Source organism: Bradyrhizobium sp. CCBAU 53351 (genome assembly GCF_015291745.1).
In the GTDB taxonomy this organism is placed as follows: domain Bacteria; phylum Pseudomonadota; class Alphaproteobacteria; order Rhizobiales; family Xanthobacteraceae; genus Bradyrhizobium.
This window is the reverse complement of record NZ_CP030060.1, coordinates 688,551-803,893: the sequence shown is the minus strand read 5'-3', so window position 1 is coordinate 803,893 and position 115,343 is coordinate 688,551. Positions and strand designations below refer to the sequence as shown.

Annotated in this window: 85 protein-coding genes and 19 pseudogenes (1 of these 104 only partly in view); 69 read left to right on the top strand and 35 right to left on the bottom strand. The window is 59.0% G+C overall.

The window, feature by feature from the left end; translation table 11 throughout:
- Positions 1-582 precede the first annotated feature (582 nt).
- Positions 583-1,296 carry an ATP-binding protein gene (locus XH83_RS40580; protein ID WP_128929887.1) on the top strand — a complete coding sequence of 238 codons (714 nt, stop codon included), beginning with the start codon at positions 583-585 and terminating at the stop codon, positions 1,294-1,296.
- A gap of 307 nt (positions 1,297-1,603) precedes the next feature.
- Here the strand turns inward: XH83_RS40580 and XH83_RS38695 are convergent, their stop codons facing one another.
- Both XH83_RS38695 and XH83_RS38690 read right to left on the bottom strand, forming a co-directional pair.
- A complete protein-coding gene (locus XH83_RS38695; RefSeq protein ID WP_128929888.1) occupies positions 1,604-1,984 on the bottom strand; it encodes a response regulator transcription factor in 381 nt (126 codons plus the stop codon).
- Positions 1,985-2,040: 56 nt separating this feature from the next.
- Positions 2,041-2,712: a response regulator transcription factor gene (locus tag XH83_RS38690; protein WP_164934295.1), complete on the bottom strand. Its 672-nt coding sequence runs from the start codon at positions 2,710-2,712 to the stop codon at positions 2,041-2,043.
- A gap of 776 nt (positions 2,713-3,488) precedes the next feature.
- Here XH83_RS38690 and XH83_RS38685 point away from each other — a divergent pair.
- Positions 3,489-4,235, top strand: a pseudogene (locus XH83_RS38685) (IS256 family transposase); the annotation flags it as partial.
- A gap of 51 nt (positions 4,236-4,286) precedes the next feature.
- On the opposite strand, the gene XH83_RS38680 reads toward XH83_RS38685, so the two are convergent.
- Positions 4,287-5,675, bottom strand: a complete 1,389-nt coding sequence (locus XH83_RS38680; RefSeq protein WP_128929889.1) for a transposase — start codon at positions 5,673-5,675, stop codon at positions 4,287-4,289.
- 72 nt (positions 5,676-5,747) lie between these two features.
- Here XH83_RS38680 and XH83_RS38675 point away from each other — a divergent pair.
- A pseudogene (locus tag XH83_RS38675) lies at positions 5,748-5,997 on the top strand (transposase); the annotation flags it as partial.
- 312 nt (positions 5,998-6,309) lie between these two features.
- Here XH83_RS38675 and XH83_RS38670 read toward each other — a convergent pair.
- A pseudogene (locus XH83_RS38670) lies at positions 6,310-7,526 on the bottom strand (IS110 family transposase).
- Between the two features lie 252 nt (positions 7,527-7,778).
- Between XH83_RS38670 and XH83_RS38665 the strand changes: the two are divergent.
- The 3 genes and pseudogenes from XH83_RS38665 to XH83_RS40575 form a co-directional block, all read left to right on the top strand.
- Positions 7,779-8,038, top strand: a pseudogene (locus XH83_RS38665) (transposase); the annotation flags it as partial.
- Between the two features lie 2,635 nt (positions 8,039-10,673).
- Positions 10,674-11,480: a LuxR family transcriptional regulator gene (locus tag XH83_RS38660; RefSeq protein ID WP_128929890.1), complete on the top strand. Its 807-nt coding sequence runs from the start codon at positions 10,674-10,676 to the stop codon at positions 11,478-11,480.
- A 1,614-nt stretch (positions 11,481-13,094) separates the two neighbouring features.
- Positions 13,095-13,398 (top strand): annotated as a pseudogene (locus XH83_RS40575) (IS3 family transposase); the annotation flags it as partial.
- Here XH83_RS40575 and XH83_RS38655 read toward each other — a convergent pair.
- A pseudogene (locus tag XH83_RS38655) lies at positions 13,378-13,664 on the bottom strand (transposase domain-containing protein); the annotation flags it as partial. The pseudogenes XH83_RS40575 and XH83_RS38655 sit on opposite strands and share 21 nt — an antisense overlap.
- A 9-nt stretch (positions 13,665-13,673) precedes the next feature.
- Positions 13,674-14,804, bottom strand: coding sequence for a nodulation factor fucose acetyltransferase NolL (nolL, locus tag XH83_RS38650; RefSeq protein ID WP_128929892.1), 1,131 nt, complete (start codon positions 14,802-14,804; stop codon positions 13,674-13,676).
- 985 nt (positions 14,805-15,789) lie between these two features.
- Between nolL and dctA the strand changes: the two genes are divergently transcribed.
- Both dctA and XH83_RS38640 read left to right on the top strand, forming a co-directional pair.
- The gene (dctA, locus tag XH83_RS38645; protein WP_206733223.1) at positions 15,790-17,019 is read left to right on the top strand and encodes a C4-dicarboxylate transporter DctA; all 1,230 of its coding nucleotides are present in this window, start codon (positions 15,790-15,792) and stop codon (positions 17,017-17,019) included.
- Positions 17,020-17,858: 839 nt separating this feature from the next.
- The gene (locus XH83_RS38640; RefSeq protein ID WP_128929894.1) at positions 17,859-18,530 is read left to right on the top strand and encodes an FkbM family methyltransferase; all 672 of its coding nucleotides are present in this window, start codon (positions 17,859-17,861) and stop codon (positions 18,528-18,530) included.
- A gap of 169 nt (positions 18,531-18,699) precedes the next feature.
- Here the strand turns inward: XH83_RS38640 and XH83_RS40570 are convergent, their stop codons facing one another.
- Positions 18,700-18,831, bottom strand: a complete 132-nt coding sequence (locus XH83_RS40570) for a transposase (protein WP_237867166.1) — start codon at positions 18,829-18,831, stop codon at positions 18,700-18,702.
- Positions 18,832-19,201: 370 nt separating this feature from the next.
- Here XH83_RS40570 and XH83_RS40085 point away from each other — a divergent pair, with 370 nt between their 5' ends.
- The 4 genes and pseudogenes from XH83_RS40085 (at position 19,202) to istB (ending at position 23,333) form a co-directional block, all read left to right on the top strand.
- On the top strand, positions 19,202-19,510 hold the full coding sequence (locus tag XH83_RS40085) for an integrase core domain-containing protein (RefSeq protein WP_128929896.1): 309 nt from the start codon (positions 19,202-19,204) through the stop codon (positions 19,508-19,510).
- 238 nt (positions 19,511-19,748) lie between these two features.
- Positions 19,749-20,774 carry an IS110 family transposase gene (locus tag XH83_RS38625; protein WP_164934317.1) on the top strand — a complete coding sequence of 342 codons (1,026 nt, stop codon included), beginning with the start codon at positions 19,749-19,751 and terminating at the stop codon, positions 20,772-20,774.
- Between the two features lie 281 nt (positions 20,775-21,055).
- Positions 21,056-22,528 (top strand): annotated as a pseudogene (istA, locus tag XH83_RS38620) (IS21 family transposase).
- Positions 22,525-23,333: pseudogene (gene istB / locus XH83_RS38615) on the top strand (IS21-like element helper ATPase IstB). Before istA ends, istB begins: the two co-directional pseudogenes overlap by 4 nt.
- A 1,024-nt stretch (positions 23,334-24,357) precedes the next feature.
- Here istB and XH83_RS38610 read toward each other — a convergent pair.
- Entirely contained in the window at positions 24,358-25,371 is a 1,014-nt protein-coding gene (locus XH83_RS38610; RefSeq protein ID WP_128955129.1) for an LLM class flavin-dependent oxidoreductase, read from the bottom strand.
- 37 nt (positions 25,372-25,408) lie between these two features.
- Entirely contained in the window at positions 25,409-26,461 is a 1,053-nt protein-coding gene (gene hisC, locus XH83_RS38605) for a histidinol-phosphate transaminase (protein ID WP_232995662.1), read from the bottom strand.
- 655 nt (positions 26,462-27,116) lie between these two features.
- On the opposite strand from hisC, the gene XH83_RS40565 reads away from it, so the two are divergent.
- The 3 genes and pseudogenes from XH83_RS40565 (at position 27,117) to XH83_RS40555 (ending at position 27,778) form a co-directional block, all read left to right on the top strand.
- The gene (locus XH83_RS40565; protein WP_128929899.1) at positions 27,117-27,509 is read left to right on the top strand and encodes a transposase; all 393 of its coding nucleotides are present in this window, start codon (positions 27,117-27,119) and stop codon (positions 27,507-27,509) included.
- Positions 27,491-27,535: pseudogene (locus XH83_RS40560) on the top strand (hypothetical protein); the annotation flags it as partial. The gene XH83_RS40565 and the pseudogene XH83_RS40560, both read left to right, overlap by 19 nt.
- A gap of 45 nt (positions 27,536-27,580) precedes the next feature.
- Positions 27,581-27,778: a DDE-type integrase/transposase/recombinase gene (locus XH83_RS40555; protein ID WP_167506288.1), complete on the top strand. Its 198-nt coding sequence runs from the start codon at positions 27,581-27,583 to the stop codon at positions 27,776-27,778.
- Between the two features lie 151 nt (positions 27,779-27,929).
- On the opposite strand, the pseudogene XH83_RS38590 reads toward XH83_RS40555, so the two are convergent.
- Positions 27,930-28,468 (bottom strand): annotated as a pseudogene (locus XH83_RS38590) (IS30 family transposase); the annotation flags it as partial.
- Between the two features lie 560 nt (positions 28,469-29,028).
- On the opposite strand from XH83_RS38590, the gene XH83_RS38585 reads away from it, so the two are divergent.
- A complete protein-coding gene (locus XH83_RS38585) occupies positions 29,029-29,445 on the top strand; it encodes a MerR family transcriptional regulator (RefSeq protein WP_128929901.1) in 417 nt (138 codons plus the stop codon).
- A 205-nt stretch (positions 29,446-29,650) separates the two neighbouring features.
- On the opposite strand, the gene XH83_RS38580 is transcribed toward XH83_RS38585, so the two are convergent.
- Positions 29,651-30,592 carry a LysR family transcriptional regulator gene (locus XH83_RS38580; protein ID WP_128929902.1) on the bottom strand — a complete coding sequence of 314 codons (942 nt, stop codon included), beginning with the start codon at positions 30,590-30,592 and terminating at the stop codon, positions 29,651-29,653.
- 725 nt (positions 30,593-31,317) lie between these two features.
- On the opposite strand from XH83_RS38580, the gene XH83_RS38575 reads away from it, so the two are divergent.
- From XH83_RS38575 to nifA, 12 genes and pseudogenes are all read left to right on the top strand, one after another.
- Complete coding sequence (locus XH83_RS38575; RefSeq protein WP_128929903.1) at positions 31,318-31,911, top strand: NodA family N-acyltransferase; 594 nt, start codon at positions 31,318-31,320, stop codon at positions 31,909-31,911.
- A gap of 11 nt (positions 31,912-31,922) precedes the next feature.
- The gene (nodB, locus tag XH83_RS38570) at positions 31,923-32,567 is read left to right on the top strand and encodes a chitooligosaccharide deacetylase NodB (RefSeq protein WP_128930191.1); all 645 of its coding nucleotides are present in this window, start codon (positions 31,923-31,925) and stop codon (positions 32,565-32,567) included.
- A gap of 7 nt (positions 32,568-32,574) precedes the next feature.
- Positions 32,575-33,885, top strand: a complete 1,311-nt coding sequence (nodC, locus tag XH83_RS38565; RefSeq protein WP_128929904.1) for a chitooligosaccharide synthase NodC — start codon at positions 32,575-32,577, stop codon at positions 33,883-33,885.
- Positions 33,886-33,965: 80 nt separating this feature from the next.
- A complete protein-coding gene (locus XH83_RS38560) occupies positions 33,966-34,574 on the top strand; it encodes an SAM-dependent methyltransferase (RefSeq protein ID WP_128929905.1) in 609 nt (202 codons plus the stop codon).
- Positions 34,575-34,604: 30 nt separating this feature from the next.
- Positions 34,605-36,317 carry a nodulation protein NodU gene (gene nodU / locus XH83_RS38555; protein WP_128930192.1) on the top strand — a complete coding sequence of 571 codons (1,713 nt, stop codon included), beginning with the start codon at positions 34,605-34,607 and terminating at the stop codon, positions 36,315-36,317.
- Between the two features lie 8 nt (positions 36,318-36,325).
- Positions 36,326-37,240, top strand: a complete 915-nt coding sequence (gene nodI, locus XH83_RS38550; protein ID WP_128929906.1) for a nodulation factor ABC transporter ATP-binding protein NodI — start codon at positions 36,326-36,328, stop codon at positions 37,238-37,240.
- On the top strand, positions 37,237-38,025 hold the full coding sequence (locus XH83_RS38545) for an ABC transporter permease (protein WP_128929907.1): 789 nt from the start codon (positions 37,237-37,239) through the stop codon (positions 38,023-38,025). Before nodI ends, XH83_RS38545 begins: the two co-directional genes overlap by 4 nt.
- A gap of 139 nt (positions 38,026-38,164) precedes the next feature.
- The gene (locus XH83_RS38540; protein WP_128929908.1) at positions 38,165-40,198 is read left to right on the top strand and encodes a carbamoyltransferase; all 2,034 of its coding nucleotides are present in this window, start codon (positions 38,165-38,167) and stop codon (positions 40,196-40,198) included.
- Between the two features lie 181 nt (positions 40,199-40,379).
- Positions 40,380-41,408: a nodulation protein NodZ gene (locus tag XH83_RS38535; RefSeq protein WP_128929909.1), complete on the top strand. Its 1,029-nt coding sequence runs from the start codon at positions 40,380-40,382 to the stop codon at positions 41,406-41,408.
- A gap of 646 nt (positions 41,409-42,054) precedes the next feature.
- Entirely contained in the window at positions 42,055-43,125 is a 1,071-nt protein-coding gene (gene gmd / locus XH83_RS38530) for a GDP-mannose 4,6-dehydratase (RefSeq protein WP_128929910.1), read from the top strand.
- Positions 43,106-44,055: pseudogene (locus XH83_RS38525) on the top strand (GDP-L-fucose synthase family protein). The gene gmd and the pseudogene XH83_RS38525 overlap by 20 nt, the downstream one beginning before the upstream one ends.
- A 1,364-nt stretch (positions 44,056-45,419) precedes the next feature.
- Positions 45,420-47,135 (top strand): nif-specific transcriptional activator NifA, encoded by a 1,716-nt coding sequence (gene nifA / locus XH83_RS38520; protein ID WP_128929911.1) that lies wholly within the window; start codon positions 45,420-45,422, stop codon positions 47,133-47,135.
- Between the two features lie 2,122 nt (positions 47,136-49,257).
- Here the strand turns inward: nifA and XH83_RS38515 are convergent.
- A complete protein-coding gene (locus XH83_RS38515) occupies positions 49,258-49,869 on the bottom strand; it encodes a hypothetical protein (RefSeq protein ID WP_128929914.1) in 612 nt (203 codons plus the stop codon).
- A 1,642-nt stretch (positions 49,870-51,511) separates the two neighbouring features.
- On the opposite strand from XH83_RS38515, the gene XH83_RS38510 reads away from it, so the two are divergent.
- Positions 51,512-52,621 (top strand): glycoside hydrolase family 28 protein, encoded by a 1,110-nt coding sequence (locus tag XH83_RS38510; protein WP_232995663.1) that lies wholly within the window; start codon positions 51,512-51,514, stop codon positions 52,619-52,621.
- Between the two features lie 213 nt (positions 52,622-52,834).
- Here the strand turns inward: XH83_RS38510 and XH83_RS38505 are convergent, their stop codons facing one another.
- Positions 52,835-53,809 carry a pectinesterase family protein gene (locus tag XH83_RS38505; RefSeq protein WP_128930193.1) on the bottom strand — a complete coding sequence of 325 codons (975 nt, stop codon included), beginning with the start codon at positions 53,807-53,809 and terminating at the stop codon, positions 52,835-52,837.
- A 262-nt stretch (positions 53,810-54,071) separates the two neighbouring features.
- Here XH83_RS38505 and XH83_RS38500 point away from each other — a divergent pair, with 262 nt between their 5' ends.
- From XH83_RS38500 to XH83_RS38430, 15 genes and pseudogenes are all read left to right on the top strand, one after another.
- Complete coding sequence (locus XH83_RS38500; RefSeq protein WP_128929916.1) at positions 54,072-54,383, top strand: transposase; 312 nt, start codon at positions 54,072-54,074, stop codon at positions 54,381-54,383.
- Between the two features lie 140 nt (positions 54,384-54,523).
- A pseudogene (locus XH83_RS38495) lies at positions 54,524-55,613 on the top strand (IS110 family transposase).
- 9 nt (positions 55,614-55,622) lie between these two features.
- A pseudogene (locus XH83_RS38490) lies at positions 55,623-56,507 on the top strand (IS3 family transposase); the annotation flags it as partial.
- A 1,596-nt stretch (positions 56,508-58,103) separates the two neighbouring features.
- Positions 58,104-58,934: an SDR family NAD(P)-dependent oxidoreductase gene (locus XH83_RS38485; RefSeq protein WP_232995639.1), complete on the top strand. Its 831-nt coding sequence runs from the start codon at positions 58,104-58,106 to the stop codon at positions 58,932-58,934.
- Positions 58,935-59,521: 587 nt separating this feature from the next.
- Complete coding sequence (gene nifD, locus XH83_RS38480) at positions 59,522-61,024, top strand: nitrogenase molybdenum-iron protein alpha chain (protein WP_128929919.1); 1,503 nt, start codon at positions 59,522-59,524, stop codon at positions 61,022-61,024.
- Positions 61,025-61,109: 85 nt separating this feature from the next.
- Positions 61,110-62,654, top strand: a complete 1,545-nt coding sequence (gene nifK, locus XH83_RS38475; protein WP_128929920.1) for a nitrogenase molybdenum-iron protein subunit beta — start codon at positions 61,110-61,112, stop codon at positions 62,652-62,654.
- Between the two features lie 117 nt (positions 62,655-62,771).
- Complete coding sequence (gene nifE / locus XH83_RS38470; protein WP_128929921.1) at positions 62,772-64,334, top strand: nitrogenase iron-molybdenum cofactor biosynthesis protein NifE; 1,563 nt, start codon at positions 62,772-62,774, stop codon at positions 64,332-64,334.
- 11 nt (positions 64,335-64,345) lie between these two features.
- Positions 64,346-65,728, top strand: coding sequence for a nitrogenase iron-molybdenum cofactor biosynthesis protein NifN (nifN, locus tag XH83_RS38465; RefSeq protein WP_128929922.1), 1,383 nt, complete (start codon positions 64,346-64,348; stop codon positions 65,726-65,728).
- A gap of 20 nt (positions 65,729-65,748) precedes the next feature.
- Positions 65,749-66,159, top strand: coding sequence for a nitrogen fixation protein NifX (gene nifX / locus XH83_RS38460; protein WP_128929923.1), 411 nt, complete (start codon positions 65,749-65,751; stop codon positions 66,157-66,159).
- A 100-nt stretch (positions 66,160-66,259) separates the two neighbouring features.
- The gene (locus XH83_RS38455) at positions 66,260-66,409 is read left to right on the top strand and encodes a DUF269 domain-containing protein (protein ID WP_232995640.1); all 150 of its coding nucleotides are present in this window, start codon (positions 66,260-66,262) and stop codon (positions 66,407-66,409) included.
- Positions 66,410-66,453: 44 nt separating this feature from the next.
- A complete protein-coding gene (locus tag XH83_RS38450) occupies positions 66,454-66,654 on the top strand; it encodes a hypothetical protein (protein WP_232995641.1) in 201 nt (66 codons plus the stop codon).
- Positions 66,560-66,892, top strand: coding sequence for a ferredoxin III, nif-specific (fdxB, locus tag XH83_RS38445; RefSeq protein ID WP_128929924.1), 333 nt, complete (start codon positions 66,560-66,562; stop codon positions 66,890-66,892). Before XH83_RS38450 ends, fdxB begins: the two co-directional genes overlap by 95 nt.
- An 846-nt stretch (positions 66,893-67,738) precedes the next feature.
- Positions 67,739-68,041, top strand: coding sequence for an iron-sulfur cluster assembly accessory protein (locus tag XH83_RS38440; RefSeq protein WP_128929925.1), 303 nt, complete (start codon positions 67,739-67,741; stop codon positions 68,039-68,041).
- A gap of 113 nt (positions 68,042-68,154) precedes the next feature.
- Positions 68,155-68,370 (top strand): putative nitrogen fixation protein NifT, encoded by a 216-nt coding sequence (gene nifT, locus XH83_RS38435; RefSeq protein WP_128929926.1) that lies wholly within the window; start codon positions 68,155-68,157, stop codon positions 68,368-68,370.
- A 515-nt stretch (positions 68,371-68,885) separates the two neighbouring features.
- Positions 68,886-69,083 carry a hypothetical protein gene (locus tag XH83_RS38430; protein WP_164934261.1) on the top strand — a complete coding sequence of 66 codons (198 nt, stop codon included), beginning with the start codon at positions 68,886-68,888 and terminating at the stop codon, positions 69,081-69,083.
- Here the strand turns inward: XH83_RS38430 and XH83_RS38425 are convergent.
- A pseudogene (locus XH83_RS38425) lies at positions 69,057-69,901 on the bottom strand (transposase). The gene XH83_RS38430 and the pseudogene XH83_RS38425 overlap by 27 nt on opposite strands.
- 554 nt (positions 69,902-70,455) lie before the next feature.
- Between XH83_RS38425 and nifB the strand changes: the two are divergent.
- From nifB to panC, 13 genes and pseudogenes are all read left to right on the top strand, one after another.
- Positions 70,456-72,012 carry a nitrogenase cofactor biosynthesis protein NifB gene (nifB, locus tag XH83_RS38420; protein ID WP_128929927.1) on the top strand — a complete coding sequence of 519 codons (1,557 nt, stop codon included), beginning with the start codon at positions 70,456-70,458 and terminating at the stop codon, positions 72,010-72,012.
- 10 nt (positions 72,013-72,022) lie between these two features.
- Complete coding sequence (locus XH83_RS38415; RefSeq protein WP_128929928.1) at positions 72,023-72,262, top strand: 4Fe-4S binding protein; 240 nt, start codon at positions 72,023-72,025, stop codon at positions 72,260-72,262.
- Between the two features lie 943 nt (positions 72,263-73,205).
- Entirely contained in the window at positions 73,206-73,520 is a 315-nt protein-coding gene (locus XH83_RS38410; protein ID WP_128929929.1) for a nitrogen fixation protein NifZ, read from the top strand.
- A 1,404-nt stretch (positions 73,521-74,924) separates the two neighbouring features.
- On the top strand, positions 74,925-75,809 hold the full coding sequence (nifH, locus tag XH83_RS38405) for a nitrogenase iron protein (protein ID WP_128929930.1): 885 nt from the start codon (positions 74,925-74,927) through the stop codon (positions 75,807-75,809).
- Between the two features lie 95 nt (positions 75,810-75,904).
- Positions 75,905-76,555: a nitrogen fixation protein NifQ gene (locus XH83_RS38400; protein ID WP_128929931.1), complete on the top strand. Its 651-nt coding sequence runs from the start codon at positions 75,905-75,907 to the stop codon at positions 76,553-76,555.
- A 485-nt stretch (positions 76,556-77,040) separates the two neighbouring features.
- Positions 77,041-77,352: pseudogene (nifW, locus tag XH83_RS38395) on the top strand (nitrogenase stabilizing/protective protein NifW); the annotation flags it as partial.
- Between the two features lie 180 nt (positions 77,353-77,532).
- A complete protein-coding gene (locus tag XH83_RS38390; RefSeq protein ID WP_128955188.1) occupies positions 77,533-78,375 on the top strand; it encodes an electron transfer flavoprotein subunit beta/FixA family protein in 843 nt (280 codons plus the stop codon).
- Between the two features lie 18 nt (positions 78,376-78,393).
- Positions 78,394-79,500, top strand: a complete 1,107-nt coding sequence (locus XH83_RS38385; protein WP_128929933.1) for an electron transfer flavoprotein subunit alpha/FixB family protein — start codon at positions 78,394-78,396, stop codon at positions 79,498-79,500.
- 16 nt (positions 79,501-79,516) lie between these two features.
- Positions 79,517-80,824: an FAD-dependent oxidoreductase gene (locus tag XH83_RS38380; RefSeq protein WP_128929934.1), complete on the top strand. Its 1,308-nt coding sequence runs from the start codon at positions 79,517-79,519 to the stop codon at positions 80,822-80,824.
- Positions 80,825-80,855: 31 nt separating this feature from the next.
- Complete coding sequence (locus XH83_RS38375; protein WP_128929935.1) at positions 80,856-81,152, top strand: ferredoxin family protein; 297 nt, start codon at positions 80,856-80,858, stop codon at positions 81,150-81,152.
- A 200-nt stretch (positions 81,153-81,352) separates the two neighbouring features.
- Positions 81,353-81,586 (top strand): hypothetical protein, encoded by a 234-nt coding sequence (locus tag XH83_RS38370; RefSeq protein WP_128929936.1) that lies wholly within the window; start codon positions 81,353-81,355, stop codon positions 81,584-81,586.
- 529 nt (positions 81,587-82,115) lie between these two features.
- Positions 82,116-82,994: a 3-methyl-2-oxobutanoate hydroxymethyltransferase gene (gene panB / locus XH83_RS38365; RefSeq protein WP_128929937.1), complete on the top strand. Its 879-nt coding sequence runs from the start codon at positions 82,116-82,118 to the stop codon at positions 82,992-82,994.
- 4 nt (positions 82,995-82,998) lie between these two features.
- Positions 82,999-83,862, top strand: a complete 864-nt coding sequence (gene panC / locus XH83_RS38360) for a pantoate--beta-alanine ligase (protein WP_164934262.1) — start codon at positions 82,999-83,001, stop codon at positions 83,860-83,862.
- 72 nt (positions 83,863-83,934) lie between these two features.
- Here the strand turns inward: panC and XH83_RS38355 are convergent, their stop codons facing one another.
- Positions 83,935-84,093 (bottom strand): hypothetical protein, encoded by a 159-nt coding sequence (locus XH83_RS38355; RefSeq protein ID WP_164939081.1) that lies wholly within the window; start codon positions 84,091-84,093, stop codon positions 83,935-83,937.
- 1,492 nt (positions 84,094-85,585) lie between these two features.
- Between XH83_RS38355 and XH83_RS38350 the strand changes: the two genes are divergently transcribed.
- On the top strand, positions 85,586-85,753 hold the full coding sequence (locus XH83_RS38350; RefSeq protein WP_128929940.1) for a DUF2934 domain-containing protein: 168 nt from the start codon (positions 85,586-85,588) through the stop codon (positions 85,751-85,753).
- A 392-nt stretch (positions 85,754-86,145) separates the two neighbouring features.
- Here XH83_RS38350 and XH83_RS38345 read toward each other — a convergent pair whose 3' ends face one another.
- From XH83_RS38345 to XH83_RS38325, 6 genes are all read right to left on the bottom strand, one after another.
- A complete protein-coding gene (locus XH83_RS38345) occupies positions 86,146-87,246 on the bottom strand; it encodes an HAD-IA family hydrolase (protein ID WP_128929941.1) in 1,101 nt (366 codons plus the stop codon).
- 8 nt (positions 87,247-87,254) lie between these two features.
- On the bottom strand, positions 87,255-88,307 hold the full coding sequence (locus tag XH83_RS38340) for a DNA-processing protein DprA (protein WP_128929942.1): 1,053 nt from the start codon (positions 88,305-88,307) through the stop codon (positions 87,255-87,257).
- Between the two features lie 388 nt (positions 88,308-88,695).
- Positions 88,696-89,808: a Fic family protein gene (locus XH83_RS38335; protein WP_128929943.1), complete on the bottom strand. Its 1,113-nt coding sequence runs from the start codon at positions 89,806-89,808 to the stop codon at positions 88,696-88,698.
- A gap of 178 nt (positions 89,809-89,986) precedes the next feature.
- Positions 89,987-90,187, bottom strand: coding sequence for a hypothetical protein (locus tag XH83_RS40065; protein ID WP_128929944.1), 201 nt, complete (start codon positions 90,185-90,187; stop codon positions 89,987-89,989).
- Between the two features lie 641 nt (positions 90,188-90,828).
- On the bottom strand, positions 90,829-91,701 hold the full coding sequence (locus tag XH83_RS38330; RefSeq protein ID WP_164934264.1) for a S1/P1 nuclease: 873 nt from the start codon (positions 91,699-91,701) through the stop codon (positions 90,829-90,831).
- 1,200 nt (positions 91,702-92,901) lie between these two features.
- Entirely contained in the window at positions 92,902-94,245 is a 1,344-nt protein-coding gene (locus XH83_RS38325) for an LLM class flavin-dependent oxidoreductase (protein WP_128929947.1), read from the bottom strand.
- A 253-nt stretch (positions 94,246-94,498) separates the two neighbouring features.
- Between XH83_RS38325 and XH83_RS38320 the strand changes: the two genes are divergently transcribed.
- The 7 genes and pseudogenes from XH83_RS38320 to XH83_RS38290 all read left to right on the top strand — a co-directional run bounded on the left by XH83_RS38320 (position 94,499) and on the right by XH83_RS38290 (position 100,611).
- The gene (locus XH83_RS38320) at positions 94,499-94,771 is read left to right on the top strand and encodes a hypothetical protein (RefSeq protein WP_128929948.1); all 273 of its coding nucleotides are present in this window, start codon (positions 94,499-94,501) and stop codon (positions 94,769-94,771) included.
- Positions 94,772-94,885: 114 nt separating this feature from the next.
- Positions 94,886-95,815: a TauD/TfdA family dioxygenase gene (locus XH83_RS38315; protein ID WP_128929949.1), complete on the top strand. Its 930-nt coding sequence runs from the start codon at positions 94,886-94,888 to the stop codon at positions 95,813-95,815.
- Between the two features lie 27 nt (positions 95,816-95,842).
- Entirely contained in the window at positions 95,843-96,898 is a 1,056-nt protein-coding gene (locus XH83_RS38310) for an ABC transporter substrate-binding protein (RefSeq protein ID WP_128929950.1), read from the top strand.
- The gene (locus XH83_RS38305; protein ID WP_206733218.1) at positions 96,895-97,770 is read left to right on the top strand and encodes an ABC transporter ATP-binding protein; all 876 of its coding nucleotides are present in this window, start codon (positions 96,895-96,897) and stop codon (positions 97,768-97,770) included. Before XH83_RS38310 ends, XH83_RS38305 begins: the two co-directional genes overlap by 4 nt.
- A complete protein-coding gene (locus tag XH83_RS38300) occupies positions 97,763-98,638 on the top strand; it encodes an ABC transporter permease (RefSeq protein ID WP_128929951.1) in 876 nt (291 codons plus the stop codon). Before XH83_RS38305 ends, XH83_RS38300 begins: the two co-directional genes overlap by 8 nt.
- Positions 98,639-98,678: 40 nt before the next feature.
- A pseudogene (locus XH83_RS38295) lies at positions 98,679-100,294 on the top strand (FAD-dependent oxidoreductase).
- Positions 100,291-100,611 carry a ferredoxin family protein gene (locus XH83_RS38290; protein WP_128929952.1) on the top strand — a complete coding sequence of 107 codons (321 nt, stop codon included), beginning with the start codon at positions 100,291-100,293 and terminating at the stop codon, positions 100,609-100,611. The pseudogene XH83_RS38295 and the gene XH83_RS38290 overlap by 4 nt, the downstream one beginning before the upstream one ends.
- Positions 100,612-100,889: 278 nt before the next feature.
- Here XH83_RS38290 and XH83_RS38285 read toward each other — a convergent pair whose 3' ends face one another.
- Both XH83_RS38285 and XH83_RS38280 read right to left on the bottom strand, forming a co-directional pair.
- Positions 100,890-102,113 (bottom strand): type II toxin-antitoxin system HipA family toxin, encoded by a 1,224-nt coding sequence (locus XH83_RS38285; RefSeq protein ID WP_128929953.1) that lies wholly within the window; start codon positions 102,111-102,113, stop codon positions 100,890-100,892.
- Positions 102,106-102,624: a helix-turn-helix transcriptional regulator gene (locus tag XH83_RS38280; RefSeq protein WP_249798546.1), complete on the bottom strand. Its 519-nt coding sequence runs from the start codon at positions 102,622-102,624 to the stop codon at positions 102,106-102,108. Before XH83_RS38280 ends, XH83_RS38285 begins: the two co-directional genes overlap by 8 nt.
- A 537-nt stretch (positions 102,625-103,161) precedes the next feature.
- On the opposite strand from XH83_RS38280, the pseudogene XH83_RS40060 reads away from it, so the two are divergent.
- Both XH83_RS40060 and XH83_RS40055 read left to right on the top strand, forming a co-directional pair.
- Positions 103,162-103,422: pseudogene (locus tag XH83_RS40060) on the top strand (Fic/DOC family N-terminal domain-containing protein); the annotation flags it as partial.
- Between the two features lie 4 nt (positions 103,423-103,426).
- Positions 103,427-104,515 (top strand): Fic family protein, encoded by a 1,089-nt coding sequence (locus XH83_RS40055; RefSeq protein ID WP_308421745.1) that lies wholly within the window; start codon positions 103,427-103,429, stop codon positions 104,513-104,515.
- A gap of 496 nt (positions 104,516-105,011) precedes the next feature.
- Here the strand turns inward: XH83_RS40055 and XH83_RS38270 are convergent, their stop codons facing one another.
- From XH83_RS38270 to XH83_RS38240, 7 genes and pseudogenes are all read right to left on the bottom strand, one after another.
- The gene (locus tag XH83_RS38270; RefSeq protein ID WP_128929955.1) at positions 105,012-105,410 is read right to left on the bottom strand and encodes a type II toxin-antitoxin system HicB family antitoxin; all 399 of its coding nucleotides are present in this window, start codon (positions 105,408-105,410) and stop codon (positions 105,012-105,014) included.
- 5 nt (positions 105,411-105,415) lie between these two features.
- Complete coding sequence (locus XH83_RS38265) at positions 105,416-105,604, bottom strand: type II toxin-antitoxin system HicA family toxin (protein WP_128929956.1); 189 nt, start codon at positions 105,602-105,604, stop codon at positions 105,416-105,418.
- A gap of 75 nt (positions 105,605-105,679) precedes the next feature.
- On the bottom strand, positions 105,680-106,306 hold the full coding sequence (locus tag XH83_RS38260; RefSeq protein WP_232995571.1) for a UPF0149 family protein: 627 nt from the start codon (positions 106,304-106,306) through the stop codon (positions 105,680-105,682).
- Positions 106,303-107,862, bottom strand: a complete 1,560-nt coding sequence (locus XH83_RS38255; protein ID WP_128929539.1) for an IS66 family transposase — start codon at positions 107,860-107,862, stop codon at positions 106,303-106,305. Before XH83_RS38255 ends, XH83_RS38260 begins: the two co-directional genes overlap by 4 nt.
- A gap of 50 nt (positions 107,863-107,912) precedes the next feature.
- Positions 107,913-108,267: pseudogene (gene tnpB, locus XH83_RS38250) on the bottom strand (IS66 family insertion sequence element accessory protein TnpB).
- Positions 108,264-108,737, bottom strand: coding sequence for a transposase (locus tag XH83_RS40550; protein WP_128929538.1), 474 nt, complete (start codon positions 108,735-108,737; stop codon positions 108,264-108,266). The pseudogene tnpB and the gene XH83_RS40550 overlap by 4 nt, the downstream one beginning before the upstream one ends.
- A gap of 176 nt (positions 108,738-108,913) precedes the next feature.
- On the bottom strand, positions 108,914-109,288 hold the full coding sequence (locus XH83_RS38240; RefSeq protein ID WP_188637391.1) for a hypothetical protein: 375 nt from the start codon (positions 109,286-109,288) through the stop codon (positions 108,914-108,916).
- Between the two features lie 68 nt (positions 109,289-109,356).
- Between XH83_RS38240 and XH83_RS38235 the strand changes: the two genes are divergently transcribed.
- Together XH83_RS38235 and XH83_RS40045 are read left to right on the top strand one after the other, a co-directional pair.
- Entirely contained in the window at positions 109,357-109,686 is a 330-nt protein-coding gene (locus XH83_RS38235) for an EAL domain-containing protein (RefSeq protein ID WP_128930197.1), read from the top strand.
- A 224-nt stretch (positions 109,687-109,910) separates the two neighbouring features.
- A pseudogene (locus XH83_RS40045) lies at positions 109,911-110,151 on the top strand (IS630 family transposase); the annotation flags it as partial.
- Between the two features lie 647 nt (positions 110,152-110,798).
- Here the strand turns inward: XH83_RS40045 and kynU are convergent.
- The 5 genes from kynU to XH83_RS38210 all read right to left on the bottom strand — a co-directional run.
- Positions 110,799-112,013 (bottom strand): kynureninase, encoded by a 1,215-nt coding sequence (gene kynU, locus XH83_RS38230; RefSeq protein ID WP_128929957.1) that lies wholly within the window; start codon positions 112,011-112,013, stop codon positions 110,799-110,801.
- A complete protein-coding gene (gene kynA / locus XH83_RS38225; RefSeq protein WP_128929958.1) occupies positions 112,010-112,849 on the bottom strand; it encodes a tryptophan 2,3-dioxygenase in 840 nt (279 codons plus the stop codon). Before kynA ends, kynU begins: the two co-directional genes overlap by 4 nt.
- 256 nt (positions 112,850-113,105) lie before the next feature.
- Complete coding sequence (locus XH83_RS38220; RefSeq protein ID WP_128929959.1) at positions 113,106-113,957, bottom strand: ABC transporter permease; 852 nt, start codon at positions 113,955-113,957, stop codon at positions 113,106-113,108.
- A gap of 2 nt (positions 113,958-113,959) precedes the next feature.
- Positions 113,960-114,805: an ABC transporter ATP-binding protein gene (locus tag XH83_RS38215; protein ID WP_164933581.1), complete on the bottom strand. Its 846-nt coding sequence runs from the start codon at positions 114,803-114,805 to the stop codon at positions 113,960-113,962.
- Positions 114,805-115,343 carry the 3' portion of an ABC transporter substrate-binding protein gene (locus XH83_RS38210; protein WP_128929961.1) on the bottom strand. The gene runs 508 nt beyond the window's last position, so only the last 539 of its 1,047 coding nucleotides appear in the window; the start codon falls outside the window, past its right edge; the stop codon is at positions 114,805-114,807. Before XH83_RS38210 ends, XH83_RS38215 begins: the two co-directional genes overlap by 1 nt.

Sequence of the window (115,343 nt, the reverse complement as noted above, 5' to 3'; positions counted from 1 at the left end):
GAACCCGCGACGCGCGGTGCCACCACCAAAGCGACCGAGATCATGGTCGATCACGCTCACCTCGCTCCAGCCAAGCTGCCGCGCACCGTCACCTAAGCCTTACTGCCGGCGCGGTCCACTCGGTTGTTGATAACCTGGTCGTCCGCCGACTGACGAACGTGCACGATGGCCCGGCGAGGAGCGTGCTCAGGCGTGTTCTTGCTCACCGCTGTCCTCCTCATGTCGTTTGCGTCGGTCACCCCGTCGGTGAGCGATTCGGTAGGAAGCTCCTTCAACAGCTCCAGCGTTGCTGGCAAGTTTCAATCGGAATGCTGCTGCATCTTGGAGGGCTCTCGAACCGATCTCCCTGTGAGGTGACGCGCTCGCCACGACGACGTCCCCACAAATGGGACGAATAACCCTAAGAGGAGGATAAAACCGCGTCGACAAGAGCGCGCACCTCCAGCGACCGTCCACCGCAAGCCGCGGAGCAGGGATCAATCGGAAGGACGCGGTGGTGCACCGTCCATGCCGGCAGGAGCGTTAACATCCCATCAGGTTGCCTGATAACTAAATCGGTCTCACCCTCAAGCCGCTTGCAAGGTGACAACGACGACTAACGCTGCGCATTGCGGATGGAACGGGGAGGATCTCAATCGGGCTCCTAGACATCGGCCAACGCTGGTTGCCCCGGGGACTGGCAAGACTAACCTCGCGATCGCAATTGCCCGCAGCTGTGTCCGCGCTGGCGCCCGTGGCCGCTTCTACAAGGACGTCCACCTCCTCAACAGGCTAGGAGCCGAGGTCCGCGATGGCCGCCAAAGACGGCTCGCCGATCACCTGACCCGGTTGGACTTCGTTGTTCTCGACGAGCTCGGCAATCTGCCATTCGCCCAATCCGGTAATCAGCTCCCTGTTCCACCTCATCGGTCGCCTACGAGCGCACTCGTGCTGGTGACCACCAATCTGGTAGTCGGGAATGGCCGAGCGTCCTTGCGGACACACCAAGATGACCACCGCGCCGCTCGACCACCTGAACCTTCATTAGGATATTATCGAAAGCGGAATCGACAGTTGGCGCTTCAACAGTCGGGAAGAAGATCACGCCCGAACGCGCGCTCCCCGCGTCTCCGCAACCCCGAAATTGTGAACGTTAATCGACATTCCGACATTCCGAACTTGACGGCCACTTCTCGCCTTAGGGGGAAAACCATCGCATTCGCGTTCAAGACGCACCGCCCACCGAATCTCCCTTATTCGGCAATAGTCAGGAAGCGGACGCCGGAAGCGTACGACTCGCCCACGCTCAGCCTTTAGGGACCAGGGCCGAGAGTTAAACCCGCCGAAGATGTTCGGCGACCGCTTCATGATCAACGATGTGCGACTTCGCCCGAGCGCCTCAACTGGAAACAGCTTTCACTTGAAACTGCGCAGTAAGATGAGCGCGTCGGCAGGATTTGGCCGCCAAGATTAACTGCACTGAACATCAAGGAGCCTCCGTCAACGCACGCGTGCATCGCAATTGCAAGAGTTCCGATTAGGACGTAACGTGTACCGCGAGTGCAGGCGATTATCTCAGACTCACCAATTCCGTTGAGGTGCTTTCCGCAAAGAGTGGTCGCTTTCATTTCCTTGTGTCGTCAAGTCCTTCGAGCGCTGCAATGAGGCAGTTGATCAATGTCATTGTGGTAAATGGTTTAGCGAGAAGGCAAATACCGCCAGCTTCGATTGCGCGGGCGCGAACTGATCTCTCTGCATTGGCCGTAATGAAGATAAACGGCGTTTGACGACCGTCGTTTCGCATTTGCCGTAGCAGCTCAAGCCCGTTCATGAAAGGCATCTGGATGTCGGCGATTACACACGACGTGGCAGCCAGCACCTCCGAGCGTAGAAACTCTGGGGCGGATGCAAACACTTGAACGTCGTAGCCGCGAGAGGACAGAAGGTTGTTCGTGGCGGCACGAACGGACGGATCATCGTCAATGATCGAGATGAGATGAGGCATTATAAGCGGAAAGCCTTTAGCTGCAGCGCTATCCAACCGAGAGCCGCCGCTCGTACTCAGGTTTGCACGTTTCCATTTGAGCGGGACAGGCCCAGCAACTCAATCATTCTTATGAGATCGGCGAGCGACTTAGCGCCGACTTTGCGCATGGCTTGGCCACGGTGGACTTTGACGGTGATCTCGGCGAGGCCGAGCTCACCCGCTACTTGCTTGTTCAAGAGCCCTGACGCAACCAGCGTCAGAATATCACGCTCTCGCTGCGTCAGACCTTCAAAGCGTGAGCGCACGCCGGCTCGCATCTTCTCAAGCTCTCGCCTTTGTCGATCTCTTTCGATTGCAATCTGGACTGCGCGAAGCAAATCCCGATCGCGGAAAGGCTTTGTCAGGAAATCAACCGCCCCCCCTTTCATTGCCTGTACCGTCATTGGAACATCCGCATGACCCGTTATGAAAACAATTGGCGTATGCATATTCGCGCTAGCGAGACCGGATTGCAGCTCGAGACCGCTCAATCCAGGCAACCGAACATCGAGCACAAGGCAGCTCGGCCCCTCGGGGCGGTCCGCTTTTAATATCTCCGCGGCGGAGGCAAAGTCCTTCACTTTCAAACCCGCCGATTGGAAAAGGTTCGTAAGAGCCTTCCGTATCGAGGCATCGTCGTCGACAATCAGCACCACTGCTTCGTTGTGATCCGGCACCAATTGCGATGCTTGCAAGCGCTCGTTCACGTGCCATCCTTTCAAACAGAACCATGGCAAATCCAAAAAACCTAGATTCTCGGCCTTATAACGGCTCTGCTTGGTCCGGGATGAGGGCCGATTACTGCTCTCGCCCAAAACCTACGGACTTCCGATTATAGGCCCGCTCCGGTATACACAAGTATGACCCGGGCCCTCACTGCTTTCTTCTCGAGCTACCCCTCCGAATTCGGCAATTCAACCTGACGTAGAGAACAAAGCCGCAAACGAGCGCGACCAGCCCAGACTTCCCGCTCAGGACTTCGCCTGCCCGAAGATCACCGTGCTCCGATATTCCTGGCACACCTCGATCGACAGTACCACGTTCCAACATACCAGCAAAATCAACAACCTGAATCCTTGCCGCATGAGGTGGCAAGGTACCTTGCAGCCGCCACTTGGGTTGTACAGGTCGAGGCAACTTGTTTCAGCTGAAACGGCCTGATTGAGGCAGATAGGGCAAGCCGGCGCTCCTGCGACTACCCGCTGAGAGGCGAGCATTTACACCATCTTTGCTTGCATTGCGCATACGTCACACCTTTTGGCGTTGGATTCCGACGCGGTACTCGCAACTGGCTTACCTCCTTAATCTCGGAGTGACGAGAGTGGGGTCGTGTCCCAGGGAGTGGTGTAGCTCATTAGCAAAGCCGCTCGCGACGCGCGCTCCCCCATAGCGCTGTAGCGAGCGAGCGGCTTTGCGAGTGGTCACCGATGATTCGTCGGTAAGGTTTGGATTGCGACAGCCAACCTGACTCGAGGAACCACCGATGACCGACGACATGATGAACCTGCGCACGCTCGTAGAGAAGATCCCCGATGCTGATCTGTTGCGCGAGATGATCGGCTTTGCTGCCCACCGGCTGATGGAGCTGGAGGTCGAGGGCCTGACCGGAGCCGCGTACGGCGAGAAGAGCCAAGAGCGGCAGGTCCAGCGTAACGGCTACCGCGATCGGAGCTGGGAGACCCGCGCCGGCACCGTCGAGCTGCGCATTCCCAAGCTGCGCAAAGGCTCCTACTTCCCCGGCTTCCTGGAGCCGCGGCGGATGGCCGAGAAGGCGCTCACCGCGGTGGTGCAGGAGGCCTATGTCCACGGCGTCTCGACTCGCTCGGTCGACGACCAGATGCAGGCGAAGGGCATGAGCGGCATCTCCAAGAGCCAGGTGTCGCGGCTGTGCGGTGAGATCGACGACAAGGTGAAGGCCTTCCTCAACCGCCCGATCGAGGGCAATTGGCCCTATCTGTGGATCGACGCCACCTATGTGAAGGTGCGCCAGAACGGGCGCATCATCTCGGTCGCGGTGATCATCGCGGTCGGCGTCAACAGCGACGGAAGGCGCGAGGTGCTCGGCATGGACATCGGCCCGTCCGAGGCCGAGACGTTCTGGACCGCGTTCCTGCACAAGCTGGCGCGGCGGGGATTGCGCGGCGTCAAGCTGGTGGTCTCCGACGCCCACGAGGGGATCAAGGCGACCGTGGCCAAGGTGCTCAACGCCTCCTGGCAGCGCTGCCGCGTGGGGTCGTTGAAGAAGTGGCCCATAGATTCGCGCGATGCAGCGACCGGCCTATCATGGCCCTCGCGTCAAAGCCCGCGCTACGGCGCGATCTGAAGCCGCAAACGCATTTTGAGGGACAATCCAAGACAGAATAAGCGCAAGGAGAGCGGTTGCCAGCCGCTTGAGGTTGATGGCGGCGGCCGTCAGGTAGGCCTGGATCTTCATATTCGGTAGACCGCGCCGTACGGCGCGCGCCAGCCCATGCCAAGTTTTGGCTTCGCCGTGGAATCCCTCTGAGCGCCAGCGATGGCGTTGATAGAGATGTCGATCCTGCTTACTCCATCGCTCGCGACGGCGGCGGGCGCGCAGCAGTGCCGGATAATGGTCACCGACAACGACCGCTTTGTTAACCCGCCCTTTGGATAGGCAATCCCGCTTGAGCGGACACCGGGTGCAATCCTTCGCCTTCGCGTAAAAGAAACGGCCGTGCTTGATGGGCCGCGCGGGGCGCAAGATACGTCCTCGCGGGCACTTCAAGATGTCGTTCTTGGCATCGTACCGGAAGCGTCTGAGCGGTACGCGACTCTTGATTGGTTCGGCTTTAGCTGGGATGAGGGCATCAATGCCGCGCCGCTCGAGCGCGCCGTAGACTTTAGCGTAGGCATAGCCCGCATCGGCGGTGACGACCTTGATGTCGATGCCCGTAATCGCTTCGATCTCATCGACTTGCGGCTCGATCATCTCTCCTTCGTTCGTTTGTTCAGTCGTGACCGCGACATCCAGAATGACACCGACCTTGTCATCGACGGCAGTGTGCTGCTTGTAAGCGGGTTCCAGCCGCCGGTTTCGGGCATTCGTAGCCATTGTCGCATCGGGATCAGTCGTGCAGACCTTTTTGTACTTCCCGCTTTGCCGGCCCTTTCTCTCATCCTCGCTTTCATCTTCGCTTTGATTTTCGCTCAGCACATCCACCGCATGCTGCTCGGTGAGGCTATCCCAACTCACGTTGGCGCGGATTAGCGACGCATCGATGTGAACCACTTCGGCTGTTGCGATCTTGGCCTTCAGACAGGCCTGGACCGTGCGTTTAAAGATCCTACGGAATCGCTCTTCGCCCCAGCGCTGGCGGATGCGCGTCAGGCTGGAATGGTGCGGTAGCCGCTCATGCAGGCCATAACCAGCAAACCAGCGAATGGCGATGTTAACCTGAGCCTCTCGGATCAGCTTGCGATCGTGTACGATGCCGGTGAGCAGACCCGCGAGCATCAGGCGGACCGCGGCCTCCGGATCGACGCCCGGCCGACCGTCGTTCGCGCTATAGCGGTCGGAGACCTCTTCCCTTAGCCAAGATAGGTCGAGCACACGATCGACCCGTGCCAGCACGTGCTCATCTGGGACGAGCTGTCTGAGCGAGCCAGTGATGAAGAGCTCCAACTGATCCCGCTCCTTGCGCCCCAGCATCTCGTTTGCTCCGCCAATCGCGAATCGCCGACGAGAACGGAATCAGCCAATTGCAGCTTTTTCAACGACCCCCGCGTGCACTTCATGCGCAACGCGCTGGCGCATGCCGGCAAGAGCGGCCGGCGCGTCGTCTCCTCCTTCATCGCCACCGCCTTTGCCCAGGACCATGCCGAGGAGGCGCGGGCGCAATGGCGGCGCATCACCGACCAGCTCCGCCCCAAGCTCCCGAAGCTCGCCGCCTTCCTCGACGAGGCCGAAACCGACGTGCTCGCCTACATGAGCTTCCCAGCCGCGCATCGCGCCAAGCTGCACTCGACGGATGAGATGGACAAGCGATTTCTTCAGACCGAGACGACGACTGCGAAAATCGCTGTAAGTCCATTCTTTTGTTCGGTCGCGCGGGTCATTCTTCCGTCCCGGCCACCGATCACGCAGCCGCCGCGCGCAGGGGCGGTCAAGGCTGGCCGCATTTGCGGCTACCGCAAGGCTTGGCCATGATCCGCCCGAGCACGGCGGCTGCGTGGAACGGGACTGGCCCGGCTGGAAGTTGCCGTCAGCTGCGATTATGATTGTTGGGCGCGGGCGACCTCGTGGCGAAGCGTGACGCGTCGGCTGCAAGCGTCACCGGACTGCCCTATTTTGTCTTGCCGAACTGAGGCGCCCGCGCGCCGGTTTTTGGCCGCCGCGCTTTCCATTGCGACATGAACCGTTCGTAGCTTCGCTCCGCCTGGGCGGCAATCGACATCTCGCCATCGCGCAGCGCCTTGATGTTGCAGGTATAGGCTGGTCCACGCCGGTTGCCTTTCTGTTGCGGATGTCCGGCTTGAAGTTGCATCGCGCGGGTCTTATTGGCGACCATCGCTGGGCGGGCCCACAGGTAATCTTCGCCCCTTGTCAACAAATGCCAGCAGAGCACAGTGAGCTTCCGAGCCACGGCGACCGCGGCGATCTGGTGGCCACGCCGCGCACGGATGCGCACGAAAAACGCATGCAGTGGACCGGGCGCCTTGGCCGCTGCCCAGGCCGCCTCAACCAGTATGGCGCATGCGTGACTGCGGCCGATCTTGCTGATTCGACCGTGATGGGCGGCTCCCAGTCCCGACTGCCGCACCCTCGGGTTCAGCCCGAAATAGCTCACCAGCTTCTGCGGGCTGCTGAACCGGCTGATGTCGCCGATCGCCGCCACGATCCCGGTAGCGACTGTCACATTCACGCTGGTGATCGTCATCACTCTGTTGACCGCGGAATCGTCGATGGCGTCCTGCGCGATCTCGCGGTCGAGCAGGGCCAAGTCCTCCGCCAGCCGGTCGAGCTCACGAACGTGCCGATCGATCGCCGCGCGCTCATCGTCCGGAAACTGTTGAGCGGCCAGCCACGCCCGGCCGCGGGCATTGAAAAGATCGGCATGCGAGCACTTTGGGATCAGGTGCGCATTCAGGATCGAATGCACTTCGTTCTTGAGCCGCGTGCGATGCCGCACGACCTGGTAGCGCCGCGCCACCAGCCTGCGCTTGCGTTCGGTCTCCGCATCAGGCGTCCAGATCTGCGGCAGGGAGCCCGCCGCCTGCAGGCTGGCGAGTGTACCGGCGTCGATCTTGTCAGTCTTGACGTGCGCCTGAGCGATCGCCTTCACCTGCAACGGATTGGCGATAGTCACCCGCGCCACGAATGGCGTCAGCACCCGCGACACCGCCATGCTATTTCCAGTCGCCTCGATCACCACTTCGTCGGTCGACCGCAGACTCTTGCCCATCCTTCAAGGGCGGCCCGGGTCATGTCGACCCGGCCCGCATGTCGAAGGATGCCGTCTTTCCAGATTACCACCTCGCCGAAGGTTCGGTGAACATCGATACCAATCACGCGTCGCATCTGCGCGTCCTCCCTTCCGTTGATTATTGCGGGAGCGGCGGGCGACACGACAACTACGGACTCGCGCTCACGGCGCAACCGGGCAAGTCGCAGAGGCGGCCAGCTACTAACACGAGCTCTCGGCTCATCGTGTGTATCGGCCTGCCCGCACCTTCGTGCTCCCGGTGCCTCTGTCCCGATGGTCGCACCATACGCCACGATGTCGAACACCGCAGCGGAACGTTGGCACCGAGAACTCTCATACCGGTTACCAATCCGCTCGAACGGGTCAATGGCGAGATCAAGCGCCGCACCGAAGTGGTCGGCATCTTCCCCAATGAAGACGCCATCGACGCCTCGTCGGTGCGATCCTGCTCGACCAGAACGACGAGTGGGCGGTCCAGCGCGGCCGCTACATGACACTGGAAACCATCGCCCCGTTGGGCGATGATCCCGCCGTCAGCTTCCCGGCAATCGCCAGCGACCGATCCGGCCCATGCCGGCGAACGCGGTGACCCGCACTCAGCTACACCACGCCACGGAACACGATCTCGAATTGGTCGCAAATCATAAGAGTTTGTCGCTGATCTCGTAGCTGCAGAACTCCAAGGCCGGCCCCAATTAGACTCGAGCCAGGCTGAGTGTCAGCGCTTTTGGGTTGAGGCGCAAGGGAGAGCATCAATTTTGCCCCACGCATCGTCGCGCGGCTCTGGGCTCTTACATCATCACGCGCCCAATCGAGACCGTAACTCCACGTCCCACTGATTGGGCCGCACGAACGAGTACGGTCCATCAGGAACTTGCTGCGAGGTCCTCGAAGCAGCACAGTTCTTCGAGTAACAGAACGTAACAGCTACTCGTTGCACTACAAGCTTCTACTCTGTTGAAGCGAACCAGCGGACACTTCGCTTCTGATCGAGGCAATCAAAGGCAGCCGCGAGGATGAGCGACGGCATGCCACAATACCCATGCTCCTACCTAACACAACGGCAGACAGCGCTTCGAGATCGCCGAGAGAACAAGTCGATTCGGCTCCATCAACGAGCCCTCGTTTGAGACCCGACAAGCGGTCCTTTGGCACCCCTGCAAAGCGAGCTCGCGAACCAGCCCCTTGCGCGCGGATTAACGGCTCGATCATCCACCGCTAAACGCGCCATCTTCTCGCAGATCACAAGACGTTCGGCGTCACGGAGCATGGAGCGAACTGCGACCATGCAGCAAGGACACAGCGCTTTGCACGGCACGTGCCGCGAATCACAAATAGGTTGGCCTAAGGCCCACTCTCATCTGTTATCGTCTACGATCGTCGGGGCGGTCCGGCAGCAGCTGGTCGTGCCGAACCCGCCCCTAACATCACCACAAGGGAGGCGGGATGGTGATGCTTCTTTGTAGGCAGCAAGAGCCGTGCCTCGACTAACCAAGAGAGAAGAGGGGGACACGCTGAGAGGCGACAAGATGAACTCACTGCCCTGCATGCCGTCGCATAGAAGTAAGTTGCCAAATGAGCGTCGAGTTCTGGCCAAGACTAGATAAATTCCATGCGATGGACAGGCAGCCCGACCACGGAACGCTCTTCTGGCATTTCCTTCGAAGCGAGCCCACCGGCCATGACCACCGTTCCGCAACCATCCTTGTATTTCCCGGGGAGCGAGGCCAGCCGAGGTACGGTTGCGATGGCATTCGCGCAAGCGGTAGTCACCGCTGAGATCAGGAGCGAAACGAGCGGCCGAGGACGGTGGGCCGGCCGAGCCGGGTCCCTTTTCGTACAGAGGCGTTGGATAGCGCGCATGCGACGTTTTTTTGGGGGCACACCTCTGTGCTCCTCGTCTGAAACGAAACACCTCACCGCGCCAGCCGTGCTCGGCTGACTTGAATGAGCTAAAGCGAGAGCCCCTTGGGTCCCAACAACTGTTTGTTTTAGATCGCTCCATAACTAGCGTTGATCTCTCACAATTTGTCTTGGCTCAGCAGAGTGACTGACAAGACGCTTACCTCCCAATATTCCGCTAAAGCAAGGCCTCGCTAGACGGCGTAAATCGCCGCATCTGAGCACCGTATACGCTGGTGTTATTAGCCGCTTGACGGTGCCTTCGATACCGCTGAGAGCGGGCACCACGCTTAGCCCGGGCATGCGGCGGCCAAGAGATCTCACGATAGAACATTGCAGCGCGCCCGACTGTCATGCCCGAAGATCGGCGATCGTCTTTTGAGAACGGAACCCAAATCAACACACCTGATTCAAACGTGCCGCTTAGGTCAGGGTCTCTCGGCCAGAGCCGCTCCTAAGCGATAACGGATTTCCTCAGGAAGTTAGCGAGCTCTGGGCAACTGCGCTCGCGTGGCATCCGATCGATACCCCTTGGGCCATTTCGGCTGACCCATAGTCCCTGTTTCATTGTGATCGCCTGCTCGCGATCACAAGCGAAGACTTCCATCTTCAAGAACAGAAGTCACCGCTCTCGCCCATCAGCTGTGCATTACCCGCTAGTTCTATTGTGCTCCTAAGCACGCGCATCACCACGGCATTCTTAACAACAATCGTAACATGGCGCCTGCATGCAGCTGGTCGACCCAGCGGCACGCAACTTGCTCACCGAGCATAAAAGCGTTGGAGATCCACATGAGCAATGGCTTCGTAGCTTGTCCCCACTCAGACACCGAACAGCGGCGCATACGCAATAGGAACACCGCAAGAAAGCGCGTCAAACCCGGTCATAGAGTTGTGAATGCTCACGACAACCGCGCGACGCTGACCTCGCGATTACCTAAAAAGTTACGTCTTTGCGTTCATCCGAGCCTATGTGGACGCCGCACGCGCCTTAAACAAAGCAGGGCCTTTAGGCAGCACGTCGTTAGTTTTGCTCGCCGGCTTCCGCAGCGCCGGTCCGCCGGATACATCCCGCTCGTCCTGCACGAGTCGGAACAAGCGGCGCATCACACCGTAGGAGCGACGCCACCGCCCGCACCCAGTCTTATGCCAAAGCGCCAAGAAAGGCAGTCGCTACTACCGTCTCGGAGTGAGGACCTACAACCAAGCCCGCTGGTCCTCATCTCGGCGGCCACCGGGAGACGGATGACAGTCGATATCAGTCGGACCGCTCGTCTACCCCGCAATCAACTCCCCAAGCATGAACCCATCGCGTGGCAGCTATGAACTACGACTTGATCAATTGCGCAGCCAACACGCAGTCGCTTTCACCTCTGTTCCAAATGCTGGTAAGCAAAGCAGGAAAGCTGGGCTTCGGTTCAGTAGCATATGCGGCAGTAACATACGCCCCGCCCAAACGCCTTCGTGAAAGTCCTGCCCCCATGATCGCCTCGAACTTTCCATCCCACTGGAGTAAGCCCTACGCAGAACACGAATACGGCAATATAGACCCCGCAATTCATCGATCACGGCGTTTTTCACGCCCAATATGCTGGGAGGAGCTGTCTGCACGATGTCGATTGCTGCCAGAAGAGCAACGCGCACTGGATTTCTACAAAATAGCGGGCTTTAAGCGCGGCATAAGCGTTCCCCTTTTCGCAGCGCAGGGCCATGTATCCGTGGCGCTGTTTGCCTCCGAAAGCGATCGGGCTGATCCGAAAGGCTCCTTACTTCACCTCGCCGCACTGGCCTCTCAATTCCACATCGGTTATGGCCTTATCGCGCCCCTACCAGATGAGAACCGATATCTGAATGTTACTTTCACTCCACGTGAAAAAGAGATCCTCTTGCACGCGGCGGAAGGCAGGTCTTCCTGGCATATCGGCCGGCTCCTCCACATCAGCGGGAATTCAGTCGACTTCCACATGAAGAACATTATGCGAAAGATGGGTACAAGTACGCGCACTGTGGCAATCAGAGAAGCCTACCGCGCCGGCCTTATTCACTACGCTTCCCCAACGAACGAGGAGTGCCGCTTCTCAAAGGGACATACAGTGAAATCGAAGAACCGTACTTTGGCAAGGCAATGAAGCATGGCCGCTGCCGGGTGCCCACAAGTTCAGACGATCCCCTGAGCTTTTCTGGTCCTGATCCGACGGATGCCCGGCGCGCGAACTGCTCAGAGAATAATTCCGGTGCTACCGATCCAACGCTGCGCTTGGTCACGTCCGGCTAAGTGAGAACAACCATAGCTTGCACCCGAAGTGATGGATAGTTCGCTTACAATGCTCGACACTGCGCCGCCTAACTTGCGTGGGAGATCAACACGTTCGCTGCGCCCCGATTTCTCAGGCTCATGCCGCGCGGCAATTAGGGTGGAAGCTCCCCACCCAGATTGTCGCGCTATACAGGCTCACTTGCTTTCAAGCGAGAGGAACGGTTGATGCGACTGCGAACAGATACTCCCGATCCATCATGCGCTCGCAAGTCCCGACTGTTCGCGGATCAATCCTTGCTGATGATGCAAATGCGACGCTGGCACATTCAGGCGCTTCCCCCGGGGTGGCGATAAAAGATGCCGCCGAAGACATGCCGCTCTTCACGAATGAGGCTGGCACGGCCGCCGACTAGCGAATGCATCCCAGAAGTGCTTGTAAGCCTTGGCAAGACCGGTGCCTTCCTGATATTGTTCGCGTAAATAGGACACCGGAGCAAGTATGGCAAAACAGGTAAAAAAGAAGATTGCGCGACGCGAGTACAGTAGAGCGGACGTGAAGGAACTCCGCGCCCATTCAAGGGCCAAAACACCGGTCATTCAAATTGCAAAGCTTACAAAGCGTACCGTTGGGTCGCTGCGTCAGAAGGCGCGAAAACTTGGCTTGCCTCTCGGTCACCGGCGCTAATCAGGGTCCTAACTCGATGGCTCTCTATTATTATCCCTCTCGTAACCACGCCATTGATGATGGCATTAGCTAGTGATCCGCCCTTCAGGGGGCCTGCGCCCGAAGCAGCAGTCGTGGGCAACGACAAACCTTCGCTATCGGGCCAGTGCAATTCTCTCGTGTTCCATGTGGATTGGAACGTGCGGGGTCGTTCCCGTATTCCACAACATCTCGGTAAATTCGTCGCCCCCCGGGCAGGATGCTGCATCTCGTTCACCCTTGAAGGGAAGGGCGCAAATAGAGCTTGAGCCCCCCTAACCCGATTTGGCGGTTTCGCGATCGCATTTGATGTCTGTATCTCGTCTGGCTTGCCCAATCACAAGCGTCACATTATGCAACTCTCAAAGCATGGTGCCCCGCGGACCACACGAGCTCTGCGCCTGCCGTCACGACATCGCGTTTTGACGAGTTGAGTCTGGATTAGTGCGCTGCATCGCTCGGCTCTCACGAGCTTATCGTGGTGCGGTGATCCATTCATGTGTGTCTACCTTACAGCGATCAGGCGCGAGCATCTCCTGCAAATGGGACGCTATTTAACTTGCTCAGCCGCGAATTCGTCTCTCTTATCTTTCTGATATCCCCTGGAGCTCGCGTACGGTTTTCGATTTAATCCACCAGGTGTGTGCGGCTACCAAGTGGGTTTCAGATAGGTCGGGTAAGAGTGGATGATCGCGCTAGCTCCTGTCACCATGCGCACGGCTCTGCGGGGCTGGTTGAGCGATCCACGAGCCGAATAGCCGGCACTAGCCGAGCCGCGGCAGCGAGGGAGAGCCCCGGCAACTAACCGGATCTAGTGACTTTTATCGCGGGAAAGGCCCCCCGTCCGCCAGCGGCGGGCTCGCCACAAAGCCGTGGGACCGTGCCACGACCCTTGTCGAGGCGTGGCCCAACGCGAGCCGTCGCTGGACTTTGTGCAAGACAGGTTCTCCAGTGGATCTCAGGATGGCGCGTCGCCCGCGAACTGACGGCGATCGTCGAGCGACGCGACAAGCCAGGAATGATCGTGTCCAACCACGGCACAAGTGTAAGCGGCAGGGTGAGGCCGTCAGATGGCGTGGTTCCATGGCATAAGGGCGTGGATTTCGCTGCTCAGCCAGCCGTTGGCGATACGCTGAAGCGTGAGAGCAAGCCAGCGAGCGGATCGACGTTGTTCTTCTTCGCTGTCTGCAACAGTGTCGCGATGGTCGCCCAGGTTCGTCTGCCGCCGTCGCTGCCGGCAAACAGACTATTCTTTCTCGTAATTGTTTGTGGCCTGATGGCGCGCTCGACGATGTTGGAGTCGAGCTCGATGCGACCATCGGTCAGGAAGCGTTCGAAGATGGCACATCTGGCGTCACGACGCTAAACGCTTCTGTCCCAAACGGAGGCCACACGGCCAATAGCGATCCGAGTAGCGCTCCGGCGACACTCCCAGATCCTTCGAAGGCCGCGCACAATCCACTGAATCGCTGCGGCGATGACAACAATTCCCGCCCCTAGCGCCGCAGCGATTGCGATTCTAACTGATAGCTCGAAAGGTCTTTCAAACGAAATAAAGTCCATCAAGCGGAACACGGCGCCCTGGATCAGATAAAGGACCAGCGTACGCTGCCCAAGACCTACCGCAACGAAGAGAACCACGCGACTAGAACAGCCAAAGCGCCAGACCTGCAGCAACACTTCCATTGCAATTGCCGAGGCAGATGCAGAGCCAAGAAACATAAGCAACACTTGCTTTGTATCGTGAACCAGTACTAGGTTGTTGTAGGCGTAGGTTGTTTTGTTCCAGTTGAAATAGCACGCACAAGCCATTCCACTAAGCAAGACCATCAAGAGCGATTTGTATCGTGAGATTATGGCCGTCCGCCATTCCTTCGAATGAGCGAACACGACTCCAAGGCAAAAGAATGGGTAAGTGTATCGCGCCAATGGCACTATCGAAACTGTCAACGGAGTGAGGGCAACAAAGATCGCTGACGTGCCAATCACCCAGGCCGATACCCGGCCGCACAACGCGAAAAGACTCCTCATGACGAGGAATGAGGCAAATGTGGTCCAAATGAACCAATATGAGCCTACTAGCTCCTTCGCAAGGTCAAACAGTACATCACGCAGGCTTGTTGGCACTGACCCCGTAGCTAGCTTGAACGCCCCCAACTTGATTGCTTCGAGAAGCGTGCCGCAAAATAGCGCCGGCAGCAACAATTGCTTCACACGATCAGCGACGCTGCGCGACAGCGACTTGTAAACTAGCGCTCCGTGGGACAAATAGCCGCTTATCGCCATGAAGAGCGGCATGTGAAACATGTAGATGAACTTGAAGTAAGGCGAATGCCAATATTCGTTATTTCTACAAATAACGTATTGTATCAAATGTCCGATGATCACCAAGATGATGAGCATGCCTTTAGCAAAATCAAGGCTTAGGTCTCGCGGCGCTCCTTTGAGCGCCTGCGAACTACACTCGGTTGATTGTGCTGAGCAATGAAACATGATGCCTCGGCATGCGATTTACGACCCGCGGAGCGCCAGTTGGGCTGACCCGATCGGGCTCGAAGGCTTCCCGACCGATTGGTGCACCCTCCGACGAAACTGACGTAATCATTGCGACGAATGCGACAATTCCGCCGTTCCGTTCCTCGTCTTTGCTCATCTTTCCAGATTGGTACAATCGGTTGTATTGATGCGACACATCCAGATGGTGAATGATGTGAGACGATCGCCGCCCGGCCACCGTTACCAGAGCTCTTGCACAATTAGTCGTCTTGCTACCCGCAATCAATCGGCTGCGTTTACGCACCCCATGGTCTCCGCAATAATAAGGCTCTCCTTGAACAGTAACACTCGTGGCACGCAGTTTGCTCTTTTAGGGCAAAGCTCACGAGAATAGGGGAGGTCCGCATGCACACTTCGTCTGCATGATCCAGATGCCCGGGAATAACCAGATTCCTCATCCCGTTACTATCATGCGCCACGCAGCCTGATCGATCTCGAAGAAGAACGCAGTCTTCTCTAGCGAGGCGCCCTTAGACATTGGATGCAGGAACGTGAAATAGTGAAGTACCTGCGCTTACGCCCACAGACCCTCTTGGCGGAACGCTGCGACTGGGAGATGAAGGTCGTGATTTTGGATCACCTAGACTGGGAGCGTGTAAGGCAGCTATTGCCCGCTGACCGGTGGCGACGAGGCTGCGCAAAAACAGCTCAATCGCTGGCTCTTTTTGGTTTGATCCACGACAGCCTAAAAATACTCGAATGAACTCGGGATCGGCCTGAGGCGAAACCGCTTAAGCCGCCTTCCTGAGCACGCCCACATGCCCCAATAACATGCCGGCCACTATGCCTCACTGGCGCTGCCAACGCCAAAGCTCGTTCTGCACACTGGGAGCCGATCGCCAGGAAGGATGGAGACATGACCAAACCCATTGGAGGCGTCGGGCGCGCCGAGCAGCCGCGTGCCGGAGCCCGCTCACATAAAATGCTATATGTCCAGGTTTTGGCGGCAATTGCTCTCGGCGGCATCGTCGGCTGGCGCTGGCCGCACCTGGCCACTAATGACTGGATCAAGGCGCTGGGCGAGGGCTTCATCAAGTTGATCAAGATGGTGATCGCTCCGATCGTCTTCTGCACCGTCGTCTCCGGCATCGCCCATATCCATGATGCCAAGAAGGTCGGACGCATCGGCGTGAAGGCGTTGGTCTATTTCGAGGTCGTCTCCACCTTCGCGCTCATCATCGGCCTCATCATCGGCAATGTCGTGAGGCCGGGCGCGGGCTTCGGCAGTGCGGCGGCCAACGCGCAGGCGGTCGCCAACTACGCCAAGCAGGCCGAAGGCCAGAAGTCGGTCGACTTCATCCTGCACATCATTCCCGACACCGTGGTCGGCGCCTTCGCGCAAGGCGAGATCCTGCAAGTGCTGCTGTTCTCCGTCCTGTTCGGCTTCGCTATCCTGGGGCTCGGCGAACGCGGCCATTTGATCCGCAGCTTCATCGATGATGCCGCGCATGCGGTGTTCGGCGTGATCTCGATCGTAATGCGCGCGGCGCCGGTCGGCGCCTTCGGCGCGATGGCCTACACGATCGGCAAGTTCGGGACCGGCGCGATCCTCAATTTGATGGGCCTGATCGCGACCTTCTACGTCACTGCGGCCCTATTCGTGCTCCTGGTGCTCGGCATTATCGCGCGCCTTGCCGGCTTCTCGATCTTCAAGTTCCTCGCCTACATCAAGGACGAGCTGCTGATCGTGCTCGGCACCTCGTCCTCGGAGAGCGCGCTGCCGTCCTTGATGGAGAAGCTGGAACGTCTCGGCTGCTCAAAATCGGTGGTCGGCCTCGTGGTGCCCACGGGTTATTCGTTCAATCTCGACGGCACCAACATCTACATGACGCTAGCGACGCTCTTTATCTCGCAGGCGCTCGGCTACGATCTGACGTTCAGCCAGCAACTCACGATCCTGCTCGTGGCGATGCTGACCTCGAAGGGGGCCTCTGGCATCGCCGGTGCAGGCTTCATCACGCTGGCGGCGACGCTCGCGGTCGTAGATCCACGGCTCGTGCCGGGCATGGCCATCGTGCTGGGCATAGACAAGTTCATGAGCGAATGCCGCGCGTTGACCAACCTCTGTGGCAACGGCGTGGCCTGCGTGATCGTTGCCTCGTCCGAGGGCGAGCTCGACCGAGAGACCTTTAATGCGGCTCTGAGCTATTAGTTGCAGCCGTTATGGCCGTCATCTCGCACCCTGTCATGGCGCGGCGGCCTGCACGGTGCACAAGTTGGTATGAACATAGGTCTTGAAACCGAGCACCGGAGCCGTTCACTCGGCAGTATGTCAACGGCCATTGATGCCATCTTTGTAAGTGACGTGCCATCGTGGTGTCGCACATCAACTTAGAGAGGGCAGGGCATCGGGTCCCCACCTAAGTTTGAATGACCATAATCATCGCGAGTGCGGGTGGCCCCGTACGCCCGGCAGCACGCGGCCAGACCCCAGGCGCCACCATCGGACGGTGATTGCGCGTGTGTTGTATTTAAATGACCTTTTCGCTGGCCTCTGGAGGCCAACTATCCATTAGCCAAATATAGCCCATCATTGAAATCGATTGTACAGCCGAGGGTGGGCCGCGCAATAGTAAGCAGCAGCTCGGTGCGAGCTCGCAAATAGAGATCCCTCAATGAATATTAGGGCGCAGAACGCTACCGGAAACACGATTGTTGATACGCTCCTATTTGCCTACTGCTTGGCCAGATCTCACCGATTGTGGACGCTCTATCCAACCATAGGGTTGCCTGTCTCGCCTCCGATCGCGTGCTCTCGGGTAGCCGCACCGTTTCCTCGACCTCGCAATTTCCACTTGTGAACGCGGCTCTGAGCCAAAGGCTACTTACCCCGGTCAATGATCCGCCAGAGCCTCGCAACAGAGCTGCCATTGCCCTCTCAACGTTGTTACTCGTTACTCGACGAGTGCCCTTATTGAGCAACCCGCCAGCACCTCCCAGGCTCCTGGTTCCACCGGTTAACACACATCGCAACGAAAAGGATAAGGACAGATGCTAGAGTCGTTACCTACACTGGAAATACACCAGAAGATCGTTTCTCATCTTCGGGTCACATGCCCGGTTATCTTGGACATTGGATGCAATGATGGTAGCGACACACAGCGATTTCTTGAGCTGTGTCCAGACGCCAGCGTATACTGCTTTGAACCTGACCCTCGCGCAATAGCTCGCTTCAAGGAGAATAAGCGTCTGGCTCGACCCAACGTGGCGCTCATGCAGCTCGCCATCAGTGATCGAAACGGTACCATCGAGTTTCATCCGAGCAATGGGGACGGAGATGCGAGGGGGTGGGACTTATCGGGCTCCATACGTAGACCCAAAAATCACCTTTCAGAATATGATTGGGTTCGCTTTGATGACTCGATTCTGGTCGAGACCCAGCGACTGGATGACTGGAGCGGCGAAGCTGGTCTCAGCGGCCCTGTTGATCTAATCTGGATGGATGTTCAAGGAGCTGAGTCGGACGTAATCGCTGGCGGTCAGAAAACCCTGGGCAGAACACGGTTCATCTACACCGAGTATAGTGACCGCGAACTGTACGAAGGCCAGCTTTCACTGCGCTCCATCCTTGACCTCCTTCCCGCGTTCGAAGTGGTTACTCTGTATCCGCGAGAGATTGAGGGCGACGTTCTGCTTAGAAACAAGGTGCTCCGGTCTGTTTGAGGAAAGCCACGCTCGGCAGAGTGGATGACCGACATGCGCGGTTCGCGGGCTTGTTTGTACCGCAGCACTCCTATCGCGGGGCCGACGATGAAGTGGCAAGTTGCCGAAGCTTTGTTTGCATACCGCCTAGGGTGGCTCGTTGGCTATCCAAAGCGCGCCAGGATACGGCTCAGACAATTCCCAGCCCGGAGGCATGCATGGGCAGATCGCAGGTGGCGCATAGATCGATGCGTTCCCGTGGGAGATGCTCCGCCAGTGGCCGGCGGGCTGGCTTGCGGCGCTCGAACGATGGCACCGCCATCTTGTCCGCAGCCACCTGAGACCGGTCTGGACTGCCCAGCTTTTTCCTCCAGGCCAGCGAGCTGCAGCTCGAGCCAGTCCAGCAATGCGCCTCGCTCCGGAGGACTGTCCGAACTGCTCGTGCTGGAGCTTCTTGAGCGTGAGCTTCTCGATCTCTCGATCAGCTAGGTCCCCGCTTGCCTTCCGCCCCGCCGGCGAACCGGACTTACGTCCGCCGCGCAGGCTGTCTGCAGCGTCCGAACCGCTGATCGCGCAACCGATTTAACTCCATTGAGCGCGGCAACTCCAAGATGGTGGTCAACGACAACAGCGAGGCCGACAGCAATGGCATCATGTCGTGGGCTGATCAGAGCCGCCTAGCCTGGCACTAAATGGGGCCCGGCAAGCCTATGCAGAATGCGCATCGAAGACTTCAATGGCCAGCTGCGGGGCGAGCCGCTGTTTACGTCCCTGCCCAGGCCCGTGTCGTGCCTGGGTGCCGGCGGGCCGATTACAACGACGCGCGACCACACTCCCAGCTCGGATGGAAGACCCCGTTCGGGTTCGTCTTCACCTGCCGGGATCTGGCACTGCGCTATGCGAAGGCTCCGCGTCAGCTTGTCGCGCGGCGATCAGGATGGAAGGCAGCGTCAATCAAGGTGAGAGAGTTTCGCTGGGCTCGTGACGTAGGGAGGGCGTAGCCCGACCGGAGTTACGAGCCCAGCGTCGGCGCGATCCCGAGGAGGACCGCGCCGACTGGTGATCGCGGCCGGCGGGGTTATGCAAGTGGTTCTTCCGCCAAGAGGAATCACTCGCGTGCCCGGCCGACACATCACAGATCACCAGATGAGATGGGATGGTTGCCGCCCTCCCCAGACGGCATCGTAATGTGCCAAGAACGCAGTGTTTGAACCCCGAAGCGAAGAGGACGGCAAATTGATGGATACGGTGATCGGAGTGGATCTAGCCAAGAATGTGTTTCAGCTCCACGGGGCGTCAATGGCGGGACACTTGAAATTTCGAAAGAAACTGTCGCGGCTTCAGTTTCGGAAGTTCATGGCGGGCCACCCATCGGCAGTGGTGGTGATGGAAGCCTGTGGCAGCGCCCACTATTGGGCACGGGAGATGGTCAAGCTCGGCCATGAAGTGAAACTGATCGCTCCGCAATATGTGAAGCCTTTTGTGAAACGCCAAAAGAACGACGCGGCTGATGCCGAAGCAATCGTGATCGCGGCACAGCGCCCCGAGATGCGCTTCGTCGAGCCGAAATCGGAAGAACAGCAGGCCAGGGCAGTGCTCTTTCGGGCTCGGAAGCGCCTTGTTCATCAGCGCACCGATCTGGTGAATGCGCTGCGTTCTGTTCTCTACGAATTCGGCCATATCATCCCGCAAGGAATCGAACAACTTAAACGCATTGACGCAATCCTCGAAGATCCGAACAGCGATCTACCAGAACTGGTCCGCGAGGAATGTCGGAGTCTCATTGATCAGATCGCCTACAAGACGGAGCGGATCGATGCCAAGGCAGAGCAGCTCAAGAAGTTGGCGACGCGGACGGTCACGGCGCAGCGGCTGCAGACAATGCCGGGGGTCGGCCCGCTGACCGCACTCGCGATCGAGGCTTTCGCGCCCGACATGGCGGCCTTTCGACGTGGCCGAGACTTCGCGGCTTGGCTCGGCTTGGTCCCACGGCAACATTCCTCAGGGGGAAAGGAAAGGCTCGGACGCGTTTCGAAGGAAGGACAGGCGGACATTCGCCAGTTGCTCATCGTTGGGGCGATGTCGCGGCTGAACTGGCTCGGGCGCAAGTCGATCCCTAGCGGATCCTGGCTGGCGCAGATGCTGGCGAGGAAGCCGCGCATGCTTGTGGCGATCGCCTTGGCGAACAAGATGGCTCGGACGATTTGGGCCATGCTCACCCGGAAGGAGGATTATCGGAACCCAGCGCAGGCAGTGACGGCATGACTGCATGCAGCACGAAATAGCCTGACGTTGGCGAAGGGGGTGTGAGAAGGCGACGACCCGAATGGGCGCAACGATCGAACAGATCTGGATCAGGAAACCAGCTAGAGCCAAAGAGCCGACGTGCTCGGAGATGAGAATTGGACCTGGTCCGCGGATCACCATACCGGCCAGCGGCTTCTGAAAATGCCGTAAAGGAAGGCCTGACAGAAGACCGCACTCGATCACACGCCAAAGGGTCAGAAACTTCTTGCATTGCGGGCGGCAACCACAGAAGGCTCTACATGAAGTACCGTCAGACCGATAGCCCGCCAGTGGCGGCGGCCAAGGCGTCATTCAGTGCGTCGACCGCCTATCGGATCGAGAGAGATCCCCGATTTCCATCGCAAAGGAAGGCGCCCCGCGGCCGGCGACGACCGGACCCGTTGAGCGAGGTGTTCGAGACCGAGATCGTCCCGATCCTGAAGGCGGCACCTGGCTTACGCCCGGTGGCGGTGTTCGAGGAGATGCTACGGCGTCATCCGGATCTCGGCATCGGTATCCGTCGTACCCTGGAACGTCGGATCCGTGCATAGCGGGCGGTCCACGGCGAGGAGCAGGAGGTGATCTTCCGCCAAACCCACGAGCCTGGCCAACTCGGCCTCTCCGACTTCACAGACATGGACGAGTTGGGTGTGACGATCGCGGGTGCTCCGTTGGATCATCGTCTCTATCACTTCCGTTTGGCCTATTGCGGGTTCGAGCACGCCCACGTCGTGCTTGGCGGCGAGAGCTTCGTCGCCCTGGCGGAAGGCCTGCAGAATGCCCTCTGGTCGCTCGGTGGGGCGCCGCGGGAGCATCGGACCGACAGTCTGTCGGCCGCATTCTGCAATCTCAATCGTGATGCACGGGACGATCTGACGCAGCGATACGAGGCCCTTTGTGCCCATTACGGCATGCGGCCTTCCCGCAACAATCGAGGCGTCGCCCACGAGAATGGCTCGATCGAAGGGCCTCACGGTCATCTCAAGCGAGCAATCGCGGACGCCTTGCTGCTGCGCGGAACTGTCGACTTCGACGATCTTGCCACCTATCGCGGCTTCATCGACGAGATCGTCAGCCGCCGCAATGCCCGCAACGCCAAGCGGATCGATAGCGAGCGCGTGGTGTTGCAGGAGCTGCCCGATCGGCGCACCTCCGACTACGAAGAGGTGATCGTCCGCGTGACCTCGTCCGGCGGCTTCACCCTGCGCAAGGTGTTCTACACGGTGCCATCGCGCCTGATCGGTCACCGGCTGCGGGTGCGCCTTTACGACGATCGTCTCGACGTGTTCGTCGGGGGCACCCATCTCGTCACCTTGCCGCGTGGGCGGCCGCATCCCAATGGCAAGTACGACCAGGTCGTCGATTATCGGCACGTGATCCATTCCCTGCGGCGCAAGCCGATGGCACTTCTCAATCTGGTCTACCGGGATCGGCTGTTCCCGCGCGATGCCTACCGGAAGACCTTCGATCGCTTGCGCGAACGCTTGCCGGACAAAAAAGCCTGCCGGATCATGGTCGATCTCCTCGCGCTCGCTCATGAACGCGGCTGCGAGACCGAACTCGCCGATCAGCTCACCGCCGACCTCGAGGCCGGCCAACTGCCCGACATCAACCGGCTACGTGCTTACTTCGCCCCCGATCCCGCCAACCTGCCGAACGTCGTGGTGCAGCTCGTGCCGCTTGCGACCTACGAATGCCTCATCGGTACCGCCGAGACCGGAGGTGCCGCATGAGCGTAACGAACACGGTTGATGCCGCGCGCCTCAATCTGTTGCTCAATGAGCTCCGTCTGCCTGCCATCAAGGTGCTGTGGGCGCAATTTGCCGAACAGTCCGACAAGGAAGGCTGGCCGGCCGGCCGCTTCCTCGCGACCATCGCCGAGCACGAGATTGCCGAACGCGGCCGCCGTCGGACCGAACGACACCTTGTCGAAGCACGTTTGCCCACCGGAAAGACCTTCGACAGCTTCGACTTCGAAGCTGTGCCGATGATCTCAAAGGCGCAGGTGATGGCGCTCGCCGGTGACAGCTGGCTGGGCAAGGGCGCCAATTTGCTGTTGTTCGGCCCGCCCGGCGGCGGAAAGAGCCACTTGGCGGCAGCGATCGGCCTGGCCCTCATCGAGAACGGATGGCGCGTCCTCTTCACCCGGACCACCGATCTCGTGCAGAAGCTCCAGCTAGCGCGACGCGAGCTTAACCTCGAGGCGGCCATCAATCGTCTCGATCGCTTCGATCTCCTGATTCTTGATGATCTCGCTTACGTCACCAAGGATCAGGCCGAGACCAGCGTGCTGTTCGAGCTCATCAGCGCACGCTACGAGCGCCGCTCGATGCTGATCACCGCCAATCAGCCATTCGGCGAATGGAACAGGGTCTTCCCGGACCCCGCCATGACCTGGCCGCTATCGATCGCCTCGTTCATCACGCCACCATCGTCGAGATGAACGTCGAGAGCTATCGCAGACGGACCGCCCTCGAACGAAAACGCGGTCCCGGACGGCCGCCATCGCACGCGACATCCAAAACCGTCGCTGATTGACGCTGCGCGACAATCAGAGTTCAACAAAACTCTTGCGCGCGACAATCATCGCGGCAATCATCATCAGGCCGCGACACGCCTCGCCATCCTGATTGCCGCGCACTTCCTACCCAGATTGCCGCGCTACATCAGCTCCCGTCGCTACGACCCCAATCGGGAATCCAACAGCCAGAGTGTACTCAGGGCTGGATAATCGTTGGGGGTCAGTCAAAGTCTACGGCTGCTGATGTAGTTCCAGAAGTTCCAAATGGGAGTCGCCAAGTTCCATGCCTTTGTCGGAACGAGCCGCCCGTCCAACAGTCAAGCACGGATGACGCCAGACTGGGGACAGACGCCGGCACTGTCGTCCCCGGAATGTCTACTGAAGGAGCAACAACGGCTCACATCTAGGGCCAAGTAATCTCACCCCACGCGCCAAATTGCTACCTCTCGGTAACATGGCATGATCCAATCCGTCGGGCAGGAATGACAAATTGGGGTTCGCTTGCTGGCTGTGGGCCCATCCGGTTTGGACCGTGCAAACCACAGCCACGGCAATCGAGGACGACGAACCGTCCGTGATGACGACTACCGCATCCTGCTCGCATCTCGACAAAAGCTCGACAAGTTCACAAACCTTCATCTTCCTAACCAACTTCTCGCCATCTAACCTCCTACTACAACAGCTTCTGTCTCTCTTTGACATTTCGCATTGCTCGGCTGACTGATCCGCCCTCAGTCGGTCGTCACTCTCCTGTTAAATACAGAGCCCACCTCGAGGTCATCGGACCTCGCCACCTTGCGAGGCACCACCACTCGCTCGTTCAGCGCCCGGAAAGCCCGCCGAATGAGCAGACCTGGAGTACTCACCCGCGCCGCCTGGGACAACCATGCTTCGAACACTTGATGTGCCCGCTCGACTGCACTAGGTGCAGCCGAGCGGGCATCCGCTTCACAGGCGCTCGACCTGGCGCCGCAGCGCCTGTCCAGAGAGGATCATGGGCTTCAGCCCACCGAAAGGTTTATCACTCTTATCCTAAGAGGTTCATGGGCCGCCTCCCGCCATAAGTTCGGACCGGAGAATAGTCGCCGTGTTCAAGGCCGCAACAAGCGGGAGATCGCCAAAGGCCACTTGGCAGAGAAGATAGTTAGCTCCCGCTTGCTCCAGGTGATCAATAAGGACACTTCGCACAGAAGCGGCGGTTCCGACAACGCACAATTCACTTTCAATTGCTGCTTCGAAGGTTGGCGGAAGGTTCGGAGGGGCAGGTACCCCGCTGAGATCATAAAGGACCCTAAAGCTCGTGAGCCATCTGTCGTAAGCCGCTGCAGCTAGCGAATACGCATGAGCTTCCGAAGTGTCTGCTACAATCATGCGAAGCAAACCGACAAGCGGAGCCCCTCCGCGCCAATTGCACGCGCGGTACGCGTCAGTCGATTTCCGAACCATAGAGGCCGGGCCAATGCTCGCGATATTGGCACCGATCTCAGCGGCCGCTCGCGCAGAGCCGGGCTGGCTCACGGGAATCCAGGTCGGTGGATGGGGACGCTGATAAGGCGTAATTGCTAACGGCACTTCGTGGAGGCGATAATGCTGACCTTCGTAGGACAAGGTCCCGCCTCGCATCGCTCTGGTCAAGATCTCCATTCCTTCGGAATACAGCTCGCGAGCGCTCTCTGCGCTAACCCCGAAGTACCCCAATTCAATCGGTAGAGAGCCCCACCCGATACCGAGCTCAAGACGACCGCCGCTCAAATGATCCAGCATGCATGCCTCTTCATAGGCCCGAAGGGGGTGCTGAAGGCTTAGCAGCATGACCATCGGCCCGATGCGGAGCTGCTTCGTACGCTGCGCAACGCTCGACAGAAATACGTTAGGCGAGGGCGATCGCCCGTGCGGTGTGCAATGGTGCTCGGCAAGATGGTACGCGTGGTATCCCAACCGGTCACACGCTTCGGCCAACACCAGTCGATCGTTATACTGCTGCGATAAGTCGAGACCGTCTTCGTCCAAGTGGTCAAAGATTCCAAGCCGTATTCGACGTGATACATTTGTCACGTTAGTCCTCCCGATTTGACGAAATCGTTCTCATTAATCAGATCAGCCCCCCAGCAATGCCACTGACCACAGATAAACAGGTGTCCATCTGCTCCGCCGCACCTATTGAGATTCTTATGAAGCCCCCAAGGTCCCCCTCGGGAAACACCGCAACGTTCACATTCTTCCTCTCTAAGGCTTGCTGCCACCATCTACCGTCGTACCCAAGCGGTACGCGAGCCAATACAAAGTTTGCATGTGATGGCAGGACATAGAATCCAAGCGCCGACAGCGCCACCATAGTTCTCTCCCTTTCCTGAACAATGCATTCAATGCACTGATCGTAGGCATTACGATGCTCGAGGATGCTGACGCCAACGGACTGGCTAATCACGCTCATGTTGAAAGGGTTCTGTATGCTACGCAGTCTTGCAATCACCCGCGGGTTACCGAGGCCAAAGCCGATGCGAAGGCCCGCTGCAGCGTAACTCTTCGAAAACGTCCTTAGCAGCAGAAGATTCTGATATCGGTCGATCAGACCCAGTGCATTGTCTGGAGCAAAGTCGACATACGCCTCATCGAGCACGATAAGCTGATCCGTTTCAGCGACCAGTCGCTCAATTTCCGCGATCTGAACGAATGTCCCTGTTGGGTTATTTGGGTTGGCGAGCACGATGAACTTTGCGTCTCCTGCCGCCTGCCGAACACTTTGGCTCGCCGGCAGAGCATTGTGATCGGCCCAATCAACTTCAAGCAAGCGCGCTCCGTTCACCGCCGCCAATTTATGATTGAACGAAAAGCCGGGCGACAACATTCCGACAGTATCGCCAGCGGCAAGAAACCCCCGGTAAATAAGTGCGAGAATCTCCGATGAGCCATTTCCTGCGATCACCTGCTCGACAGAGACCCCATAGGCTCGCGCGGCCGCTGATCGTAAGCCGCCGCTGTCCTCCTCCGGATACCTATTGTGGGTTCCAATCGCGGCAAACGCAGCCCGCATGACTACGTCAGGCATCGGGAACGGGTTTTCGTTCCTGTTGAGGTTCACGCATGGCAGCGAGTACGCAGCGATCCCGGCGGATCTGCCTTCCGCGAGACTCCTGTCTGCCATAGCATGTCGATGAAGGTATTCCTCGTCACCTGACATCCAGATCCTCCTCTATGCAGCCCGACATCCGCCTGCTGCCGCAGGTCGCGCTGCTTTCCCTATCTCTGTTGCGGACCAGCCGCACCTCACCTCTTGGTTTGTTCAAAGCCGGTCACAGTGCCCCACATTGGGCTCTATGGGTTCGGTTGAAGACACTCGAGGCTGTCACACAGCAAGGCGTCAAAATGCAGCCCTAACCGACAGCATCTAGCGCGATCGCCATAGCCATTGCTTACCAATCGAGCTCACTCGGCACGCCTGTGCGCTTCCACCTTTTCCGTGTACAACCTGACCCTGCGGTCGATTCAAGTGGTTTATCCCAAGGCCGCTCCTGCAGACCGACATTAATCAGCTGGAAGCACACACAATCCGAACCAATAATGCCGCCGTTCACAGATCACTCCTTTCGCCACAGGGCCGCCAAAAGCAAACCGCCTGCCCCCCGGCCTGTTCAAATGACCTGTTGAGCCTCTGCCGCTGAATGCCGCACCGATCAGAAACAGCCCGGTGCCACACCGCACATTGGCTCCGGATATTACCGATCTCCCTTGTTGCACCCGTGAACCTCCTCCGAATTGATGGACACCTGTAGTAGGCTCGAAGAGCCAGGAGGTGTCGGATGGAAGGACGTCAGCGTCGGTCGCTTACGGACGACTACAAGCGGCAAGCGGTTGATCTCGTAACATCGAGTTGGCGCTCGATCGGATCTGTTGCCAAGGAGCTTGGCTTGCGAGAGTCCGTGCTGCGGCGGTGGGTGGAGCAGCGAGGGGTTCGGCTGCAGCCGACGGCGGCGGCGCGGCGCCCCACGACGCGGGCGACGCTGCCGTCGGCGGACCACGCGGCAGAGATCGCGCGTTTGCAGCGAGAGAACGAGCGGCTGCGCATTATGCCTGGCGCTCGCGCCCGGGGAGCCGACGATCTGCTGCCAATCGTGACCTCGTCGACGACATCAGGCGGGTCCACCGCGACACCCGCGGGCGTTATGGCAGCCCGCGTATCCATGCCGAGTTGAAGGATCAGGGCCGCGGGGCGAGCCGTGGTCGCATCGAGCGGTTGATGCGGCGTCACGGCAGCAGGGCCATCATGGCGCGGCCACGTCGGGTGCGGACCACCGACAGCCGCCACGACCTGCCGATCGCCCCCAATCTGCTCGACCGCAACTTCATCGCCACTGCGCCGAACCGGATCTGGCTGGCCGATATCACCTACATCGAGACCGATCAGGGCTGGCTCTATCTGGCTGCCGTCATGGATCTGTACAGCCGCAGGATTGTCGGCTAGGCGATGGCGGATCATTTGCGCGCCGAGCTGGCCTTGGCGGCGTTGCGGATGGCGATCGCGGCGCGGCGGCCAAGTGCCGGCCTGATCCACCATTCCGATCGCGGCGTTCAAGGCGGATTCAAGCGGTCGTCGCAACACAGATTGTGTTCACTCACGATAGCAACTCGTCAAGGGCCTCTGCCGGCGTTTTCTAACCCAGGGTTTTTCTCGGTCGAGCATTGAGGGCCGCGGCCACAGCGGCGATCTCGTCGGCGCTGTGGCCGCTCAGGTCGGTGCCTTTCGGGAAGTACTGACGCAGCAGCCCATTTGTGTTCTCGTTGGTGCCACGCTGCCATGGGCTTTGCGGATCGCAGAAGTAGATTTGGACACCCGCGTCGATCTTAAGACGATCGTGCTGAGCCATTTCAGCTCCCTGATCCCAGGTCAGCGAACGACGCAGCTCTTCGGGCAAGCTGATGATGGTGCGCGTAATCGCGCCGCGCACCGCTTCAGCTCCGTGCCCTGCGAGAGCAGGCCCATTCTTCATGCGCGGAGCTTCGCCATGCCCCGCAACCCGGGGAAGATGCAGCAGCATCGTGAAGCGCGTCGTACGCTCAACCAGCGTGCCGATCACCGAGCTGCCAAGACCAAGGATGAGGTCTCCCTCCCAGTGACCGGCACCGCGCGATCGGCCGCTTCGGCGGGGCGTTGTCGCTTAAACTCGCTCCTCTAGGCGGGGGCACCTGAGAGCTTCTCCGTGCCCGGGCCGAGGAGCCTGCGTTTTTTCAAGTCTCCGGTCCTACGCGCCCCAGGTCCGTCTCCGTTCTGCCTCATAGCAGCCAAACCCCTTTGTAAGGAGCCGCGCCGACGTGACGGATTTGAATACAAGCTAAGGGACCACGTTGCATATGCCAGGCCGCATCTATACTCCCGAAGACCTCTTAATGCTCGGACGTCTTCTTGATGAGGCCGTCGTTGCGCTCCCCGATTGCATGCGAACTCCTGCGAATCGCACAGCACTCGCGACGCTCATTCTTGAACGCACGTCCGCCGCGGACGATCTGCGTTCATTTGTCAGGCTGATGCAGCTTGTAGCGCCCTCAACGTAGTTCAGGCCGGATGCGCTATTAGCGCAATATTGCGCTACATGGCCTGCCGCAACACCCGCGTATCGCAAGCTTCGTTCGATCTACGACACGCCGCCGCCCTGCCAGGCAAGCGGTCCGAAAGCGCTTGAACCTCCCCTGGCGTCAGGTTGTACAGGTCCGGCTATGAACAGGCCTTCATTCTATAAGCGTCGGTGGCGGCGCATTGGTGAACTTGCAGATGCCACCGGCGTCACGGTGCGGGCATTGCGTCACTATGAGCAGACAGGACTGCTCACTGCTTCTCAGCGTACGTGCGGCGGCCATCGCATGTACGACGCCGACAGTTTGACACGCGTTTACCACATAGTCGCACTTCGCCGGCTCGGCCTTTCGCTTCAGGAAATCCGGAGCGCTCTTGAAGGACGCTCGTCTCTTTCGCGTTTGTTGAGCGAGCAGCTGGAACGTGCAGAGCGCGAAGTGATGCGCGCAACCGCCGTCCGCGATCTGCTGCGCCGCCTCGCTCAGAATGTCGACGCAGATGTCCGGCTAGACGAGCTACCCAACCATCTGAACCGACCTCCGGGTAAAGTCGACATGTGAGTACCTCTGCTCGAACGGCGCGCTCGGCGGCAATCAGAGTGGGGCCGTCGCCTGTCTGGACGCCGCTGCGCGACACCGTTTCCGACGACCAACAAGGGCATGCGGGTCATTTGCTGCGGCCAACCCGTGTCACGTGGAGGCCAGTAATTGAAGGCTTAGCGCGACATGCTCCGCCGCGTCTGAACGGCCCCAATTGGGGGACGCGCTACTCAGGAGCCAGGCTTGGTTCCTCCTGTGACGAACCGAGGCGAGCGGCTTCCTCAAGCAAGACCTGGCGCATCCACTTGCTTGCAGGCTCATTGTTGTGCAGTGCAGGCCATTGCAGCGTCTCCGTAAAGCCAGGCAACGGCAGGGGAAGCTTTGCAACGCGCAAGGGTAGCGATTTTGCGAAATGCCGCACCAACGTTGCCGGCATGGTCGCTACCCGGTTCGTCCCGACGAGCATGTGGGGCATCATGCTGAAGCCCTGAACCACGACCTCCACGCGCCGCTTAACTCGATGCTCCTGCATGAACCATTCGTCGATTGACGGGACGCGAGAACGGCCGAACCGGACAGCAACGTGCCCCATGGACATGTAGCTTGAGAACGTCAGCGGTCGCGCCAATCGCTTGTTGGAACGGCAGCCCACGCAAACCAGCGTCTCATCAAATAGCGTGGCCTTCGGATGCTCATCCGTCGTGTACACGTCGGGAAGAATGATAAAGTCGACCGCACCCCGCTGAAGGGGGTGGTCGAATGGATCGGCCAGTGGCATCAGCTCGAATTTGATGCCGGGCGCCTCTCGCGCGACGCGCTCAATCACCTTGCGAATAAGCACGATAGCCGCGAAATCGGACATGCAAAGGCGAAAACGGCGATTTGATTCGTCCGGCCTAAAGGGCTCGCGAGACGTGATGGAAAGCTGAATGTGCAGTAACGCTTCGCGAGTAGGTGAGGCGAGAGCCTCTGCGCGTGGGGTCAGGACAAGTTCACGGCCGCTCATCGTGAACAACTCGTCCTTGAAATACGCACGCAGGCGGGCGACCGCCGCACTCATTGCGGGCTGGCTCAAGTTGATGCTGCGTGCTGCTGCCGTCAAGTTACGCTCTGCTATCAGGGCATCAAGAGCGACGAGCAGATTTAGATCTAGGCCACGAAACCGCATTGTTCATTCATCCGCAGTGTAGATGTAACTCATCTAAACAATCGATTTTACCCGCGCGCGCCACGATGGAATAAAAGTGACGTGTCCGACGCAACACGTTAGATTTTGGAGACCACGATCGTGGCGCTGCGCATTGAACATAGTGAACCGCGAATCATAGCGACACCGCCCCAGGCATTTCTTGAAGCTCACATATGGTCTCAGCCCTGCAGACCCCTTGGTCTCGCGACCCAGTTATCAAGCGGCAATGGGCTCTTTACAACGATCAATCGGACAGCGCGCCCCATCCAATCGACACCACCATGCGTGCCCCTTGCAAACAGCAACAGGCGCTATCCCAGTTCGAGCGCGCCATGTCTTACATTAGTAGCCCGTACCAGTTCACACATTCAAACCACCTCGATCACCCCATCAAACATCTTTAAGGCGAGTAATACATCAGAGGTGCTTTGTCTCGCAACTCGCAGGACGCCGATATGTCCGCGAAAGGACGCCGATATACCATCGTATATTGTACAACCTGACCGCACCCACCTTCTTTCTAGCAGGATTCCTGTAGGGCTCCCGCGGCCTGCTACGCATTGCGCCGCATTCCCAAGTCGTTCTTCGCCGAACCGCAGGAGAGCGCCTGCAGCAGCCCCGTGCGCTCGATTCCGTGCGCACCCTGCTGTAGCGCCTCACCTCATGCATACACGGCAATGAAGCCAAACGTAGGAGATGGGTCGATGCGCCCCCCAATACAGTGGCGGACGTGCTGGGAGAATGAGTTGGAGCTATCGGATCATATCCAGCTCTCGGCATTCTTACGAGCGGCTTACGGACCGACCGGAACGTTCAATGCACGTCCCTTTGAGGGCTATCGGAGCTGGGCGGGTGCGAGGCCCGAGCTCCGATGTGTCGGCTACGACAGCAGGGGCGTTGCGGCTCATCTTGGCGCGCTGCGACGGTTCATCAAGGTCGGCGATGCCGACGTGTTGGTGGCCGAACTCGGATTGTACGCGGTACGCCCCGACCTAGAGGGTCTGGGAGTGCCACACTCTGTACGCGCAATGTATCCTACACTACACCTGATGGGCGTTCCTTTCGGATTTGGCACAGTCCGTCATGCGCTCAAAACGCACATCACGAGGTTGCTCGATCGCCCAGGGCTGGCCTCGATCATTCCGGGTATACGCGTCCGTTCTACGCTGGCGGAGGTCTATCCTGCTTTGCCGCCCACGCGAACAGACGACGCTCTTCTCGTCGTTTTGCCTGTCGGAAAGCCGTTGAGCGAATGGCCGCCCGGAACGACAATTGAGCGAAACGGGCCCGAACTGTGACAGGCCTCTCTATGCACTTAACAAGCGTTGGCGATGGCAGGCAGTATGCTGACTCACCAAGCGTCCACTTGACGTTCGACGACGGGCCGCACTCTTTTTATACCCCGCACATCTTAGACATCCTCTCCCAACATAACGTGCCGGCGACGTTCTGCGTCATCGGCAGATATGCAGCAGAACATCCGCACATTACGCGCAGGATAGTTTCCGACGGACACGAACTCGCAAACCACACCATGAACCATCCCGATCTCTCGAAATGCGAGCCAACGAAAGTCGCGTCGGAGATTGCACACGCGAACTGTGCCATTAAGTCGGCTTGCCCGGAGGCTCGGCTCCGACATGTGCGTGCGCCATATGGGCTCTGGACCGAACATGTGCTCTCCTGCGCCGCGAGCGCTGGGCTCGGCGCACTTCACTGGTCTGTAGACCCTCGCGACTGGTCTCGGCCTGGTGCGGATGCGATCGTCAGCGCGGTACTGAGCTCCATCCAACCTGGAGCCATTGTTCTTTTGCACGATGGCTGCCCTCCCGATGAACGCAATTGGGGTCATGATCAAAGGCTGCGCGATCAGACAGTATGCGCCGTCAGCCAGCTAATTCCCGCATTGCACAGTCGCGGCTTTGCAATTCGTCCCATTCCTCACTTTCACTGAGACCAGAATGAGCCTGCTTGTGACCGCCAGCACTGCCGCGATTGGATCATACACAATCCTTTCAGCGTTTTATAAGAGCGCTCAAATGATCTATGCAATAAAGAGCCGGGCCTCATCGCCGCCACTCACGGACGTCGATCACGAAACGATGCCCAGTGTCGACGTTATCGTTCCTTGCTACAATGAAACGCCAGACACCCTGTCGGCGTGCTTAGGCTCGATTGCCGCCCAGGATTTTACTGGACGACTGCGCGTCTATGTCGTTGACGATGGCTCTCAAAACCTCGCTGCTGTCAAAGCTGTCCACGACGCTTACGCGCAAGATACACGATTTCGCTTTATCATTCTGCGAAAGAACGTAGGCAAGAGGAAGGCGCAGATTTGTGCCATCCGGCAGTCATCTGGAGACCTGGTTCTCAACGTCGACTCTGATACGACGCTCGCAGTCGATGTCGTCACAAAACTAGCAGCTAGCATGCACGAGCCGGAAGTTGGTGCCGCTATGGGCCATCTGGTCGCGACCAATCGGGATCGCACTTGGCTCACGCGGCTCATCGACATGGAGTACTGGCTTGCTTGTAACGAAGAACGCGCTGCACAAGCCAGCTTCGGTGCTGTTATGTGCTGCTGCGGACCCTGCGCCATGTATCGCCGTTCGGCTCTTACATCGCTGCTCGACAAGTATGAAACGCAATATTTCCGCGGGAAGCCCAGTGATTTCGGCGAGGATCGTCACCTCACAATACTTATGCTGCAGGCAGGGTTTCGAACTGAATACGTTCCAGATGCGATAGCCGCAACCGTCGTTCCCGACAGGCTCGGACCTTATTTGCGTCAACAACTACGCTGGGCACGCAGTACGTTCCGCGACACGCTGCTAGCACTGCGGCTGCTGCCTCATCTTAATGGCTATCTCACATTAGATGTTATCGGACAGAACCTTGGCCCTCTTCTTTTGGCTCTGTCCATAATGACCGGGCTCGCTCAGCTTGCGACCACGCACACCATACCATGGTTGACGATCGTTGCTATTTCATCGCTAACGCTGATGCGGTGCACCACAGCGGCGATTCGTGCTCGTGAGGTGCGATTTCTTGGCTTCGCGTTGCACACGCCAATCAATCTGTTCCTAGTGCTTCCCTTGAAAGCCTATGCATTGTGTACATTGGATAACAGTAACTGGCTCTCCCGTACGACGCCTCCGGCATCACTCTGCGGGGCTCCGGAAACGATCCACGAACGTGACGCCTGTCACCATGATGCCGCTCGGCGACAGCCGGCAGCGCTGGCGGTCACCGGGGAGGGGACCACCCGTTAAGGCGCTCCAACGCTCGGCCTGTGATCTAGGACCGCGCTCAAACGCGGCGAAAACAAGCGCACTAAAGTAAGGAAGGGTGAATGACATTCGATAAGGTACTGCGCTTGCTCGAGCGGGAGATGGAGGCGGACGACCCGTGGCGGCTCAACGCGAACCCATTCGAGCAAGAGCGCCACGCGCACTTGCTCCGTCTGTGCCTCGCGGAAGGCGCGGTCGGTAACGCGCTTGAGGTGGGTTGCGCAGCGGGCGTCTTCACGGCAAAGCTGGCGCCCCACTGCCAGCAACTCGTAGCAATCGACGTTCTGCCGCGTGCGATCACTCGAGCAAGGGAGCAAGCTCAATGGCCTCATATCGCCTGGCACATCTCTGACGTGCGGGACCTCAACGCAACTAATCCATTCGACCTGATCGTGGTGGCGGAAGTGCTTTATTATCTTGAAGATACCGGCCAGATGGGTGACGCCATCGAGAAGCTCACGCGAATGCTGGCGCCCAGCGGACGGCTCGTTTTCGGATCAGCGCGTGACGCCTCTTGTCAGCGTTGGGGGCATCCTGCGGGTGCCGAAACAATGCTTGATGTTTTGAATGAACATCTGGTCGAGACTGAGCGCGTACAATGCCGTGGCGCGAGCATCGACGAAGATTGTTTGATTGCGTCTTTTCGCACTAAGTCGAACTTGCCAGACTAGTGCATTCGCTGCGGCGAACACGGAGTGACTATGCGAATCTGTGGAATCAAGCTGACACATGACGGAGCGGTTGCCGTTGTGGAAGATGGGCGCTTGCTCTTCTGCATAGAGCAAGAAAAGAGAGCCAATAATCCACGCTATCAAGCCATCACCGACCTCTGCGCAGTCACTCTCGCGCTGGCCGAACACGGCTTAAGGCCCACGGATGTTGACCGATTTGTCATCGACGGCTGGGACGGGCTGACGCACTCGCAATTTGATGTCCTAAGTGAAGGGGTGCCGCTCACCATTAAGGGAGCGCCATATATCGAGTCCCACGAAAACACGCTCCTCACGCCCTATGCCGGGTCGGGCCTCGTCCTCGATCGGGTGCCTTTACGTTATCATAGCTATGCTCACGTAGCCGGCCACGTGGCCGGCGCTTACTGTACCAGTGCTTTCGCCAAAGCCCGAGCCCCTGCATTGTGCTTAGTGTGGGACGGCTGCATCTTTCCGCGCCTGTATCATGTAGATCCGACCGGAGCCCGCTTCCTCGACACTCTTTTCCCTTTCATCGGCCATGCCTATGCTATCGCTGGGCAGCACTTCGGGCCCTATCGTCAAGCCAGCAGGGCAGGCTGGGATCTTGGTGTCGCAGGTAAGCTTATGGCGTATATCGGGCTAGGCGCTCTCGATGAGGGCATTCTGGCAGTCTTTCAAGAGATGTATGAAGCGTGTCTAGCCGGTCCTTCCGAGCGTGCTCGCGCTTACCGTGCCAGCATAAACGATCCTGAAGCCTTACTTGCCGCCACTGACTGGTTTTTCGAGGCATGCGGTCGTCGGCTCACCGGTACGCCTTCCGAAGATGTACTCGCATCTTTTCACGTTTTTCTGGAGCGGCTGCTGGAGCAAGAAATAGGACTTGCTCTGCTACGGCACTCAGGTCTTCCGGGCTTACGGCACCTGTGCATCGCTGGAGGGTGTGGACTTAATATAAAGTGGAATAGTGCTCTGCGCGCGACGGGATTGTTTGATTCAGTTTGGGTACCCCCGTTTCCAAATGATAGCGGCTCAGCAATTGGCGCGGCTTGCGCCGCCATGGCCGAGCCAAACGCTTTGACTCCTTTGGAGTGGTCAGTTCACAGCGGACCGGCCTTGACCGGAAGCAACCCATCAGGCCAATGGGAGGCTTTGCCCTGTACCATCGTAGAGCTTGCGGCTCTCATCGCTACAGGCAAGCCCGTAGTGTTCCTCACCGGCCTCGCGGAGCTCGGACCCAGAGCACTCGGCGGCCGCAGTATTATTGCGGCTGCAACCTCCAAGGAGATGAAAGACCTTCTGAACGATATCAAGCTACGGGAACGATTTCGTCCCGTCGCTCCTATTTGCCTCGAGGACCGGGCTGCTGAAATTTTCGATCCCGGCAGCCCAGATCCTTACATGCTCTTCGACCATCAAACCCGTCGCGAATGGCGGACAAAAGTTCCCGCTATCGTGCACCTGGATGGTTCTGCCCGATTGCAAACAATCTCCCGAACGTCTCCGCAAAAGATCGCTGCTCTTCTGGTCGAGTATGAGAAACTTACAGGAATTCCGCTGCTCTGCAACACGAGCGCCAACCATCCTGGCCGGGGGTTTTTTCCTGATGTTGCTAGCGCTTGTGACTGGGGTCGCGTCGACCATGTTTGGTGCGACGGCTTTCTCTGGCAACGATCCGTCGAAGCTGGTCTGACATTATCCAATTCCGCTCTGGTCACTGACTAAGACAGCCTATGTCCAATCCAGCGATTCAACTGACTGACGTCCAAAAGACTTATCATGATCGAGGCGTCGTACGGGGTCTGACCTTTAGCGTCGCTAAGGGAGAGTGTTTCGGGCTACTCGGTCCAAATGGGGCGGGTAAAAGCACGATCGTTCGGATGATCCTCGGCCTCATATCGCCCGATGCCGGCCGGATCACTGTTTTGGGTGAGCAGGTGCCGGCACGCGCCCGTTTGGCGCGCGCGGGCATCGGCGTCGTCCCACAAGTTGATAATCTCGAGGATGCGTTCACTGTGCGCGAAAATCTCCTCATATTTGGACGGTACTTTGGACTGAATACGCGCGAAAGTGAGGAGGCTGTGCCTTCGCTGCTCGAATTTGCGCGACTTGAGGGTAGAGCAGAGTCACGGGTCGCGGATCTGTCCGGCGGCATGAAGCGACGTCTCGTGCTGGCCCGTGCCCTGATCAACGATCCACAACTGCTCATCATGGATGAACCCACGACCAGCCTCGATCCCCACGCCCGCCACTTGATTTGGGAACGCCTGCGTCTTCTGCTCGCTCGAGGAAAGACTATCCTGCTGACGACCCACTTCATGGAAGAGGCTGAACGACTTTGCGATCGCCTCTGCGTGCTAGAGAATGGACGTAAGATCGCCGAGGGTGCGCCCAATGCTCTGATCGACTCTCAGATTGGCTGTGATGTCCTCGAGGTCTACGGCGGAAACCCACTCGAGCTCCGTGCGATAATAGAGCCTCACGCTTCGCGCATCGAGGTGAGGGGAGAGACGCTGTTTTGCTACGCGCCGGATCAGGCGGCGGTGCGGCTTCGGCTTCGTGGATGCACCGGTCTGCGCCTTCTGGAGCGGCCGCCTAACCTGGAAGACGTCTTCCTGCGGTTGACGGGACACAGGATAGACGCATGAAGACGATATCCAAAGCAGCCTTGCCATCGGACGCACTCAGTTGGATCAGCGTGTGGCGCCGCAACTATCTGGCATGGAGGAAGGCCGCCGCTGCTTCGCTGCTTGGCAACTTGGCCGACCCGTTGACCAACCTCTTGGGTCTCGGCTTTGGGCTCGGCCTGATTGTCGGCAATGTAGACGGTCACTCATATGTCGATTTCTTGGTCGGCGGAATGGTGGCAACCAGCGCTATGACCGCGGCAAGCTTCGAAACTCTGTACGGAACGTTCGCTCGCATGCGCAGCCAACGAACCTGGGACGCAATGATGTGCACTCCGCTCACGCTGGGTGATATCCTCCTCGGTGAATTGGTTTGGGCAGCAAGCAAGGCCACTTTGGCGGGCACCGGAATCGCGCTTGTTGCTACGGGGCTTGGCTATGGCACCTTATTATCCACGTTCTATTGTTTCCCCGCTCTCGCCCTCACCGGCCTTGCGTTCGCGAGCGCGGCGCTCGTCGTTGTCGCGATTGCCCCAAGCTACGACTATTTTGTGTTCTACCAGACTCTCATCTCGACCCCTATGGTGTTCCTATCCGGGGCAGTCTTTCCCGTTGCGCACCTTCCGCCCGCTCTCCAGTTGGCTGCAGCCGCGTTACCTTTGGAACATTCGATTGCGCTAATACGGCCTGCAATGCTCGGGCTACCACTCGATAGCATCGGCGCGCATGTTGGTGTCCTTTTCGCTTACGCAGTACTGCTCTTCTTACTGTCGGCAAAGCTATTTCGGCGACGCTTATCACACTGACGATGCCCAGCCGCTTAATGAACGCACACCCTGTTTCTCGGCCTGCGCTTGCCGGCCTATTCGCGTTCAACGTCGCGGACGTTTCATTACCCGGCCGCCCTAAAGATCATGATTACTACCACACTTGCTGGAGGATAGAATGCTGTGTCTTGGATTGAGCGGCGGATTGGATAAGGTCCATGAATATCGACCTGCACTCTCGCACACATTCTTGCATGATGGCGCAGCTGTCATGGTGCGTGACGGGCGTGTGTTAGCCGCGGTTGAAGAAGAACGCCTAAACCGAATTAAGCATTCCAACAAATTTCCCGCCCAGGCCATCCGCTACTGCCTGGCTGCTGCGGGAGCGCAATTAAAGGACATCGATCGCATCGCATTCTATGCAACCGAGTCCTATTGCAACGCGATGCTTCGGCTTTTGTTTGGTTCGGAGACGCAGAGTGGCATCCCTCTCGACGCCAGAACCCTTCTACAGCTTATGCTATCGCAGGAGTTTGATACAGAGATCGAGCCATCGCGCTTGTCATTCGTCAGTCACCATCATGCGCATGCAACAAGTGCTTTTGCTGTGTCCGGCTATGACGAAGGTCTAGTCTTGGCAATCGACGGCGGCGGTGATTTCCTCTCCGGGATGGTGGCCATTGGATCGGGAAGTCGTCTTACTCAACTACATACCTTCCCAGAGGACGGTTCCCTCGGATTGTTTTACTTAGAGGCAATCAAGTGCCTCGGTTATGGCTTGTTCGACGAGTACAAGGTTATGGGCCTTGCTCCGTACGGGGACTCCTCGCGTTTCCGAGAACTATTTCAGCAATTCTACGAATTAAAGGAGAACGGTGGCTACAAGATACATTTGAACGACATCGCTCCGGCGTTAGAGCACGACATACACGTTCGCGGCAAGGGAATGCCGTTCACCCAAGAGCATAAAGATGTTAGTGCAGCCTTGCAGGAGGCCTTGGAACGTATTGTTTTTCATGTTCTCAGGCATTACCGTGAGGTGACCGGCATGAAGCGGCTATGCTTGGCTGGTGGTGTCGCCCACAACTGCACCATGACCGGTAAGTTGCTCTATACAGGACTATTTGATGATATCTTCGTGCAGCCCGCGGCGCACGATGCTGGATGCGCACTCGGCGCTGCTCTCATGGTTTCCGAAGAACAAGGACGTCCCGCACCCCGTGAGCGGCTTCAGCATGTCTATTGGGGCCCGGCACTTGGGGATGACCATGCTGTAGAGCGAGAGGTTGCTGCATGGCGCGGGCATATCGACGTGCAAAGAAGCGCGAACGTGGCGAGCGTGGTAGCTGAATGGATAGCCAACGGTTCGGTTGTTGGCTGGGTCCAAGGCCGCTCCGAATTTGGACCGCGCGCCCTCGGTAACCGCAGCATTGTTGCTGACCCCAGACCAGCAAAGAATAAGGACCGCATAAACGCCATCGTTAAAAAACGCGAGGGCTACCGGCCGTTTGCACCTTCCGTATTGGAGGAACATGCCGCTGAGTTTTTCGATCTTCCTAAGACCGCGGGAGCTTTTCCGTTCATGAACTTTGTCGTTCAAGTTCGTGATTGCAAGCGAAGTGTGCTTGGTGCGGTTACGCACGTCGATGGTACAGCACGGCTGCAGACGGTGTCACGTAGATCGAACCCGCGGTACTGGGAGCTGATTAATCAATTCCACAAGCGGACGGGCGTCCCTGTCCTCCTCAATACATCTTTCAACAACAATGTCGAACCGATCGTGCAGTCGGTTACCGACGCAATGGTCACGTTCCTTACGACAGATCTTGACGCCCTCGTGATCGGATCGCTTCTCATCACGAAGCGCGTCGCCACGCCGGAGGACTGGGCTGCGCTCCGCGTTTCCTTACCGGCCTACACTTCACTTCGCCGTACCCCGGATCACGTCACCGCAGAGTGTCGGGAGATCGTCTGCGAGACTTATACCACCTTCTCCGATGGCGGCGCTGTGCGCATCTCGCCCGATCTATTCGAGTTGCTGCATGGAATCAAAGGGGACGCCGCCCTCGGCGAGCTTCTCGCTCACGTAAAGGGCGAGCGGCGCGACGCAATCATCCTTGAACTTCGGCAGTTGTGGGAAAAGCGCCGCATCTGCTTGCGTCCCGCCGCCAACAATCTGGGAGATCTGCGCGATCAGGCGCATGCGACTTGATAGGTATCTCTTTGTCTAGCTAGCGAACGGCAATCCATAACCGACCTCTTGGTCGCGAAGCGGACAAGCTCTCGCAACCTAACATACGGCTCGCGACGGCCTGGCGGACGATAACACTGCCGGTACTTTCCTGCCGTCCAGGGTGAGCAACTTATTCAACTGCCGGAGCAATGGATTCAAGATGACTCATCAACAGCGCTTCGTCATTTCCAGGCGTCGCACCGGTTTCGGCGATTGCTTATGGTCGCTCGCGTCAGCCTGGCAATACTCCAAGCGAACAGGGCGCACTTTGGTCATTGACTGGCGCGGATCTTGCTATCTCTCTGACCCCTTTACAAACGCCTTCAGCGTGTTCTTTGAGCCGCTCGACAACATCTCGGGCGTACCCGTTATCTGCGACGATAAGATCAATCAACTCTGCTTTCCTGGGCCGTTTTTTCCACATTGGTGGAACAGGCCTGCAATTGACGGCGTTTACCGGTCGGATGACCAAATTTTCCACGAGCGTGATGAGCTGCGCAGGTTGTTGGTAACGTCAAGGGATATCCAGGCGAATACTATCGTTTGTGACGCTTGCTTAATGTGGGGCTGTGATCAGGAGGCCGAGCGCAACATATTCCAAAGCATCACACCACGCCAGGAGATCAGGCGTCGCATCGACGATGTTTACCATCGAGCGTTTGAGGGGCACGATGTAATCGGGATACACGTTCGGCACGGGAACGGTGAAGATACTATGGGTCATAGGCCTTATTGGACCGACCCACGAGTCGCTATGGAGCAGGTATGCGCTGCAGTTGAACGGGCAAAAGCATTGCATCATACACGACCGACAAGGCTCTTTTTGTGCACTGACAGTCCCAGCGTCGCTGATCACCTTTCGGCTGTCTATTCTGAGCTCTTCAGCATTCCCAAACGCTTCCGAGCGAACGATGCTGGCCCGCTGCACACTGCAGATCTTGGAGTCGAGGGCGGATTCGCTGCTCTCGTGGAAATGTACCTCCTGGCCTACTGCCATACCGTTATCCGATTTCCGTCGACAAGTGCTTTCTCGCGCTACGCAAGCCTAGTCGTCCCCCAAGTAATCGAATTTAGCTTGGACGATCCAAGCCACTTGATCTTAGCCGAAAGGTCATCCGCCGAGCACGCGCCAGATGCGCGCTCTCTCGCCGGTCCTCACGAGCGGCGGCCAGCGAAGCCGGCCTTTTGATGCTTGCCACAGGACGTCAAGCCCCACCAGCGCCAAGAAAGGCTTAAATGAGCCTAGCACTTACTTCAGCAGTCACCAGGTACAACGCCTCGGTGCCATATCTGGACATCGGTTCGAAGCCATCCAATGGACTCCGCGCGAAGCGAGGGTGCGACACTGCTGTCGTAATGTCTCACCGACCTATGCCGTTCTCCGACGGAGCCGGCTCGGTTCGTATCCCAAGCACCTTGTTTGGTGAAGGCGAGTGCTGCGGATGAAGGTGCGGCGGGAGTAGATTTCTCAAATGAGTTACCGATGCCCATACCTGGAGATAAGGTGGTCACACATTGTGCTGGACCTCTCTATGCACACGAGGGAAGGGCGCCGAGCTCACCTCGCGCGGGTTGATGCCGGATGCAGGCCTCCCAGGATCGTTAATTCAGGCCCCAACGTACTTGGTATTCCTTGCTGCTTTCACCACACAGCGCCTTGCCAACTTCTCCACGGCTGAGAGATGGTGGAGCCAGGGCGCGCCGCCACACTTCCCCGGAATATGAGCACTAGCGCCATAGTAGGTTGACCACGCCGGACGATATGTCAGAGGGACAGGCTTCGGCCGTTGCTGGAAGTCGGTAGGCCCCTGAGGCATTTGGGAGCATTTGTGAATATGGCTGAGCGCGTCGCTCTCATCACCGGCGTAACCGGGCAAGACGGGGCTTATCTCGCCGACTATCTACTGTCGCTCGGCTATGTTGTGCACGGCATCAAGCGCCGCTCGTCCTCGTTCAACACAGCGCGCGTCGATCACCTTTACCAGGATCCGCATGTCGGCAAGGTCCCGTTCCTGATGCATTACGGCGACATGACGGATTCGACCAATCTGATCCGCCTGATACAGCAAATCCGGCCGACTGAGATCTACAATCTCGCCGCCCAAAGCCATGTTGCCGTCAGCTTCGAGAGCCCGGAATATACCGCTAATGCGGACGCAATCGGGGTGCTGCGCCTCCTGGAAGCAGTCCGCATTCTTGGAATGGAGAGGCACACGCGGTTCTATCAGGCTTCGACCTCGGAGCTTTATGGCCTGGTGCAGGAGATTCCGCAGAAGGAGACGACCGCATTCTATCCACGCTCGCCTTATGGCGTCGCAAAGCTGTATGGCTACTGGATTACGGTAAACTACCGCGAAGCCTATGGCATGTTCGCCTCCAACGGTATTCTGTTCAACCATGAGAGCCCGATCCGTGGCGAGACCTTCGTGACCCGCAAGATCACGCGTGCCGTCGCGCGCATCGAGGTCGGCCTGGAAGATGCGCTCTATCTTGGCAATCTCGAAGCCAAGCGGGATTGGGGCCATGCCCGCGACTATGTGGCGGGCATGCATTTGATCCTGCAGGCCGATAAGCCAGACGACTTCGTGCTTGCCACCGGAGAGATGCATTCCGTGCGGGAGATGGTCGAGCTGGCCTTCGCGCAGGTCGGCCGCCGCATCGAATGGCGGGGCGTGGGCGTCGAGGAAACCGGCCTCGACGCTAGAAGCGGCAAGACCGTGGTCCGCATCGATCCGACCTATTTTCGCCCCACCGAGGTTGATCTTTTGGTCGGCGATGCCAGCAAGGCGCGCACCAAGCTCGGGTGGAAGCCAAAGCGGAGCTTTGTCCAACTGGTTCAGGAAATGATGGCGAGTGATCTGGCCGAAGCAAAACGGGACGCCGACAATGGCAGCCACTTCCTTTGAGCTGAAGGTCACACGCGTCTACGTCGCCGGTCATCGCGGCATGGTCGGCAGCGTGCTGGCGCGCCGGCTCGCGCAGGAGGAGGTTGAACTTGTGACTGTCGACCGGCACGGTCGACCTCTGCAACCAGGCCGCCGTATTCGACTGGTTCGCAAAGAAGACGCCGCAAGTCGTTTTTCCTTGCCGCGGCCAAAGTCAGCGGTATCCTCGCCAACAATACGCGGCGCGCTGAGTTCATCTACGATAATATTGCCATCGCGCCGAACGTGACCCATGGCGCGCATCTGAATAGCGCCGAGAAGCTGATGTTTCTTGGCTCCTCCTGCATCTATCCGAAGCTGGCGCCACAGCCGCTTCGCGAGGACTCACAGGCCAGCTGGAGCCGACCAATGAGCCCTACGCCATGCAAAGATCGCCGGGATCAAGATGGCCGAGGCCTATCGCAGCCAGTATGGCAGCGACTTCGTCAGTGTAATGCCGACTACTCTGTACGGCCTTGGCAACAATTGTCATCCAGAATACAGCCACGTCGTAGCCGCGCTGATCCGGCGCTTTCACGAAGCGACGCTTGCCGGCGCGAAAAACGTTGTGGTCAGGGACACCGGCTTGCCACGCGCAAATTCCTTTATGTCGACGACATGGCGAATGCCTGCCTCCGTTTGATGAAGCGCTATTCTGAGTCCGAGCTCGTCAATATCGGGAGCGGCGAGGACATCATCATCGCCGAGTTCTCCCGCCTCGTCGCCGAGGTCATCGGTTATCGAGGCGAGATCAGCTTCGACACCTCGCGTCCCGGCGGCATGCCACGCAAGCTGCTCGATCTCCGCCGCCTTGACAAGCTCGGCTAGCGGGCGACGACGTCGCTTCGCGACGGCTTGATGCGCGCCTATGAATCCTATCAGGCGTTCACTCGGCTCCCGCCGCAAACCTAGATACGATTACCACAAGCAGGAGTTAGCCGCAGGGAGCAGGAACGACATGCCACACGAGGCTGCCACGCGGTCGTGGCGATGATGCTCACGATCATCTAGGCGCTCATTCTATCGCGTGATGCCTGGGTCTCGGTGTCGTTCGACTCGTCCTGCTGTCCCATGACGCACCCCCTCAGGGTGGAACCGCGGACGAGCTCTATCCTGAGACGCCGCTCTGCGATTCGCTTCTTGGCAACGGTAGTAGCAATGAGAGGCGCTCCGTGGTTGCGGACCAACGCGCACCATCGCCTTACACTCCCTCGTTTGACCTTCTCGCCATTGCGACGTGCCGGTTCCAGACTCAACCGCCCTGACGGCCCTCGTCAGCGGACGTTTCGTAATCGGCCATGCTGACATACCGGGCGCCCTCCAGTGGAGACACGGGATCAGTCGCATCAAGCCGTTGAGCGAACACGCGGAGGACCGCGTCACCGGCCGCGCAAAGCGCCTTTGCCCGACCGCCTCACTCTGCCATTTTGCATGCAGCCTGTCAGTAAATCACTCTAGGTCGACGGCACCAATGCTTCGTCAATAGGCCTCCGACCGTGAAACCACCGCTTACGGGCGCGGTGTTGACGGCTCGAGGCGACCGAGTCAGCCGGCCATTGCGAATGCTTCGTCAGCGTCCTGCGAATCCGGCACAGCTTTAAGCGTCGGAGCGACGCGCTGCGGCCAAAGGAGGTCAAGGAGCACGACGACCTCGCAAACCAGTCTGGTGCCTGATTACGTGTCTCGAGCGAAACGTCCCGGCTCCTACAGCTGCCTCTACAGCTGTTACGGCCATTGTTCTCGCGTAAATCACAGTACCCGGACCTCGTCCGAACGCACTTTTGCCCGACTACGGCTGAGCTCGCATGCCGCGCCTCTCGCAGCCCTCCCAATGGGCAGCAGCGCGCTGAAAGCGATTTGCGGTGGCACCTTCATCGGTACACCAGTCCAGGACGAGCGGAGCGAGCTGCATGACCACGACTTTGAAAGAAGTCCGATTGTCACCAATCGGAAATGGCGGCCCTCGCAGCTTCGCCGAACCTGTTCACCTGAGCCTAGATGCTGCCCGCAGTAGGGACCGGCATGGACGACAGACGACCTGCTATCTCTGAAAGCACTCGAGGATCATTTGCATAAGATGCGCCAATATGGCGCACTCCTTGCGTTAAAGGACCTCACATATTCAAACTGGCGACGCTGCACCGGAGCAAATCTCTCGTCCAGGGCTGACTCTTTAATCATGGTTGGCCTTGTCGTCGCTGCACGAAACGTTGTTAGGTCCGCGACAGCGCAGGCGCCACGGCCGGCGTAACAACGATCGGCGGAAACCGGACAATATGACTAGCGACATTTTGTCTTCAACATCACAGTTCAAGTCACCGGGAGCGGAGGCCTCTCGCAGCGACGCTCAATGGGCACACCCGAAAGTGCCTGAGATCCTGCTGCGCATAGCGGAACAACTCGCCGCGCCCTTTCGGCTCGAGCTTCGGCTGGAGGCCGTCGTCGCGTTAATACAGTCTCAGCTTCAGATGCAACATTGTGTGGTCTGTCTGCATGCCGGTCACAACGCTCCGGCGATTGCCGTGGGCGCGGGCTGGACTGAAGGGAGCGATCAGCGTTTTCGACTCCGCCTGCCGCAAGGAGCTGTCGAGCGCGTGCTCAATACGGCCACACCCCTTATAATAACCCCTACGCAACCGAACAATTCCCAGACCACAAGCGATTCAGGTTCATCTGACGCCACGGCACATAGTCGATTGTCGTTCATCGCCGTTCCAATCGCTGTCGAGAGCACGACCGTCGGGGTGCTCTCGGCCGAGCTGTTCCGGGACGGGTCCCCATCGTTAGATCCCAATTCACACGTGACCCTTCTCCTCGCTATCGCGAACATGCTCGGCCACTTTCTGAGGTCATACCTCTCCACGGCCCACGATGACAGCGAGCCGCCTCTTGCGACCGATGGCAACCAGACAACGTTGCCGCAGGATGATCAAGCCGAAGCGGACCGCAACCTAACGCTACCTGGCGTAGTTGGTCGCAGCCCGGCCCTGCGCAAGCTCCTCCGCAAGATCAATGTGGTCGCTAAATCAAATGCAACGATACTCTTGCGAGGCGAGTCCGGTAGCGGAAAAGAGGTTGCTGCACAAGCGATCCACGACCTATCGCCCCGAGCCAACCGCCCATTCGTCAAACTAAACTGTGCGGCATTATCGGAGACTATTTTGGAATCTGAGCTGTTTGGACACGAGAAGGGCGCCTTTACCGGAGCCATCAATTCGCGCAAAGGGCGCTTCGAGCTGGCTGACAAAGGCACGCTGTTTCTCGACGAGATTGGTGAAATCTCACCTTCTTTTCAAGCGAAGCTGCTGCGAGTGCTACAACAGCAGGAATTTGAGAGAGTCGGCGGTACACACACGATAAGAGTTGACGTTCGACTCATAGCAGCGACTAACAAGGATCTAGAGGTCGCCGTTTCGCAGACACAATTTCGCGCGGATCTCTACTACCGTCTGAGCGTCATCCCTTTGCTTGTCCCACCATTGTGTGAGCGCCGCGACGATATTCCGTTGCTCGCTACTGAATTTCTTCGCACGTTCAACTCCGAAAACGAGCGCTCGTTGACTTTCGAACCAAGCGCGTTCGACGTATTGAAAAGTTGCGAATTTCCCGGCAATATTAGGGAGCTTCACAATTGCGTTCAGCGGACTGCCACCATGGCGGCCGGTCCAGCGATTAACAGTCGCGATTTCGCCTGCAAATCCGATGGTTGCTTCTCCGCTCGACTTTGGAAGAGTAAGCAGCCGCTATCGATGCCGTCACAACCGCTGCCGCATACGGGGCCATGCGATGCTTCATCCGAACCCGCTCACGGAACCACGCTCTCGCACCTGCAGGTTACGAGAGGTGAGCGAATAATTGATCGCGAGCACCTTATCGCGGCCATGGAAAGGGCGGGCTGGGTACAGGCGAAAGCAGCACGGCTACTCAAACTGACGTCGCGCCAAATAGGCTACGCACTCAAAAAACACGGAGTCGAGCTAAAGCACTTATAATCACCCTTGACTGCAACCGGGGGATCGTTTGAAAGCACAGGTTCACGCTTCAGCTTACCGGGCCACTAAGGCACGAGCAAATCACACGCAGACTCCGCCGGATGCTTCTCGTAAGATAGACCGCTTTCAAGGCAGAGGCGCAGTTCAACCGATCATCTACACCACGGTGCGCCAGCGACAGCTCACACCGTTGCTCATCTGATGCTTTCGTGTGGCGGCCCACCTTGACTAACCACTTAGCGACTCTGCTCATCTAGCACCCGACCACACTGGTTCAATGAATTCGCTCCGCCAGGCGCCTTTACTTCGACGATACATCAGGCCCCTTAGGCTGGATACTCGCTTGCAATCCGACGCCACGTACATCTCCTGGACACGCTGCTCACCGTGCGTCGAACGCCGGACGTAACCGACCGCGCTACTTAGTGTCAGCCAGCGCCAACACCGTACGACAATCTATATGATCGCCGGCTCACTTTGATACACCACTCGGCCGCTCGCGGGTTGACAGAACCAAGCGGCATTCCGCACTCACACCGGCCACGTTTGACTTCAGACACGAAGTGATTGCGTTCGCATCAGGTATGGCCGCGCTACAGAGCCGAAAGACGTCGGCGATACACGCCTGCTTTTCCTGTTCCGTGGGTAGAGGCCCGCCGGCTTTGGCGTACATGAATGACAACGAGTTTAGCGCGGCAACAATACTAACCGTTAGCATATAGTACTTGAATCTGTCGCTCCAGCAAGATGAGTTGAGCTGCCTTCGACGCATGATATCCTCTCAAGGTAGGTCGGCTTAGGTGGACACGGTGTGCTATAACGTTTGTAGGTCGCAAGTCGACGACTTCGAGTGCTACCGAGAGGGTATGGCTCGAACGGTTGCTTAGTGGGCCATCGTAACCTGATTGAATCCATCTGCACGGACGATGACCATCAATTCATTGATCCCGGTTTATCGACCGCACGGCCAATCCAAACCACGAGCAGCGCCCCTGTTTGTGGAGCCGCCCGATCTGGCTCACGATGCCCGGTACATCGCCCAAAGATAACACCATTGCGGCCTCGCGCGTCTCGTCTCGAACTGCTCATTTGCTTCACATCGTACAATCTCTCGCTGCGTCCGATTCAACCCCTCTCTTAACCAACTGAGCACATTTGTAAGCAGCCGTGCCCGCGCCCCACACTCGCCGCCCCGGTTCAACGAGCCGGCACCTCAGAGAGTTCTCAACGGCCACCATCATTGCCTCGGGAGCTGTATCTCGCAATCAACAGCCAGCACCGGCCACGTTGGCCTGACTATAGCGCCCGCTTTTCGCAATGCCCTTTCGCTCGGACCTACACTTAGATCGGCGCGGGTCGTGGACAGAGCGCACAGCTGATCCGTTGGATCTGCGCAGGATCTTCTTGATTCTCTCGTTACGTCACGTTGTACGCATCATTCGCCGAATTGCGAAAGGGACACTTCGATGCTTCAGCAGAAATTCACGTTCATCGGGAGCACGCGATCGCGTCAACTTCCATCGCCACTCTCCATTGATCGGCGTGCTTACAACTCAGGTGGGCACGAGCCACGTTCTGACAGTGTGCGCGAGGAGGCGCAGTACGTCTGGCAATTGTGCCTTTCCCCTCAAGAGCGGATAACGTACATTCGAAACAATCGCTCGTATTTTGCTTTTGACAGCTATCGAGAGATGATCGAGGTTGTCCGCGGCCGTCGCTTCAGCGGTTGCGCGCCGCAACTTGTGAATTGGCGCCGCCGATTCAGAGCGGGAGTATGGCGCTTCGCCGCACTGTACTGCCTTGCGACATGGATATTTATTTTTTTTGCTCTCCGCTTGCTTCTCTCCTGATGGCAATACTGCGAGGTTTCCGATCCATAGACCATGAGCGGGCGTACGGCCGTCCGCTCTGAAGCGATTCTCCAGAGAGCCAGGGAGGAGGCGGCGATCCAACATGCGCAGCACCGGAGCGCAGAAAGGTTGTCTGCCCGCTACGACACTATGCGATTGCAACCCGCCCTGCCCAGTCGACTAACAGAAAACGTCAAAGCCGAGCACATCGGCATCTCCTCACAACGCGAGCAATCGCGGCTGCGCTACTTCGGAAACGATGTTAGGTACAGTCACATCTCTTCGGCGGCGGCAGCAATCGCAGCGACGCACTTGATGAAACGATTAAACTCGACTTTGGTTTCAGATGTCCGGCCGAGGATAAGTTTAGCTATATCTGTTCTATGGCATTGCGTCCGCAAACTCGGAGTTAACGCCGATACCGCTTTGTCAAAAAGATGGCCCAATCTCAAGAGCCTTTCCGGCTCATAGATGTCGCTCATTTCTACCGGAGCACGGTTAGCGAAGCGATCCGTCGCCTCAGTAGTGACGCATTTGACTTTGGAAACAATCCCGAGCTGCGCGAGTATGAGTTGATTTGTCAACTCAGTGAGATGGCGGGTTGCTTCGCCTGGCGCTTCACCTCCGCCCACTAACCTGCCAATCTCCGCAACTTGCGCTTCGATATTTTGCCTGAGACGTTCCTGAGAATCGCTCGGGTCAGCCGCATCAGGCGGGTCAGCAAGCGATTCGAGGTGGGGCCGCCGGGAAGGTAAGGGGCTTGTAAACAGTCGCCACCACGACAGATAGTGCCTCAGTTTCGGCAACCACAACGTTAAGGCCTGATCTCCCATGCTGATTTGTTCCGCCGAGGTCGAGTTTCTGGTACTGTTCATCATCATCATCACGTCCACCCGTTATATGGTTCTGTACCAGGACGCGCGCCGTGAGTGAAACGGCTAGTCAGCGTATAACGCACGCCATGCGGCCCCTGCGACCTGAGTACCAGGCTTGATCGACATCAGTGAAATCGATTGTTCTGATAGAGCGCATTCATATTCTGAATTGGTCGGCCGCACTGACATCGAGGCCATGCAGCGAACGCCTCCTCCCACCCGCTCGCGTCTGCCTTTCCCCCAAGACACGCTTTTTGCAAATATGGCAGAACAAATGGTGGTGCAGCATTGCGAGCATGGCCAGCGCTATGCAGTGTTTGGTCCAAGGCGCTCTACGGACGCAGGGAGCGGCGCTGGCCGTAGCTCTGATCCGCCGCAATCGCATTCGAGCGATTAGGGCCGTAACCTCCTGTCCGCGCCAACGTAACTCGTCACGATCTCTCGATCGCTCCGAACCTGATCGCGCTCGACTTCACCACCACAGCTCCACACCGGCTCTGGCTGGCTGACATCACCTATATCCCGCCTGTCGAGTGCCGGCTGTATCGCGCCGCCATCACCGACCGGTTCGGCCGCAAGATGGTCGATCGGCCCATGTGCTATCACATGCGGGCTAACTCCCCTGTGCTGTGATAACGACGATCCGCCAGCAGCCTCTGACGGACTGATCCATGATTGAGGTCGGAGCGAGCAGTACGTTCCACATATCGCGTGCGGAGCCCTGCGGCTGCGGGCTGTACCCGATCGACGCGCCACAAGGGCGACTGCTTCTACAATGCTTTGATGGAGAGCTTGTCCACCACCCTGCCGAGCTCGTTCACGATCGTCAGGAGGAGACTCGTGCCGATGCACCGCGTGTATATCTCCGCGTTCGTTCGTGACTGCTACATTCCCGCCCGGCTCCATTCCACCATCGGATCGCCCCTCCGATCATCGCCTCAAAAGCCAAAGTGGCTACGATCCATCATTTAAATGGGCCCCATCCAAACACTCAATTTTACTAAGCTCGGACAAACGCGCATACGCGAGACGGGCATTCGACAAGCTGCGCGGGGCGCGACCCAGCTGTTTTCTGATCGGTCACTTGAGGGACTTCGATGCAAGCCAATTGCGTAAATAGGTCGTACCCTCCGGGTGACTGCGACGGGCAGACCGGAAGACAAAGGCAAATACGGTCATAGTATGCGGACGTAGCAGTACATTCGGATGGCTAAATGACCCGCCAGCGATTTCGTTCGACTCCGGGAATAGGGAGACGTCTGCGGTCGTCGCTTTCCACCAGCGCACTTCCGCCGGATGGCCATCCGTTTCACCACGCGGCAATTGCACCCGCATCTACAGGTTACGAGACTTGCACAGCCGTAGCGACCGCCCGCACTTGCCTGCCTATGAAACCAATGGAGTGGCAATGGCCGCCCGTTTCCGCTACCTAGCCGCAGTTTTCATACTTGCGGTCGGGCTGCTTTCCGCCGCGTCTCAGGCAAAGGATCGCCGCAATGTTCGCGAACCGGCCGCGCCTAAAGGGGTATGCGCGCGCCTAGACCCGTCAGGTGGAAATGACACTGCCAGATTGCAAGCCGCCATAGACCATTGCGTCCCAAGCGCCGCCGTATATCTAGGCCCAGGGCCGTTCCTTTCGGGTCCAATCGAAATGAAGTCCGGCACAACACTGTGGCTCGCTGGGGGCGCGATACTGACGGCTGTAGCCGACCCAAAAGCATACCAAAAGAGCTCGGGAAGCTGTGGCCACATCGATCGGAGCGGTGATGGCTGTCGGCCCCTCATCAGTTTCACGAAGACTAAAGGCGGCGGTCTCTATGGATACGGTACAATAGACGGCGGAGGCGGGACCTTGATGGCGGGCACGGCTGAGACTTGGTGGCAACTGGCCCGTCGTGCACAAAGTGAGGGCGCAAAACAAAACGCGCCTCGATTGATCCAAATGGACCGTGCTGAGGACGTCTCTGTTCATGGCATCACCTTGCGCAACGCAGCAAACTTTCACATTGCGATGAGCCACGTGGAACGTGCTACCATCTGGGCGGTCATCATTGATACACCCGCTGATGCCCGCAATACCGACGGAATAGACCCAGCCGCAAGCGAGGATGTGACGATAATCCACTCCTTTATCCGCACCGGAGACGACAATATCGCGATCAAGGCTGGCACAAGCGGCCCTGCACGCCACATTTCCATTTTAGACAACCAATTCGGCTGGGGGCACGGCATGTCGATTGGTAGCGAACTGAATTCCGGTGTCAGTGACGTGCTGGTTCGCAACCTGACCTTGGACGGCACGACATTTGGTCTGCGCATTAAAAGCGATCCCAGCCGAGGCGGCTTAGTTGAGCGGGTTAATTACGAGAATATATGTATGAGAAATAACAAATGGCCCATACACTTCGACACGCGCTACGGCCCCTTCGCTGGCAATAACTTGCCACTTTATCAACAGATCGTCCTAAGGCACGTCTATGGGACTGATGGTACGCTCGTAATGCGAGGCTTTGATCAACAGCATCCGCTCGATATTGCGATGGAAGATGTGCGCTTTTCTCCCCGCGCAACTTGGCAAGTGGAGAATGCAACAGTGACCGCGGTCAATGTATTTCCATCTCCGCCAGGTGCCGCCGCTACTCCACATTACGGCGCATCGAACCCGTGCGTAGTTGCCTTCCGCCCGTTCCCTGAAGCCACCAGTAGCAAAAACGGTGGCATTGAGCGCGACCCTCGGGCCGCAGCTCCAATCGATCGCTGACGATCACAAAGGATTGGCCGGTGTAAAAGCCGGATTGCATGGTTGCGGTCAGCTTCGTACCCGCCGTGCTTGGTACGCAACTCGCACCAGTGCTTCCTGATACTCACGCTCCCACACAGATGGTCCCAATTCGGGCCCGCCAAGACAGCCCGTCTGCAGGCCTGTCGCTAATCGGCACCGGCGCGCTGCTATTGCGGGCACTCCCGCTGCGTTCTATCGCGCTTGCGGGATCCAGCTCGTATCGTGCGAGAAGAATGTCTGGAGCGACCATTGCATTGCCTCCCGATCGCTTAGCTGGCGCGCATATCTTTCTCTTCCTCTAGGATCGGCACCAGTACCGGAGGATCTGTATTCAGCATAGTAGGCGTTCATTAAGCGGCGGCTCTTGCCCGGGTCCCATTCCACCCACCCCTCAGCCATGACCGGCGCATTAATCTGCGACGATAAGAAGATCACCGCAGCATAGGGACGCCATGGACGCCCAAGAGCAATGTCGCGCGCGCCCTTGTCGGCTGTCAGCGTGCAATGATCAAACACAAAGGCGCTGTCTTCGTCCGGGAAGGCTCTGCTTTGTGCGGTATAGACGACTGCGTGGTTTGCAACACCGTGTAGCTCACATTGCCTAAAGTAGGCCTTGGCGTTACCAAATATAAAATCGATATGGCCTTCGACGTAGCAGTTTACGAAGAACTGACGACTGGCGTTCCTGTTCGGCCCCTTGTTGACAAACAATGTGTCTTGCGCACCAAGTATTCTGACGTTTGCAAAAACATCCTTGTCGCCGGTGACAGAAAGTGCCACTGCCTGAGATGCTGGATTGCCCGAATTGGCAGAATAGTCGTTCCAAACAGTCAGATTTTCGAGCCGGAAGTTATCGCCCGACGCATCTAAGGTCGCGGAACGGACAGTCCCACCCGCAGTGACGGCGCTATCACCGTAGACAATCACCGCTTCATCCGGCCCACCACCGGCGCCCTTGATATTGACATTGGGTTTCGTCACTCTAACCTTTCCGCGATAGGTACCCGGCGCGACTACTATACTTCCACCAGCCTGAGGTAGCGCGTCTACCGCGTCTTGTATTGACCTATACGCGCCCTTTTCAGATAACGATACCTTCAGTTGCTCGGCATCGCCTGAGCGAACACTCGCAATCGTTGCCATTAATGCGACGACGCACAACACCATCTTCAACTCGATCTCCTCCTGTTTTGGCTTGCGGTGGGGCTTGATTATCCGCTTGCCTGGAATAGCGCAATGACACTGCTCGCGACCACTCTCCCAACCGGCTGAGCTACTCGTCGAACATGGCCGCGCGTATGTGGCGCACTTTAGATTCACGTGACTAGCTAGTCATCTGGAACGCAAGTTCGTCACATTAGTTGATAGCTGAACTTCCTCCCGAATGAGTGGACACCTGTAGTAGGCTCGTTGAGCCTGGAGGTGTTGAATGGAACGTGCACGACGGTCGTTTACTGAAGAGTACAAGCGCGAGGCGGCAGGATTGGTGGTGTCGAGCGGCCGCTCGATCGGGTCGGTCGCCAAGGAGCTCGGTCTGCGCGACTCAGTGCTGCGGCGCTGGGTCGATAAGCTCCGGCGCGAGCCGGCATCGGCGGCGTGGCGCCCCACCACGCAGGCGACGCCGATGTCGGCGGACCAGGCTTCGGAACTCGCCTTGCTGCGCCAGGAGAACGAGCGGCTGCGGATGGAACGCGACATTTTAAAAAACTGTCCAGCGTCGTGGCGCGCCTGCGCGGGATAGAAACAGCCTTGTGCTATCATTTAGCTCGGAGGGTAGCGGCCGGAGAGTGGTGACGCCGTTTCGACGGCGATCCCGATTAGGAAGATGACAAATTGGCATAGCCCAGACCCTCCAGCCCATCATCGGACGGAGGAGTTGCGATGCCTAACAGGACAACCGACCGCGGCCCGGACCTAAAGCTGGTCAACCTCGGCGCGGCCGCTATCGATATCGGATCAAAGATGCACATGGCCGCGGTAAACCCGGCCTGCACCGACAAGCCAGTGCGTGCATTCGGCACATTCACGCAAGACCTGCATGAACTGGCGGACTGGTTCAAGATGTGCGGCGTGACCAGTGTCGCGATGGAATCCACTGGGGTCTATTGGATCCCAGTCTACGAGATCCTAGAACAGCGCGGGTTTGAGGTCATTCTGGTCAACGCGCGGTACGCCAAGATTGTACCTGGCCGTAAAACCGATCTCAGCGATGCCGCTTGGTTACGCCAGCTCCACTCCTATGGCCTGTTACGGGGCAGCTTCCGACCCGATGCCGAGATCGCAACGTTGCGAGCCTATCTACGCCAGCGCGAGCGGCTCGTGGAATATGCTGCCGCCCATATCCAACATATGCAAAAGGCTCTGATGGAGATGAACCTGCAGCTCCATCATGTTGTGTCGGATATCACCGGCGCGACCGGCATGCGGATTATCCGAGCCATTGTTGCAGGCGAACGCAATCCCGACCTCCTGGCAACCTATCGGGACGTGCGCTGCCACTCATCGATCGAGACGATCCGCGCAGCGCTCGTAGGCAATGACCGCCACGAACATGTTTTCGCGTTAGCTCAATCACTGGAGCTCTACGACGTTTATCAGGCAAAGATGCTCGACTGTGATCGCAAGCTCGAAGTCCTGATCAGTGCATTGAACACCAAAGGAGCAAGACCGGTCGGAAACCTAGCCAAGCCGCGCGTAAAGACCAAGCAGGTCAACATCCCCACCTTCGATGTCAGGACCGCACTGTACGGAGTGCTGGGCGTCGATTGAGGCGGTGACGGCGACGGCTCGCAAGATTGCGGTTTTATTCTACAACACACTCCGGCACGGCATGAGCTACAAGGATCCTGGCGCCGACCAATATGAGCAGCAATATCGTAGCCGCGTCCTCGCCAACCTACAGCGCCGGGCGAAATCGCTAGGCTTCGTGTTGCAGGCCCTCCCGGGCGACGCCAATCCGGCTGTTTCTTAGGAAGTCGATCGCGATCTTTGCCGGAACCCGGACATGAGCTTTCGCTTCATCGAGGACCATCGCGACACCTATCCGGTGCGGCTGATGTGCGCCGTGCTCGAGGTCTCGCCGGCCGGCTACTACGCTTGGCGCGACCGCCCCGTGAGTGAGCGGACAAAATCCCATGCCGCGCTGCTGGCCGAGATACGGCAGGTCCATCAGGACAGCAGCGGCCGCTACGGCAGTCCGCGCGTCCATGCCGCCCTGCGCAGGCAGGGACGCAGCGCCAGCCGCGGCCGGATCGAGCGGACGATGCGCCGGCATGGCATCCGCGCCATCACCGCAAAGCCACGCCGTGTGCGCACCACCGACAGCCATCACGACCTGCCGGTCGCACCGAACCTGATCGCGCGCGACTTCACGGCGGAAGCCCCGAACCGGGTCTGGCTCGGCGACATCACCTACATCCCGACCGCCGAGGGATGGCTTTATCTGGCCGCCGTCATGGATCTGTTCAGCCGAAAGATCGTCCGCTGGGCCATGCGCGATCACATGCACGTCGAGCTCGCCTCCGCAGCCCTGACGATGGCAATCCGGGAGCGGCGGCCGCAGGCCGGATTGATCTGCCACACCGACCGGGGTGTGCAGTACGCTTCGCACGCTTATCGCAGCACCCTTATGGAGGCCGGCATGACGGCATCAATGAGCCGCAGGGCCGATTGCTACGACAACGCCCCGATGGAAAGCTTCTTCCATACCCTGAAGACCGAGCTCGTCCATCATCGCAACTACAAGACCCGCGCCGAAGCTCAACGCGATATCTTCGCCTTCATCGAGGGATTCTATAACCGGACAAGGCTCCATTCCGCACTCGGATATATCCCCCCGATCGAGATGGAGCTAAAAGCCGCTTAACCCGTCCACTTTATCGGGGGAAGATCAGATCCAGGTCAATGTGTTGGGCGCCGAACGTCGGCGGGATAGAGTTACTTCGAGTAGGTCTGCCCGGTCGAGGAAATCTTGCAGGCCGGGGAGAGGGTCTGCGGCATCATGCGGCTGGGATGGCTCATAGGTTCTGTTCACATGGTGTCGGATAACGCCCTATCGATCAGGACGGCGCAAATGACTTACATGCTAGCAGGCATCGGCTGGCGGAGTTCCACATTGAGTTAGCAGCCGCAGAGCGCAGGCTGAGCGCGGACTCTGTCGCTTCTTGCATTTTGGTGAATCCCACCGCGTCCAATTGCTTATTCACTGCGTCGCACAAATGTAGATCGCGACGCTGTTCGGGATCCCGTTCCCACCCCGAAAGCGGCGCTGGCAGCCGAGCGTGCGAAGGTTTGGCGATCGGCGCTGAGCCGTTCGCTGTGGCCTACGCCCAACAGCTACCTTACGGAAGAATGTCGGAACCAAAAGAACTCGAGCCATTTTCTGCGGCCACCACAATGTCTGAAGATCCTCGGCATTCATTCAGTTCCCGAGAACTGCCGGGCGCCGGGCCGGCCTTAGCGAGGCACCTATGTTGTATGCCGCATGAGAGCTCAAGCCCGCCGAACTCCCTGGGAAGCAGCGATCATCACTGCAGGATCGATGCGCCTTTGAAGACTGCTCAGAGACGTTCGGCGGATTTTGCCGGCGCGACGATCACGATGTTCGCGCGCCGGGGACCTTCAGATTGCCGATTGCAAGACACAATCGGTGGCTTGATCGGCGCAATAGCAAAATGGCAGCTCCTGGCTCGACGAACCCACGGCTTGACATCTGTACTACTAGCGCCACTCTTTCCGCTCGCTGGCCTCCGGCCCAAAGCAGCTTTTTTAATAGACAACTGTGAGACCTTCTCACTTATGATCAAAACGCCGATTGGCCATTCCACGCCCACGCGTCGAGCCTATCTAGCCGTCACTTGCACATGAACTTCGCCTCCAGCCGAGCTCTCAATGATTGCGCTTCAAAAGCACAAGGCCATAGCGGTCGGCCGGCTTGTCCGCAAGTCAGCGGCAACAACATCTTTGTGCAGCAGGAGACGGCCGTGATGCCAAGACATACACAACTACCAGGAACGAAGGCGGACACCCGATGGCATCGATGACGGTGCGTCGGGACGCTGCGGAGAAACTCTCTCGCTCGTGTCCTCGGGCGTCCTGTAGCGACCGCTGCGGCGCCGGGTACGCCAGCGTGACCCGAATCGGCGCTTACCAGTAAGCTGACAGGATCATACCCAATGAGCGCCGGTTTTCAGTTTCATGTAGCGGCCGTGCCGTGCCGTCTAGACGCCGTTCTGTTCAAGCGGGATCTGTCGACGAGCCTCGCTTGTTGGAGTGTGATGACGCGGCACGCCACGCTCCGAATCAAAGCGGCCCGCCTCGTCCTACACTCTACATGTCGCGTAAGCGACATCGAGCCGCGCACATCGCGACTACCGGCCAGGAGACGCGTGGCCCGGGTCCTGCAGGGCCACCTGCTAGCATCATTAGAGTGCGCCCGCCGAGGCGCTATCAGGAGCTTCGCGTGACCCTCAATCTGCTGGACCGCCAAAATGTAACAGATGGCGCGCCAGCGCCCGCCGCGTGCCCATCTAGCAATAAGCGGCGCACTCAAAATGCCGAGGGGAAGACGCTCGTATTGACTGGTGCTTCCCGCGGTATAGGCCACGCGACCGGCAAATTGTTTTCGGCAGCTGGATGGCGGATCATCACGTGTTCTCGGCAGCCATTCGAGGGTAGCCGTTGTCCTTGGGAAGCAGGATTGGACAACCATATTCAAGCCGAACTTAGCGACTCTCGAGCGTTGCAGCACGCGATCGCGGAGATCAAGGAGCGGCTCAATGGCGGCCCTCTGCATGCGCTTATCAACAATGCGGGCATTTCCCCGAAGGCCGCTGACGGCACCCGATTAAATTCGCTGAACACTCCGGTCGACACCTGGAAGAGCGTGTTCCATGTCAATTTGCTCGCACCCATCATGTTCTCGCAGGGGCTCTTCCATCAGCTAACGCTCGCTTCTGGTGCAATCGTGAACGTCACCTCGATCGCCGGATCGAGAGTGCATCCGTATGCCGGTACTGCCTATGCGACATCAAAGGCGGCACTTTCGTGCTTGACCCGCGAGATGGCGCATGACTATGCGCCTTACGGGATTCGCGTCAATGCTATTGCACCAGGCGAGATCAAGACAGACATTCTGTCGCCGGAGACAGAAACCAATTTGATCCCAACTATCCCGATGCACCGGGTCGGAACACCGGACGAGGTCGCGAAGGTTATCTTCTTCCTTTGCTCGGAGGCTGCCAGCTATGTCACAGGTGCCGAAGTGCCTGCAAATGGAGGGCAGCATGTGTGATCAGACACCAAGAAGAGTTACTCACGCGCGATCGATTAATTGGCAGCTCCCGCATGGAGCGTTGAGCGCTCGCGTTACTCCCGACTAGCAATTCCTGATTCCGCAGTTTCGATCCAACGGCCACGCCGTACGAGCCAGGATAGCGCCGTTGCTCGCACGCCGCGGCGCGACCGCGATGGCACGCCTCTCGCCTGAGAGATACCACGTTTTGGCCCACGTTCCATTCCGGCCGCAGGAACATTTTTTATGAGCTGCCACATAGACGCTAGCCCCGATGCCCAAGGGGCGGCGGCCAGAAGGTGAAATTTATTAAGCGCGGCCTTTATAAAACAAGTCCCGCTAATATGGCTCGACGGGGCATGTCACATTTCGAACAATGCTACGAGTAAGAACATATCAGCACGCGGCTACGTCCACTTTGCGACAATCGGGTGCATCGACGCTGTCTGCCTCCGACCTTTTTCCTTCCTATCCGTCGGCACACTTGTTGCAAACGCCTTCTAATGCAGCCTCGCGTTAATAGATCGCCAGAAGCGCGCGCCGCGCAAGGCGCCCGATCGTTCAAGCACCGCATCCGAGGAATTCGTATGAGCATAGTCACTACCCAGAGCGCCGCGGAGATGAAGGCCCGCAACAAGCAACTGATCGATGAGGCCTTAAAAATCTACCCGGAAAAGACCGCCAAGCGCCGCGCCAAACACCTGAACGTACACGAGGCGGGTAAGCACGATTGCGGGGTTAAGTCGAACCTGAAGTCGATCCCCGGAGTAATGACGACTCGCGGCTGTGCATACGCTGGCTCCAAGGGGGTCGTGTGGGGCCCGATCAAGGACATGATTAACATCAGCCACGGTCCGGTCGGCTGCGGCCAATATTCCTGGGCTGCACGCCGCAATTACTACATAGGCAAGACCGGAATCGACAGCTTCGTCACCATGCAGTTCACCTCCGACTTCCAGGAGAAAGACATCGTGTTTGGCGGCGACAAGAAGCTCGGTAAGGTCATTGACGAACTTCAGGAGCTCTTTCCGCTCAACCACGGCATTACGATTCAGTCCGAGTGCCCGATCGGCCTTATCGGCGACGACATCGAGGCTGTGTCGAAGGCGAAGTCAAAGGAACACAATGGCAAGACCATTGTACCGGTTCGCTGCGAAGGGTTTCGCGGCGTCTCGCAGTCGCTTGGCCACCACATCGCCAACGATGCGCTGCGGGACTGGATCCTGGACAGAGTGTCGCCGGAAGCGACACCCGCGTTCGAGTCAACGCCCTACGATGTCACGATCATCGGCGACTACAATATCGGTGGGGACGCTTGGTCATCGCGTATCCTGCTCGAAGAGATGGGCCTGCGTGTGATTGCGCAATGGTCCGGCGACGGCAGCCTCGCCGAACTGGAAGCAACGCCCAGGGCGAAGCTCAACCTATTGCACTGCTACCGTTCGATGAACTACATCTCCCGACACATGGAGGAAAAGTTCGGCATTCCATGGTGCGAGTACAACTTCTTTGGCCCTTCCAAGATCGCCGATTCGCTGCGCAAAATTGCCAGCTTCTTCGACGAACGCATCAAGGAAGGTGCCGAGCGTGTGATCGCCAAGTACCAGCCGCTGATGGCCTCGGTAATTGAGAAGTACCGCCCCCGCCTCCAGGGCAAGACAGTGATGCTGTTCGTCGGCGGCTTGCGTCCCCGCCACGTAATCGGCGCCTATGAGGACCTTGGTATGGAGGTCGTAGGAACGGGCTACGAATTCGGCCATCATGACGACTACCAGCGCACTGCTCAGCACTACTTAAAGGACGGCACACTGATCTATGACGACGTCACGGGCTACGAGTTTGAGCGTTTCGTCGAGACCATTCAGCCAGATCTCGTCGGCTCCGGCATAAAGGAGAAGTACGTCTTCCAGAAAATGGGCATTCCATTCCGTCAAATGCACTCCTGGGACTATTCCGGTCCTTATCACGGCTATGACGGCTTCGCGATCTTCGCTCGTGACATGGACATGGCAATAAACTCGCCCGTCTGGAAGAAACTCAAGGCACCTTGGAAGGATACTCCAGCGCCAGGCCTAATGGCCGCGGAATAAAGGAATGCACAGATCTGGCTCCGCCTATGCGAGAAGGCGGGCCAACCTAGTCGATAAACCAATCGCCGAAAAGGAGAGTGCCGCGTTGACACAGAATGCCGAACACGTCCTCGATCACTTGGATCTATTCCGAGGTCCGGAATATCAGCAAATGCTCGCCAAAAAGAAGGCGCTGTTCGAGAACCCGCATGACCAAAGGGAAGTCGAGCGGATCAGCGAATGGTCAAAGACGCGAGAATACCGCGAGAAGAACTTCGCGCGTGAAGCATTGACTGTGAACCCCGCCAAGGCCTGCCAGCCACTCGGTGCGGTGTTCGCTGCCTCCGGTTTTGAGGGCACGCTGCCCTTCGTTCACGGCTCACAGGGTTGCGTCGCATACTACCGAAGTCATCTTTCGAGACACTTTAAGGAGCCAAGCTCCTGCGTCTCTTCCTCGATGACTGAGGACGCCGGGGTGTTCGGTGGTCTAAACAACATGATTGACGGGCTCGCTAACGCTTACAACATATACAAGCCCAAGATGATCGCGGTTTCCACCACGTGCATGGCCGAAGTGATCGGGGATGACCTGAACGCCTTCATCAAGACAGCGAAGGAGAAGGGGTCAGTCCCGGCACAATATGATGTTCCCTTCGCTCATACACCTGCCTTTGTCGGCAGCCACGTGACCGGGTATGACAATGCGCTGAAGAGCATCCTTGAGCACTTCTGGGATGGCAAGGCAGGCACCGCCTCCAAACTAGAGCGCAAGGTGAACGGCAAGATTAATTTCATCGGTGGGTTCGACGGGTACACGGTCGGGAACATCCGGGAAATTAAGCGCGTCTTCGAGTTGATGGGAATCGAATATACTATACTCGCCGACAACAGCGATGTCTTCGATACTCCGACCGACGGCGAGTTCCGCATGTATGATGGCGGCACCACGCTGGAGGACGCGGCTAACGCGATCCATGCCAAAGCCACGATCTCCATGCAGCAACACTGCACCGAGAAGACACTGTCCTTCGTCGAGGGGCACGGTCATGAGGTTGCCGCCTTCAACTACCCCATCGGTGTCAGCGCGACGGACGAATTCCTAATGACTGTGTCCCGCATGACCGGCAAGCCGATCGCGAAGGCATTGGAGCGGGAGCGCGGCCGTCTCGTGGACGCCATGGCAGACTCCAGTGCGTATCTGCACGGCAAGAAGTTCGCGATCTACGGCGATCCGGATCTCTGCTACGGGCTCTCTTCATTCCTCCTGGAGCTCGGTGCAGAGCCGGCTCATGTGCTGTCTACGAATGGTGGCAAGGCTTGGGCAGAGAAAATGGAGGAACTGTTTGTTAGTTCACTGTTTGGCAAGAACTGCTCTGCATATCCCGGCAAAGATCTCTGGCACATGCGCTCCCTATTATGCACTGAGCCGGTCGATTACCTGATTGGCAACACCTACGGGAAGTACCTCGAGCGCGATACCGGGACGCCACTGATCCGCATCGGTTTCCCTGTGTTCGATCGGCACCATCAACATCGGTATCCCGTCTGGGGTTATCAGGGCGGCATAAACGTTCTTGTCAAGATACTGGACAAGGTCCTGGACCAGATGGACAGGACTGGAGCGGACTATAGCTTTGATATCATCCGCTGACGTAAATGATTTGGTCTAGCGCCGGCCAGAGCAGGGTCGACGGCCGGTGTCTAGCCAGAAAGATCCACGTCGCGGCACAAGGCTCGCGCGGCGGGTCGAAGAAAATAGGAGATACGTATGAGCGTCGACACGTCCGCCATCGAGGACGTCTTCAACGAGCCGGGTTGTGGCAGAAACGACAACAAGACGGCGGCCGAACGTACTATGGGGTGCACTAGGCAGTTGAAGCCAGGAGAGGCGGGCGGCGGATGCGCATTCGACGGCGCCAAAATCGCGCTACAGCCGTTCACCGACGTTGCGCATCTGGTCCACGGCCCAATCGCCTGCGAGGGCAATTCCTGGGACAACCGAGGCAGCGCCTCCTCAGGCTCCGATCTCTGGCGCCGAAGCTTCACGACCGACATGAACGAAACCGATGTAATCTTTGGCGGCGAAAAGCGCCTTTATCAAGCGATCGGGGAGGTGATCGGCAAGTTCGATCCGCCGGCTGTCTTTGTTTACCAAACCTGCGTGCCAGCCGCGATTGGCGACGACATCAAGGCCGTGTGCAAGGCTGCCGTGGCCAAGTTCGGTAAGCCTATCATTCCTGTAAATTCGCCGGGGTTCGTCGGGTCCAAGAACCTCGGAAACAAGCTTGCCGGCGAGGCGCTGCTTGAGCATGTGATCGGCACTGAGGAACCGGACTATACCACTCCCTACGACATCAATATCATCGGCGAATACAACTTGTCCGGCGAGTTCTGGCAGATCAAACCGCTGCTCGATGAACTTGGCATCCGCATCCTTTCTTGTATCTCCGGCGATGGGAAATATCACGAGCTGGCCTGTTCGCATCGCGCAAAGGCTGCGATGCTAGTGTGTTCCAAGGCGATGATAAACGTCGCCCGTAAGATGGAGGAACGCTACGGCATTCCCTACTTCGAGGGCTCGTTCTACGGCGTGCAGGATTCCAGCAACTCCTTGCGGACGATCGCGCGCATGCTGATCGAGCGCGGCGCGCCGCTGGAGCTTGGAGGGCGTACCGAGGCTGTCATCATGCGTGAGGAAGCAAGGGTACGCGCGGCGATCGAGCGCTTCAAACCACGATTCAAGGGTAAGAAGGTTCTGTTGATCACCGGCGGTGTTAAGTCGTGGTCGGTGGTCGCGGCGCTGCAGGAGGCCGGTCTAGAGATCGCCGGCACCTCCGTGAAGAAGTCCACCAAAGAGGACAAAGACCGCATCAAGGAGCTGATGGGCCGGCACGCCCTTATGATCGAGGAAGCGGCGCCGCGCGACATCTACAAAATGTTGATGAACTCCCGGGCTGATATGATGCTCTCCGGCGGCAAGTCGCAGTTCGTCGCGCTGAAGGCGATGATACCTTGGCTTGACATCAACCAGGAGCGTTCTCAGGCGTACATGGGGTATATTGGCATGGTCAAGCTGATGGAGGAGATTGATAAGGCGCTCTACAATCCAATATGGACCCAACTACGCCGTCCCGCGCCTTGGGACGAAGCGGAGGTCAATCGGCAGACCAACATCCCGCACACGGATTCGCACGCCGCAGAGAATTCCACCGCCGTGCGAGGTCATTCCAGCGCCGCCGGATTCAAGGAACGCGCCAATGCCTCGGGCAGGTGGGTCGTTGGGCACATTTCCGCTGCGCAGGCAACATGCGCCGTCCAGGCGTCGGAATAGGGCGTCTGCCAATGGCCATCGTCTCCACCTCCGAGAAATCCTGCACGGTCAATCCGCTCAAGATGAGCCAGCCGATCGGCGGCTCTTTCGCCTTTATGGGCCTTCGCGGCGCGATGCCGCTGCTACACGGCTCCCAGGGCTGCACCTCGTTCGGCCTGACCCTGTTCGTGCGGCACTTCAGGGAGGCAGTGCCGATGCAGACCACCGCAATGAGTGAAGTCGAGGCCGTGTTCGGCGGTCAGGAAAATGTCGAACAGGCGATACTTAACATCTACAATGGTGCGAAACCGGAAATCATCGGGATCAATTCGACCGGCCTGACCGAGATAAAGGGAGAGGACGTCGAACGATTCATTTACCTGATTCAGCAAAAGCACCCACAGCTCGAAAGGCTTCCGCTGGTTTACGTCTCGACCCCGGATTTCAAGGGCGCGTTCCAGGACGGCTGGGACAAGACGGTCGCACGAATGGTGGAAGTCCTGGTCCATCCCGTCGAGACGGGTCGGGCGCGGGATCCCGCTCGCATCAATGTTCTGCCGGGCTGCCACCTCACGCCAGGCGATCTCAATGAGCTGCGGACGATCCTGGAGGATTTCGGACTGAAACCATCCTTCCTGCCGGACCTGGCCGGTTCGCTCGACGGTCAAATTCCCGATGAGTTCACGCCCACCACGATCGGCGGCATCGGGGTCGACGAGATTGCGACAATGGGGCAGGCGGCATGGACGATCGCGATCGGCGCGCAGATGCAACGTGCGGCGGAGGCCATGTATGCGAAAACAGGCGTACGATTTCGCTTGTTCGAACGCCTCTGCGGCCTCGTTCCCAACGACGAGTTCATCGCGTTTCTGAGCAAGATCAGTGACCGGCCAGTTCCGCTAAAGTACCGCCGGCAGCGCGGCCAACTCGCGGATGCTATGTTGGATGCGCATTTCTACATCGGGGGCCGTAAGCTGGCGATCGGCGCCGAGCCGGACTTGCTCTTCGATCTCTCCAGCATGCTGTACGACATGGGTGCCAATATCGCAGTCGCCGTGACCACAACAGCCTCCCCCGTGTTGCAGCGTATCAGGACGGAGGAGGTCCTGATCGGAGATCTCGAAGATCTCGAGGAACTTGCCAAGACCCACGGCTGCAATCTCCTCATCACCCATTCGCACGGCCGCCAGGCGGCCTCGCGCCTTAACATCCCGTTTTTTCGCGCTGGCTTCCCGATGTTCGATCGTCTTGGCGCCGGCCACCAGCTCTCAGTCGGCTACCGCGGCACGCGCGATCTCATCTTCGGCCTCGCCAATCTTGTCATTGCCGATCGCGAGGCGAAGCACCAGCCGACGCCCGATACTTGGCGAAGCGTTGACCGCGACTTCAAGACCGTCCCGTCCTACCCGCAATAACCCAATAAGGAGAATAGATCTTGAAAGTCGCTTTTGCCACCCAGGATCTGAAGTGCGTGGATGCGCATTTCGGTTGGGCCAAGAACATCGCTATCTACGACGTCACTCCGGACGCTCACCGCATCCTTCAGGTCATCGAGTTCGGTGACGATCTCACGGAAGATGGCCGCAAGGATAAGCTGACGCGGAAAATCGACGCCATCAAGGACTGCACGATCCTTTATGTCGCTGCGATCGGCGGCTCGGCCGCGGCACGCGTCGTTGCCAACAAAATCCATCCGTTAACGGTGATCAAGCGCGAGGCGATCGAGACCCTCTGCATCAAGCTCGAAGATGCGCTGAAGGGCTCCCCACCACCCTGGTTGCGCAAGGCGCTCGGAGGTACGAGCAAAGCCCCCCTCCATTTTGACGACTGCAGGACGCTTCCATGACAGACGCTGCTTAACCCGCTTTCTCCCGCACTGCGACTCGAGTCGGCCGCGCTCGCAATCGAGAAAGCGACTGGCGTCATGATCTTGACGATACTTAGAGATGCACCTCGAAGAATTTGAGCGCATGGACCTGCTCGGCGGCCGGTTCATCGTCATCAACAAACAACCGCGCGACGTGAACCGCTTAGACTTCGACGATTTCGGCACGCTCGCAGCCACGGTTAATATGTCTGTCGGCCGAGCGGCGTAGGCCAATCGGACCTGCACGATCTATCGACGGCGCTTACGCCGAACTTGGCCTCGATCCTGAGCGTCGCGCAGAAGGCTCATGATGCCTTCACCAAGCTTGATCGCAAGCGCAAACAGAAGAGACAGAAAACAGCGCAAAATGATCGCAATCATGTCCTACGTAACCCGCGACGGACGCGCCTGGATACCGGACTATCTGGTATCAATCGATACCCAGAAGTGCATCGGCTGCGGCCGCTGCTATAAGGTTTGCGGCCGGCAAGTCATGACGCTGAAGGGCATCAACGAGGATGGCGAGGTCATCGGCCTCGATGATGATGATGGTGACTTAGAGAGGAAGGCCATGGTGATGCAAGACGCCGGTGCATGCATCGGCTGCGGCGCCTGTTCGCGGATCTGTCCTGCGAACTGCCAGACTCACACCCGGCCGCTTGAACTCGGGCCGGAGTGGACGAACCCGCAAGTCGATCCGCCGCCGTTTTAGGCAGCGTTCTTGGCCTCCGCAAGCCATCTGTCGGCCCGTGGGCGGCTCGGCGCCGGACATCACTGCGACGAACCCGATCGCACCCGTTCCCCCGCGTAACTTTTCTACTTGGAACTGTGAACACACCGAGCCCGGTGAACCTGACGACGGTCTGCTCTCTCGTGCGACCGTGCTCTGAGCCTCGAGGGCTTGTCCTTGAACAGACCGAACCCGCTAGCCGGCGTTGTGCGCCTGTACCACCATGCTCCGGTGCAAGTTGTTTTGCCGCAACCAGTGGGCAGCTCCTGAGCACGTTGTTCTTAGTGCTATGGAGCTTAGGTTAGCGCGGATGTGCTTAATGCCTAAGGCTCGGCAAACGCATCGCCGACAGCGAACTATTCGTCACCACGCCGATCATCGCTTACGACGCCCTGACCGTGACGCCCTAGCTTTGGGGTACGCCACGGCAGCGTTGAGACAACGAAAAAGAGCCGTTCGTGTCTGGTCCGATCGACCTCCAAGAAGGCGACGCGGGATGGGATGATAGTACACATCTATGGACGAGTCCGCCGACAGCGCCAGAGTTAGCGCCGCCGACCTGTCACAGGCGCGATGGTTTTCGGCCGCCTTAGTCCGCCGGCGTCGACGAACGTTTCCATACATGGGATTCCGGACTGCTGTGTGCGGTACGCCCGGTACAGCTGTGCCATTCCGCTTCTCGTGCGCCACCGAGGCCGGTTGTCGCAGATCCGACACGCGAGGCGGAGCAACGGGCGGTGGCGGCGAAATGCCAGTGATTTCCGTCTTCTGTGTGCTCTGGCACGAGAGTTGCGATCTGTTGAACGATCCATAACAGCGGGACGTGCGATGATTGATTTGACGGAGAGCGCGGTGAATGCGGTGAAGGCAGCGATCTCGATGGCGCCGCAACAAACGAGCGGTTTGCGCATCATAGTCGAAACCGGCGGCTGCGCCGGGTTCAAGTACGTGATGGCCCTCGCCGTGGAAGCCAATCCGGACGATACTGTTATCGAGCGTCACGGCGTCAAGCTGTTCGTCGATCGCAAGAGCCTGACGCACCTCAACGGCACCACCATGGACTTCGTCGTGGGTCTAGATGGCTCCGGTTTCACGTTTGATAACCCCAATGTGAACTCACACAACGACTAACGAAGTAGCGATGTGATGCACGCACTGCCCGAGTCCCTATGGAATCAGAGAGCATCGCATCCGCCGTGCGAAGAGCGCACGAGCAGCGGCTCCCGCAACCAGAAGTTCAGATCATGAAAGTCACGATCCGCCGCTCAACGGAGACCGGTCTGTCGATTTACGTGCCGAAGAAGGATCTCGAGGAGCCAATCGTCGAAGCCGAGCACGAGACGCTGTGGGGCGGGTGGATCAAGATCGCCAATGGCTGGGTGCTCGACCTGCCGCACATGGCCTCCGACACCCAGTTGCCCATCACGATCAGCGCCAGGAAGCGGGGCGGAGAGGGATAGGAGTGATGAATGCGCTCGCCCCATACACGAATTCGCCGGCCCCACCCCGGCGCTGAAGCACATCAGAAGACCTCACCAAGTCCGCCCATGCCCCGTGAGAAGGCACCCCTGCAAGCGCCTTCGCCAAGCCACATTCGTTTTCGCCGCTTAAGTTGCCGCCAATCAGAAGAGGCTAGTAAAATTGCGCAACGGGAAGCCCTCTTCGCCGGGCGCTGCCATTTGACCCCGCCCACCTGGCGTAGCCCGCACCGATCTCGGCGATGATCGCTGGTACGGTTTTTTTTATGGCAAGCCGCGAAAGAAGGATGGACCACAGTCATAAGGCGTGCTGCATCGGCTACGGTCTTCACGTTTTTCGCCTGCAGCAGAAAACGGGCAACTCCTGCGCACCTACCGGGCTGTTGAAGAACTCAGCCGCGTCTACAGCGAACGCAAAGTCGTCGCCAATGTGGATCTAGAAGTGGCTCATCGCCGACACATGACAACTCGGTGCGGGGCGATCCGTGGCGGGTGACTTGGCAGCCATCAAGGAAGCCCTTCAGGGCAGCGAAGGCACATTTGTTGTCGGGCTTGTCCTCGAAGGTGAGATGCGCCTCTTCGACAAGATCGAGAAACTCTCTGTCCCGGTTGTCCATCTTGACAATGTTCGTCAGCGACCGGCCAAGCCCCAGCCGAAGCCGTGCACCTTAGCCTTCAGCCCGGTCCCGCGATAAGATTCGGCAATCGCACCAGCTTGTAGGCGGTGGCAACGAAGATAGAGGCCCATTTGGCGCGCTCACCACCATGAAACCTGTCTCTTGCCCGGCAACCGTATTGATCCCGCCGAATGCCTCCCGACCCGCTTGCAGATGCGCTGGCTTACGGCTAGTGACCGACCCAAACTCAGAGCTACGGCCGCTGGTATTCTGTGAAACATGCGCGTCACGTTCATCGAGCGCGGCTCATTGACGAACTCTTCCGCATCGTGGGCCGGCCATTCAGCACGCGGCTCCATCATGTGCAGCGCTGCGATGCATTCGGCATGCCCGCCAGCATGAGGCAGGCGTCGGCCAGCCGGTCGTGGCGGTTCTGCATCAGCCCGTGTCCACAGTGGCGTCCTCTTGCCTTTGCCCTTCCTGCAGCGCGGTAGCGCCTAGCATCGGGACTGGTGGTCGACGCATGGAGGTCCTTCCAGCGTGTTTTGGCTATGGAAGTCGGGCCGGCGGCTCGCCAGAGTCGTCCTTCGGACTGCCGATTGAGCACCCGGCCGCCGTTTTTCGAGAACATCGAACATCCCGGACCACGTCGTCACCCCCGATTGCGACAAACCAGCGGACAGCGGGCGGGTATTCCAGCCGCTCTTCACAAGCCGTTCCGCGCGGATCAAATAAAACGCCTGCAACAGCGTCGCCCGCAGCAGCTTCACTCTGCGAGATCGCAGCCCGTCCAATCGTCGAATAGAGCGCAGCGCAGTCCCGCTCCAACGCCGACAGCGCCTCGTTCACAATCGTTAGAATCGCGGCGGATGATCACGCCGCACCCGCGTCTCCAGATCAAGCTAGCTATACAGCTCGCCCATTCGATTATCGCCGCGACCCAGGCACCATCTCCGAAGTTTGTCGGAGCCGCCAATGGATCACGGTACCACCATCAGCGGCGAGCGACTTTTTTTCAACGGCCTGCTAGAACGCGACGGACGCCCCTACGCTTGGCGGGCGTCCCCCTTCGGCGCGCGACCAAACGCTGTCTTTAGAGCGAACTCCTCTTTGCGCCCTGGGCTTCAATTCGATTCATTTTAATTTGCGCGCGCGGCCAGGTTCGGGCTGACGCTCTGGCTCATGATAGCCAGATACGATCGGTCGAACCGGGGATGCGCAGACCATTTTCGTAAAAGCGCTCTCTGGTAACGCCAAATTCGTCCATTTTCCAACGTGCGTCGGCTACCCGACATACTCGACTTCTGTAACGACCAATCTTGCAGGCGCAAACCAGCGCATGGACCCAACGCTGGCATAGAGGTTGCTGAAGGCCGTTCTAGAACGACGCATCAGACGCTTGGCAAGATCCGAGCTTCCAATCTATTCGGTCTCCAGGGAGAATGACCAAATGTACGCTTCAGCTCAACACGGCGCTAGCAGGAGCGATATCCTCACCGCTCTCGGCGATACCAAGCAGGTCGGGCGCAAGAGCTGCAGCACCTCAGGTTGTTGCGGTCAAGGAAAGTGCGGATCGCAAAAAGGGCAGGGAGATCTGCCGTCCGGACTCTGGGACAAAGTGAAGACCCATCCATGCTATAGCGAGGAGGCGCATCATCACTACGCGCGCATGCATGTCGCGGTGGCACCCGCTTGCAATATTCAGTGTAACTACTGTAATCGCAAATACGACTGCGCAAACGAGTCGCGCCCTGGCGTGGTCAGCGAGAGGCTGTCGCCCGAACAAGCTGTCAAGAAAGTACTGGCGGTCGCCTCGGCCGTCCCGCAGATGACGGTGCTCGGCATTGCTGGCCCGGGCGATCCGCTGGCGAACCCCAAAAGGACGTTCAAAACCTTCGAGCTAGTCAAGACCGCGGCCCCCGACATAAAGCTGTGCCTGTCCACAAATGGGCTTATGCTGCCGGATTACATCGACGCCATTTCCAATTTCAACGTCGACCATGTCACGATCACCATCAACACGGTCGATCCTGAGATCGGCACTCGGATCTATCCTTGGATCTTCTATAAGCACAAGCGTTACACCGGCCATGAAGCGGCTAAGATTTTGACTGAACGCCAGCTTCAGGGGCTTCAGATGCTCACCGAGCGCGGTGTCCTCACCAAAGTCAACTCTGTAATGATACCGGGGATTAACGACCATCACCTTGCGGAGGTCAACAAGGTAGTGAAATCGCGCGGCGGTTTTTTGCACAACATCATGCCGCTTATCTCCTCACCGGAGCACGGCACTGCTTTCGGCGCCAGCGGTCAGCGTGGCCCGAGCCCTCAGGAGTTGAAAGCCGTTCAAGACTCCTGCGAAGGCGAGATGATTATGATGCGGCACTGCCGTCAGTGCCGCGCTGACGCTGTCGGTCTGCTTGGCGAGAGCCGCACCGCCGAGTTCACCATCGAGAGGATCATGTCAATGGAGCTGAACTACGATATGGACACCCGTAAGGCTTACCGAGCCAAGGTCGAGAAGGAGCGCGCCGCTATGATTGTGGCAGGGCATGACGCGCTTGTCGGACTGGCGGATGTGTCAAGCGACATCAAGGTGCTGGCTGCGGTCGCGACTAAGGGCTCTGGTCTGATCAATGAGCACTTTGGCCACGCTGCGGAGTTCCAGGTTTACGAGCTCTCGAAGGCAGGGGCGAAATTCGTAGGCCACCGCCGCGTCGATGTCTATTGCCAGGGCGGCTACGGCGAGGAGGGCAGCTTGGCTTCGATTATCAGCGCAATCAATGATTGCCACGCAGTGTTCGTGGCTAAGATCGGCGCCTGCCCGAGGGAGGCCCTGATCAAGGCAGGCATCACGCCAGTCGATCAATTCGCCCATGACTTCATCGTCAAGTCGGCGATCGTGTGGTTCACAGCCTATCTGAAGAAAGTCAACAGCGGCGAGATTGCACACGTGCAGCGCATTCAGGCCGGCAGTCGCAACGCCACGGTTATTTCTGCAGCTTGAGGAGACATCAATGCCATTCAAGATCGTTTCTTCGCAATGTACGGGCTGCTCCGCCTGCGAGCTGGAATGTCCGAATGCAGCAATCTTTGAGAGGGATGGCTCTTTCGTAATCGATTCAAAGAAGTGCACTGAGTGCATCGGGCACTTCGACGAGCCGCAATGTGTGGCCGTTTGTCCTGTGGACAGAACCTGCGTCATCGATACCTCGCTACCGCGCTACCAAGCGCCTGCTAGAGGGGAAACAGCATGACCTTCATGGTCATACCGACAACGCGCCAATCGACGTCAAGAATGCCCCGCAGCGACCGCGGCATTGGAGGCAGCTTTCTGCTCGGGCGACTGCTCCCAGCCTGGCAGCCGCCCGAGCGTAACCGCTGAGCCCCGACCGGCGGGCCGGGTCGCCGAGCGGCGGCTCGAGATCCAGGAGCTACTGGAGCTCGACCCCAGCGATACAATCGACGCCAAGGTTTTGCTGAACGTGTTCGAGAGGACAGACACTATGATGAGTTATGGCGGCGTCGAGGCTCTCGACCGGAACGCCAGGTCGACGCAATCGTTGTCTGAATTGGCGGTCCATGGCGCGGGCGCCTACCAGATCAGTCGCGCTTAGGTGTACCATTGCTAGCACCGCACCGCCTTTTCCTCGCCCAGCGCCTCGACGAGGCCCACCCGCCATATTCGCGTATCGTCGCTGCGCAATCGCAGTAGGGCTCTCATTCTGGTCTTGCGTCACCTCTGCTGGGCGATCTCGTCAACAGATCCGCGGGCATCCCCTCAACGCCTGGCCGAGCAATTTGGTGTGCCGTCGCGAAACGCTCCGCATCGCGCGACGAAGATGCGAGTTCGAAAGCCGATCGAGAATGGCAGCCTGCAGCCGATCGTTGCCGGCGAGGCCGGCGAAAACTCAGATGCTAGCATGTACCGGCTAACACCGGAGCTCCCTGGAGGGATAATCAAGACGAGGCCAATGTCCACCCGGTCGTGGCCCAAGGCATTTTACGCATGGCTACCCGGCATGCTTACCTAACGCCACGCTGCAGTGCACTTGACGGCCCGCCATCCGACATCCATTTCAGCGTTACGGCTCGTGCCGTGGCTGGCGAGCTCATGGTGCGGGGCGAAAGCCATGATAGCCTCGTGCAAAACGCGCGCGGCCGCCGGCCACCCCTCCGCTGGAGCGAGGAAATGCGAGTATGAGCGACCACGTGAACGACGACGACTTTATCGAGCTAACGGCCCAGCCGTTTTTCAGCTATGGAGAGAAAGTGCGGGCAACGCGCACCATTCGAAATGATGGGACGTATGCTGGCAAGGAGATCGGCGAGGTTCTCGCTGTGAAGGGCGAGATCGGCTATGTCGTCTCGATTGGCACCTTCCTCCAGCGATTCTACATTTATGGCGTCGATTTCATCGAAAGCGGTCGCCGCGTCGGGATGAAGCGCAAGGAGCTTGATCGCGTTGCGCCGCGCGACGGCATCAGGCACGTCCAGTTACCGGACGAGTGCTGATAGTCGCGCTGGATTGACAATTGTTAGTCGCCGGCACGTAAGGGGCAGTCGATCGGCACCACGACCGCGTCTTTTCCAAGAATCGACCGACGATGTCTAGGCGCGCGCCGACCAACTAGGCGCATTATGTTGCTGACCGACACTATGCAGACCTGTCGATCCAAATCGTTGATTCCGCGGGTGGCGGTCGGTCGCCTCCCAGGCGAGAAAGCGGGCGGTACGCATGCGCTTGCGGCACGAAGGCATCACCGGATGCACATCGAAACATGAGAGGGCACACGAGCGACGCATCTACGTACGATTATTCCAGTGAGAACGTGCTTTTATGGAAGATCGCACACACGGCGGTGCTTCTGCACGGCAGGACAACGGCGGCCGGTGCACACTTCCGGCTCTTCGCTGGCCAATGGCCGGCCTGAGGCCTCGCGATCGACGCTCGCTTCAGCGCTCGTCAGCCAGGGGTAAGACCAGAATATCCCAGAGCATTGGCGTAACTAGGCGCCGCCGCATCCGACCCGGCTCGCTCTATCTCGGCTCTCGGGTTTCCCTGCCGCGGCCAGTCCAGCCATAACGTGACAGGCGTCTTCCTAAGGAAGCCGCACCATCGCTGTGCGGTCCATTGCTCGCGCCAGAAGCTCCTTCTTATCGCGCTTTGGCGAGGCGCCTGCAGTTCAGGTTGCCCGAACGTCTTCAAGCACCTGCATGATTGCAACAGCCGTTAGCGCCAGTATTCATCGCTTATCCGTGGCTTCGTCGCACTTGTCGACGACAGCGAGATGTTCGCGCCGGGAGCGCGCTTCCTGCCTTAGGCGATCGGTTTAACGCTGCGCTCCATCAAGAAGGCGCCGAACAGCAGCCGAGCAGGGTTCAGCCAGCCCACGCCCCTTTCGGGAGAGTCGGCCTCCGCCCGAGGCGAGGCTGTCGCTCTCGATTCCCGCATGCGACAGGCTCTGGGCGGCATAGCTGATCCACTTTCGTCCGTCACAGACATTGGACAATGGCTCCTTAACTGTCGCAATACCGATCTGCACCGACGCGTCTAAACGCTAGCGCCCAACCTGAAGCAACCTTTCCCCCGCCTATGGCGGCGCAGATACGCTGTGATCTTACCATGGCGGCGCTCCTTTGTCTGGATCCTCACACTGGCCTGACTTTCGTAGAGGCGACATCCCTTCCAACTTCGGCTCCGGGCGAACCACTTTGCGAGCGTACTCAGCGCCTTAGTCCGCGCGGAGCCAACGGCACACCAGTTGCACTTCGCATACAGCAACACGGTGGGAGCTGAGAGCTCGGCTGGCGGCTCCAAACTCTCCCTACCGAATCCTCGGGTCGCCGCTTCTGACGGTGGCTCAATGCGACGCGAGACTGCGCGGTGCTTTTGGCACCCGCTTAATGGAGATGAACATGTCGTCACTGAGGCAAATCGCATTTTACGGCAAAGGTGGTATCGGAAAGTCGACTACGTCCCAGAACACGCTCGCAGCGCTTGCTGAGATGGGCCACAGAATCCTTATCGTGGGATGCGATCCTAAGGCGGACTCTACGCGCTTGATCCTGCACGCTAAGGCGCAAGACACCATTCTCAGCCTCGCCGCCAGTGTCGGCAGCGTCGAAGACCTTGAGATCGAGGACGTCATGAAAATCGGATATAAGGACATCCGCTGCGTGGAGTCCGGTGGTCCAGAGCCTGGCGTCGGTTGTGCTGGGCGGGGGGTCATCACCTCCATCAATTTTCTAGAACACAACGGTGCCTATGAGGACATCGACTACGTATCCTACGACGTGCTCGGCGACGTCGTCTGCGGCGGCTTCGCAATGCCGATCCGCGAGAACAAGGCGCAGGAAATCTACATTGTGATGTCCGGCGAGATGATGGCCATGTACGCCGCCAATAACATCTCCAAAGGCATTCTGAAATACGCCCATTCAGGCGGCGTCCGTCTTGGGGGGCTTGTCTGCAACGAGCGTCAGACCGACAAGGAGCTGGAGCTAGCGGACGCGCTGGCGAAGAAGCTGGGAACTCAGCTCATCTACTTCGTGCCGCGAGACAACATCGTGCAGCATGCTGAGCTGCGCCGCATGACGGTGCTGGAGTATGCGCCGGACTCCAAGCAGGCGGATCATTATCGCAACCTTGCATCCAAGATACACAACAACGGCGGGAAGGGCGTTGTTCCGACCCCGATCAGCATGGACGAGCTGGAGGATATGCTGATGGAACACGGGATCATGAAGGCGGTAGACGAGAGCCAGATCGGCAAAACCGCGGCCCAGCCCGCGACGCCATAAGGATCCTGCCGGTCTCCTCGTCTCATGGGGCCGGCTATCCAGCGGTCTTTCCAATAGCGGCGGGGCATTTCTTGGCTGAGGTGCAAGCGAGTAACATGGAAGTGTCGAACTCTCGATCGGCTGAGCCGAGCGCCGTTGTGCAACAGGTCGGAATCGCGCTCTATCGACTGCTCACGGGCAGCAACCCAGCGGAAGCCGAAATCAGCGCCGACGATGATTTCGATCGTCATGCACTGGCCTCAATCCTGGTCGCTGCCGCGTTGGATGGCGGCTCGATCGTAGAACGCGTTGGAATTCCAGAGCATGCCCTGAGAAAACTGCTCGCCGGCTTTTTCCCGGCGGCCGCGGCCCGCGCCTTCACATGGATACCAAACTCATCCTCCGACGTCCATGACGAAACCGCTGTCCTGCGCGAGCTCCTGCTCGCGCAGCGTTCGACTGCCGGCGACGTCGGCCATTGGCTCGCGGCAATGGTAGCGCGACGTGCAATGGAGCCTCACCACCTCTGGCAGGATCTCGGGCTGCGCGGGCGTACGGAGCTGTCCCGTCTCCTGACGCGCCATTTCGCGCCACTGGCCCGCCGGAACACCGGGAATATGCGTTGGAAGCGCTTCTTCTATCGCGTGCTCTGCGAACGCGATAGTTTAGGTATGTGCAGGGCGCCAGTCTGCACCCAATGCGCCGATTTTGGTCGTTGCTTTGGCGAAGAGAGCGGTGAGAGCCGCCTGGTCGAACGCAAGCTGTAGCTGAGGTGGCACGTGCATTGCTCACTTCGATGATTGGAATGAATATGGAAAGACCCAGATGACGGCACCCCGCCCGACACCATCAGACCTTGATCAGTCCCGATCTCTCGTCGACCAACAACATCATCTCGACCGATGGCACACCAAGCGCCAACCTCCAGAAAGCAAGACGGTGCCGATCGCATCAGCGCTAATTTCCGCAAGCATCAACAACGCCACAGCTTCATGGGGAAGTGACGGCCTTGCGCGAACACCGGTCCGTCGTGCCAGCCAACTCGTCCGACGACGGTCGGCTCCGGACTACCAGCATCGGCCACTGTTGCCGACGCCCGGAGTGAGCGCGCCGATGCGGACTCGCGGCGTGCAGATCGCCACCAATTAGATCGCACCGGGCCGGACGTTGAGGCGCAACGCTCGCTCGGCATATCAGCGCACCCGCGAAGCAGACCCGGCCGGTAGAGACCGCAGAGTATGAAGGAACTTGAATGTCTGATGGAATTATCGCGCGCCTCAGCAAAGCCGCTTCTGCCGAAGAGTTCTTCGCTCTGTTAGGCGTCGACTACGATCCTAAAGTGGTCAACGTTGCGCGGCTGCACATTCTCAGGCGCATGGGCGAATATCTTGCTAAGGAGAGCCTTAGCGATCTGGCGGACGACAGCGTTGCTAAACGGTGCAAACTCGTGCTTGAGCGCGCATATTCAGATTTCGTCACGTCACCGCCGATTGAACAGCGCGTGTTCAAGGTCTTAAAGGACGCCGCGCCCGACACCAAGCCTGTACCCGTACTAGTGCAGATTGGTAACGAAATTGAACTGCCCTCTGTCGGACTGGCTACGCCTAGTCGCAGCGGCGTACTGCCCTCCGGGCGCCTAGCGGTTACACCCGAAACCTCCGCCGACTGAAACGTTCTCGTTCTCGTTGGTGTGATTGCCATTCCACTCTGAACTGTTTTGGGGAGATTAGTCTTGGAGAAGATCATGCACTTGCTCGTTTGCATCAAGCAGGTTCCAGACTCCGGACAGATCCGCGTGCATCCCGTGACAAATACCATCATGCGTCAGGGCGTGCCGACCATCATCAACCCGTACGATCTCTTTGCATTGGAAGCTGCCCTTGAGCTACGCGATCAGTTCGGCGGCGAAGTCACGGTGTTGACTATGGGCCCCCCTTCTGCCGAGGACAGTCTTCGCAAGGCGCTCACCTTCGGCGCGGATCGTGCGGTGCTCCTGACCGATCGCTTTTTCGCGGGCGCGGACACCCTAGCCACAACCTACGCTTTGGCGACAGCGATCCGTAGGATCTCGAGCGAGTTCGGCGCCCCTGACATTGTCTTCACAGGAAAGCAGACCATCGATGGAGACACCGCACAGGTCGGCCCTGGCATCGCAAAACGGCTTGGCCTGTTTCAGCTCACCTATGTTGGCAAGATCAGCGCACTGGACTTGCATGCCCGCACCATCGACGTCGAGCGACGCTCTGAGGGTGGCGTCCAGTTGCTTCGGACACGGCTCCCCTGCCTGGTCACGATGCTCGAAGCGACGAACCAGATCCGCCGCGGTGCGATGGCTGATGCGCTGCGCGCTGCCCGCGCGACGATCCTGAAATGGAGCGCGCAACAGGCGGGGGTTGATGACATTTCACAATGCGGCTTGCGGGGCTCGCCCACCGTCGTCAAGCGCGTTTTCGCACCAGCCGCCCGCAACGAGAAGGCCACGATGATAGAGCCTGACGAGCAGCCCGCGGAGGCATTGATCAACGCTATTTTCAGGTGCCGGCCGGCCCTCGAGATCGAGCTCGCGGCACTGGCGCGCGGCTATTGAGCTAAAGAAAGGCGCAACATGAATACCGCATCTGAAATCGGCGCTTCCCCTTCGAGTCGCGCCGCGGCTAAGAAGCAGCTGTCTGACCGCTTCAAGACCTACAAACATGTGTGGGTCTTCATCGAGCAAGAACGCGGCCAGGTCCACTCTGTATCCTGGGAGCTAATGGGCGTTGGCCGCAAGCTTGCTGACAAGCTCAAAGTTGATCTCGCCGCAGTGGTGATCGGGCAAGAGGGCGAGGCATCGCAGGCCGCCGCTACCGAGTCGTTCTGCTACGGAGCCGACCTTGTCTATATGGTCGCCGATGATCTGCTCAAGGACTATCGCAACGAATCCTATATCAAGGCGCTCACCAAGCTCGTCAATAGCTACAAGCCCGAGATCTTGCTCCTAGGCGCGACCACTCTAGGCCGCGACCTAGCAGGTTCAGTCGCAACGACATTGCGCACTGGTCTGACTGCCGATTGCACAGAGCTCGACGTCGATGCCGACGGTTCCCTCGCCGCGACGCGTCCGACCTTTGGCGGCTCGCTGCTATGCACGATCTATACGCTGAACTACCGTCCGCAGATGGCTACAGTCCGGCCGCGCGTGATGCCTGTGCCAGAACGCTGCGCGCGCCCGATCGGCCGCATCATCACCCTCCCGCTTGGACTTGTCGAGGACGATATCGTAACGAAGGTGCTGTCGTTCCTACCGGATCGCGATTCCGCACGATCCAATCTCGCTTATGCCGATGTTGTCGTTGCCGGAGGCCTCGGCCTTGGTTCGTCTGAAAACTTCCGGCTCGTGCGCCGGCTCGCCGACGTGCTAGGTGCCGAGTTTGGCTGCTCGCGCCCCCTGGTGCAAAAGGGTTGGGTCACATCCGACCGGCAAATTGGCCAAACCGGCAAAACCATCAGGCCAAAGCTCTACATCGCCGCCGGAATCTCCGGAGCCATTCAGCACCGCGTCGGTGTCGACGGCGCCGACCTTATCGTCGCCATCAACACCGAAAGGAACGCGCCTATCTTCGAGTTCTCGCATTTAGGCATTGTCGAGGACGCGATCCGGTTGCTGCCAATCCTGACCGAGGCGTTTCGCGCCCGGCTGTCGCCGCATTCGCGCGACCGGATCGCAGGATAGGACAAGGAGAGACCTCGTGACCGCGGAAACATTTGACATCATCGTCGTCGGGGCAGGTATGGCCGGCAATGCAGCGGCGCTCACGCTTGCCAAGCACGGCCTGAAGGTTCTTCAGCTCGAGCGTGGCGAATATCCCGGGTCGAAGAACGTGCAGGGTGCGATCCTCTATGCCGATATGCTGGAGGCGCTTGTCGCTAACTTTCGACAAGACGCGCCGCTTGAGCGGCATCTGGTCGAACAGCGCTTCTGGATGATGGATGACCGCTCTCACACCGGCCTGCACTACCGCTCCGACGACTTCAACGAAGAAAGGCCGAACCGCTATACTATCATCCGCGCTCAGTTCGATAGGTGGTTCTCGCAGAAAGTTCGCGAAGCTGGCGCCACGGTGCTATGCGAGACAACGGCAACCGAACTAATGCAAGATGCTAACGGCAAGGTGGTGGGTGTGCGGACTGACCGCGCCGATGGCGAGATCCATGCTGGCGCGGTGGTCCTCGCGGAAGGCGTCAACGGCCTTCTTGGCACGCGGGCCGGCGTACGCAAGCGGCCTACGCCGGACACGGTCGCACTCGCCGTGAAGGAGATGCACTTCCTACCGCGCGAAGTTATCGAGGCCCGCTTCAATCTTAAGGGCGATGAAGGGCTCGTCATTGAGGCTGCGGGCACCATCTCCCGCGGCATGACAGGCATGGGCTTCATCTACACCAATAAGGAATGCATCTCCCTTGGCATCGGATGCCTGGTCGCGCACTTCACAAGCACCGGGGAAACACCGTATGGTCTGCTCGATCGCTTCAAGCGGCATCCTTCGGTCGCTCCGCTGATCGAGGGATCGGAAGTCAAGGAATATGCCGCTCACCTCATTCCCGAGGGTGGCTTCAAGGCCATTCCGCAGCTATATGGCGAGGGCTGGGTCGTCGTAGGCGACGCCGCTCAACTCAACAACGCTATGCATCGCGAGGGCTCAAACCTCGCAATGACATCGGGGCGACTCGCGGCCGAAGCGATCATCCAAGTCAAGTCGCGCGGCGCCCCAATGACAGCGACGAATCTGTCAATTTACAAGACGATGTTGGACCATTCGTTTGTCATTAGGGACCTAAGGAAGTACAAAGACATGCCCGCGCTGATGCACACCTACTCCCGGAACTTTTTTCTGACATATCCGGAGCTCGTCTCGGAATCGATGCAGAATTTCTTGCGGGTCGACGGGACACCAAAGGCCGAAAAGGAAAAGCAATCACTAAACTCCTTCGTCAAGAGCCGTTCGTGGAGCGGCCTGCTCGGTGATGCCGTTCGCCTCGCGCGCGCTTGGCGGTAACGCTTCTCTCACACCCCCATGAGGGCTAACCATGTCGACCGACCGATCCGCGCGCGTCGAGGACAGGCTATTCTACAACCGCTACCTGCTTGATCCTGGGCACCCTCACATCAAGGTGCGGCCACACACGATGCCATCCTCGGAGCTCGTGAGCATGCTGACAACCTGCCCGGCTCACTGCTATGTAGCTAACGACAAGCACCAGATAGAAGTCGCCGTGGACGGCTGCATCGAGTGCGGCACTTGCCGCGTGATCTGCGAGGAGAGAGGTGACATCGAGTGGAGCTATCCGCGAGGTGGTTACGGCGTACTGTTCAAGTTTGGCTAATAATTCGGCTCAACGTAGCTGTGATCTTTCAGGAAGTGCCCATCCGTTCTGAACCGAGAAAGCTGAGTTTCCGAAGCTGCAGTGTTCTGGGAGAGACCGGATGAACACCCACAAGAATGCGCCGTTGATGCCCAAAGGTCGATAGGCGATGCTGCGGAGGAGTAGGCTGCCGCAAGCCGATGGCTGACCTGTGAAACATCTTGCCGAAGACGATTGAAAATAGGTCAAGCGGTTCCGCGCGGAAGGTGTTGCTTGGTTGCGCAATCGCTCCTCCAGACCCTTTCGTCGCCAAGTCCCGCCAGCCACATGTGCAGGCTTCGACGCATTGCGCCGACATCTACACCGGCACGCAGATCGCCGACCAGGTCGAAGTGTCGACGGCCGCCGTCAGCCATCCTCGTCGCTTAGAATTGAACCGGATCGCGAGGAGCTGACTGAGCGGGGAAGGCCGATATGAGCGTGAAAGCCCAGGCGAGATCATTCACATCGACATCATAACGCTGTGGCGTTTTTGGAGGGATCGGAGACGGCATTACCCGGCGCTCCCAGCCCGTCTACATTGACGACCACTCCCGTGTCGCCTTTTCCGAGATCAAGCCATTGGCGCCCAAGGGACGCTGCTGCCTTTCGGACGTCCCTAAGACCCGCGCGGCATTTTTGGTTCGGCGTGCAATAGACGTGTTTCTGTTGCCTAACCTCGTCTGCAATGTCCCCGGCCGCGCGCCGCAAGCCGTCCATCACCGGAACAGTTGCGCCCCTCCACGTGCTCAACGCCGCGGGATTTGGTTACGCGAAGAAGTACTCACACCATGATCGCGCAATCATCAAAACCTCCGGCCTGCTGATGTTGCCATTCAGAGAGACATTTTCTCTTTCTTAAATTGACCATTGACCCATTTCTGTCGTCTCCCCTAAGAAGCGCAGCTGCAACGAATGCGGATTGAACACAACCGGGGATCGCAGATGAGCCACATATCTCAAGCGCCCAGTGCGCGAGTGACGATTCCGCTCCTTCAACAATGGAAGGAGGAACGGCGGCGCATAACGATGACCACCGCCTATGACGCCGTGACAGCGCGGATTGCCGATTCCATCGTCGATATCCTCCTCGTGGGCGACAGCGTCGGCAATGTCTGTCTCGGCTACGACAATACCCTTCCGGTCAGCATGCCGATGATGAACTATCATCTGGAGGCTGTCGCGCGCACAAGACCTCGTGCGCTGCTCGTGGCTGATATGCCGTTTCTCAGCTTCCATGTCAGCCCGCAGGAAACTATCCGCAACGCAGGTGGCTTCCTGCAACGGGGAGCAGATGCCGTCAAGCTGGAAGGGGGCGCCAAGCGCATCGACATGATACGCGCGCTGGTCCAATGCGAAATCCCGGTGATGGGACACCTCGGCCTCACCCCGCAAAGCGTCAACGTCATGGGCGGCTTCAGGGTGCAGGGTCGCACGAGCGAGGCTGCATTGCAACTGCTCGAGGACGCGCACCGGTTAGAGCAAGCGGGATGCTTTGCGCTCGTGCTCGAGGGCATTCCGGCCGAGCTTGCAGCGCGTGTGACCGAGATCCTGAAGATTCCGACCATTGGGATCGGCGCGGGAGCGAAATGTTCGGGCCAGGTACTCGTGTTCCACGACGTGGTCGGATTGACGGAGGGGCACCGGCCGAAATTCGTGCGCCCCTATTCGAACGGATTTCAGGTCTTGCAGGATGCCCTCGCAAGCTGGGCGACCGATGTCCGGGAGGGCACATTTCCGGACGCTCAGGAGTCCTACCGTTTGCCGGAATCCCTGGCGGAGGTCGTCGCAAACTGGACGCCAGGCGAGCGGGACGGAATTTAGCGTCGTGCGCACCATAAAAACCGTCCGCGAGCTGCGCCGCGCCCTCGCTGGTCACAAACCGAATGGTCGCGTCGGATTTGTGCCCACAATGGGATACCTGCACGATGGTCATCTCGCGCTTGTTAAAGCGAGCCGGGCACGCTGCAACACCACGGTCGTCAGCATCTTCGTCAACCCGGCCCAGTTTGGCCCGAAGGAAGATCTCAGCGTGTATCCACGGGACTTCCCCCGAGACGAACGACTGTGCCGCGAGGCTGACGTCGATATTATCTTTGCTCCCGGGGCGGAGGAAGTGTATCGGTCGGGGTTCGACACCTTTGTCGAACCGGGTGCACCGGCACAGCCCCTCTGTGGCCCGTTCAGGCCCGGCCACTTTCGGGGTGTTACGACCGTCGTCTGCAAGCTGTTCAACATGGTGCAGCCTGATCTGGCGTTCTTCGGACAAAAGGACTTTCAGCAATGTGCCGTAGTGCGGCGGATGGTCACCGATCTCAATCTCCCGATCGAAATCGTCACCGTCCCGACGGTTCGCGATCCGGACGGGCTCGCCATGAGCAGCCGGAACCGCTATCTCAGCGCTCCTGAACGCAGCAGCGCCCTTTCCATCAGCCGCGGCCTTTTCGCAGCAAAGGCTGTCTTTCAGGCAGGCGAGCGCGATTCCATCCGGCTGTTGTCACTCGCCAGGCAGACTATAGAGATCGACGAGCTGCAATACCTGGAAATCGTCGATGCCGAAACGCTCACGCCAGCTACAAGCGAGCTGACGCGTCCTGCTGCGATTTGTGTCGCAGGTTATGTTGGCTCAACCCGGCTGATCGACAACATCCTGCTCGATACCACGGAGGCTCGCAGGCTGACCGCGCGGTGATAAGCGAGCACGATCTCCGTCGCGCCAGGAGGCAGGGCGGTGCTCCAGCGCGCGTGCTGATCCCAGCCGCGCTCACTGCGATGATGTTGCAGCTCGTTCGACCTTTTGCACCTTGAGTGCACGACGCTTCATTGTCGCCGTCAGCTTTTTTGCTTTTGCCGGGCGAGGTTTCTTTGGAAAAACGATGCCGGCTTGAGATAGCTCCTTCGGTCCGCGCTTCGTCATCATCATTCTCCGAACATATCTGGTTGATTTCGGGACGGCGCCGCAGCAGCTAACGCCGCACACCTGGCCGCTCGCCAGCTCGCGGCGGTGAAGCTGGATGTCGCGCGCCGCCTGGCGCGCTGAGCAGCAAAAACAAAGCCCTGTTAGCCTCATACCGGGCGGCCAGCCGGCTACGTTTTGAACCTGCCATGACCAGCATCCCTTCATCCGTCGAGAGCGACCAGAACCAGCCGCGGCCACGGCGAGTGAGCAAAATCTCATAATAGGGAAAACGGTCGGACATCGAATCCATTGTTCGTCTGCGCGCGGCGAGTTCCGGACCACCCGCTCGGCCGCGCCTGCCTAGCGGATGGGTTCACATCCAACCGTTGGGGGGCGTGCTGAACAGCTGGATCGGCCTGTTGCAATCCCGCTGCGGTGAAAATCATCAACAAATCCCAGTTCAACGCCGAATTCCGCCAGGACAGCCGGGTCCGTTCTTGCCCCTAGTTGCGCAATGTCGTCCGTGTTCGTTGACACCCGGCCTGGGTGCGTCATCCGGGCTAACAGTTTATATTGTCCTACTTTCAGACGAAAGATCAAATTTGCAACGTGCCTGCTCGTGCCCTTATTTTCCTTCACGTTTTCGGAGTCGCCCGTGTTGGACCCAGCGACGAGTGTCCTTCTCCGCGCCGTGCTTGATGAGGTCTGCCAGGAGATCTCCCGCAGTGAAACTGGCCTTCGTGCCCATGTCGCCTCCAAGTTGATCGAAGCCGCAACCAAGGGTGAGACAACAGCGGAGCGCCTAAGGCAGGTCGCGCTTGAGGCACTTCGCTCGACGCCGACGATGTGGCGCTAGGGAAGGGCGTGGCTGTGACTTTCAAGGTTCGTGTTGAACATCCTGGCCACCGGCAAAGACGGCCTCGCACAGATGCCGGATCTCAAGCAAATATACCAGGTTTAGCTACGGTGGATCCGATTAGGCCAAGCGCTCGAGAAGAATGATCGCATACTTGAGCTAGCCTTTTCTCAGAAGTTGATCGAGCGCATCGATCGAGATAGCGCGTCACCGAACAGAGCCCCGTGCCCTGGAGGCGATGGAAGTAAAGTCGCCTGCTGTCAGCGAGGGCACCAATATCAACAGCGCTTTTCTCGATGCGATTGTAGCTGGCGAGCCGCAGCGCATGACAACAAGCAAGCCGGTGTTCTAGCGACGCCTTTGGCTGCACGCGGATGGAGCCGGTCGCCAAGGCGGCCGGCAGCGGCCCGCACGTCTGCATCTAAACGCATCATACGCTCGTGAAGGTAAGATCGTGCTGAGGGGAAATTTAGCTAGGCCTTCCGGCCTTCTGAGGTTGGAGCGCGCTAATTTTGCTCGGGCGCATCTCATGCCTCGCCCTGGTTATTGGAACATGCTGGCTTCTGGGCGGTTCAATGAAAGGGCCCTTGTGCCCCCACGGTCCTGCCGCATACCCCCAAAGCCCCCCAAAGGCGGGACCGTGCCCCCGCGGAGTCCGCCATGGCATTCCCGACCGAAGAGCAGATCAAAAACAAGGCCCACGAGCTCTGGGAGAAAGCAGGCAGGCCGGAAGGGCGCGAACTCGAATTCTGGCATCAAGCCGAACGCGAGCTGCAGGAGCAGGCAGAGCGCGGCGCTCCGGAAAATGGCTCGCCTGACGCGATTTAGCCGCCGCCGTTTGGCACTCTCTACACGGGATCATGTTGTGCGTGCCCGCAAGACCGCCCGAGCGGAGTGAGCGACGAGCAGACGGGTGGAAACGGTTCGGCCGGGTTATTCGTCAACGTCAACTCTCATCTCGCGTGAGCTCTGCACGTCTGATTGGACGGGCCTCAAACCGCTGGCCATTCAGATCCACGTCCGTCTTCCTCTTCTTCAATGCCGGTCGTTGTCGATGGCGTCGTTCGTTCCGCGCTCGCTCGGCATGTTTTCTGGCTTGGAGCGCGGATCAATCGCTCACGCGCACATTAAAGCGCGATGAGAATGAGATGAATCCTCGTCGCGCTTTAGGTTATTGTTTGAGCCTCCGAAAACCGCTGCACACTTCTCGGGATCATGCTCTAGAAGTTTTCAGTGTTTTGGCAGTGGTGAGGATAACCCGAGCAGCCCCAGAATTTGAAATGGGTTGTGTGATTCTCCCGGATTTTCATAGAGCGACCGCAGGCGGGGCAGGTCTTGCGAGCAAATACCCGCTGGTCCTTCGCCAGCGTCATGATCCTGACTTCGCCGGCGCCGCTGGCGGCGAGTGTCCGGACACATTCCCCGGTGGTCTCCCCGGTCGTGTAGACATCGTCGATCAGCAAGATCTTGTTATTGTTCCATCTGAAATTAGAATGGAAAGCGCCTTTGATTGCTTCGGCGCGCTCCAGCGAATTCATCTGCTTGTAGCCCTCGATTTCCTTGACGACACGCAGGCCCTTCAGCTCCAGTTCGATGTCCTCATCGAAATGATCTGCTGCCTCATTGAGCAGCAATTCAAAGCGATTGCGCTGTTGAGAAGGCTTCATCGGAACCGGCACAACATAGTCCGGTGCCCAGTCGAGGGTTGCGATGGCTCGACCTACGGCCTCACCGAGAATCTTGGCGTGGGTATCATCACTCTTCAGCGACAACACGGCTGCGCTCACGCTTCGCCAATATAGCCGCGGCCAGGAATGTTCGCGTCTCAGCAAGGTGGATGCCTTCGACATGAAGACGTCCGGTGCACTGGAGGAAAGCTCGAAGATTGACGTAGGCCCCCATCGGACCGCAACAGAAGTCACCCCGGCATGGTAACTGGCTTCGATGTCACCGACATCATCACCGATGTAGAGCGTTTCCGTCGTCGCAGCCACGCCGACACGACGTAGCGCTTCCAGGATCGGCTCGGGGTCGGGTTTGTGGTTCTGGGTATTGCCGTAGCTGACCAGCACGTCGTAAGGGATGCGGAATTGCTGGAGGACTGAAGTCGCGTACCATTCAGGCGAAGAGGTGACGATGCCGATCCTCTGTCCGTCCGCCCTGAGAAGGGCGGGAAGCTCATGAGGCGCCGCGCGGCCTTGCGCGGGGAACGGCCGGATCAGATGCATATTCTGCCGGACATTGTCCCACATCTGAAAGCGACGTTGCTGCGCAATGGCCGAGCTATCGAAAAGCGTCATGTCGAGGTCAAACAGGAACATCCCAGCCGTTAGAGCATCGACATCTGCGTGGGTGACGACGGCGGAGCGACTGTTTGGGTTTCGCCACCAGCCAAGCGGCTTTCCAATAAGCCAAGCATGGAGGCGTAGTCTTCCTTGCTGGCTAGCGGCACAGCCACCGGGCGGTTGCCATACCTCTCGGCGAGTATGCGTCGGTAGTCACCTTCAGCCCGCACAGCTTCGGCGAAGCGGCTCGCGGGCAACTGCGTCATGGCCAAGATGCCCTGGCTCTTAGGCTCTGTGGCATGACGGCCCTGCGGCACTGGCGCAAACAGCACGCGGTCCTGTTGGATCGTGAAGCGCACCGTGTGCATCGAGCCGCCCTTGATGTCTGTCTGCATGACAAAGGTTGCTATCGAAAGCCCGCTTTGCAGGCGATCGCGCTGCACAAGATTGCGCGGGGATGGCGGCACGCCGAAAGGCTGCTCGCTGATCAGCGCGCCATCCTTTTCCAGAATCTCTTCGGCGAGCTTGCTATTCTGCTTCGGGTAAATGCCCTCAAGACCACCCGCCATCACAGCGACGGTCCGCCCGCCGTGATGCAATGCGCTTTGGTGGCTCAACGTATCGACGCCGATCGCAAGGCCACTCACGATCGCCCAATTGGCGCCGACCAGTGTCTCCACGATCCTATCGCTGACGATTTCGCCGAATTCGGACGGCTCGCGCGTGCCGATGCAAGCGACGCTGCGGCGCGGCGGAAGCTGGCCCTTCACAAACAGGATGGGCGGGCGATCGGCAAGAGAGCGCAGAGCCACTGGATAATCCGTATCGAAGATCGACAGAACACGCACCCCACGCCGATCCGCCTCGTCGAGCACTCGCTGTGCCTTCTCGCTGGCTTTAACAATGGCGGCGGGCTCCTGAAGGCATTCAGCCACCGCGGCCGAAACGACCGATCGAAGCTTCGCAGGCTCGGCGCCCAAAATCGCTTCAAGAAGCGAGAATCGTTCAGCGAGACGCTCGGCCGTAGCAGGGCCGATACCGCGCAAAGCGGTGAGTGTGAGAATGCCGGCTGCAGTTCGTGTCTCGGTGCCAATCATCGCATTCAACGCCTTTCAAATTGCCCTACTTCGGCGTTCTAGAACGACAGTCTCTCTTAAGGACGAGGATGAACGAGTCCGAGGTTAACGCAGTAAATGGCGAGCACCCTAGGAGATCGGCGGCGGCGAAGGATCAAGATTGCCGTGAACACGAACTTGCGCTTGGCATCCGCACATCGATGGACATCTGCACAATAGGTCATCACAGCGTAAGCAGGCAAGCCGGCCTACTCGATCAGCAGGTTGATAGAGCCGATCACCCGTGTTGAGGAAGCCTCAGCAACGAGAGTTCTTGTCTCGACGAATTAACGACGTCGATGTTGCGGTTAAGTTGCGTTGAGAGGATCTTCTCAAATGCTTCTTCCTCCTCATCCTTCCCGTTCCGCCATCAGCTGTGTGTGTCAACGAGCGAGTAGCTGGTGCTTCTGCCCCCGGCGGCATCTTTCTTAAGGATGCCATGTTCGATCAATTCCTCAATGTCCCTTGCCGCCGTCGCCTGGGAGACCTTCGTTAGCTTTGCCCACTTTGAGGACGTTAGCTTGCCCTCAAATCCATCGAACAGGCAATTAAGCACAGTTCGTTGACGTTCATTGAGCTGGCGAGCCGCATGACGATCCCAGAAGTCCGCTTTCTGGAGAATTCTCCCGAGAATGGCATCCGCGTTGTCAAAGGCGCGATCTAAGCAATCCAGGAACCACGCCATCCAATCGGTGATGTCGAGGTTTCCTTTCTGGATCCGCTCGAGAATTGAGTAGTAGTCGTTCCGCTCGCGCCGAATCTGCGCGGACATACTGTAAAACCTTTGCGGGCTCCGCTCTGATCTTGCCAGCGCAAGGTCAGCGATCGCACGCGCAATACGACCGTTGCCGTCTTCAAATGGATGGATGGTCACGAACCAAAGATGAGCGAGAGCGGCCTTCAACACGGGATCGATGCTAACGATATTACGGTTAAACCACTCCAAGAAGGTCTGCATCTGCGCATCGAGACGCTCGGCCGATGGAGCTTCATAGTGTACGCGCTCGCGACCCATCGGGCCCGAGACAACTTGCATGGGTCCAGTCTCGACCGTCCGCCACGCGCCGACGACTATCTTGGTCATACCGCTGCGCCCAGTGGGGAAGAGCGCGGCATGCCAGCCGAAGAGGCGTTCGGCAGTTAGCTCCTCGGCATAGTGTTCGGTGGCGTCGAGGATCATCTCGACCACGCCTTCGACGTACCGGTCGGCAGGGATAAGGCCCCCAATGTCCATACCAAGATGACGAGCGATGGAGGACCGAACCTGCGCATGATCGAGGATCTCACCCTCGATCTCACTCGACTTCACCACTTCTTCAGTGAGGGTCTGAAGAGTAGCCTCAGTTTTGAGGGGGAATCCGAGCCGCTCCATCCGGCCGAGCAGGCGGCCCTGCTTATGACGGACCGCCGCCAATCGGTCTGCAATCCGCTGCATATCCCAAGTGAATGTGGGCCAAGCAGGCAGTTCATGAATGTAGGCCATAATCTCATCATCTCTTGCAGAGATTATGCAAGCTAATCATTGCGCTGACAAGCTATTCTCTGCAACAAATGATGAGAAAATTGCCATAATCTCAGCAAGAGAATTCGGGGACCTGCGTAATGAGAGTCCGGAGAAGATAACCGTCTCGGGCGGGCGGTAATCGCTTCGAAGGGTTGGATCACACTTCGCCAGCGCCGGAGAAGAGCACCGTCGGCGGCGTTGCGCGGGGCGGCGGGAGGGACCGAACGCCTGGCGATCCCGGTCTGCTCTTCAGATCGTAACGCTGGGCGAGGTCGAGAAGCCGCCGCTTGGTGAATGGGTCGGCTTTCTCTGCTAGATCGCGCGCCCGCTGCGCAAAGCCACTATAGAACTCTTCCACGACGCCCCCCCGCAACATCACTGATAACCCGAATATCATTGCCGGATGCGCGTTCCGTCAAGGGCCTGCTGATGCGTCGGACGGATTTAAAGGATCTGCTTGAGCTCACGGCGCCAGAGAAACTAAGCTCACAGCGGAGGTGTAGCGCGGCAATCTGGGTAGGAAGCGCCTTCCATCCTGATCGCCGCGCGACACGGGGGGAAATCCGATCACAAGGCTCTACGCAAGCCGAAACCCTGTGCCCGACCTGCGGCAAGCCGATGACGGCCGTGCCTGACGACGAGGCGCCCGGCCGGCCGGGCTACGTCTGCCTCGCCTGCGGAGGCGATCCCCTGCACGATCCAGCTGCGCGGAAGTGGGCGGATAGCCCGCTGTGGCCGCCGTCCAAATAGCGCAACAACGAAACCGTCCCCGAGAGCTGGAGCCGACGGTCCTCTCATCTCGTCCAAATGCTTCGTCGTCGACTGCATTTCCAGCCTTGGTTTCATCAAACGAGCTGGCGGTGCTGTAGCAGCCGACGCCACCTCTAGGACGCAAATAAGGGCGCAGAAATATCAAATCAACGGCGGCGTTTCGCGTTGCCTTCGAGAGATGAACAAAGTTGTGATCGGACGCGTCTGTTGGTCAACGCTCGCCTCACATCACGAATCTCCAAGTGCATCCTCAAGGATGGCTTTCAATCGCGCAGCTCCCTTTGCCAGCTCGCCATCAAGATCTGATTTGACGGCAGCGGCATACTCCGCTCCGAGCTCAATGGGATGACCAGCGTCGTTCTGCTCCGGCGCACCTTGAGGCAGAAGCTGATAGGCCCTTATCCCGAGCGCATGGGTGTCATTGGCCCAAGCAGCGATGCGTGCCTCATCATAGGGAGCGGGCTCAACCGCCGGCAACGATGCACCGTCGATTGCGTCCGCATAGCTTCCCCACGAATAGGCCTGAAGGTCGATCAGAGAATCATCCCACATGCTGTGAAACGTCGATGCGCGCGTGTATGACGTTCCATCCGAGCGTTTGGCACGCAATATGACGTGCAACTTGTTACCACCCTGGTCGCCATCCCGTTCACTTGCGTGAAGCGGTTGCTCAAGATCACCCGCAAGATGAACCACCAGCTTGAGCGCACGCAGCCTGTCGTCCTTACTGCGCGAAGTGTCCTTTAACACCGCAATCGCCTCAGGCAGGCCCCGCACGATGCAAGTGCCCTGATTGTTTGCCTCATTGCAGTCCAGCGCGGAATCATAAGTGGCGCGGGCGACATCGATGTCGACGAAGTGCCAGCGATACGTGTTCTTCCCTTCTGCCGTGAACTTGTAGTCGTCAGCCCAGTTCGAGATCGACGCCAACGAGGTCTCTCCGATCAGGTCCTTGAGCTTGGTCGTGGCAGCCGGGGTGAGATGTCGCTGCGCGAGCTCAGCAATCACGGAATGCCCGAGCTGTCCCCACGCGAGCGCAGTCGACGTGCTGCCCGCCAGGATGGTAATGCAGGCGGGAAGTAGAACTCTAAGCTTTGTCACGGCAACCTCCAAAAAACGCATCGCATGTCAAACAGATGGTTGTGTCGGCTCTCGCCGCATCTCGCGGGCACGGCGGAACGTTTCCGCGGATTGGGCTGTCTCAACGCTTCCGATAGCGCTGCTCACCGCGCTCTGCCCTCGACCGGCGCCGGCGGATAGTTCTTCGAATCTGACTGACGAGATAAACGCCCCAAATGATCAGCATCTTGCCAACGCATTCCTTGCTCCCGCCAAGCCTTAAGGTACGTTGACAGGCGGCATGGCTTCCGTCGGACGCAACGCGACACTCTCACGCTGGTGTCCGCGCACGGCCAAGATAATTGCAAAGATGGCAAGGACAATCAGAGACCCACGCATGTCGAAAGGATACTCCCGAACTCTTATCGCAATTATGAAGCCGCTCACATCTACCTGGACGGAGGTTCTGGACCATCTTGTACGGCCAACGTCCAAGCAGCTTAAGTCGTATGCCAAGCCTTAAACGAGGCCTGCTGCTGCAACACGCCTCAGTCGTCTCGAGCAGTGTCCAAAAAATGCATTTTCAACGCGCAATAGCCGAAAAAGTGCGAGCAAGCGGGCTAACAACAGCCGCTCCAAACCTGCTCTGATTCGAAGCTGGCAGAGACAGCTGAGGCACTCATGCGCGAACATGATCTCATCTCAGGAAGCTTCCTGGGCCTGACTGGAGCGGGATTTGTCCTCCTGTGCGCAAGCCTGTTTGCATTCACCTTTTTATAGAGAACCGCTAGATCGGAGCCGGCGCGGATCAAGCCACAGTTACTTTGATGTTTCGGTCTGGGCAGAGACGTGCGCTGGCCTTCTGCTCTTCGACTTCTAATTGCAATGATTTTGTTTGAAGGCGCCGTCAGGCGGAGTCTTGATGCTCCCGACCAAGAGAGGAACCCGATTCGTCCGTTTTGAACATGAACATCGGATGACCCTCCTGGCAGCGGACGGGCGATGGTGGCGCAACTGTATACTAATCGAGGCGTCCGAAACTGGCGCCCGCGTTCTTATCGACGGATCGCCAGACGTGCTGCGATCACGGCATTTTTTCTTGCTGCTTTCAACGACTGGCTTGGCGTTTCGGCGCTGCGAATTGGTCAGGCTGGACGGTTCTGAGGCGGACATTCTGTTCAAAACCGGCAACGCACCTTGCTGAAGAGACGACGTGCGCACGGCCCGACTGGTTTTCCACCCTCACGCAATGGCCCGCACGGCGCCCGAGAACAGGCTGGCCGGGCGGCTCAAACCGTAGTGATCGCGCAGACTGCTGCCCGCATAATCACGGCGGAAGAGGCCGCGCTTGCGCAAGATCGGCACGACCTGTTCGGCGAACAGGTCGAACCCGCCCGGCAGCCACGGAGGCATGACGTTGAAACCGTCGGCTGCGCCGTTCTCGAACCAGGTCTGGATGTTGTCGGCGATCTTTTCCGGGGGGCCGGCGATGACCCAATGCCCGCGCGCACCGGCGAGGCGCTGCACCAGCTGGCGGATCGTGGGCTTTTCGCGATCGATGATGTCGACGATCAGCTTGAAGCGGCTGGCAACGCCATGCGCACCGTCGGTATCGATCAGGTGACGTGGGAAGGGGCCATCGAGATCAAAGCCGGCGAGGTCGAGCCCGGTCATCTGGCGGAGCTGGGCGAGCGAGAACTCCGGCTGGATCAGCGCGTTGAACTCGTCCTGAAGCCGGTCGGCCTCCGCTTGTGTGCTGGCGATGAACGGCGAGATGCCGGGCAGGATCTTGATCTGGTCAGGGCTGCGATCGAACGCACGCGCCTGCCGTTTGATGTCGGCATAGAACTCCTGCGCGCTCGCCAACGTCTGGTGCGCCGTGAAGATGGCCTCGGCAAAGCGCGCTGCGAAGGCGCGTCCGTCCTCGGAAGAGCCGGCCTGGACATAGACGGGCCGGCCCTGCGGCGTCCGTGAGACGTTGAGCGGGCCGCGCACGCGGAAGTATTTCCCTATATGGTCGATCGCGTGGATCTTGCTGGTATCAGCGAAAATGCCGGAGACGGGGTCATTGACGAGCGCATCGTCCTCCCAGCTGTCCCATAGCGCGGTGACGACATCGAGATATTCGCGCGCCCGCTCGTACCGCTCGTGATGCGGAGGATGCTCAGGCAGGCCGAAGTTCTGCGCTGCCTGTGGCGAGCTTGTCGTCACGATGTTCCATCCTGCACGCCCGCGGCTGAGGTGATCGAGCGACGCGAACAGCCGAGCGAGATTGTAGGGTTCGGTGTAGGTGGTTGAAGCGGTCGCGATCAGGCCGATGTGCGTGGTAGCCGACGCGATCGCGGCGAGAAGCGTGATCGGCTCGAGCCGGAAGCGCTGCGCGTAGCGGACGTTATCCGAGAGCACCGGCCCGTCGGCGAAGAAGACCGCGTCGAACTTGTGCGCTTCGGCGCGTTGCGCCAGTTCCTGATAGTAGGTGACGTCGAGAATGCGGTCCGTCGTCGAGGCCTTGTGCCGCCACGCGGCCTCGTGATGACCGTCCGGATAGATGAAGAAGTTGAGGGAAAGCTGGCGTTTGCTCATCATCTGGCTCGCAATGGTTGGTTATCTCCGGATCGCGGCGTCACCGCGCGCGTTGCAGTTGACTCTATGTCGATGCTCGCAAAGCTGTCGATGTAATGAATTTGCGTTGTTGTCGGCGAAGCGAGCATGAACGATACGAGCGCGTCGCTAGCGGGAGATGAGTGCGTTCGTGCTGGTGATCAAGGCAAATGAACCGCGTCGTTTCGTGCGTCCGTTGGCTCGATTTTGCTCGTCTTCGCGCATGTGAGGCGCTCGCATGGGCCGTCATGATCGCAAATCTTTCCGTGCTCGCCGTCCCAACGAAGCGATCATTGCGCGGCGCCGAAAACAACGCTGGTTTCGTTTCATTGACTGGAGCGCCATCGCTTTTACCATCGGCAACGTCCAAGCGAGGTCGTTCACCATGCGGCAATCCGATCCAAACATCGTTCGCAATGTGGCCCGGCTAATGGTGCTGTGCGCATCGCTTCGCACTGCGGCGATGGCGGAGAGCTGTACCGCCGGGATCCGCCTGCTGCCGACTGTCTAGCCGCCGACGTGATCCCCTAGGGCCAACCAGGAAACCACCCGTCACTGTCCGCCGCCGCCGGCATGACCGGCGTATGGCGGAGCTTTGTCCACGAATTCAATGAGAGATACGATCATGAGCAACCCGATCACCATCGACAACGTCATTCCGCGCGCCGATATCGTCAAACGTGCGGCCCGGCTCGGTGCCGAAATCCGGAACGTCAAATTATCAGGCGATTTGTCCGACGACGTCATTCGCGCCATCAATCATGTGCTGCTGGAGCACAAGGTCACCTTCTTCCGCAACCAGGGGCATCTCGACGATGCCGAGCAGGAGCGCTTTGCTATCAGGCTCGGTAAGCTCGTGCCGCATCCGACGGTCGGTGCGACCAAGGGCACTTCATCGATCCTGGAGCTCGATTCAGGTCGTGGCGGCGGTCGTGCAGACCAGTGGCACACGGACGTCACCTTCGTCGATGCCTATCCGAAAATCTCGGTGCTGCGTGGCGTTGTGATCCCGCCATACGGCGGCGATACCGTGTGGTCGAACACGGCGGCGGCCTATCTCGACCTGCCGGCGCCGCTGCGCAAGCTTGCCGACGAGCTCTGGGCGGTCCACAGCAACGCTTACGACTACGCGGTGAAGACGCCCGCGAGCGAAGCGGATCGCAAGCATTTCGACGAGGTTTTTACCGGCACGATCTATGAGACGGAGCATCCGGTCGTGCGGGTTCATCCCGAAACCGGCGAACGCACCCTGGTGCTCGGCAACTTCGTGCAGCGCTTCGTCGGCTTGCCGAAATATGATGGCCAGAAGCTGTTCGAGCTTTTCCAGTCCCACATCACCGCGCCCGAGAACACCGTACGCTGGACCTGGCAGGCCGGTGACCTCGCGATCTGGGACAACCGGGCAACCCAGCACTACGCCGTCAACGATTATGGCGATCAGCACCGCGTCGTCCGCCGCGCCACCATCGATGGGGAAGTGCCTGTCAGCGTCGACGGTCGTCACAGCGTGACGCGCGTCAAGGCGCCGAAGGCGCAGGCGCCCAAGGCCGCTTGATCTCCAACACTTGACCGGGTTTGACACATGAACTCTCTGTTTCAATTTTTTCAAGCGCGGCATCGTGCTGCACGGAGCGCCGCACGGCGGCTGCTTGTCAGCGCGCTGGCATTGGGCCTTGCCGCTCCCGCCTTCGCCGAGCCGCCGCTCGACAAGAGCGAGATCCGGTATCAGGGCTGGGCGGGGCAGGTGACCTTCATCGAGCTCGCCGACGACCTCGGCTATCTGGCGCCCCTGAAGCTGAAATGGGTCGGCAACACCATCAGCGGCCCACAGGACATCCAGACCGTGGTGACCGGGGATATCGACATCGGCGGGGCTTTCTACGGCGCGATCCTCAAGCTGATCGCGGCAAAGGCGCCCATCAAGGCCGTGGTCGGCTATTACGGCTCGGACGCCAACACCTATAACGGCTACTTCGTCAGGGACGACAGCCCAATCAAGACCGCGCGCGACCTGATCGGCAAGAAGGTCGCCGTCAATACGCTCGGTGCCCATCTGGAATTTGTGCTCCGCGAATATCTCGCCCGCAACGGCTTGACATCAGCGGAAGCCAAGCAGGTGACGCTGGTCGCGATCCCGCCGGTCAGCGGTGAACAGGCCTTACGCCAGGGCCAGGTCGAAGTGAGCACCCTTAGCGGCGTGCTGCGCGACAAGGCACTGGAGCGTGGCGGCATCCACTCGCTGTTCAACGACACCGGTCTGTTCGGCAATTTCACCGGCGGCTCCTACGTCCTGCGCGACAAGTTCATCAAGGACAATCCGGAGGCCTCACGCAAGCTGATCGAGGGCATTTCGCGCGCCATCGCTTGGGCGCAGTCGACGCCGCCCGAGGAGGTGCGCGCGCGCTTCGGGCGCATCATCGCGGAGCGCAAACGTAATGAGGACGCGACGCCGATCAAATACTGGAAGAGCACGGGCGTCGCGAGCAAAGGCGGGGTGATCTCGGATGCCGAGATCCAGGTGTGGATCGACTGGCTGGAGAAGGACGGTCTGTTCAAGCCGGGCCAGGTCAAGGCCTCCGAGACCTACACCAACGCCTTCAACTATTTCCGTCCCGGCAAGACGGCGGAGGCCCAGTGACCCAAGCGAGCCCGATCAAAATCAGCTTCGAACACGTCCGCAAGGAATTCGTGACGCGCGGCGAGGGAGGCGGCCCGTTGGGCCGTTTCACCGCCCTCGAGGACATCACGCTCGATGTTCGCACTGGTGAGTTCCTGGCCCTGGTCGGTCCCAGCGGCTGCGGGAAATCGACCCTGCTCGATCTGTTGGGTGGGCTGACGACGCCGACCAGCGGCCGCATCCTGCTCGACGGGCGGCAGATCAAAGGGCCCGGCCGCGACCGCGGCATCGTGTTCCAGCAATACGCGCTGTTTCCCTGGCGCACCGCCCTGGAGAATGTCGAGTTCGGGCTCGACATCGCCGGGCTGAAGGCCGCGCAGCGACGCGAGATCGCGCGGCATTTCCTCGACCTCGTTGGCCTGTCCGGATTTGCCAGCCGCTATCCGCACGAGCTCTCCGGCGGCATGAAGCAGCGCGTCGCGATTGCCCGCAGTCTTGCTTACGATCCCGAGGTGCTGCTGATGGACGAGCCGTTTGCCGCGTTGGATGCCCAGACGCGCGAGACGCTCCAGACCGAGCTGCTGCGGATCTGGCGCGCCACCGGCAAGACCATCGTCTTTATCACCCATGGCATAGACGAGGCCGTAGCGCTTGGCCAACGCGTGGCCGTGATGACCTCGCGCCCGGGCCGGATCAAGCAAATCTTCGACATTCCGGCCTCGCTGCGCAGCGAAGATGAGGACGTGCGTTCGCTGCCGGAGTTCGGTCAGGTCAGGCACGAGATATGGAGCCTGCTCCGGGAAGAGGTGCAGAAGGCGCAGCAGGGACAATCGAGCCGCCCCGCCGATGTCCGTCGCGGCAACAGTGACGTGAAGGAGATCGCGCATGTCTAGCCTTGAAACGCTGACGCTGCTGGAGCTCGCGCATGGGCGTCCGAACGCGTTGTCAGGCGGAGATCGCGCATCCCCACGGATCGCCGGCCGGCTTCATGCTGCCCTGCGCGCGCTCGGCGCATTGGGGCATCGCTCGCTGCTGCTCATCGTGCTGCTGTCGGTGTGGGAGGTTGCCCCGCGACTTGGGGTGGTCGATCCGGTATTCCTGCCGCCGTTCTCCGAGGTGATTGCCGCCGGCTGGCAGCTCGCACAGAGCGGCGAGCTCTATGACGACGTGTCAGCAAGCCTGCTGCGTGCCTTGAGCGGGTTTCTGATCTCGGTTGCCTTGATCGTTCCGCTTGGCCTTCTCGTCGGCTGGTACGCGCGGCTCGGCAATCTCCTGAACCAGTTCATCGAAATCTGCCGTAACACCGCGCCGCTGGCGCTGCTGCCGGTCTTCATCCTGCTGCTCGGCATCGGCGAGATGTCGAAGATCACGATGGTAATCTACAGTTGCGCCTGGCCGCTGCTGCTCAACACGATCGCCGCCGTCAAGCAGGTCGATCCGCTCCTGATCAAGTCGGCGCGCACCATGGGCGCGAGCCCGCAGCAATTGTTCCGCAAGGTCATTCTTCCGGCAGCGCTTCCGACCATCTTCGTCGGCATTCGCCTCGCCAGCGCCTCTGCCATGCTGGTGCTGGTCGCCTCCGAGATGGTCGGGGCGAAGGCGGGGCTCGGCTATCTCATCATCAACAGCCAGTACAGCTTCCTGATCCCGCAGATGTATTTCGGCATCCTGGGCATCACTGTGATCGGGCTGGCGTTCAACGCTGTGCTCGAGGTGATCGAGCGGCGCTTCATGCGCTGGAAGGCGCCGGTTTCGGCGTGAGCGCGCCAATTGTAATGGTTCGAACTTGGGGACGTGTTCAATGACCAACCAAATCCATCGCGCCGAGCGTAGGTCCGCACCTTCAGGATCGGTCGAATATGATGCAGACGTGCTGGTGCTGGGTGGCGGGCCCGCGGGCACCTGGGCAGCGGTAAGCGCGGCCGAACGCGGCGCGCGTGTTGTTCTCGCCGATAAGGGCTTTTGCGGCACCTCGGGCTCGACCGCGGCGGCGGGAACCGGCGTCTGGTACGTCGATCCCACGCCGACTGACCGCGAGGCGTCGATGGCGAGCCGCGAGAAGCTCGGCGGATATCTTCAGGACCGCCGCTGGATGGTCCGCACGCTCGATCTCACTTTTCAGCAGAGCAATCGCCTCGCCGAATGGGGCTATCCCTATCCCGTGGATGACCACGGCAAGTCGCAGCGCAACTCGCTGCAAGGCCCCGAATATATGCGCTTGATGCGCAAGCGGACCAAGCAGGCCGGCGTCACCGTCCTCGATCACAGCCCGGCGCTGGAATTATTGCTCGACGAGGCCGGGGCGGTTGCGGGCGCGAGCGGCCTGCGTCGCCAGAAGCAGGATCGCTGGACCGTGCGCGCCAAAGCGGTGGTGATTGCGACCGGCGGCTGTGCGTTTCTGAGCAAGACGCTAGGTTCGAACGTGCTCACCGGTGACGGCTATCTCATGGCCGCCGAAGCCGGCGCCGAATTCAGCAGCATGGAGTTTTCCAATCCCTACGCGATCTCGCCGGCGTTCGGCTCGGTCACCAAGACGCTGTTCTATGGCTGGGCCAACTTCACCTATGAAGACGGCAGCTGGTGCTGCATCCAAAGGCGGTCGTTCCGCGATTGCCCGAGCCCTGCTTCGGGGGGCCGGTCTATGCGCGGCTCGACAAGGCCGACGCGGACGTCCAGCTGCACATGCGGGCCTCGCAACCGAATTTCTTCCTGCCCTTCGACCGCACCGGAATCGATCCGTTCAAGGATCGTTTTCCGGTTACGCTGCGACTGGAAGGCACCGTGCGTGGCACCGGCGGCCTTCGCATCGTCGACGAGACCTGCGCAACCACCGTCCCCGGGCTCTATGCCGCCGGAGATGCGGCGACGCGCGAATTGATCTGCGGTGGCTTCACCGGCGGCGGCAGCCACAACGCCGCCTGGGCGATGACGTCGGGGACGCTGGCCGGGCAGGGCGCCGCGGACTACGCGCGGCAAGCCGCTGACGGTCGAGAGCTGTCCTCGGCTGGAACGGTCGGCCTCCGGAGCCGGTCGCGGCGCGCATTCGAGCCGGCCGCGCTGGCGCGAGCCGTCCAGGACGAGGTCTTCCCCTATGAGCTGAATTATTTCCGCGAGGCCTCACGGCTCGGTGGTGCGCTGGCGCGCCTCGATGCCGCCTGGCGCGATGTCTCGGAAGCAGGCGCTGCCGGCGCGGCCGAATTGCTCCGCACGCGTGAAAGCGCGGCGATGCTGGCCACAGCGCGATGGATGTACCGCAGCGCACTGGCGCGTCAGGAAAGCCGCGGCATGCATCGTCGTGACGATTTCCCCGAGCAGGACCATCGGCAGCGCCACTACCTGACATCGGGCGGCCTTGACGAAGTCTGGACCGCCGTCCGGCCCCATGCCGAGGCGGCTTACGCGGAGGCTGCGGAATGATCGAGGTCATCGATAGCGAGCGCTGCACCTCTTGCGACATTTGTGTCGCGGTATGTCCGACCAACGTATTCGACAAAACGGACGGGCTTCCGGTGATCGCGCGGCAGAGCGATTGCCAGACCTGCTTCCTCTGCGAGCTCTATTGTCCTGAGGACGCGCTCTACGTCTCCCCTTTTGCCGATGAGACAGAGCGGGTCGATCTTGTCACCGTCAAGGAGGCCGGGGTGATGGGCAGCTATCGCCGTGCCGTCGGCTGGACCGACGAGACGAGCAATCGGCGCAACGCTGATCGCAGCTACCTCCTCTTTGTGCATTGAGGACAGTGCATGCATTCGCTCCCGCTCCGCCATCAATGCGACTAACGTTGCGGCGTAGGTGCGTAACGCGATGGAGGCAACTTCGCTGGGATCGACGCATAGATCTGATAGAAACCGTCAATGACGGTCTACTCGCAACTCAAGAATTTCATATCCAGCGCCGGGCGAGGCTCGCCTGACCCCACAGTCCGCGCGCAGGGACTTCATCGAATTCAAATAACCAGTGGGAAGGAAGCGTCTCTCACTCTATTCTGTCAGAAACCCCGGCTATTCAAGCCTTAGAGCTCCTTGTAGATCGGGATCGTCTCGGTATGTGCATCGATGACTTCGATGACTTGTCGTTGCAGCGGGAGTTCTGTCTTGCGCTCCTTCCAAAGTTTCTTGAAGCGCTGCACCGTTTCCGCAGCCGTTTCGAGCGCAAGCGTCTCCGACATCTTCGCCTTGGCAGCCAGATGCGCCAGCTCGTCCTTTGAGAATTCGGCCATCTTCTTCGTGCGCGAATAGTTCAACGCCATCTTGTCGTCCGGGATGTACGCAATAGTCGAGAGCAGATCGTAGGCGGGCGACAGGACGGGTGTCCGCCCATCAGGGTAGATCAATGACCAGTTCTTCAGGTGCATGTCGGCGTTGCCGATCAGTGTGCTGAATACGAGTCGTCGGACGAACTCGGCGAGGTCGGCCTCACCAGTCTCAATGCCGAGGACACGCGCGATGCTTCGGTAATTCGCCTTGTCGTATTTTTCATCCGGAAAGACGCCGAATACCTGAGCGAAATCCTCCATGTGGACCGGAGCATCAGCCGTGCGGTCGAACCGCTTCACGGCAAACGCCCGCCCCTCGAGTTCGCCGATTCCGTCCGGAAGACCTTTGATTGCCTCGACGTCGATCAGTTGAAGCTCGGGCACATCCATGCCGATGTCCTTCGCCAGGGTCATCATGGAGTATTCGTTCTCAGGCACGCCGATATACTGATGTGACGGTAGCTTGACGATCCATGAACCGCCGACACCTTCGACCGGAATAGTGAGTCCGCCCTTCTTGGGATCATTCTTGAGCGCGGAGAACTTCAGCTGCACGCCCGCAAGCGAGAAGCGCATCATGTTCTGCCGTTTATCGGGCGTAAGATTCTCCTCGACCTGGGGGGGCAGCGCGTCTCCATCGGCCGGGTGGACCGACAGGGCACCCGGAAGGTCTCGGCCCAGCATCCACAGGAGGAAGAACTCGCGCCGTTCCTTCACGCCCGCCCGTTCCGCAAGATAGCGACGAAGCGGCCCTTCCGGCAGAAGATTGGAGAAGAATGGCGCGAGAACTTGTTGATACGGTTTGAACGAGGTGAGCAGATTCCCGAACGAGTCCTTGAAAGACAGGCTCAAGGTGGAACGGTGGGCGTCATCGATGTAGGTCTGATTGAAGGCGAGCAGCGAACGATCGCCCTGCACGAGTGTGAGAGTCGCGATCGGGGTATCGTGCAGGTGGACATTTAGAACGGATACGTCAGGCATCGTCGTCCTCATCGTCGAGAGCGTAGGCGGGGCGAGGGGCTTCTTCGGGATGAGCGACCCTGTTGCGTACACCCTGTAACGCGCCTGCAGAATCTTCCAGCAGAGCCCTGGGTATAGGTTCGACGCTATAGGGACGCAGGCTCTCGACGATATCTGAGACAAGTGCCAGGTCGGTTTTTGAAAGATGGACCTGTTTCAGAAAGCGAAAATATTCGGCGATGCGGTCGAGGGTGGCTGAACTGCCATAGCGTTTCCTTTGACCAGAGACGATGCGTTCGGCCTTGCTGAAGACATCCGACGATCCTTGTTCGGACGAGAATTCGGCAGCGTTTGATCGCAGTAAGCCCTCTATCGCGGGAAGAAGTTTCTTCGGCACAAGGACGAGCTCCAGGTCGAGCGCCCGCGCCATCTGCATGAAGCTCGACAGGCCCGGTTCGAGGCGACTGGTCTCGATTTGCGAGATGTGCGCCTGGGTCATACCCGCGCGGGCCGCCAGCGCGCGTTGGCTCATGCCCGCCTTTGCGCGCTGAGCGGAGGCGGCTTTGATGAGCTCTTCACTTTGGTAAGTCACAATATATTATCCTGATCAAATAAGTCATTCGATCTGTATTATATATCGAAACGCCGACATGTCTCAAGCTGACCGATCAGTATTGTTATCAAGCAGCCATCATGATAAGTAAAATTATCGATGAAGCGCGGACGAATTTCGCTTGCGCGCGGCCTTCGCCGGGCCGGCTCTTGACTAGGCCGCCCGGCCCAGGCCCTGCGGCGTTCCCGCCCGCGCAAGAAACTGCGAAAAACCTAGCTGCCTAGACGATCATCGCTGCCATAGCCGAGAGGCGAACGGATCCATCGTGGACCGATAACGAAAGAGACTTTGAGAGCCTCAGATCCATCAACCCGCTTTGCAAAGGCCGGAACTCATAAACACGAGGGAATTGCTTCCTTGCGAACCAAAATAAAGCCTCAGCGATCGCGGTGTGTTATGGTTTTTTGCAACAACCCAAAATATAACTAGCAAAATTAGCCTCTTAGTTTGGGTTCCATGAAGCGTAGCGATCTCAGCCGCACCATCCGGGAAACCCTAAAACGGCTTCCGCCACCCTACGATTCCCACTACGGGATCGTTCCACCGGCACCTCCAGAGGACGGCGTATTCGCCCCCGGTGCAGCGAAAGCCCTGGAAGCGGCACAAGCGGCATTCGGGACGGTCAACGCCATCCTTACCAGGCGCGAGGCGGTCAGTTCCTCGTCGATCGAAGGCACCCAGAGCACTCTCGACGAACTGCTTTCCGTCGAAGAGACGGGCGATGACGGCGCCCGCAACGAGGCACGCCAGGTCTGCAGCTACGCCGTCGCCCTCGATAGGTTTGTCCCGCGGGCCACCGAGCTTGGCTACGGCGTCTTCACTATTGATCGATCAAGGATCTCCATCGCGCGTGATGAAGGACGACCCGGATTATCAGGACGATCCCGGCGACTTCCGAACGCGCGTAGTCTGGATCGGCGGGAACAAAGACATCGCATATTCAAGTATAAATCCTCCACCCCCACCCGACGTGCCAGATTGCCTCGCTCAGGCGGTCGACTACCTCCGGAACGAGGGCATGCAGCAGATGACTCAAGGGTTCATCACGCGCATGGCCATTGCGCACGCCCATTTCGAAGCGGTACACCCCTTTCGCGCCGGCAACGGTCGCGTGGGTCGTCTCCTCCTCCCGCTCATGATGGCGGCGGAGAAGCGTGTACCGCTGTACCTTTCTCCCTACATCGAAAGCAAGAAGGGCACGTACTACGCATCCCTCAAGAACGCCCAGCAGCGGCTCGACTGGGAGCCGATCATCACGTTCATGGCCGACGCCGTGACCGCCACCGTTGAAGAGCTCATCCGCACCCGGCAGGCGCTGTCGGAGTTGTCCGAACGCTGGAGGGGTCGCCGGAAATTCCGTAAGGGTTTCTGCGGCTCTTCGGGCGCTGGACGAGCTTCACAACTATCCGGTCGTGACGGCGAAACGGCTCCGCGAACTTCTCGACATCTCTACCGCCCAGATCAACCAGGGCATCGCGCAGCTGGAAGAGGTGGGCATCCTACGGGAGCGGACCGGCTACGCGCGCAACCGCGTACGCCGCCTCGGAGGCGCTTGCCATCATCAACCGCCCGTTCGGCGAAGAGCCGGTTCTCGCAAACGTCAGTCCCGAGGTCGGTCCTGACAAGATCTCGGTCGGCCCCAAGGGGCCATAGAGCGAATTCCGGAAGATGGCTGCGGCTCAGAATCGAAGAGGCGCTCCGGCTGCTTCATCGAAATAAATCCGTTCTCTTATGCCGGTATTGGCGGATGAAAAATTTAGAACTGGCAAATTTGGAACTATGGGCAGGCAAACTATGCCGCGAGAGCTAAGCGGATCGTCCAGGTGGTCCACGGCCATGGATGCTCGCGTCATGTTCAACCGCGGCCTTCTTCGCATCCGTCGCAACTGGCCGACCACTGTCCACGCCGCCGGCCTTTATTCGGTATTGGCTATCCGTTGAGCCTACGGCTGGCCGTCTGACAACGAACTCGGCCCCCGCAACCGAATTGCTGCCGGAGCCGGAATTCACCTCGTCCAAATGCTTTCGCCATCAAACTGCAATCCCACGCCTCGTTCCATCGAACGTGGCTCACGGTGCTGTCGACGCAGATCAAGGCGCGCAGGCTCGGAGTGCCGAGGAGTCCGGGGGTGCAACGTAACAGTGCCGGGGACCACGCTCGTGCCGATCGGCAGAATTCAACCTGCGTCTCGGCATGTCGCTTTGAACAGCGTCAACATCGCATCGGCCCACATAGCGGTGCCCATTCCGCAATGCGTCCGTCTGATCGTATTGCGGTCTTTTTCGAATGAACTCAGAGCCTTGATTTAGGCTGCTTCTCCTATGAGTCTCTTCGCGGCCTGAGTTAGGAGGCCCGATCTCGTAAAGCCGTGCGCTTCAGCATATTTGTCGATCTGATTCAGAACGTCCTCAGGAAGGGTGACATTCACACGTATAGCCTTTGGTTGTTCGGGTTTGACCGACACCAAAATAGCTACCCCAGTTCGATGATCAGGATCTGCCATAACATCCTCTAGAGTAGAGGGCTCCGGAATGGCTTCTCCATCTTCAGCAAGACCCTCGATATGAAGGGTGAGGGCTTCCTCTGCCATAGCACGAGCGTCATCAAGGCTTTTGCCTGCCGTGATCACTCCGGGGAAGTCTGGAAATGAGACGCCGAAATCGCTGTCGGCATCCTTATGGATAAGACCAATATAGTTACGCATGGCGCTTACCTCAGTTTGAGACCTGACTGCTTTTCAATACTCTTCAGTGTCCCGAGTGGGACATCCCGTTCGGGGTGCGGAACAATTACGCGACCCTTCTTGAATGGATGTTTGAACTGCACATGGCTGCCTTTCCGGCCCACCTCAAACCATCCATCCCCTTGAAGGATCGAGATAATTTCCCGGCTTTTCATAGTGTGTATTTATACACACTATGTGTAGACTGTCAACCCAATGGTAACCGGTATGAGCTCCCACGTCTGCAGTGATCAGCCTGTGCGAGCGTAGCGGGTCGGCATCCAGTACTGACGCATGGCCTCGACGACGTCCGGAATGTCGGCATGGGCGTTGCGCAGGAATTCCTCGGTCTCGCGGCCTTTCCTTGGTGGTCCAAGCAGTGGACGCCCTTGATCGTCGACGCAATGCAGCAGGATGGGCAGGAGCAAGCCGTGGTGTATGTTGCTGACGTCGAGCAGTGGGCCCCAGGCTGATAGTCGCAACCGCATGGCGGCATGGAATCCCTGACACCACGGCCGCGCATCAACGTCGCCATTCGGCTTGCGGCCATGGACCGGTGCGAACCGATGTGGTGCGGTGGAAAGAACATTACTGATGTCGTTGTGGCGCAGCGCGACGGCCGAAATCGCGGCGAACTCCGGCGTGCCGCCATGGTTGAATGCGTCGGCGTCGATGGCGAGCAGCGGACAGATCCAGTCGAGCGGACTCATCGACACCGGCCCGGCCACGATCGCGGCGACATAGCCGTCGAGCATGGGAAGACTGGTGGCGACGGGATGCTGCTCGGCACGAGCCTGTAGCCAAGGCTCAAGTTCGTCGAGCGGCATCGCGGCTGCCGCCATCGATGATGAAGATGATGAACGGCGGCGGCGGGTCATGCGGCCACCCGTGCGCTGAGCTCGCGGGTCGCCTTCCAGTTCCAGGGGAGAAGTTCGTGCAGCTGGTGGCTCTTGGTCTGACCGGAGACGATGCGCTCCAGCACATCGGCCAGATAGGCCTGCGGATCGAGTTCGTGGAGCTTTGCCGTATTGACCAGCGACGCAAGGATTGCCCAGCTCTCGGCGCCGCCCTCGCTGCCGCTGAACAATGAGTTACGGCGCCCCATCGCAATCGGGCGCATTGAACGCTCGACGGTGTTGCTGTCGACCTCGACGCGGCCATCGCGGAGAAATAGCGTCAGTCCGTCCCAGTGATTGAGCGTATAGTTGATGGCCTCCACTAGCTTCGATTGGGAGAACAGGTGGTCGAGCATCGAGGTCAGTCGCGCCTTCAGCACCTCCATCAGCGGTGCGGACCTGGTGCGGCGGGCGGCAAGCCGCTGTTCGGCGCTCAAGCCACGGATCTCGGCCTCGATGGCGTAGACCGCTTGCAGGCGCTCGATCACTTCGTGAGCGAACGGCGACTGCATCGTCTTGTACACCTCGACGAATTTGCGTCGGGCATGCGCGAGACAAAAAGCCAGCTGGATCGCCCCGCCTTGACCGCGGGCAAGCGCTTTGTAGGCGGCATAGCCATCCACCTGCAGAATGCCGGAGAAGCCGGCCAATTGCCCGGCGATCTCCTCGGTGCCGCGGCCATCCGCAAACACATAGGCGACCGCCGGCGGCGATGGGCCACCCCATGGGCGATCATCCATCGCATGCGCCCAGAACTGGCAGATACGAGTGCGATGTCGTCCGGGATCGAGCACCGGCATCGGCGTCTCGTCGCAGAACAGCCGCGGCGAAGCCTGGATCGTCCGCAGCTGAAGCTCATAAAGACTCTTAAGCCACCATGCCGCACGCTTCACCCAGCCGGCGAGCGTCGCGCGGTCGAGATGAAGGCCCTGACCGGCCAGGATCTGCACCTGGCGGTACAGCGGCAGATACCAGGCGAACTTCGAGATCACCACGTGAGCCACGAGTGCCGTCGATGCCATGCCGCTGTCGATCAGACGCGGCAGCACCTTCGCCTGCACCACGCCGTCGGTGCAGCCGCGGCAGGCGTATTTGGGACGAATCGTGCGCAGTACCCGCAGGATCGCCGGGATCACGTCCAGTACCTCGCTCACATCCTCGCCGATCCGGTGCAGAAGGCCCTGGCAGCACGGGCACGCTGTCGTGTCTGGCTCGAGCACCTGCTCGCAGCGAGGCAAATGCTTGGGTAGCGCGCCGATGTTGCGCCTCGCCTTCTTGCGCGGCTTCCCAGCCGGCTTCGTCGCAGGCAAATCGTCGTTGGCTGGCGCAGGTGATGTGACGCCAGTCGCGAGATCGTCCAGTTCGAGCGCGAGCTGCTCGGCCACGATCGCCGCCAGCCGCTCTGAGCGCTTGCCGAAGATCATCTCCTTCAGCGTCTGCATCGCCACACGTAGCTTCTCGTTCTCGGCGTCAAGCGCGAGCACCATCTCGGCCAGAGCCGCTGCATCGGTCGGAAGAGCTTCGGGACGAATCGCCATGATCGAACGATATATCCGCCCATCACAGGCTCCAGCAAAATCTTCGCCTCTCAGCCGACAACGGCCGGCTGCTTCACAGGCTTGTGTGAAACACGCGTCCACTCAAGTCCGTCGAGCAGCATCGCGAGTTGTGTCGCACTCAGATGCACCACGCCGTCGCGGACCGGCGGCCAGGTGAAGTGTCCCTGGTGCAGCCACTTCGTCACCAGCACCATGCCGCTACCATCCCATGCCAGAAGCTTCACTCTGTCCGCGCGCTTGCTGCGGAACACGAAGATGTCGCCGCAATACGAGGTTCGCGTGCAACGCTTCGCTCACCAGCGCCGACAGCGTGTGCACCGACTTGCGAAAGTCGACTGGCTGTGCCGCCAGCACCACCTTGAGGTCAGACCGTAATGCAATCAACGGATGCCCCGAAGCGCCGATAGCACTGTCGAAAGCGTCGCCAGCTCCACTCCGGGCTCGACCCGGATGCGTGCCCCGCCCAGCTCGATCTCGATCATTCCGCCAAGCTTGCCTGGAGCCGATGCCATCTGCGGCGGCACCTTATGCGCGCACGCTAACCGGTCCGACTCGTCTGCCGTCGCCGGACCGCTCTCGGAAGCGATCCGGACCGGCACGAAGCCTGGCGCCTGAAAGCTCACTGCCGTCGCGAACTTGCGCCGCCACACCGTCAGCAACCCACGGACAACGCCATGGCGCCGAGCGACCTCGGAAATATTGGCCCCTTCCTCGAAGCTCTCGGCCACGATCCGAGCCTTCTCTTCAGCCGTCCAGCGCCGTCGTCGACGCTGCCCTGTGATCACCTCGATCCGACGATAGGAGCCGCTTTCCTGCCTGGCATCAAGCCTGGCTTCATGCATGGCATCTGCCATAGCCCACCTCCAAAAAACAGTTCATGCCAGGCTGTATCGCAGCTCATTCGCGCGATGCCCAGGTGGGGGGCTCATGCCGGTTACACCCAATGTTGACCCCAGGGTTCCGCCTTCGATACCGGAATTTCTGAGGCGGCGGTAACAGGACCGAATCTGCAGCGGGCTGGCGTGTGGCTCTAAGCGGTTGGCTGATACAGTGTTGGAAACCAACGATCGACAACCGCAGTTGGGAAGCCGAGCTTCACCGGCGAGCGTGTTGTGGACGAGACGAGGTAACCCTTTTCAATAAGGGAGTTGAGCACCGCCCGCGCCTGGCGCTCTTTGTAGCCGGTGAGGCCGCGCGCAGGGCCCCGAGCATATTCGCCCGCCATGACCGCTTCGCGCAGCAAAGGCCATGAACCCTTTGGAAGGCGCTTTGCACGCGTCTCCTCCTCGGTCCAAATCTCCATCCGCCTCAGTAATTCTTCCGGCTCCAAAAGCCCGGCCATGAAGTTGACCTGGTCAACACAGGTGGCCAGGAAGAATTTGCAGAAATCAAGAAGCCCTGCCATCGTAAGATTGCCTCGGCTATCGAGGTCGCCGCGACGCGGCTCGTCAGCAGCCTGCAGATAGGCGTGGTATTCCTCGTGAAGCCAAGTCAGTCGATTACCTCCACGCTTTCCTATTCGATCGCATCAAAGTCGATCGCCCCTTCGTCGCGGAGCTTGGAACCAACCAGCGCTCCGACGCGATCATGCGTGCCATCGTGAGCAGGACCAGGAGTCTTGGAATACCGCTGCTGGCCGAGGGTATCGAAACGGAGCAGCAATGGTCGTGGTTGCCCAAACTCGGCTGCAACGCAGCACAAGGCTATTTGATCGGTAGGCTAAAACTGCCACACGCCGTTTTGTCCCACATGATGAGTGGCAGGTCACGTCGACGAAAGATGGGGCTTGGGCACTCCGTGTAATGCACATTGTAGCATACCGTTCGGGACCGTGAAGATCATGAAGTCTGCTTGATTTGCCGATGACAGCAGATCTTTCTGGTCGCTTTCCGTGACGCGCCTTTTCTTATCATTTTTCGAAATAATTTCGATCGGGAAGTGGGCATTGCGACGACGGCGCCGGAAGGCGCGCGACCAAAAAATTCGACGGTTGCGGGCGAGGGGGCCAGACGGCTTGGCCGGCAGGTCACTACACCCCGAAACACGCCAGTTGGCTCATCATGGTCGAGTGCGAGATCAGCGTGTTTCAGCGCCAGTGTCTTGGCCGCCGCATCGACGACCCCAAAAGGTCCCGAAACGAGATCGCAGCATGGCAAAGCCGGCGAAGCAAAACTCGAGCTCGCATCAAGTGGATGTTCGCAACCTGACAAAGCACGCGCCAAACTCGGCCGCGCCTATCCAGCCACCGCAAAGAGTCAAAATCACTGAGCTGAACCACTAGGTGCTCGCGCATTTTAGTCGTTCCAAAAAACGTTAGGGTGATCCCGCTCAAATTTCGGAGTTTCAGTCGTTTCCGACACCGATAAGCCGGGCTAGTAAGAGCAATAACCAGAAGGCACCGTTCATTCGAACACTCCCTTCTTCTCTACGCCGAAACGACGCACTCCATCCTGCTTCGATCCGTCGCGGAACGAGGAGCGGAGCTCCTCGCCGGGGGCGCTCGGGAACGGCATGCATGCCTATCTGTAGGTTCAATCCTAATTCGGACTCCGTAACGATGAATTAGGACACCGCGGTTAGGCGGAGATCGTCGGGTGCTTCCTCAGTCCCACCCGACACAGCTTAAATGCGTATATCGGAAAAGGGAGGTCCCGGCGGCAAACCGGGGCTTTTTCGTTTGGCTCAAGGCGGTAAACACAAAAAGGCAAAAACGCCGCCCGCTTGAAAAACCGATGCGAGCGGCGTTTAGCCAGCCAAGGGAAGGTGATGCAAAATCCCAGCGAGCACTAGTATGCACAGACTGTAACACGATTTTGTGTCGGGGAAAGGGACACCCGCCAGACGAGTACCTGCTATCTCGCAGCAGGGTATTGTGTGTGAGCAGACTTGGTGGAGACGCACGCATTGCTAAGCGCTCATGTCACGGCATGCACAACGTCATATTCTGGCCGCCGCCAAAGCTCCCGCGTAAATACCCGCTCGATCACCTCGATTGCTCTCATCACTTCGGCCTTGCCGATATAAAGCGGGGTGATACCGAACCGCATGATGTCGGGCGCCCGAAAGTCGCCGATCACGCCATGGGCAATCAGGGCTTGCATCGCTGCGTAGCCCCTTTCAAATGCGAACGAAACCTGTGAGCCTCGCTCTTCATGCGAGCGCGGCGTCACCAGCCTGAGCTGCGGGCAGAGACGCTCGACTTCGCCAATCAGCAGATCGGCGAGCTCGAGCGAGCGAGCGCGGACTTCATGCATGTCGATGCGGTCCCAGATATCGAGCGAGGCTTCCAGCGCTGCCATAGCGAGCACGGGCGGAGTGCCGATCCTCATGCGCTCAATGCCAACTGCTGGTGCATAGCCGAGATCGAAGGCGAAGGGCTTGGCGTGGCCCATCCAGCCCGACAGAGCAGGCCGCGCGTGATCAGCATGGCGCGGCGCAATGTAGAGAAACGCCGGCGCCCCAGGGCCGCCGTTGAGATACTTGTAGGTGCATCCGGCCGCGAAGTCGGCGCCAACGCGTGCGAGATCGACGGGCAACGCGCCGGTAGAATGTGCGAGGTCCCAGACAGTGACGATGCCCAGTGCGTGGGCTCTTGCGGTGAGCTCGGCCATGTTATGACGCCGCCCCGTGCGATAGTCCACCTCCGTGATATAGAGCACCGCGATTTCCTCGGACAGCGATTCCTCTATCTCCTCAGGCCGAACGAGCCGCAATTGGTGCCCGCGTCCCAAGGTCGCGATCAAGCCTTCGGCCATATAAAGATCGGTCGGGAAATTGCCGGTATCCGACAACACGATTTTGCGATCACGATTCATCTCGAGCGCGGCGGAGAGCGCCTGATAGACCTTCAACGACAGCGTATCGCCAACGGTGACAGACCCAGTTTCAGCGCCAATAAGCCGTGCAATCCGATCACCCAGCTTGCGCGGCTGCACATACCAGCCGGCAGTATTCCAGGCGCGGATCAGCTCGACGCCCCACTGCTGCTGGATGACGCGGCCCATTCGATCAGCCGTGCTAAGCGGCAGCGGACCAAGCGAATTGCCATCCAGATATGTCACACCGTCCGGAATGTTGAACAGCGGCTTTGTCTGTTCGTAAACGCGCAATCTGTTTTCTGTAGTGCTCATAGGACCGTTCGGACGCGCCAGAGTTCCGGGAATAGTTCGACCTCCAGCATTCGCTTGAGATAGCTGACGCCGCCGGTGCCTCCCGTACCTCGTTTGAAGCCGATGATGCGCTCCACGGTGGTCACATGGTTAAAGCGCCAACGGCGGAAATAGTCCTCGAAGTCGACGAGCTTCTCAGCAAGCTCGTAGAGCAGCCAATGCGTTTCCGGCGCCTCATAGACACAGCGCCAGGCCTCGACCACTGCATCGTTGAGGCGATGCGTTTCACGGACATCACGTTCCAGTACGGAGCGCGGAATCGCAAGCCCCTTGCGGTTGCCGAGGCGCAGCACCTCGTCGTACAGGCTTGGGATTGTGAGCTCCCTCTCAAGAAGCCGTGTCGCCTCCGCATCATGCGCGTGCGGCTTCAGCATGGCTGGATTGCGATTGCCCAAAACATATTCGATGAGGCGGTACTGACGGGATTGGAAGCCGGACGACTGTCCGAGCTTCGCCCGGAAATGCGTATACTCGCTTGGCGTCATCGTGCGCAGCACGTCCCATGCGCTGTTCAACTGTTCGAAGATACGTGAGACGCGCGCCAGCATTTTCATTGCCGGCGCGACGGCGTCGCGTGCAATCGCGTCGCGGGCCGCACCCAATTCATGAATGGCAAGTCGCATCCAGAGCTCCGAGGCCTGATGCTGCACAATGAACAGCATCTCATCGTGCGCATCCGACAGCGGATGCTGCGCGCTGAGAATGGTCTCCAATCGCAGATAATCGCTATAGGACATCCGCGCAGCGAAATTCGTTTCTGCGCCTTCTGCTGTTGGATCGTAGTCATTGTTGGCCATCGCGGGCGTCCTTAGTCAGACCGATCAGACAAGGGGTGAGCTCTGACCAGGGATCTCTTAGTGGGACGACTGCGCCTGCAGGGGTTGCGATTTGGCTCGACGACGAGACGACTCGGAACCTCCCGCCTGATCCGGACATCCCCCATCAGCTCGGCTTGGCAACTTAAGCTGAGACGTTCACCGCCGCCCACCCGCGCTGCGAGCGTGCCAAATTGCGCATTCATCGTCGCTGTTCCATCATCTGCCGGTCGACGATTTATGCAGATCTTTCGAACTGCGGCTGCCAACGCAAGAGGTATGATTGCAAATATTGTACAAGCAGCGCCAGCATGGTTCCGACGATCATCATTATAAAGATCGCGACCATCATTTCGCTGGCATTGGCGCGTGCCTCTGCCTCAATGATGAGCTTGCCGAGGCCACGTTCAGCGCCGATAAACTCTCCGACGATCACGCCGACAAGTGCAAACGACACTGCAGGGAGCAGAGACGCGAACACCCAGGCCAGCGCAGACGGAATGACAACGGTACGCAAGATGGTCAGCTCGCTCGCGCCCAATAGGCGGGCGGCGGCAATTTGATCTCTGTCGACCGCCCGCGTGCCTTCGAACGTATTAAAGAACACGATGAAGAACACGACGAGTGCGGCGGTCACCACCTTCGACACATCGCCAAGGCCAAACATGAGAATGATCAGTGGCACGAGCGCGATGCGTGGGATCGAATTGAACGCCAGAATGAACGGTCCAAATATGCGCGCAAGAACGTCCGAGCGTCCGAGGAGGAGGCCAACGACGATGCCGGCGGCCGAGCCGAACAGAAATCCCCACCAAGTATTCTTCAGCGTGACAAGCGTCGCTATCCAAAGATTGTTATCGGCATTCCTGAAGCAGACCAGAAAATCCGATGGGTCGTTGAGGCAGCTAAGCCGCAAGAAGCTCTGCCAGATCAATGACGGCTTCGCCACGAAATACGGGTCGAGAATCTTGGGAACATAGGCTCTTGGCAGAACTGCTTTGCTCCATTCAAAGCCCCATTGCCAAATCACAAGCAGAAAAGCGAAAATTGCGATCTGCCAGAGCACGATCACCTGACGACGGGTAGCCATGATCAATCGGCCTTGGTACGGCGAAACTCTTCGCCAAGCGAATGCCAGATGTGAGAATACAGGCGGCCGAATTCGGCCGTTTCGCGCAACCCGACTGGATCTCGCGGACGAGGAAAGGGCACCTGGAAGTCATCCTTCAGCCGTCCGGGCCTTGCGGACAGGACGATGATGCGGCTGGCCAGTGTAAGCGCCTCGCCGAGGTCGTGAGTTACGAACAGCACAGTCTGCCGTTCGCGCTCCCAGATATCGAGCAATGTCTTGTGCATTTCCAGCTTGGTATGAGTATCAAGCGCGCCGAAAGGCTCATCCATCAGGAGAATTTCAGGTTCGAGGATGAGGGTGCGCATTAAGGCCACCCGCTGACGCATCCCGCCCGAAAGCATCCGAGGAAAGCTCTGGCCGAAGCCAGTCAACCCGGCCTTTCCAATCGCATCGGCAACCCGCGCGGAACGCTCCGTCTTCGTGATACCGGAGATTTCGAGCCCGTAGCCGATATTCTGCTCGACCGTTCGCCAAGGAAATAGTGTGTCGCGCTGAAACACGTAACCGACGTTGGAATTTACCTTGCCGGTATCAACTAAGTCGCCGTCGACGAGAATTCGGCCGCCTGAATGTGGCAAGAGCCCGGCCACCATGTTGAGGATCGTGCTCTTTCCGCAGCCGGAGGGGCCGAGCAAGGCAACGAATTCGCCTTGGCGAACCTCGAATGATACATTGTCGACGGCAGCAAAATCGCCTCGACCGGCGCTGAAGCGCTTAACTAGTCCTTGCACAGCAATCCGAGTGCGACCAGCGTCCGCATTCGTCGTTTCTCGGGCAACGGCGAGGCTGGGGCCAGGCGCGGACATCACTTGTATTTTGCCTTCGCTACATTGAGAAAGCTCATATCGACAACGTCCTCGTATGCAGTCTCCGGAATTTCTGTACCCTTGCGGGACCAAATTCTGCTGCCCCGATCATAGGCGGCTTTGTCGATGTTTCCGTCATATGCCCAAGTCAATTTGTCAAAGCCAAGCTCTGCGCTAACGGCGGTGGGATCGATTCCAGAAAACCACTTGGGCGCAACCAGTGCCTGGACTTCGGCGAGCGGCGTCGTTTTGACCCACTTCATCGCCCGATAAATCGCGTTCACGAAGGCCTGTACCGTCGGCTTGTCCTGCTCGATCGTGTCCGCCAGCGTGTAGACGACCAGCACCGGAACCGTGCCCCCGAAATCTTTCTCAAACATCCCCGGTTGGGAGGTATCGTAGATCAGAGTGCCAAAGCCCTTTTTCTTGATTTCGATGATCCAACTTGGCGGTGCCATGATGGCATCAAACTGCTTGGTTTCGAGAGACGGAAACATGATCTCCTGCCCGCCGCCAGCGACCCAATTCACTTTTCCGC

Coding starts and splice junctions, on each gene's coding strand:
- XH83_RS38695 (WP_128929888.1), bottom strand. CDS start 1,984: ATGCCTCATCTCATCTCGATCATTGACGATGATCCGTCCGTTCGTGCC.
- XH83_RS38680 (WP_128929889.1), bottom strand. CDS start 5,675: ATGCTGGGGCGCAAGGAGCGGGATCAGTTGGAGCTCTTCATCACTGGC.
- XH83_RS38660 (WP_128929890.1), top strand. CDS start 10,674: ATGAACTACGACTTGATCAATTGCGCAGCCAACACGCAGTCGCTTTCA.
- nolL (WP_128929892.1), bottom strand. CDS start 14,804: ATGTTTCATTGCTCAGCACAATCAACCGAGTGTAGTTCGCAGGCGCTC.
- dctA (WP_206733223.1), top strand. CDS start 15,790: ATGCTATATGTCCAGGTTTTGGCGGCAATTGCTCTCGGCGGCATCGTC.
- XH83_RS38640 (WP_128929894.1), top strand. CDS start 17,859: ATGCTAGAGTCGTTACCTACACTGGAAATACACCAGAAGATCGTTTCT.
- XH83_RS40570 (WP_237867166.1), bottom strand. CDS start 18,831: ATGGCGGTGCCATCGTTCGAGCGCCGCAAGCCAGCCCGCCGGCCACTG.
- XH83_RS40085 (WP_128929896.1), top strand. CDS start 19,202: ATGGGGCCCGGCAAGCCTATGCAGAATGCGCATCGAAGACTTCAATGG.
- XH83_RS38625 (WP_164934317.1), top strand. CDS start 19,749: ATGGATACGGTGATCGGAGTGGATCTAGCCAAGAATGTGTTTCAGCTC.
- hisC (WP_232995662.1), bottom strand. CDS start 26,461: ATGGCAGACAGGAGTCTCGCGGAAGGCAGATCCGCCGGGATCGCTGCG.
- XH83_RS40565 (WP_128929899.1), top strand. CDS start 27,117: ATGGAAGGACGTCAGCGTCGGTCGCTTACGGACGACTACAAGCGGCAA.
- XH83_RS40555 (WP_167506288.1), top strand. CDS start 27,581: ATGGCGCGGCCACGTCGGGTGCGGACCACCGACAGCCGCCACGACCTG.
- XH83_RS38585 (WP_128929901.1), top strand. CDS start 29,029: ATGAACAGGCCTTCATTCTATAAGCGTCGGTGGCGGCGCATTGGTGAA.
- XH83_RS38580 (WP_128929902.1), bottom strand. CDS start 30,592: ATGCGGTTTCGTGGCCTAGATCTAAATCTGCTCGTCGCTCTTGATGCC.
- XH83_RS38575 (WP_128929903.1), top strand. CDS start 31,318: ATGCGCCCCCCAATACAGTGGCGGACGTGCTGGGAGAATGAGTTGGAG.
- nodB (WP_128930191.1), top strand. CDS start 31,923: ATGCACTTAACAAGCGTTGGCGATGGCAGGCAGTATGCTGACTCACCA.
- nodC (WP_128929904.1), top strand. CDS start 32,575: ATGAGCCTGCTTGTGACCGCCAGCACTGCCGCGATTGGATCATACACA.
- XH83_RS38560 (WP_128929905.1), top strand. CDS start 33,966: ATGACATTCGATAAGGTACTGCGCTTGCTCGAGCGGGAGATGGAGGCG.
- nodU (WP_128930192.1), top strand. CDS start 34,605: ATGCGAATCTGTGGAATCAAGCTGACACATGACGGAGCGGTTGCCGTT.
- nodI (WP_128929906.1), top strand. CDS start 36,326: ATGTCCAATCCAGCGATTCAACTGACTGACGTCCAAAAGACTTATCAT.
- XH83_RS38545 (WP_128929907.1), top strand. CDS start 37,237: ATGAAGACGATATCCAAAGCAGCCTTGCCATCGGACGCACTCAGTTGG.
- XH83_RS38540 (WP_128929908.1), top strand. CDS start 38,165: ATGCTGTGTCTTGGATTGAGCGGCGGATTGGATAAGGTCCATGAATAT.
- XH83_RS38535 (WP_128929909.1), top strand. CDS start 40,380: ATGACTCATCAACAGCGCTTCGTCATTTCCAGGCGTCGCACCGGTTTC.
- gmd (WP_128929910.1), top strand. CDS start 42,055: ATGGCTGAGCGCGTCGCTCTCATCACCGGCGTAACCGGGCAAGACGGG.
- nifA (WP_128929911.1), top strand. CDS start 45,420: ATGACTAGCGACATTTTGTCTTCAACATCACAGTTCAAGTCACCGGGA.
- XH83_RS38515 (WP_128929914.1), bottom strand. CDS start 49,869: ATGATGATGATGAACAGTACCAGAAACTCGACCTCGGCGGAACAAATC.
- XH83_RS38510 (WP_232995663.1), top strand. CDS start 51,512: ATGAAGTCCGGCACAACACTGTGGCTCGCTGGGGGCGCGATACTGACG.
- XH83_RS38505 (WP_128930193.1), bottom strand. CDS start 53,809: ATGGTGTTGTGCGTCGTCGCATTAATGGCAACGATTGCGAGTGTTCGC.
- XH83_RS38500 (WP_128929916.1), top strand. CDS start 54,072: ATGGAACGTGCACGACGGTCGTTTACTGAAGAGTACAAGCGCGAGGCG.
- nifD (WP_128929919.1), top strand. CDS start 59,522: ATGAGCATAGTCACTACCCAGAGCGCCGCGGAGATGAAGGCCCGCAAC.
- nifE (WP_128929921.1), top strand. CDS start 62,772: ATGAGCGTCGACACGTCCGCCATCGAGGACGTCTTCAACGAGCCGGGT.
- nifN (WP_128929922.1), top strand. CDS start 64,346: ATGGCCATCGTCTCCACCTCCGAGAAATCCTGCACGGTCAATCCGCTC.
- XH83_RS38455 (WP_232995640.1), top strand. CDS start 66,260: ATGCACCTCGAAGAATTTGAGCGCATGGACCTGCTCGGCGGCCGGTTC.
- fdxB (WP_128929924.1), top strand. CDS start 66,560: ATGTCCTACGTAACCCGCGACGGACGCGCCTGGATACCGGACTATCTG.
- XH83_RS38440 (WP_128929925.1), top strand. CDS start 67,739: ATGATTGATTTGACGGAGAGCGCGGTGAATGCGGTGAAGGCAGCGATC.
- nifT (WP_128929926.1), top strand. CDS start 68,155: ATGAAAGTCACGATCCGCCGCTCAACGGAGACCGGTCTGTCGATTTAC.
- nifB (WP_128929927.1), top strand. CDS start 70,456: ATGTACGCTTCAGCTCAACACGGCGCTAGCAGGAGCGATATCCTCACC.
- XH83_RS38415 (WP_128929928.1), top strand. CDS start 72,023: ATGCCATTCAAGATCGTTTCTTCGCAATGTACGGGCTGCTCCGCCTGC.
- XH83_RS38410 (WP_128929929.1), top strand. CDS start 73,206: ATGAGCGACCACGTGAACGACGACGACTTTATCGAGCTAACGGCCCAG.
- nifH (WP_128929930.1), top strand. CDS start 74,925: ATGTCGTCACTGAGGCAAATCGCATTTTACGGCAAAGGTGGTATCGGA.
- XH83_RS38400 (WP_128929931.1), top strand. CDS start 75,905: ATGGAAGTGTCGAACTCTCGATCGGCTGAGCCGAGCGCCGTTGTGCAA.
- XH83_RS38390 (WP_128955188.1), top strand. CDS start 77,533: ATGCACTTGCTCGTTTGCATCAAGCAGGTTCCAGACTCCGGACAGATC.
- XH83_RS38385 (WP_128929933.1), top strand. CDS start 78,394: ATGAATACCGCATCTGAAATCGGCGCTTCCCCTTCGAGTCGCGCCGCG.
- XH83_RS38375 (WP_128929935.1), top strand. CDS start 80,856: ATGTCGACCGACCGATCCGCGCGCGTCGAGGACAGGCTATTCTACAAC.
- panB (WP_128929937.1), top strand. CDS start 82,116: ATGAGCCACATATCTCAAGCGCCCAGTGCGCGAGTGACGATTCCGCTC.
- XH83_RS38355 (WP_164939081.1), bottom strand. CDS start 84,093: ATGATGATGACGAAGCGCGGACCGAAGGAGCTATCTCAAGCCGGCATC.
- XH83_RS38350 (WP_128929940.1), top strand. CDS start 85,586: ATGGCATTCCCGACCGAAGAGCAGATCAAAAACAAGGCCCACGAGCTC.
- XH83_RS38345 (WP_128929941.1), bottom strand. CDS start 87,246: ATGTTCCTGTTTGACCTCGACATGACGCTTTTCGATAGCTCGGCCATT.
- XH83_RS38340 (WP_128929942.1), bottom strand. CDS start 88,307: ATGATTGGCACCGAGACACGAACTGCAGCCGGCATTCTCACACTCACC.
- XH83_RS38335 (WP_128929943.1), bottom strand. CDS start 89,808: ATGGCCTACATTCATGAACTGCCTGCTTGGCCCACATTCACTTGGGAT.
- XH83_RS38325 (WP_128929947.1), bottom strand. CDS start 94,245: ATGATGAGCAAACGCCAGCTTTCCCTCAACTTCTTCATCTATCCGGAC.
- XH83_RS38320 (WP_128929948.1), top strand. CDS start 94,499: ATGGGCCGTCATGATCGCAAATCTTTCCGTGCTCGCCGTCCCAACGAA.
- XH83_RS38315 (WP_128929949.1), top strand. CDS start 94,886: ATGAGCAACCCGATCACCATCGACAACGTCATTCCGCGCGCCGATATC.
- XH83_RS38310 (WP_128929950.1), top strand. CDS start 95,843: ATGAACTCTCTGTTTCAATTTTTTCAAGCGCGGCATCGTGCTGCACGG.
- XH83_RS38300 (WP_128929951.1), top strand. CDS start 97,763: ATGTCTAGCCTTGAAACGCTGACGCTGCTGGAGCTCGCGCATGGGCGT.
- XH83_RS38290 (WP_128929952.1), top strand. CDS start 100,291: ATGATCGAGGTCATCGATAGCGAGCGCTGCACCTCTTGCGACATTTGT.
- XH83_RS38285 (WP_128929953.1), bottom strand. CDS start 102,113: ATGCCTGACGTATCCGTTCTAAATGTCCACCTGCACGATACCCCGATC.
- XH83_RS38280 (WP_249798546.1), bottom strand. CDS start 102,624: ATGAGCCAACGCGCGCTGGCGGCCCGCGCGGGTATGACCCAGGCGCAC.
- XH83_RS40055 (WP_308421745.1), top strand. CDS start 103,427: ATGACGGCGCCCGCAACGAGGCACGCCAGGTCTGCAGCTACGCCGTCG.
- XH83_RS38270 (WP_128929955.1), bottom strand. CDS start 105,410: ATGCGTAACTATATTGGTCTTATCCATAAGGATGCCGACAGCGATTTC.
- XH83_RS38265 (WP_128929956.1), bottom strand. CDS start 105,604: ATGAAAAGCCGGGAAATTATCTCGATCCTTCAAGGGGATGGATGGTTT.
- XH83_RS38260 (WP_232995571.1), bottom strand. CDS start 106,306: ATGACCCGCCGCCGCCGTTCATCATCTTCATCATCGATGGCGGCAGCC.
- XH83_RS38255 (WP_128929539.1), bottom strand. CDS start 107,862: ATGGCGATTCGTCCCGAAGCTCTTCCGACCGATGCAGCGGCTCTGGCC.
- XH83_RS40550 (WP_128929538.1), bottom strand. CDS start 108,737: ATGGCAGATGCCATGCATGAAGCCAGGCTTGATGCCAGGCAGGAAAGC.
- XH83_RS38240 (WP_188637391.1), bottom strand. CDS start 109,288: ATGGCAGGGCTTCTTGATTTCTGCAAATTCTTCCTGGCCACCTGTGTT.
- kynU (WP_128929957.1), bottom strand. CDS start 112,013: ATGAGCACTACAGAAAACAGATTGCGCGTTTACGAACAGACAAAGCCG.
- kynA (WP_128929958.1), bottom strand. CDS start 112,849: ATGGCCAACAATGACTACGATCCAACAGCAGAAGGCGCAGAAACGAAT.
- XH83_RS38220 (WP_128929959.1), bottom strand. CDS start 113,957: ATGGCTACCCGTCGTCAGGTGATCGTGCTCTGGCAGATCGCAATTTTC.
- XH83_RS38215 (WP_164933581.1), bottom strand. CDS start 114,805: ATGTCCGCGCCTGGCCCCAGCCTCGCCGTTGCCCGAGAAACGACGAAT.